At 73.7% G+C, this 111,688-nt stretch carries 105 protein-coding genes and 1 tRNA gene (2 of these 106 running past the window's edge); 50 read left to right on the forward strand and 56 right to left on the reverse strand.

The annotated features are described in order from the left end of the window. The 3 genes in view from DEJ51_RS33230 to rpmG are tightly spaced (at most 45 nt apart) and all read right to left on the reverse strand, a layout consistent with a single transcriptional unit that may run on beyond the window. Nucleotides 1-110, reverse strand: partial view of a CobW family GTP-binding protein gene (locus DEJ51_RS33230; protein ID WP_150261320.1) — the beginning only. Its footprint begins 1,033 nt before the window's first position; 110 of the gene's 1,143 nt are visible here — the first part of the coding sequence; its start codon is at nt 108-110; its stop codon lies off the left edge, out of view. Next, a complete protein-coding gene (locus DEJ51_RS33235) occupies nt 107-355 on the reverse strand; it encodes a type B 50S ribosomal protein L31 (protein ID WP_150261321.1) in 249 nt (82 codons plus the stop codon). The genes DEJ51_RS33230 and DEJ51_RS33235 overlap by 4 nt, the downstream gene beginning before the upstream one ends. A gap of 45 nt (nt 356-400) precedes the next feature. Next, nucleotides 401-565 carry a 50S ribosomal protein L33 gene (gene rpmG / locus DEJ51_RS33240; RefSeq protein ID WP_150261322.1) on the reverse strand — a complete coding sequence of 55 codons (165 nt, stop codon included), beginning with the start codon at nt 563-565 and terminating at the stop codon, nt 401-403. Between the two features lie 109 nt (nt 566-674). Between rpmG and DEJ51_RS33245 the strand changes: the two genes are divergently transcribed. Both DEJ51_RS33245 and DEJ51_RS33250 read left to right on the forward strand, forming a co-directional pair. After that, nucleotides 675-1,256, forward strand: a complete 582-nt coding sequence (locus tag DEJ51_RS33245) for a TetR/AcrR family transcriptional regulator (RefSeq protein ID WP_150261323.1) — start codon at nt 675-677, stop codon at nt 1,254-1,256. A gap of 23 nt (nt 1,257-1,279) precedes the next feature. After that, nucleotides 1,280-2,827 (forward strand): MFS transporter, encoded by a 1,548-nt coding sequence (locus DEJ51_RS33250; protein ID WP_223836089.1) that lies wholly within the window; start codon nt 1,280-1,282, stop codon nt 2,825-2,827. Here the strand turns inward: DEJ51_RS33250 and DEJ51_RS33255 are convergent. After that, nucleotides 2,790-4,169, reverse strand: a complete 1,380-nt coding sequence (locus DEJ51_RS33255) for a helix-turn-helix domain-containing protein (RefSeq protein ID WP_150261324.1) — start codon at nt 4,167-4,169, stop codon at nt 2,790-2,792. The genes DEJ51_RS33250 and DEJ51_RS33255 overlap by 38 nt on opposite strands. Before the next feature lie 138 nt (nt 4,170-4,307). Between DEJ51_RS33255 and DEJ51_RS33260 the strand changes: the two genes are divergently transcribed. Together DEJ51_RS33260 and DEJ51_RS33265 are read left to right on the forward strand one after the other, a co-directional pair. After that, nucleotides 4,308-5,678 (forward strand): M64 family metallopeptidase, encoded by a 1,371-nt coding sequence (locus DEJ51_RS33260; protein ID WP_150261325.1) that lies wholly within the window; start codon nt 4,308-4,310, stop codon nt 5,676-5,678. 130 nt (nt 5,679-5,808) lie between these two features. After that, the gene (locus DEJ51_RS33265; RefSeq protein ID WP_150261326.1) at nt 5,809-6,867 is read left to right on the forward strand and encodes a vWA domain-containing protein; all 1,059 of its coding nucleotides are present in this window, start codon (nt 5,809-5,811) and stop codon (nt 6,865-6,867) included. A gap of 118 nt (nt 6,868-6,985) precedes the next feature. Here DEJ51_RS33265 and DEJ51_RS33270 read toward each other — a convergent pair whose 3' ends face one another. Next, a complete protein-coding gene (locus DEJ51_RS33270) occupies nt 6,986-7,174 on the reverse strand; it encodes a DUF6381 family protein (RefSeq protein ID WP_150261327.1) in 189 nt (62 codons plus the stop codon). 138 nt (nt 7,175-7,312) lie between these two features. Continuing rightward, on the reverse strand, nt 7,313-8,059 hold the full coding sequence (locus DEJ51_RS33275) for a VOC family protein (RefSeq protein WP_150261328.1): 747 nt from the start codon (nt 8,057-8,059) through the stop codon (nt 7,313-7,315). A 244-nt stretch (nt 8,060-8,303) separates the two neighbouring features. Here DEJ51_RS33275 and DEJ51_RS33280 point away from each other — a divergent pair, with 244 nt between their 5' ends. The 4 genes from DEJ51_RS33280 to DEJ51_RS33295 all read left to right on the forward strand — a co-directional run bounded on the left by DEJ51_RS33280 (nt 8,304) and on the right by DEJ51_RS33295 (nt 12,115). Beyond that, nucleotides 8,304-9,281, forward strand: coding sequence for an isopenicillin N synthase family dioxygenase (locus DEJ51_RS33280; RefSeq protein ID WP_150261329.1), 978 nt, complete (start codon nt 8,304-8,306; stop codon nt 9,279-9,281). 90 nt (nt 9,282-9,371) lie between these two features. Continuing rightward, complete coding sequence (locus DEJ51_RS33285; protein WP_223836090.1) at nt 9,372-10,550, forward strand: alpha/beta hydrolase family protein; 1,179 nt, start codon at nt 9,372-9,374, stop codon at nt 10,548-10,550. Nucleotides 10,551-10,661: 111 nt separating this feature from the next. Further along, a complete protein-coding gene (locus tag DEJ51_RS33290) occupies nt 10,662-11,195 on the forward strand; it encodes a GNAT family N-acetyltransferase (RefSeq protein WP_150261330.1) in 534 nt (177 codons plus the stop codon). Between the two features lie 194 nt (nt 11,196-11,389). Next, complete coding sequence (locus tag DEJ51_RS33295) at nt 11,390-12,115, forward strand: hypothetical protein (RefSeq protein ID WP_150261331.1); 726 nt, start codon at nt 11,390-11,392, stop codon at nt 12,113-12,115. Nucleotides 12,116-12,167: 52 nt separating this feature from the next. On the opposite strand, the gene DEJ51_RS33300 is transcribed toward DEJ51_RS33295, so the two are convergent. After that, nucleotides 12,168-12,803 carry an SRPBCC family protein gene (locus DEJ51_RS33300; RefSeq protein ID WP_150261332.1) on the reverse strand — a complete coding sequence of 212 codons (636 nt, stop codon included), beginning with the start codon at nt 12,801-12,803 and terminating at the stop codon, nt 12,168-12,170. Between the two features lie 307 nt (nt 12,804-13,110). On the opposite strand from DEJ51_RS33300, the gene DEJ51_RS33305 reads away from it, so the two are divergent. Together DEJ51_RS33305 and DEJ51_RS33310 are read left to right on the forward strand one after the other, a co-directional pair. After that, nucleotides 13,111-13,734: an ankyrin repeat domain-containing protein gene (locus DEJ51_RS33305; protein ID WP_150261333.1), complete on the forward strand. Its 624-nt coding sequence runs from the start codon at nt 13,111-13,113 to the stop codon at nt 13,732-13,734. Beyond that, nucleotides 13,731-14,891, forward strand: coding sequence for a YncE family protein (locus tag DEJ51_RS33310; RefSeq protein ID WP_150261334.1), 1,161 nt, complete (start codon nt 13,731-13,733; stop codon nt 14,889-14,891). Before DEJ51_RS33305 ends, DEJ51_RS33310 begins: the two co-directional genes overlap by 4 nt. A 9-nt stretch (nt 14,892-14,900) precedes the next feature. Here DEJ51_RS33310 and DEJ51_RS33315 read toward each other — a convergent pair whose 3' ends face one another. Then, entirely contained in the window at nt 14,901-15,182 is a 282-nt protein-coding gene (locus DEJ51_RS33315) for a hypothetical protein (RefSeq protein WP_150261335.1), read from the reverse strand. Further along, complete coding sequence (locus tag DEJ51_RS33320; RefSeq protein ID WP_223836091.1) at nt 15,179-15,925, reverse strand: HNH endonuclease family protein; 747 nt, start codon at nt 15,923-15,925, stop codon at nt 15,179-15,181. The genes DEJ51_RS33315 and DEJ51_RS33320 overlap by 4 nt, the downstream gene beginning before the upstream one ends. A gap of 201 nt (nt 15,926-16,126) precedes the next feature. Here DEJ51_RS33320 and DEJ51_RS33325 point away from each other — a divergent pair, with 201 nt between their 5' ends. The 5 genes from DEJ51_RS33325 (at nt 16,127) to DEJ51_RS33345 (ending at nt 28,859) form a co-directional block, all read left to right on the forward strand. Then, the gene (locus DEJ51_RS33325) at nt 16,127-16,993 is read left to right on the forward strand and encodes a DUF4132 domain-containing protein (RefSeq protein WP_150261336.1); all 867 of its coding nucleotides are present in this window, start codon (nt 16,127-16,129) and stop codon (nt 16,991-16,993) included. After that, nucleotides 16,990-21,906 (forward strand): DNA-binding protein, encoded by a 4,917-nt coding sequence (locus tag DEJ51_RS33330; protein ID WP_150261337.1) that lies wholly within the window; start codon nt 16,990-16,992, stop codon nt 21,904-21,906. Before DEJ51_RS33325 ends, DEJ51_RS33330 begins: the two co-directional genes overlap by 4 nt. A 103-nt stretch (nt 21,907-22,009) precedes the next feature. Beyond that, the gene (locus DEJ51_RS33335; protein WP_150261338.1) at nt 22,010-23,173 is read left to right on the forward strand and encodes an ATP-binding protein; all 1,164 of its coding nucleotides are present in this window, start codon (nt 22,010-22,012) and stop codon (nt 23,171-23,173) included. Then, nucleotides 23,170-26,910 carry a vWA domain-containing protein gene (locus DEJ51_RS33340; protein WP_150261339.1) on the forward strand — a complete coding sequence of 1,247 codons (3,741 nt, stop codon included), beginning with the start codon at nt 23,170-23,172 and terminating at the stop codon, nt 26,908-26,910. Before DEJ51_RS33335 ends, DEJ51_RS33340 begins: the two co-directional genes overlap by 4 nt. Further along, nucleotides 26,907-28,859: an SWIM zinc finger family protein gene (locus DEJ51_RS33345; RefSeq protein WP_150261340.1), complete on the forward strand. Its 1,953-nt coding sequence runs from the start codon at nt 26,907-26,909 to the stop codon at nt 28,857-28,859. Before DEJ51_RS33340 ends, DEJ51_RS33345 begins: the two co-directional genes overlap by 4 nt. Here DEJ51_RS33345 and DEJ51_RS33350 read toward each other — a convergent pair. Then, a complete protein-coding gene (locus DEJ51_RS33350; RefSeq protein WP_150261341.1) occupies nt 28,846-29,301 on the reverse strand; it encodes a MarR family winged helix-turn-helix transcriptional regulator in 456 nt (151 codons plus the stop codon). The genes DEJ51_RS33345 and DEJ51_RS33350 overlap by 14 nt on opposite strands. A 115-nt stretch (nt 29,302-29,416) precedes the next feature. On the opposite strand from DEJ51_RS33350, the gene DEJ51_RS33355 reads away from it, so the two are divergent. Beyond that, nucleotides 29,417-30,277 (forward strand): alpha/beta fold hydrolase, encoded by an 861-nt coding sequence (locus tag DEJ51_RS33355; RefSeq protein ID WP_150261342.1) that lies wholly within the window; start codon nt 29,417-29,419, stop codon nt 30,275-30,277. A 33-nt stretch (nt 30,278-30,310) separates the two neighbouring features. Here DEJ51_RS33355 and DEJ51_RS33360 read toward each other — a convergent pair whose 3' ends face one another. Beyond that, a complete protein-coding gene (locus DEJ51_RS33360) occupies nt 30,311-30,793 on the reverse strand; it encodes an HAD domain-containing protein (protein WP_150261343.1) in 483 nt (160 codons plus the stop codon). An 83-nt stretch (nt 30,794-30,876) separates the two neighbouring features. On the opposite strand from DEJ51_RS33360, the gene DEJ51_RS35440 reads away from it, so the two are divergent. Both DEJ51_RS35440 and DEJ51_RS35445 read left to right on the forward strand, forming a co-directional pair. Continuing rightward, nucleotides 30,877-31,176 carry an MOSC N-terminal beta barrel domain-containing protein gene (locus tag DEJ51_RS35440; protein WP_223836253.1) on the forward strand — a complete coding sequence of 100 codons (300 nt, stop codon included), beginning with the start codon at nt 30,877-30,879 and terminating at the stop codon, nt 31,174-31,176. Next, on the forward strand, nt 31,133-31,582 hold the full coding sequence (locus DEJ51_RS35445) for an MOSC domain-containing protein (RefSeq protein WP_223836092.1): 450 nt from the start codon (nt 31,133-31,135) through the stop codon (nt 31,580-31,582). The genes DEJ51_RS35440 and DEJ51_RS35445 overlap by 44 nt, the downstream gene beginning before the upstream one ends. A gap of 84 nt (nt 31,583-31,666) precedes the next feature. Here DEJ51_RS35445 and DEJ51_RS33370 read toward each other — a convergent pair whose 3' ends face one another. Further along, the gene (locus DEJ51_RS33370) at nt 31,667-32,173 is read right to left on the reverse strand and encodes an RICIN domain-containing protein (RefSeq protein WP_190620832.1); all 507 of its coding nucleotides are present in this window, start codon (nt 32,171-32,173) and stop codon (nt 31,667-31,669) included. A gap of 223 nt (nt 32,174-32,396) precedes the next feature. On the opposite strand from DEJ51_RS33370, the gene DEJ51_RS33375 reads away from it, so the two are divergent. Beyond that, entirely contained in the window at nt 32,397-33,104 is a 708-nt protein-coding gene (locus tag DEJ51_RS33375) for a hypothetical protein (protein WP_150261345.1), read from the forward strand. On the opposite strand, the gene DEJ51_RS33380 is transcribed toward DEJ51_RS33375, so the two are convergent. Continuing rightward, the gene (locus DEJ51_RS33380; protein ID WP_223836093.1) at nt 33,088-34,719 is read right to left on the reverse strand and encodes a carboxylesterase/lipase family protein; all 1,632 of its coding nucleotides are present in this window, start codon (nt 34,717-34,719) and stop codon (nt 33,088-33,090) included. The two genes, DEJ51_RS33375 and DEJ51_RS33380, sit on opposite strands and share 17 nt — an antisense overlap. 168 nt (nt 34,720-34,887) lie before the next feature. Here DEJ51_RS33380 and DEJ51_RS33385 point away from each other — a divergent pair, with 168 nt between their 5' ends. Further along, entirely contained in the window at nt 34,888-35,901 is a 1,014-nt protein-coding gene (locus tag DEJ51_RS33385; protein ID WP_150261346.1) for a hypothetical protein, read from the forward strand. A 121-nt stretch (nt 35,902-36,022) separates the two neighbouring features. Here DEJ51_RS33385 and DEJ51_RS33390 read toward each other — a convergent pair whose 3' ends face one another. Genes DEJ51_RS33390 through DEJ51_RS33400 form a run of 3 tightly spaced genes read right to left on the reverse strand, consistent with a single transcriptional unit; the run spans nt 36,023 to nt 38,702 of the window. Then, nucleotides 36,023-37,048: an NAD(P)/FAD-dependent oxidoreductase gene (locus tag DEJ51_RS33390; protein ID WP_150261347.1), complete on the reverse strand. Its 1,026-nt coding sequence runs from the start codon at nt 37,046-37,048 to the stop codon at nt 36,023-36,025. Then, on the reverse strand, nt 37,045-37,635 hold the full coding sequence (locus tag DEJ51_RS33395) for an isoprenylcysteine carboxyl methyltransferase family protein (RefSeq protein ID WP_150261348.1): 591 nt from the start codon (nt 37,633-37,635) through the stop codon (nt 37,045-37,047). The genes DEJ51_RS33390 and DEJ51_RS33395 overlap by 4 nt, the downstream gene beginning before the upstream one ends. Nucleotides 37,636-37,640: 5 nt before the next feature. After that, nucleotides 37,641-38,702 (reverse strand): type III polyketide synthase, encoded by a 1,062-nt coding sequence (locus DEJ51_RS33400; RefSeq protein WP_150261349.1) that lies wholly within the window; start codon nt 38,700-38,702, stop codon nt 37,641-37,643. 76 nt (nt 38,703-38,778) lie between these two features. Here DEJ51_RS33400 and DEJ51_RS33405 point away from each other — a divergent pair, with 76 nt between their 5' ends. Then, nucleotides 38,779-39,669, forward strand: a complete 891-nt coding sequence (locus DEJ51_RS33405; RefSeq protein ID WP_223836094.1) for a UbiA family prenyltransferase — start codon at nt 38,779-38,781, stop codon at nt 39,667-39,669. Between the two features lie 15 nt (nt 39,670-39,684). Here DEJ51_RS33405 and DEJ51_RS33410 read toward each other — a convergent pair whose 3' ends face one another. From DEJ51_RS33410 to DEJ51_RS33430, 5 genes are all read right to left on the reverse strand, one after another. Continuing rightward, the gene (locus DEJ51_RS33410; protein WP_150261350.1) at nt 39,685-40,764 is read right to left on the reverse strand and encodes a sensor histidine kinase; all 1,080 of its coding nucleotides are present in this window, start codon (nt 40,762-40,764) and stop codon (nt 39,685-39,687) included. Further along, on the reverse strand, nt 40,757-41,500 hold the full coding sequence (locus DEJ51_RS33415) for a response regulator transcription factor (RefSeq protein WP_223836095.1): 744 nt from the start codon (nt 41,498-41,500) through the stop codon (nt 40,757-40,759). The genes DEJ51_RS33410 and DEJ51_RS33415 overlap by 8 nt, the downstream gene beginning before the upstream one ends. A gap of 59 nt (nt 41,501-41,559) precedes the next feature. Beyond that, a complete protein-coding gene (locus DEJ51_RS33420) occupies nt 41,560-42,285 on the reverse strand; it encodes a VanZ family protein (RefSeq protein WP_150261351.1) in 726 nt (241 codons plus the stop codon). A 125-nt stretch (nt 42,286-42,410) separates the two neighbouring features. Further along, the gene (locus DEJ51_RS33425) at nt 42,411-43,445 is read right to left on the reverse strand and encodes a PHP domain-containing protein (protein WP_150261352.1); all 1,035 of its coding nucleotides are present in this window, start codon (nt 43,443-43,445) and stop codon (nt 42,411-42,413) included. Nucleotides 43,446-43,521: 76 nt separating this feature from the next. Then, nucleotides 43,522-44,007, reverse strand: a complete 486-nt coding sequence (locus DEJ51_RS33430; RefSeq protein ID WP_150261353.1) for a MarR family winged helix-turn-helix transcriptional regulator — start codon at nt 44,005-44,007, stop codon at nt 43,522-43,524. Nucleotides 44,008-44,135: 128 nt separating this feature from the next. Here DEJ51_RS33430 and DEJ51_RS33435 point away from each other — a divergent pair, with 128 nt between their 5' ends. Both DEJ51_RS33435 and DEJ51_RS33440 read left to right on the forward strand, forming a co-directional pair. Then, complete coding sequence (locus DEJ51_RS33435) at nt 44,136-44,546, forward strand: organic hydroperoxide resistance protein (RefSeq protein WP_109779506.1); 411 nt, start codon at nt 44,136-44,138, stop codon at nt 44,544-44,546. A 76-nt stretch (nt 44,547-44,622) separates the two neighbouring features. Then, nucleotides 44,623-46,314 (forward strand): FAD-dependent monooxygenase, encoded by a 1,692-nt coding sequence (locus DEJ51_RS33440; protein ID WP_150261354.1) that lies wholly within the window; start codon nt 44,623-44,625, stop codon nt 46,312-46,314. An 80-nt stretch (nt 46,315-46,394) separates the two neighbouring features. Here DEJ51_RS33440 and DEJ51_RS33445 read toward each other — a convergent pair whose 3' ends face one another. Beyond that, nucleotides 46,395-46,769 (reverse strand): DUF6204 family protein, encoded by a 375-nt coding sequence (locus tag DEJ51_RS33445; RefSeq protein ID WP_150261355.1) that lies wholly within the window; start codon nt 46,767-46,769, stop codon nt 46,395-46,397. Between the two features lie 223 nt (nt 46,770-46,992). On the opposite strand from DEJ51_RS33445, the gene DEJ51_RS33450 reads away from it, so the two are divergent. Together DEJ51_RS33450 and DEJ51_RS33455 are read left to right on the forward strand one after the other, a co-directional pair. After that, entirely contained in the window at nt 46,993-48,270 is a 1,278-nt protein-coding gene (locus tag DEJ51_RS33450; protein ID WP_150261356.1) for a VWA domain-containing protein, read from the forward strand. Then, nucleotides 48,270-49,082, forward strand: coding sequence for a hypothetical protein (locus tag DEJ51_RS33455; protein ID WP_150261357.1), 813 nt, complete (start codon nt 48,270-48,272; stop codon nt 49,080-49,082). Before DEJ51_RS33450 ends, DEJ51_RS33455 begins: the two co-directional genes overlap by 1 nt. Nucleotides 49,083-49,167: 85 nt before the next feature. Here the strand turns inward: DEJ51_RS33455 and DEJ51_RS35450 are convergent, their stop codons facing one another. Next, a complete protein-coding gene (locus DEJ51_RS35450; protein WP_223836096.1) occupies nt 49,168-51,723 on the reverse strand; it encodes a serine hydrolase in 2,556 nt (851 codons plus the stop codon). Nucleotides 51,724-51,940: 217 nt separating this feature from the next. Between DEJ51_RS35450 and DEJ51_RS33465 the strand changes: the two genes are divergently transcribed. Next, complete coding sequence (locus DEJ51_RS33465) at nt 51,941-52,603, forward strand: lysophospholipid acyltransferase family protein (protein ID WP_150261358.1); 663 nt, start codon at nt 51,941-51,943, stop codon at nt 52,601-52,603. A 69-nt stretch (nt 52,604-52,672) separates the two neighbouring features. After that, complete coding sequence (locus DEJ51_RS33470) at nt 52,673-52,912, forward strand: hypothetical protein (protein ID WP_150261359.1); 240 nt, start codon at nt 52,673-52,675, stop codon at nt 52,910-52,912. A 196-nt stretch (nt 52,913-53,108) separates the two neighbouring features. Here the strand turns inward: DEJ51_RS33470 and DEJ51_RS34805 are convergent, their stop codons facing one another. The 4 genes from DEJ51_RS34805 to DEJ51_RS33495 all read right to left on the reverse strand — a co-directional run bounded on the left by DEJ51_RS34805 (nt 53,109) and on the right by DEJ51_RS33495 (nt 55,812). Continuing rightward, nucleotides 53,109-53,834, reverse strand: coding sequence for a hypothetical protein (locus DEJ51_RS34805; protein WP_190620833.1), 726 nt, complete (start codon nt 53,832-53,834; stop codon nt 53,109-53,111). Between the two features lie 117 nt (nt 53,835-53,951). After that, entirely contained in the window at nt 53,952-54,821 is an 870-nt protein-coding gene (locus DEJ51_RS33485; RefSeq protein WP_150261362.1) for a PhzF family phenazine biosynthesis protein, read from the reverse strand. A 103-nt stretch (nt 54,822-54,924) separates the two neighbouring features. Then, nucleotides 54,925-55,278, reverse strand: coding sequence for a VOC family protein (locus tag DEJ51_RS33490; protein WP_150261363.1), 354 nt, complete (start codon nt 55,276-55,278; stop codon nt 54,925-54,927). 102 nt (nt 55,279-55,380) lie between these two features. After that, a complete protein-coding gene (locus tag DEJ51_RS33495) occupies nt 55,381-55,812 on the reverse strand; it encodes a GNAT family N-acetyltransferase (RefSeq protein WP_150261364.1) in 432 nt (143 codons plus the stop codon). Nucleotides 55,813-56,033: 221 nt separating this feature from the next. On the opposite strand from DEJ51_RS33495, the gene DEJ51_RS33500 reads away from it, so the two are divergent. Both DEJ51_RS33500 and DEJ51_RS33505 read left to right on the forward strand, forming a co-directional pair. Continuing rightward, nucleotides 56,034-56,261: a hypothetical protein gene (locus DEJ51_RS33500; RefSeq protein WP_411757369.1), complete on the forward strand. Its 228-nt coding sequence runs from the start codon at nt 56,034-56,036 to the stop codon at nt 56,259-56,261. Nucleotides 56,262-56,340: 79 nt separating this feature from the next. After that, nucleotides 56,341-56,529 (forward strand): hypothetical protein, encoded by a 189-nt coding sequence (locus tag DEJ51_RS33505; protein ID WP_150261365.1) that lies wholly within the window; start codon nt 56,341-56,343, stop codon nt 56,527-56,529. Between the two features lie 68 nt (nt 56,530-56,597). Here DEJ51_RS33505 and DEJ51_RS33510 read toward each other — a convergent pair whose 3' ends face one another. Continuing rightward, nucleotides 56,598-58,061: an AMP-binding protein gene (locus tag DEJ51_RS33510; RefSeq protein ID WP_190620835.1), complete on the reverse strand. Its 1,464-nt coding sequence runs from the start codon at nt 58,059-58,061 to the stop codon at nt 56,598-56,600. 88 nt (nt 58,062-58,149) lie between these two features. On the opposite strand from DEJ51_RS33510, the gene DEJ51_RS33515 reads away from it, so the two are divergent. The 3 genes from DEJ51_RS33515 (at nt 58,150) to DEJ51_RS33525 (ending at nt 61,014) form a co-directional block, all read left to right on the forward strand. After that, on the forward strand, nt 58,150-58,896 hold the full coding sequence (locus tag DEJ51_RS33515) for a class I SAM-dependent methyltransferase (protein WP_150261367.1): 747 nt from the start codon (nt 58,150-58,152) through the stop codon (nt 58,894-58,896). A 93-nt stretch (nt 58,897-58,989) separates the two neighbouring features. Further along, on the forward strand, nt 58,990-59,403 hold the full coding sequence (locus DEJ51_RS33520; RefSeq protein WP_150261368.1) for a rodlin: 414 nt from the start codon (nt 58,990-58,992) through the stop codon (nt 59,401-59,403). Between the two features lie 321 nt (nt 59,404-59,724). Beyond that, nucleotides 59,725-61,014: a tryptophan 2,3-dioxygenase family protein gene (locus tag DEJ51_RS33525; protein WP_150261369.1), complete on the forward strand. Its 1,290-nt coding sequence runs from the start codon at nt 59,725-59,727 to the stop codon at nt 61,012-61,014. Nucleotides 61,015-61,021: 7 nt separating this feature from the next. On the opposite strand, the gene cynS is transcribed toward DEJ51_RS33525, so the two are convergent. Together cynS and DEJ51_RS33535 are read right to left on the reverse strand one after the other, a co-directional pair. Beyond that, nucleotides 61,022-61,492, reverse strand: a complete 471-nt coding sequence (gene cynS, locus DEJ51_RS33530) for a cyanase (RefSeq protein ID WP_150261370.1) — start codon at nt 61,490-61,492, stop codon at nt 61,022-61,024. A gap of 55 nt (nt 61,493-61,547) precedes the next feature. Continuing rightward, nucleotides 61,548-62,162 (reverse strand): carbonic anhydrase, encoded by a 615-nt coding sequence (locus DEJ51_RS33535; RefSeq protein WP_223836097.1) that lies wholly within the window; start codon nt 62,160-62,162, stop codon nt 61,548-61,550. A 126-nt stretch (nt 62,163-62,288) separates the two neighbouring features. Here DEJ51_RS33535 and cynR point away from each other — a divergent pair, with 126 nt between their 5' ends. Further along, nucleotides 62,289-63,185: a transcriptional regulator CynR gene (gene cynR / locus DEJ51_RS33540; protein WP_150261372.1), complete on the forward strand. Its 897-nt coding sequence runs from the start codon at nt 62,289-62,291 to the stop codon at nt 63,183-63,185. A 103-nt stretch (nt 63,186-63,288) separates the two neighbouring features. Here cynR and DEJ51_RS33545 read toward each other — a convergent pair whose 3' ends face one another. Further along, nucleotides 63,289-63,939 (reverse strand): DUF4360 domain-containing protein, encoded by a 651-nt coding sequence (locus DEJ51_RS33545; protein ID WP_150261373.1) that lies wholly within the window; start codon nt 63,937-63,939, stop codon nt 63,289-63,291. 304 nt (nt 63,940-64,243) lie between these two features. Continuing rightward, a complete protein-coding gene (locus DEJ51_RS33550) occupies nt 64,244-64,648 on the reverse strand; it encodes a PleD family two-component system response regulator (RefSeq protein WP_150261374.1) in 405 nt (134 codons plus the stop codon). 81 nt (nt 64,649-64,729) lie between these two features. Between DEJ51_RS33550 and DEJ51_RS33555 the strand changes: the two genes are divergently transcribed. Further along, complete coding sequence (locus DEJ51_RS33555; RefSeq protein ID WP_150261375.1) at nt 64,730-65,008, forward strand: hypothetical protein; 279 nt, start codon at nt 64,730-64,732, stop codon at nt 65,006-65,008. A 143-nt stretch (nt 65,009-65,151) separates the two neighbouring features. On the opposite strand, the gene DEJ51_RS33560 is transcribed toward DEJ51_RS33555, so the two are convergent. Next, complete coding sequence (locus tag DEJ51_RS33560) at nt 65,152-68,625, reverse strand: M28 family peptidase (protein ID WP_150262304.1); 3,474 nt, start codon at nt 68,623-68,625, stop codon at nt 65,152-65,154. Nucleotides 68,626-68,802: 177 nt separating this feature from the next. Here DEJ51_RS33560 and DEJ51_RS33565 point away from each other — a divergent pair, with 177 nt between their 5' ends. Further along, entirely contained in the window at nt 68,803-69,762 is a 960-nt protein-coding gene (locus DEJ51_RS33565; protein WP_150261376.1) for a LysR family transcriptional regulator, read from the forward strand. A 79-nt stretch (nt 69,763-69,841) separates the two neighbouring features. Here the strand turns inward: DEJ51_RS33565 and DEJ51_RS33570 are convergent, their stop codons facing one another. From DEJ51_RS33570 to DEJ51_RS33605, 8 genes are all read right to left on the reverse strand, one after another. Further along, on the reverse strand, nt 69,842-70,672 hold the full coding sequence (locus DEJ51_RS33570; protein ID WP_150261377.1) for a class I SAM-dependent methyltransferase: 831 nt from the start codon (nt 70,670-70,672) through the stop codon (nt 69,842-69,844). A 97-nt stretch (nt 70,673-70,769) separates the two neighbouring features. Next, on the reverse strand, nt 70,770-71,000 hold the full coding sequence (locus tag DEJ51_RS33575; protein WP_150261378.1) for an antitoxin MazE7: 231 nt from the start codon (nt 70,998-71,000) through the stop codon (nt 70,770-70,772). Between the two features lie 107 nt (nt 71,001-71,107). After that, entirely contained in the window at nt 71,108-71,563 is a 456-nt protein-coding gene (locus DEJ51_RS33580; protein ID WP_150261379.1) for a hypothetical protein, read from the reverse strand. A gap of 324 nt (nt 71,564-71,887) precedes the next feature. Beyond that, nucleotides 71,888-73,117 carry a serine hydrolase domain-containing protein gene (locus DEJ51_RS33585; protein ID WP_150261380.1) on the reverse strand — a complete coding sequence of 410 codons (1,230 nt, stop codon included), beginning with the start codon at nt 73,115-73,117 and terminating at the stop codon, nt 71,888-71,890. Nucleotides 73,118-73,236: 119 nt separating this feature from the next. Further along, nucleotides 73,237-74,487 (reverse strand): mannosyltransferase family protein, encoded by a 1,251-nt coding sequence (locus DEJ51_RS33590; protein WP_150261381.1) that lies wholly within the window; start codon nt 74,485-74,487, stop codon nt 73,237-73,239. Between the two features lie 120 nt (nt 74,488-74,607). Next, nucleotides 74,608-75,054, reverse strand: a complete 447-nt coding sequence (locus DEJ51_RS33595) for a hypothetical protein (RefSeq protein WP_150261382.1) — start codon at nt 75,052-75,054, stop codon at nt 74,608-74,610. Beyond that, a complete protein-coding gene (locus DEJ51_RS33600) occupies nt 75,047-75,544 on the reverse strand; it encodes a SigE family RNA polymerase sigma factor (protein WP_150261383.1) in 498 nt (165 codons plus the stop codon). The genes DEJ51_RS33595 and DEJ51_RS33600 overlap by 8 nt, the downstream gene beginning before the upstream one ends. A gap of 398 nt (nt 75,545-75,942) precedes the next feature. Continuing rightward, nucleotides 75,943-76,016, reverse strand: a tRNA-Met gene (locus tag DEJ51_RS33605). A 288-nt stretch (nt 76,017-76,304) separates the two neighbouring features. Between DEJ51_RS33605 and DEJ51_RS33610 the strand changes: the two genes are divergently transcribed. Further along, complete coding sequence (locus DEJ51_RS33610; RefSeq protein ID WP_030384970.1) at nt 76,305-76,508, forward strand: cold-shock protein; 204 nt, start codon at nt 76,305-76,307, stop codon at nt 76,506-76,508. 196 nt (nt 76,509-76,704) lie between these two features. Here DEJ51_RS33610 and DEJ51_RS33615 read toward each other — a convergent pair whose 3' ends face one another. Continuing rightward, nucleotides 76,705-78,063 carry an MFS transporter gene (locus tag DEJ51_RS33615; protein ID WP_150261384.1) on the reverse strand — a complete coding sequence of 453 codons (1,359 nt, stop codon included), beginning with the start codon at nt 78,061-78,063 and terminating at the stop codon, nt 76,705-76,707. Between the two features lie 50 nt (nt 78,064-78,113). Here DEJ51_RS33615 and DEJ51_RS33620 point away from each other — a divergent pair, with 50 nt between their 5' ends. After that, the gene (locus DEJ51_RS33620; protein ID WP_150261385.1) at nt 78,114-78,506 is read left to right on the forward strand and encodes a MerR family transcriptional regulator; all 393 of its coding nucleotides are present in this window, start codon (nt 78,114-78,116) and stop codon (nt 78,504-78,506) included. A 43-nt stretch (nt 78,507-78,549) separates the two neighbouring features. On the opposite strand, the gene DEJ51_RS33625 is transcribed toward DEJ51_RS33620, so the two are convergent. Beyond that, nucleotides 78,550-79,221: a response regulator gene (locus DEJ51_RS33625; RefSeq protein WP_190620837.1), complete on the reverse strand. Its 672-nt coding sequence runs from the start codon at nt 79,219-79,221 to the stop codon at nt 78,550-78,552. A 161-nt stretch (nt 79,222-79,382) separates the two neighbouring features. Here DEJ51_RS33625 and DEJ51_RS33630 point away from each other — a divergent pair, with 161 nt between their 5' ends. From DEJ51_RS33630 to DEJ51_RS33645, 4 genes are all read left to right on the forward strand, one after another. Further along, the gene (locus DEJ51_RS33630; RefSeq protein WP_150261386.1) at nt 79,383-80,324 is read left to right on the forward strand and encodes an ABC transporter ATP-binding protein; all 942 of its coding nucleotides are present in this window, start codon (nt 79,383-79,385) and stop codon (nt 80,322-80,324) included. A 5-nt stretch (nt 80,325-80,329) separates the two neighbouring features. Next, on the forward strand, nt 80,330-81,136 hold the full coding sequence (locus tag DEJ51_RS33635; protein WP_150261387.1) for an ABC transporter permease: 807 nt from the start codon (nt 80,330-80,332) through the stop codon (nt 81,134-81,136). A 99-nt stretch (nt 81,137-81,235) separates the two neighbouring features. Then, nucleotides 81,236-82,831, forward strand: coding sequence for a sensor histidine kinase (locus DEJ51_RS33640; RefSeq protein ID WP_150261389.1), 1,596 nt, complete (start codon nt 81,236-81,238; stop codon nt 82,829-82,831). 39 nt (nt 82,832-82,870) lie between these two features. Then, nucleotides 82,871-83,584, forward strand: a complete 714-nt coding sequence (locus DEJ51_RS33645) for a ribonuclease H (RefSeq protein WP_150261390.1) — start codon at nt 82,871-82,873, stop codon at nt 83,582-83,584. On the opposite strand, the gene DEJ51_RS33650 is transcribed toward DEJ51_RS33645, so the two are convergent. Continuing rightward, entirely contained in the window at nt 83,564-84,220 is a 657-nt protein-coding gene (locus tag DEJ51_RS33650; protein ID WP_223836254.1) for a family 16 glycosylhydrolase, read from the reverse strand. The genes DEJ51_RS33645 and DEJ51_RS33650 overlap by 21 nt on opposite strands. A 341-nt stretch (nt 84,221-84,561) precedes the next feature. Between DEJ51_RS33650 and DEJ51_RS33655 the strand changes: the two genes are divergently transcribed. From DEJ51_RS33655 to DEJ51_RS33665, 3 genes are read left to right on the forward strand one after another with little or no spacing between them, the layout of a single operon-like run. Further along, a complete protein-coding gene (locus tag DEJ51_RS33655; protein WP_150261392.1) occupies nt 84,562-85,437 on the forward strand; it encodes a hypothetical protein in 876 nt (291 codons plus the stop codon). Continuing rightward, nucleotides 85,437-87,599: a bifunctional serine/threonine-protein kinase/ABC transporter substrate-binding protein gene (locus tag DEJ51_RS33660; protein WP_150261393.1), complete on the forward strand. Its 2,163-nt coding sequence runs from the start codon at nt 85,437-85,439 to the stop codon at nt 87,597-87,599. Before DEJ51_RS33655 ends, DEJ51_RS33660 begins: the two co-directional genes overlap by 1 nt. Before the next feature lie 6 nt (nt 87,600-87,605). Then, the gene (locus tag DEJ51_RS33665) at nt 87,606-89,759 is read left to right on the forward strand and encodes a bifunctional serine/threonine-protein kinase/ABC transporter substrate-binding protein (protein WP_150261395.1); all 2,154 of its coding nucleotides are present in this window, start codon (nt 87,606-87,608) and stop codon (nt 89,757-89,759) included. Here DEJ51_RS33665 and DEJ51_RS33670 read toward each other — a convergent pair whose 3' ends face one another. Beyond that, entirely contained in the window at nt 89,760-90,380 is a 621-nt protein-coding gene (locus DEJ51_RS33670; protein WP_150261396.1) for an L-threonylcarbamoyladenylate synthase, read from the reverse strand. Nucleotides 90,381-90,965: 585 nt separating this feature from the next. On the opposite strand from DEJ51_RS33670, the gene DEJ51_RS33675 reads away from it, so the two are divergent. The 3 genes from DEJ51_RS33675 (at nt 90,966) to DEJ51_RS33685 (ending at nt 94,144) form a co-directional block, all read left to right on the forward strand. After that, complete coding sequence (locus DEJ51_RS33675; protein WP_150261397.1) at nt 90,966-93,059, forward strand: SpoIIE family protein phosphatase; 2,094 nt, start codon at nt 90,966-90,968, stop codon at nt 93,057-93,059. 54 nt (nt 93,060-93,113) lie between these two features. Beyond that, complete coding sequence (locus DEJ51_RS33680) at nt 93,114-93,659, forward strand: GNAT family N-acetyltransferase (protein ID WP_150261399.1); 546 nt, start codon at nt 93,114-93,116, stop codon at nt 93,657-93,659. Between the two features lie 80 nt (nt 93,660-93,739). Beyond that, on the forward strand, nt 93,740-94,144 hold the full coding sequence (locus DEJ51_RS33685; RefSeq protein WP_150261400.1) for a DUF4440 domain-containing protein: 405 nt from the start codon (nt 93,740-93,742) through the stop codon (nt 94,142-94,144). A gap of 13 nt (nt 94,145-94,157) precedes the next feature. Here DEJ51_RS33685 and DEJ51_RS33690 read toward each other — a convergent pair whose 3' ends face one another. Then, nucleotides 94,158-95,102: a nucleotidyl transferase AbiEii/AbiGii toxin family protein gene (locus tag DEJ51_RS33690; protein ID WP_150261402.1), complete on the reverse strand. Its 945-nt coding sequence runs from the start codon at nt 95,100-95,102 to the stop codon at nt 94,158-94,160. A 61-nt stretch (nt 95,103-95,163) separates the two neighbouring features. After that, entirely contained in the window at nt 95,164-98,367 is a 3,204-nt protein-coding gene (locus DEJ51_RS33695; RefSeq protein WP_411757370.1) for an amidohydrolase family protein, read from the reverse strand. A gap of 164 nt (nt 98,368-98,531) precedes the next feature. Here DEJ51_RS33695 and DEJ51_RS33700 point away from each other — a divergent pair, with 164 nt between their 5' ends. Beyond that, nucleotides 98,532-99,437, forward strand: coding sequence for an aminoglycoside phosphotransferase family protein (locus DEJ51_RS33700; protein ID WP_190620838.1), 906 nt, complete (start codon nt 98,532-98,534; stop codon nt 99,435-99,437). A gap of 286 nt (nt 99,438-99,723) precedes the next feature. Here the strand turns inward: DEJ51_RS33700 and DEJ51_RS33705 are convergent, their stop codons facing one another. The 6 genes from DEJ51_RS33705 to DEJ51_RS33730 all read right to left on the reverse strand — a co-directional run bounded on the left by DEJ51_RS33705 (nt 99,724) and on the right by DEJ51_RS33730 (nt 105,850). After that, complete coding sequence (locus DEJ51_RS33705) at nt 99,724-100,908, reverse strand: cytochrome P450 (protein WP_150261403.1); 1,185 nt, start codon at nt 100,906-100,908, stop codon at nt 99,724-99,726. Continuing rightward, nucleotides 100,898-101,605, reverse strand: a complete 708-nt coding sequence (locus tag DEJ51_RS33710) for a tRNA-dependent cyclodipeptide synthase (RefSeq protein WP_223836099.1) — start codon at nt 101,603-101,605, stop codon at nt 100,898-100,900. The genes DEJ51_RS33705 and DEJ51_RS33710 overlap by 11 nt, the downstream gene beginning before the upstream one ends. Before the next feature lie 336 nt (nt 101,606-101,941). Continuing rightward, entirely contained in the window at nt 101,942-102,904 is a 963-nt protein-coding gene (locus DEJ51_RS33715) for an endonuclease/exonuclease/phosphatase family protein (RefSeq protein WP_150262308.1), read from the reverse strand. Between the two features lie 72 nt (nt 102,905-102,976). Continuing rightward, nucleotides 102,977-104,224, reverse strand: coding sequence for a serine hydrolase domain-containing protein (locus tag DEJ51_RS33720; protein ID WP_411757371.1), 1,248 nt, complete (start codon nt 104,222-104,224; stop codon nt 102,977-102,979). Between the two features lie 97 nt (nt 104,225-104,321). Beyond that, nucleotides 104,322-105,194, reverse strand: a complete 873-nt coding sequence (locus tag DEJ51_RS33725) for a PhzF family phenazine biosynthesis protein (RefSeq protein WP_150261406.1) — start codon at nt 105,192-105,194, stop codon at nt 104,322-104,324. Nucleotides 105,195-105,526: 332 nt separating this feature from the next. Then, on the reverse strand, nt 105,527-105,850 hold the full coding sequence (locus DEJ51_RS33730; protein ID WP_150261407.1) for a hypothetical protein: 324 nt from the start codon (nt 105,848-105,850) through the stop codon (nt 105,527-105,529). Nucleotides 105,851-105,980: 130 nt separating this feature from the next. Between DEJ51_RS33730 and DEJ51_RS33735 the strand changes: the two genes are divergently transcribed. After that, entirely contained in the window at nt 105,981-107,006 is a 1,026-nt protein-coding gene (locus DEJ51_RS33735) for a TAXI family TRAP transporter solute-binding subunit (protein ID WP_223836100.1), read from the forward strand. 4 nt (nt 107,007-107,010) lie between these two features. On the opposite strand, the gene DEJ51_RS33740 is transcribed toward DEJ51_RS33735, so the two are convergent. From DEJ51_RS33740 to DEJ51_RS33750, 3 genes are all read right to left on the reverse strand, one after another. Continuing rightward, entirely contained in the window at nt 107,011-108,456 is a 1,446-nt protein-coding gene (locus tag DEJ51_RS33740) for a sensor histidine kinase (RefSeq protein ID WP_223836101.1), read from the reverse strand. Next, entirely contained in the window at nt 108,453-109,178 is a 726-nt protein-coding gene (locus DEJ51_RS33745) for a response regulator transcription factor (protein WP_150261409.1), read from the reverse strand. The genes DEJ51_RS33740 and DEJ51_RS33745 overlap by 4 nt, the downstream gene beginning before the upstream one ends. An 86-nt stretch (nt 109,179-109,264) precedes the next feature. After that, a complete protein-coding gene (locus tag DEJ51_RS33750) occupies nt 109,265-110,641 on the reverse strand; it encodes an MFS transporter (RefSeq protein ID WP_150262312.1) in 1,377 nt (458 codons plus the stop codon). Between the two features lie 326 nt (nt 110,642-110,967). Here DEJ51_RS33750 and DEJ51_RS33755 point away from each other — a divergent pair, with 326 nt between their 5' ends. Further along, a protein-coding gene (locus DEJ51_RS33755; protein WP_150261410.1) for a phytase crosses the window boundary here: on the forward strand, nt 110,968-111,688 show its 5' portion. It continues 623 nt past the right edge of the window; 721 of the gene's 1,344 nt are visible here — the first part of the coding sequence; the start codon lies at nt 110,968-110,970; its stop codon lies beyond the right edge, outside the window.

Below are 111,688 nucleotides of genomic sequence, written 5' to 3' on the forward strand. Positions count from 1 at the left end.
AGGTCGTGGTGCACGGCCACGCTGCCCGGTACGGCGGCCAGCAACTCCCGCACCGCGCTGCGGCGGGCGTCGCCGTGGAGCCCGCCGACGATGACGACGGGCAGGGTCACGGCTTGCTCCCGTAGCGGCGCTGGAAGCGCTCGACGCGGCCGGCGGTGTCCAGGACGCGGGCGGTGCCGGTGTAGAAGGGGTGGCTCCGCGAGGAGATCTCGACGTCGACGACGGGGTAGGTGCGGCCGTCCTCCCACTCGACCGAGCCGTTGCCGGTGGCGGTCGACCGGGTGAGGAAGGCGAAGCCGGCGGCCTTGTCGCGGAAGACGACGGGGCCGTAGGCGGGGTGGATTCCGGGCTTCACGGTGCGCTCCTTCGGGTGGGGTGGGAAGGCGGTGGGAGGTGCGGGTCAGCGCTCTTCGCGGTGGTCGACGTGCCGGCGGACGACCGGGTCGAACTTGCGCAGCACCATGCGGTCCGGGTCGTTGCGACGGTTCTTGCGGGTGACGTAGGTGTGGCCGGTGCCCGCGGTGGAGCGGAGCCTGACGATCGGTCGTGTTGCGTTGCGTGCCATGCGGGCAGTATACGGAAATGAATCCCATTTTCAATAGAGAATCATGCGTGAACATTCTTTGCCTCGGATGAGACAATCTTGTATCGTTCGAGGCTGAGGAGGCTCACACATGGTGCACGAACATGAACTGCTGGACGGGGCGGCCCGCGTCCTCGCCGGCGATCACAGCGCCTCGATGGTGCAGATCGCCGCCGGCATCGGCACCAGCCGCGCCACGCTGAGCCGCCGCTACGCGACCCGCGAGGCCCTGCTCAAGGCCGTCGCCGTCCGGGCGATCGAGGTCGTCGACGGGTGCCTGGCGCCGCTCGACCTGACCCCCGGCGCCGACGCGGCCGCCTTCGACGCCGCCATCGAGGACCTGGTCGTCGCCCTGATGCCCGCCGCGCACCTCTACGGCTTCACCTCGCGCGACGCCACCGTCCTCGCGGACCCGGAGTTCCGGGCCGGAGTGGACCGGCAGGACCAGCAGGCGGTGGCCTTCATCGCCCTCGGCCAGCGACTGGGCCGGCTGCGCGCGGACCTGCCGCCGTACTGGATCTGGTACTCGCTCTGGGGTCTGCTCGACGCGGCCGCCGAAGGAGTGCGCGACGGCCACTTCGCCCCCCGCCAGATCGGCCACCTGGTGCTGACCTCCTTCCTCAGCGGGACGCGGCCGCTCACGCAGCCCCCCTCCGGCGCTACCGCGCCCTGAAGCTCCCCCCTCCCGTGCGCACCGTGCGCACCTCCGAACGGAACCTCATGCACACCCCCGCGCAGGCCCCGCACAGGTGGATCGTCCTGGCGATCCTCTCCGGCAGCCTCCTGCTCATCTCCATGGACACCACGATCCTCAACGTGGCCTTCCCCTCGCTCGTCGGCGACCTCCAGCCGGGCGCCGTACAGCAGCTGTGGATCATCGACGTCTACGCGCTGGCCCTGTCCGGACTGCTGGTCACCGCGGGCGCGCTCGGTGACCGCTGGGGGCGCAAGCGGCTGCTCATGGCGGGCTTCGGCATCTTCTCGCTCGCCTCGCTCATCGCCGTGTTCTCCACGGAGGCCTGGCACGTCATAGCGGCCCGCGCCCTGCTCGGCATCGGCGGCGCGGCCATCATGCCCTCCACCGTGTCGATCCTGCGCACCGTCTTCACCGACGCCAAGGAGCGCGCCTTCGCGCTCGCCGTCTGGGCGGCCGTCTTCGGCGGTGGCATGGCCTTCGGGCCGGTCGTCGGCGGACTCCTGGTCCAGGACTACGGCTGGCACTCCGCCTTCCTCCTCAACCTGCCCGTCGCCGCCGTCATCGTCGCGGCCGGCCTGCGCTACCTGCCCGAATCGCGCTCCCCGCGCAGCAGCGGCACATGGGACTGGTGGGGCGTCGGCCAGTCCGTCGTCGGCATGCTCGCCCTCGCGGGCGGAATCAAGCAGCTCGGCAAGAGCGGCGTCGGCGACCCCCTGCCCTGGACCCTGCTCCTGATCGCCGCCGCCCTGCTGACCGTCTTCGTCCGCCGCCAGCTGCGCCTGGACAACCCGCTGCTGCAGGTACGGCTGTTCGCCAAGCCCGCCTTCAGCGTCGCCGCCACCGCGATCTTCCTGCCCATGGTGGGCATGGGCGCGATCCTGTTCCTCGTCACCCAGTGGTTCCAGTACGGCGAGGGCTACACCCCGCTGGAGGCCGGAGTGCGCCTGCTGCCGGCCCCGCTCGCCCTGATCGCCGCATCGATGGTGGCCCCGTCCCTCATGCACCTGTTCGCCATCCGCCACGTGCTCGGCGCCGGACTGGTGGTCCTGGCCGTCGGAATGGCCCTGCCCTGGACCTTCCAGCAGTTCACCGAACTCGGCTACCCGGCCTTCGCCGCCGCCCTGACGGTGATGGGCCTGGGGGCCGGCCTCGCCACCACCGTGGCTTCGGTGACCCTGGTCTCCGCCGCGCCCGCCGCCGAGGTGTCCAGCGCCGCCGCCATCGAGGAGACCTGCTACGAACTCGGCTCGGCCATGGGTGTCGCCGTCCTCGGCTCCACCGCGGCCGCGCTCTACCGGGGCAACCTGCCCGCCCTCGACCTGGACGGCCCGAGCGCCGCCGCCGTGCGGGGCTCCGTCGGCGAGGCCGCGCACACCGCCGAACGCCTCGGCGGCGCCCTCGGGCAGGCCCTGCTCGACACCGCCTCGCACGCCTACACCCTGGCGATCACCCCGGCGTTCCTGCTGGCCGCCGTCCTCGCGGTCACCGCGGCGGCCACGACCTGGACGCTCATTCCGCGGGACCTGCAGCCCACCGAGAACCACTGACCGGGGCGGGCCGCGGCCCGGGTGCGGCGGGCGCCGGGCCGAGCGTGGTGGTGCCGGGCGCCGCCCGGTGCCCCAGGCCCGTGCGGTACGCGTCCATGGCCGCCTCGACCCGGCCCGTGCGCCGCAGCAGATCGCCCAGCAGCCGGCACAGGTCCGCGAGATCACCGGTCGCCCCGCTGCGCTCCAGCAGCGCCAGCGCCTGGACGTAGTGCTCCTCGGCGGTCTCCCACTCACCGCGCTCCTCGGCCATCAGGCCGAGGAGCCGGTGCGCGCCGCCCGCGTGGACCGCGCCGTGGCTGTCCCCGAGCTCCAGCAGGGCCGAGAGGAGCCCGGCGGCCTCCTCGTACCGGCCGAGCTGGCGCAGTACGTCCGCCAGCTCCACCTCCACCTGTGCCGTGTAGAGCCCGGCGCGGCGAGCCGACAGCATGTCCCGCGCGATGCGCAACTCGCGTTCTGCCGAGGCGAGTTCGCCGTTCTGTGCCTGTACGTAGCCGCGCATCCAGTGGCAGTGCGCCAGATCGGTCCGCAGCCGCAGCTGCCCGTAGATCTCCTGGGCCTTCGCCAGTGAGGCGTCGGCGTCCGCCACCCGCCCCCCGGCCAGGAAGGTCCGGGCCACCTGCCGGTGCATGCCCGCCACCAGCGCCGGATCGCCGACCTGCGGAGCCAGCGAGAGCGCGAGCTCGGCGGCGCGGGCGGCGCGGGCATGGGCCCCCATGTCCAGGTACGGCCCGATGATCGCGGCGTTGAGCAGCACCAGTGCCTCGGGATCCGCCAGCCCGCTCGCGCCCAGCTCGTCGATGGCGGACTCGAGCAGGTAGCACGCGTAGCGGAGCTCACCCGCGAGGAGGTGCGCGACGGCCCGGCCGCGGATCGGCCGGGCCCGGCGGGGGAGGGGCTCGTCCGCGAGCAGGCGTTCGGCCGCTTCGAAGTGGGCGATCGCGGCCGGCAGCTCACCGGACTCCAGCGCACACTCCCCGAGCCCGAGCCGGGCTTCCGCCTGCTCGGGGACCAGCCCGAGCTCCTCGGCCTCGGCGAACAGCCGCCGGTAGCGCCCGGCGGCCTCGTCGGCCGCGCCCGTGGCGAGCGTCTGCTGGGCGTCGGTGAGGGCGAGGCGCAGCTCGGTGGCCAGGTGCGCCGGGCGCCCGGTGGCGAGCTCCTCGTACGAGGTGCCCAGGCGGGCGGCCAGGAAGCGCAGCGCCGTCTCGGAGGGCCGGACCTTGCCCGACTCCAGCGTGGAGATATAGGCCGAGGTGTACGAGGGCTCCGCCAACTGCCGCTGCGTCAGGCCGCGTTCCCCGCGCAGGCGCTGAACCCTGCGGCCGATCCGGGCCGGTTCGTCCATGAAGTCCCCCTGGTCGCTCGAACTCCCCAGTATTCAGGGGGAGCAGGCATTGCGCACCACCCGTACGCCACCTAGTTTAAGCAACCGATTCAACGCGCTTAACACACCACTTAACTTCCGTTCCCGGGGGAGTACTTCATGGATCCAGTCAGAGGTTCGGGCCGGCGTCCCGGCGGGCGCTCGGCGTGGCGCGCGGCCGTCGCGACGATCTGTGCGACCGCCGCGCTGGTGGCCGCCGGACCTGCCGGCGCGGTCGGCGCCGCGGCGGCCGGGCCGCGCGTCGAGGTCGAGATACCCGGGCCGGAGCACGGCGGTGACGCCGGATCGGGCCACGCCCGCGTACCGGCCGCGGGCAGCCCAGCCAAGGCCTCGGGCCGGCTGTCCCCGGCCGAGCGGTCGGCCGACGGCCAGGTCACCAAGATGATCGACAACGGCTCCACCGCCGACCGCCTCGACGTCGTCGTCATCGGTGACGGGTACACCGCCTCCGAACTGGCCCGGTTCCACACCGACGCCGAGCAGAAATGGGCCGAGGTGGCCGCCGTCGAGCCCTACACGACGTACCGGAACCTCTTCAACGTATGGACGGTCGACGCCGTCTCGCACGACTCCGGCGTCTCCGGCGACCCCGACCCGGCCACCGTCCGCGACACCGCCCTCGGCTCGTACTTCTGGTGCGAGGGCATCGAGCGGCTGCTCTGCGTCGACCAGCCCAAGGTGGACGCGTACGTCGCGAAGGCCCCGGCCGCCGACCTCGTCATCGTCCTGGCCAACAGCGCCAAGTACGGCGGAGCGGGCTACAACGAGCCCAGCGCCACGCTGGGGTACGAGGGGATATCCACGGCCTCGGCCGGCCATCCGAAGTCCGGTCAGGTCGCCATCCACGAGACCGGTCACTCCCTCGGCAAGCTCGCCGACGAGTACTTCTACCCGGGTGTCCCGGAGTACGAGAAGTACACCGGCCCCGAGCCGGGCGAGTCCAACAGCTCGGCCCTGCCGGCCGACCGGATGGCCGCGCAGCGGGCCAAGTGGTACCGCTGGCTCGGCGAGGAGTCACCCGACGGCGGCACGGTCGGCGCGTACGAGGGCGGCAACTACTTCGTGACCGGGCTGTACCGGCCCACCGACAACTCCCTCATGCGGGTCCTGGGCAAGCCCTTCAACTTGCCCGGCGTCGAGTCGATGATCGCCGGGTTCTACCAGCACGCGCGGATCGCCACCCCGCTCACCCCGACCGACCGCACCCTGCGGCTGCGCCACACGGCGAAGGTGTCCGTACCGAAGCTGGGCGGCACGGACGGCCGCCAGCCCGTGGTCCGCTGGTACCTCGACGGCCGGGAACTGAGGCGCTTCGAGGGCCGCACCGAGGTGTCCGTGGCGGAACTGTGGCTCTTCGACTTCCGCACGCACCGCCTGACGGTCACCGCCGAGGACCGCACCCCGTCGGTGCGCGACCCGAAGGTGAAGCGCACCCTGCGCTCCTCGGTCGACTGGAACGTCCGGCTCTGATCCGTCTCCCGCGAGCGCGACCGCGACCACGACCGCGACTGAGGCCGCGTCAGCGGGCACGGCCGCGTTGTCAGTGGCTCCTCCTAGGGTGGACACATCACTCGGGGAGCCGCTGAGAAGGAGCACAAGCATGTCCGCCAACAGGATCCAGCACAAGGTGAACCACGTCGCGCTGGTAGTGGACTGTTCGGGTTCCATGCGTCAGCACCAGGGGCAACTGGTGCGTGTCGTGGACGAGTTCGTGGCGGGTCTCAAGGCCGAGTCGGACAGCCTCGGTCATGAGACCCGGATAAGCCTCTACTCCTTCGACCACAAGGTGGAGAACCTCGTCTGGGACATGGACGTGAAGCATCTGCCGTCCATGCGGGGGCTGTACAAGGTGAACAACGGCGCGACCGCCCTCATCGAGGCATCGCTCAAGTCACTGGACGACCTGGGCCACATCTGGGAGGAGTACGGCGAGCACAGCTTCCTCCAGATCGTCGTGACGGACGGCGAGGAGAACGCCTCCGGCGGCGACCGGCGGCACGACGGCGACATGACCATCCTGGGCCCCTGGCTCGACAGGATCGCGGCGAAGATGGGTGCGCTTGCGGGGCACTGGACGTCCGCGATCCTCGTTCCGAACTCGCTGGCGAAGCGGACCGCCCAGAACTACGGTTTCCCGGCCGGGAACATCGCCATATGGGACGCCGATTCCCAGGAGGGCGTCGAGGAGGCGATCGGCACCGTCCGTGCCGCCGCCACCAGCTTCCTCCGAGGCCGGGAGAAGGGCGTGCGGGGCACGAAGAACCTGTTCGCGGTCGGCCAGGACATCTCGGTCGACGAGGTGCGGGCGGCCCTCGAACCGGTCCCGGCGGACAAGTACCGGCTCCTGAAGGTCGACGAGGAGATGGACATCCGGTCCTTCGTCGACTCGCATCCGGGCGTGACCTACGAGCGCGGTTCCTGCTACTACCAGCTGGGCGCCCGTGTCCAGGTGCAGCCCGACAAGGAGGTCATCGTGGTCGAGAAGGACACGGACCGCGCCTACACGGGCGACGCGGCACGCAGTCTCCTGTTCGGCACGGGAATCCAGGGGACCGTCTCCGTGAAGGCGGGGCGCAACCCGGAGCTGGAGGTGTACGTGCAGAGCCGTTCGGTGAACCGGAAGCTCAAGCCCAGGACCCGTCTGCTGATCATGCTCTGAACCGGGCCGCGGCCCCGGCGGCGGACACGACCGGTACCGGTGCACGCGCACCGGCCGGTGGCCGCGGCGACGGGATCGCGGCGGACACCGGCCGGCGAAGCGTGGGGGGACGTCTGCGCTACATGGGGTCCATGCCCCGGTCGTCCATACGGCTCTCTTGCTCGCTCTGCTCCTGGAGGCGGCGGGCCTTCTCCTTCAGCCGGCGGCGCTCCTCCGGGTCGGTGGACCGCTCGGCCGCGTCGTTCAGCTCCTTGGCCTTCGTGCGCATCTGCTGGGACCGGCCGCGGGACTCACCTGAAACGCTCATGATCGCTCCTTGGATCTGTGGGGGAGAGCGGGCGGATTCAGCGAACCAGCACTGCCGTGCGCGCGCATCTCGAAGCGTCACCGAGTGTGAGTCGCCGAGTCGCCGAGTCGCCCCCGGGCCCACGGCGGACGGGGGTGGTCAGTCCGTGTCCGACCCGAGGGCGGTGGTGAGGGTGAACAGCGCCCCGTCCGGGTCGCGGAGCGCCACCCACCGCTCCGTGGCGTTCGAGGTGACGTCCGAGACGGGCCGCCCGCCCAGCGATACGGCGGCCTCCACCGCCGGCCGGAGCTTCGGTACCCGGAAGTGGACGTGCCAGCGCGGCCGGGTGTGCGGGGAGTAGGAGGCGATCTCCACCGGGCCGCTGTTCAGCCGGGCCACGGGTTCGCCGTCCTGCCGCAGCACGACCTGGTCCTCCTCGTACGAGACCTCGCAGCAGCCGGCCCGGCCGGTGGCCCACTCCAGCACCGCACCGTAGAACATCGCCGCGTCCAGCGCGTTCCTCGTGCGCAGTTCCAGCCAGGCGGGTGACGGTCCCCGGCCCACGCGCCAGTCCGCCTCCACGTTGCCCTCCCAGATGCCGAAGACGGCGCCGTCCGGGTCGGCGACGAGCGCGGCGCGGCCACCGGACTCGAAGGAGACCGGGCCGACCGCGATCGTGCCCGTCCGCTCCCGGATCCGGTCCACGGCCACATCGGCGTCGTCGACGGCGAAGTACGGGGTCCAGGCCGCCGCGACTCCCAGGTCCGCGGCCAGGGCGCCGACGCCCGCCACCGGGACCCGGCCCTGGAAGGCCACCGAGAACGCCTCGCCGAGGCGGGTCGGCCGGAACCGCCAGCCCACCACCGCGCCGTAGAAGTGCTGGGCCGTGCCGAGGTCGCGCGTCATCAGGCTCACCCAGCACGGTGCCCCGAAGACTTCCCTCGTCGAAATCTCCACCACTCGCTCCGTCCCTGACGAGCCGCTCGCCCTCCGTCCCATTCTGGTCCTTCCACGGACGATCCTCGCGAACGACGAGAGTGAATGCACACAGAAGGTGGCCGATAGTCACACTCCGTGGCGATCGTCTCCGGCGGCGCGCGGCGATAGCCTCGGTCCCGGACGCCCCAGCTCTCCGGAAGGCAGGTCTCCCATGGCCGGATCCCAGATTCCCGTGATCGATCTCGAGCCGTGGCGGTCCGGCCGGCCCGGGGCGCGCGACCGTACGGCCGCCCGCGTCGACCAGGCCCTGTGTGCGGCCGGCTTCCTGCTGGTGACCGGGCACGGCGTGGACCCCGCGCTGCCCGCGCGGATCCGGGAGGCGGCGGGGGAGTTCTTCCGGCTGCCCGCGAGCGCGAAGGCGCCGTACGCCGTCACGGTCGGCGGCCGGGGCTGGCTCGGCCCCGGGGCGGAGGCCAACAGCTACGCCGAGGGCGCGGCCTCGCCGCCCGACCTCAAGGAATCGTGGTCCTTCGCGGCCGAGGACCCCACCGGCGTACCGTCGGTGGACGCCGAATGGTTCACGCCCAACGCCTGGCCGGCCGAAGTGCCGCAGCTGCGGCCGCTGGTGACGGAGTACCTGCGCCTGATGCGGGCGCTCTCCGACGAGCTGCTGGAACTCCTGGCCGTGGCGCTGGGCCTGGGCGAGGACCACTTCACCCGCCACACCTCACATCCCACCTGGGGGTTCAACCTCAACTGGTACCCGGGCACGGAGGTCGTGGGGCCGCCGCTGCCGGGCCAGTTCCGCATCGGTGCGCACACCGACTTCGGTACGGTCACGATCCTCGACCGGCAGCTGGGAGCGGGCGGGCTCCAGATCCACACCGACGCCGACGGCTGGCAGGACGCGCCCTTCGACCCCGCGGCGCTCACCGTCAACATCGGGGACCTGATGGCCCGCTGGACGGGCGACCGCTGGCGGGCGGGCCGCCACCGCGTCCTGCCACCGCCCGCCGACGCCCCCGCCGAGGAGCTGATCTCCCTCGTCTACTTCTACGAATGCGATGCGCACACCAGGGTGGAGTCCCTGCCCGCCCCCGTCGGCCGGGTGGTGCACGACCCCGTCGACTCCCACACGTACCTGCGGAGCAAGCTCGACGCCATCGGCATGGCTACGACTCAGGAGTGACCCCGGACCACCGCCTCCCACCAGGGACCGAGGACTGATCCACCGCGCAGGCTGATGATCCGCCAGAGTCCCTCACCTAGCGTGCAGTTCATGAAGAACCGCAGAACCGCCGCCGCCCTGGCCATGACCGCGATCCTCCTGCCCCTCCCGCTCGCCACCGCCGCGACGTCGGTCGCCGCGGACACCTCCGTCACCTCCGGGCCGGTGGGGACCGACAGCCGCCGGTCCACGGTGGAACTCCCGCGCCCCACCGGCCGTTTCGCGGTCGGCCGCGAGGACCTGCACCTGGTGGACCGCAGCCGCACCGACCCCTGGTCCGGATCCGGGCCGCGCGAACTGATGGTCACCATGCGCTACCCGGCGCGGCACGACACCGGCCGGACCGACCGCTACCTCACCTCCGAGGAGGCCCGCCTGCTGCTGGCCGACCGCGGGCTCGACCAGGTGATCCCGGTCGAGACCCTGACCGGCACCCGGACCCACGGCCGGACGGGCGCCCGCCCGGCCGCCGGACGGTACCCGCTGATCGTCCTCTCCCCGGGCTTCACCGTCCACCGGTCCACCCTCACCGCGCTCGCCGAGGACCTGGTCTCCCGCGGCTACGTCGTCGCCTCCGTGGACCACGCGTACGAGAGCGCGGGGACCGCGTTCCCCGGCGGCCGCGTCCTCACGTGCCTGGCCTGCGACAAGGTCCAGGACGAGGCGGGCTACCGGACCGTCGGCGAGACCCGGGCCCGTGACGTCTCCTTCCTCCTGGACCGCCTCACCGGACGCAACCCCGTGTGGCGCCACGCCGGACTCGTCGACACGGACCGCATCGCGATGGCCGGCCACTCCATCGGCGGCTCCTCGACCGCGGCCGCCATGGCCGGCGACCGCAGGATCCGTGCCGGAGTCAACATGGACGGCGGATTCTCCACCCCGGTCCCCGCGGCCGGACTCGACGGGCGCCCCTTCATGCTGCTCGGCGCACAGCAGCAGCGCCCCGGGGGCAACGCGAGCTGGGGCCGCGACTGGCCGCTGCTCGACGGATGGAAGCGCTGGATCACCTTCACCGACTCCGGACACTTCACCTTCACCGACTTCCCGGCGATCGCCCAGCAGCTGGGTCTGCCCGACGAGGAGGCTCCACTGCCCGGCACCCGTTCCGTCGAACTGACCCGGCGCTACGTCGCCGCGTTCTTCGACCTGCACCTGAAGGGCCGTCCCCAGCCCGGGCTCGACGGCCCGTCCTCCGACGCGCCGGAGGTCCGCTTCCACACACCCTGACCCGCCCGGCGCGGGGCCCGGCGGGCGGTCCGCCACCCGGCGGCGGACCGCCCGAACACCGCCGCGACGGCCGATTACCGCTGGTCGGCGGAGATTCGGCAGGATGAGGGCATGACCGAGATCCTGACCCCCCGACTCCTCCTCCGCCGCTGGACCGACGACGACCTCGTCCCCCTGTCGGAGATCAACGCCGACCCGGAGGTGATGCGCTGGATCGGCGAGGGCGAGACGCTCGACCTGGACGAGACGGCCGGGGAGATCGAGCGCTGGGAGGAGGAGTGGGACGAGGAGGGCTTCGGGCTCTTCGCCGTCGAGCTCCTCGGCTCCGGCGAGCTCATCGGTGCCGTCGGGCTCTCGGTCCTGGAGAACCTGCCGGACGCCCGGGCGGACGTACAGATCAGCTGGCGGCTCGGCCGTCAGTACTGGGGTCAGGGCTACGCCTCCGAGGCCGCCCACGCCACCCTGGAGTTCGCGCTCCAGGACCGCGGCCTGGACCGGGTCGTCGCGGTCAACCGGCTGGGCAACGGCGATTCCGAGAACGTGATCCGCAAACTGGGCATGGTGCAGGAGCGCGACACCACCGACCCCCGGTACGGGACGGCCGTGCGGGTCCACGGCATCGACCTCACCGAGTACGAGGCCTGAGCCGACCGGTTCCGTCCCACCACCGCGCCGCGACGGACGGGTCGGCGAGGTGGTTCCACACCGGTGGGGTGACACCACGGCGGTGGGCTCAGGAGCCGACGGTTTCGGAATCTGCAATTCCGGGGACGGTGTCCCAGCATCGCCGTGATCGTTCCGCGCCCCGACGGCGCCCGACGCGACATCCGAGGGAGACCATGGGTTGGAAAGGTGCACGTCGGAAGGCCGAATCGGCCGCCCTGGCCACGGTGGTGGCCCTCGTCCTGGCGGCCGGGACCCCGGTCGGCGCCCAGCCTCGGACCGGGACCGTGCCGCCGTTCGGGGTCGTGACCGCAGCGCAGGAAGCCTCGCCGACCCCGGCCCCCCTTCCGCCCCGCCTCCCCCGCGACTTCCGCGGGAAGGGCAAGTGGATCGTCCGGGACCTGGACATCACCGTTCCGTTCACCTGGGAGGGGCGGGGCGGTGACAGCCAGATGACCGCGGGGGGTCCGCAGTACCCGATCTGGTTCACCAACCTGATCTACCACGACACCCTCTACACGCTGACGTACAAGTGGCCCGGTCTGGACGAGCACCCCTGTTCGCGCATCCCCGGCTTCAACCTGGAGGCGCTGAACAAGGGGTTCGAGGACGCCCGGTTCGTCGGCCGGGAGACCCTGCGGCGCACCCCGGATCGGCATGTGAACCACTGGAGGGTGGGCGTGGTCTTCCCGGATCTGCCTCCCGGGAACCATCCGCGCCTGCCGCTCGCGCTGGGTGACATCTACGTCGACGAGAACAACCGGGGCACCTTCTGGCAGGTGCTGCAGTTCGGGGTGCAGAACCTCTACGACCCCGAGCTGGACGAGTGGCTGGTCATGGACACCTTCGAGCACCGGCCCGGAACCGTGACGCTTCCCCGGCGGTGTGAGCCGCCCCGGTGACCCGTTCCTCCTGGAGCGCACGGGCGACGGCGCCGGATCCGGCGCCCGCTGATCAGTGCGGCCGGTCGTGGGTGCGGGCCTCGGCGGTGGCCTTCAGGTCGCTCAGCCATCCTTCGAGTCCCTGGCGGAGGATGGCGGTGGCGGTGGGCACGTCGGCGTCGACCTGAGGGCCGGTGTGGGTCTCCTCGGTGCTCACGCGGACGCCGCCGCCGGGGGTCCTGGTGAAGTTCCACACGTGGATGCCGTCGATGTGCAGGCCCTCGCCCGTTGCGGGACCCGTCCAGCGCACACACGTGTGGTGCCCGAGCTGTTCGACGGTCGAGGTGATCTCCAGGCTGGTGGCCGGAGTCGGGTTCGGGGGTACGGGGGTGGTCCACCGGAAGGCCGAACCCCGGCGGAGCGGGCCGTGGTCGAGGCGTTGCGCCGCCGTCACGGGGGTTTGCCACGACGGCCAGCTCTCGACGTCCGTCTGCAGGTTCCAGACCGTCCGCAGCGGTGCGTCGATGACGGTCTCGGCCCGGTGCCGGACGCGGGCGTCCGGGTCGACGCCGGCCCCGCGGCAGGTGAGGGAGGTGCGGGGGTGCGGGACGCCCGCCCCGGCGGGGGTGGCGGTGGCGGCCAGGAGGCCGACGACGAGCGGCAGGGTGGCCAGGGTGGTGCGGATGCCGGTGCGGTGGAGGCCGGACATGGAGTTCCCCTTTGGCGTTCCGTGGGCGGACATGGCCGAGCAGCAGAGGTTCAATCGATGGTGAGAGGCTATAACCGTATGGAGTGAGGGGCAATAGTGTGCGTGACACCCTCTCACTGCGGATGGTGGCGGCCCTCGCCGAACCGGGCGCGGCCGCATCGGCCGATCGGACGACCCACGGGTCGGCCGGACCGCTCTCGGGCTCCGTCCACCGGTCGGACGGCGGGCGCGCGCGGCGCGGCGAGCATGGACCGGGGGAGCGGGAGGCCGTGCCCGGCCCTCCCCGCCCGGAGCCGAGAGGGACACCATGAACGCGCACGACCGACTCCTCCTCGACGGGGCCCGCCACGGCGACGCGGCCGCGGTGGGCGCGGCGCTCACCGCGGGCGCCGCCGTGGAGGCCCGCGACGGGGAACTGCGCACGCCGCTCCTGCTCGCCGCGCTCGGCGACCACGTGGCCGTGGCCGGACTGCTGGTCGCCGCGGGAGCCGACCCGAACGCCCCGGACTCCCGGGAGGACAGCCCCTGGCTGGTCGCCGGCGTCACCGGCAGCGTGCGGATGATGCGCCTGCTGCTGCCGGCCGCACCCGACCTGAAGCAGCGCAACCGCTTCGGGGGGACCTCCCTCATCCCGGCCGCCGAGCGCGGGCACACCGCGTACGTGCGCGCCGTGGTCGAGGAGACGGACATCGACGTCGACCACGTCAACCGGCTCGGCTGGACCGCCCTGCTGGAGGCGGTGATCCTCGGCGACGGCGGCCCGCGCCACGAGGAGGTCGTCGCGATCCTGCTCGCGGCGGGGGCCGATCCGCTGCTGGCCGACCACGAGGGGGTGACCCCGTACGAGCACGCCGTCCGCCGGGGCTTCGACGGCATGGCGCGGACACTGGAGGCGGCGGCCGCTGCGGCGGAAGCCGGGCCCCGCCGATGAACCGCGGTACGCGGGGCGCCCGTGCCCGTGCACGTGCCCGTGCCCGTGCCCGTGCCCGTACCCGCCGGGCCCTCGGGGCGGCGGCCGTGGCACTGCTGCTCGGCGCGTGCGCCGGGAACGCGCCGCCCGCCCCGCCCACCCCGGCGCCCTCCGCCGCCTCCCCGCTCCCCACCACCGCCCCCACCCCGCAGGGGCTGCTGCTGACCGCCGACTTCGGGGCCGACACCGTGACCTTCGTGGATCCGGCGCGTGGCGCGGTCGCCTCCGTCACCGTGGGCAGGGCCCCCTACGGTCTGGCCGTGGGAGCGGACGGCCGGGCGTGGGTCGCCACCGCCGACGGCGTGGCCGTCGTCGACACGCGAACCCGCGTCCGTGCGGCCCTGATCCCGTACCGCACCGGGACCGGCCCGGTCACCGGCGGCGAGTACCGGGGCGGCGGGATGGGCATCGCGCTGTCGCCCGACGGCGCGCACGCCTACGTCGGGGTCAACGTGCCCGGGACCACCGGGGTCCTCGAAGTCATCGACACGGCCCGGCGCGAGGTCACCGCCGTGGTGCCGGTGGGCCGCCGCCCCTTCGACGTGGACGTGTCGAAGGACGGCGCCGAGGTCTACGTCACCGGCCACGACTCCTTCGACGTCACCGTCGTGGCGGCCGGCTCCCTGAAGCCCCGCCGGATCGAGGTCGCCCCCTACGGCACCGAGGGCGGGCTCGCCTCCTGGCTGAAGCCGCACCACACCGTCGTACGGCCCTCTGACGGTCACCTGCTGCTCCCCTTCGAGGGCGAGCGGCTCGCCGTGGTCGACCCGCGGACCGGCCGGACCCGGATCGAACCGATGACCGCCGACACCCACCAGCACGGAGCCACCCTCACCGCCGACGGCCGGCTCCTGGTGGTCGGCACGGGCGCGGTGCGGCCGGGGCACGGCAGGGGTCCCTCGCTGACGGTCCGTTCCCCGCAGGGCGCCGAGCGCGTGTACCCGCTCCAGGGCCCGCACGAGGAGGTGGCCGTCTCCCGCGACGGCCGGACCGCCTACGTCACGGGCGGCTACACCCGGGACGGCTACTGGAACGGCATCACCGTCGTCGACCTCGGCGGCGGAACCACCCGCCGACTCGCGGCGGGCGCCCGGCCCCTGGGCATCGCCGTGCTCTGAGCCCGCGCCTCAGCCGGGTGCGCCGTCCGGCGCCTCGGCCCCGCCGCCCTCCCGGATCGCCGCGAGGGCGGCGGCGTGCAGGGCGGCCGGTGCGCCGTGATGGGCCCGGGGACTGCCGGTGAGCACGTACCACTCGTCGGCGTCCTCGTACTGGACGTCGAACCGGACCAGGCCCCCGGCCACCTCCGTGGTGCGCAGCGTCAGCGGGCCGGTGATCACGCCGACCTCGTCGGTCATCGCACCGCCCGGCCCGGCGAGCACCCCGTCCTGCCACCTCCGCGGCGGCGTCATGAGGCGCAGGTGTCCAGCATCGTGGTGAGCATCTTCTTCTCCGGTTCGGTGACGGTCAGTCCGTACGCGGACTTCACGGTGGTCCAGGCCCGCCCGTACTGGCACCAGCTCGCCCGGTCCGGCGGCTGCCACAGGTCGGGGCTCTGGTCACCCTTGGAACGGTTCGAGGCCGCGGTCACGGCCAGCAGCTGGGGATGCGTCAGATCGTTGGCGAAGGCCTTGCGCCGCGCGGAGTCCCAGCCGGCCGCGCCCGAGCGCCAGCCCTCGGCGAGCGGCACCATGTGGTCGATGTCCATCTTCCCCGCCTCGGTGACGGCCACCCCGTCGTACAGGCTCTTCCAGTTGCCCGAGACGGCCTTGCACTCGGCGTCCTGGGTGACGTCGGTGCCGTCGCGCTTGAGGACCACCTCACGGGTGTCGCACTTGTTCCCCTGCTGCGCCCAGTGCGTGAACTTGTCCCGGCTGTAACCCGACATCGTTCCGGCCGGCGCCACCTTGAGCGCGGCCAACTGGGTGCGTGCCACGGCGGCGCTGACCATACCGGGCAGTACGTCCCCACCGGCCGGTCGGGCGTCGTCGCCCGGTGAGTTCGGGGCCTTCGGCGCAGCGGTGGACGACGGGCCCGCGGACGCGGACGCCTTCCGGTCCCCGCCGCCCGGCGAGCCCGGACCGGAGCACCCGGTGGCGGCGGCCAGCAGCAGCCCCGCCAGCACCGCGCCCGACACACGTATATGACGTCCCATAACCCCACCCCGAGCCGCTACCGCTCCGCACGCTGTCCCGCAGACACTACCCAGAACCGGACAATCAACCTACCGAGGCCCCTCCGGCGGGCGTTGTCAGTGGCTCTCGCTAGTCTCCCCGCATACCGCAGCTCAGGGGGGTCGGCTCCCCCCTGTCCAGGCTGCGCGGAACCGGACAGGACAGGCGGAGGGGCACGGCTGATGGCATGGCTGGCGGCGGGCGAGGGGTACGAGATCGCCCTGGTGGAGGGAAGGGTGGCGGCGAGGTCCGTCACCGGGCGGACGGCGGGACGGCAGTTGAAGACACTGCCCAAGGCCCTGAAGGACCATCCCGAGGTGGACCGGCTGCGCAGGCTGGCCGAATGGCTCGACCGGCACGAGGCGGCCTGCGCCGCACAGGTCGACGGCTGGATGGTCTCCTCCCTGCCCGTGCCGACCGAACTGCTCGCCCGGGTCTGGCCGGACGAGGCCTGGCAGAGCGCCCTGCGCGACGTGGCCGTCGTCGGCGACGACCCGGACGAGGTGGGCTTCCTGCGGGACGCCACCGCCTCCGGTGAGCTGAAGGTGGTCAACCTCGACGGCGAGACCGTCCGGCTCTCCCCCCGCACGGTGACCCTGCCGCACCCGGTCCTGCTGCCCGACCTGGACGACGTACGGGAGTTCGCGGCCGAGCTCGGCATCGTGCAGCGGATCGAGCAGATCCACCGCGCCACCTGGACCAAGCCCGACGAGGTCTCCGCCACCGCCACCGAGGTCCGCGACTACGCGGGCGGGGTCTTCCCCACCCGCTTCAGCCTCGCCGCCCGCGCGACCGCCCTCGGCTACCGGGTCTCCGGCGGCTACGCCACCTGCAAGGTCCGGGACTCCGGAGCCGCGACCGAGGCCGTGGTGTGGATCGGCGAACCCTATTACGACGACGAGACCACCACGGGCGCACTGAGCTGGCACGACGATGACGGCCGGGCGGTACCCCTGACGAAGGTCGGACCGGTGGCCTGGTCCGAAGGAATGCGAATGGCCGCGGCACTGTACGCCGGGCGCAAGATCGAGGAGGGCGGGGACGCATGAGCAAGAACCTGAGAGACGCCGCGGCGACCGAGACCGAACTGCTGCTGCAGGCCGGCGCCGTCCTCCCGAACGGCACCACCGGCGCCGGAGCCGACGCCGTCGACCTGACCGCCCGCACCTACCGCCACCCGGGCCTCGACGAGGACCGCGTCGTCGTCCGGCTCGCCGCCGCCGAACTCGGCGCGGCCGAGGACCTCGCCGCAGGCTTCCTCGGACTGCTGCGCGACGAGGGCGAGCCGCCCGTCGTCGGCCTGAGGCGCCGCCAGGCGCTCGGCTTCCCCGAATGGGTCCTCGTCCACCACCCCGAGGACGGCCACCACGCCCTCGCCGTCGTCCCCGAACTCGACCGGATCGCCCGCCAGGCCAAGACCAAGCCCAAGGCCGCGCTCGACGCGTGCACCGAGCTGGCCGACCGCCTCGCCGCCTCCGTGCCGCACTTCCTGCCCCTCTTCCACGAGCAGGCCGCGCGCATCTTCCTCGCCGTCGAGAACACCACCTACGCCGCACAGCTGTTCGGCCGCGCCCGCACCGCCGAGGCCCAGCACGGCCTGGCCGTCGACGAGGACCGCCTCGACTCCGTCTTCCTCGAATTCGCGCTGGCCGGCGCCCTGCCGGTGAAGGTGCTCTCCGGCTACGGCAAGGCCCTCGCCGTCCGCGTCAGCCCCGCCGAGGCCTACGAGCGCTTCCGCCGCCTGTGCGTACGGCGCACCGCGGGCGGACTGCCGCCCTCCGCGCAGGCCGCCGCCGAACTGCGCCGCCTCGCCCGCAGCGCGGGCCTGACCGGCACCGAACCCGAGCAGGACTACCTCGCCGAACTGCTGCCCCTGCCCGCCACCCTGCGCGCCGCGCTCGGCTGGTGGAAGGCCCACCGGGGCGCCCTCGTCGCGCTCGCCCGCCGCGTCCCCGCCGTACGGGGCACGCTCCTCGGACTGACCCCGCCCGGCGGCGACGTCGACCTGGTCGACCTGTGGCTGGATGTCCTGGAGGAGTCCGGTGCCACCGCCGGACTCGCCGACGGCACCCTGCCCGACGGAGAACGCTGCGCCGACGGCACCGCCGGCTGGCTGGAGCGCTACACCACCGCCCGCCGCTCCGGCTGGGGACGACGCCCCAGCAACCCGCTCCTCCTCGACGTCGTCGAGCGCTGCGCCCCGCAGCTGCGCGCCGAACTCGACCGTCCCGGACGGGAGGCCGGCCTGCAGATCGGCGTCCAGGACGCCGACCTCCTCGACCTGCTGCTCACCCTCGACGTCCCGGTCGTCACACCCGAGGAACACGAGACGCGGCACCGCCACGACACGCTGAACCTGTCGGACTGGGCCGACCGCGAGGAGCGCCGCGACCTGTCCGCGGTCGCCGCCGACGCACGCTTCCGGCCCGCCTTCCGCCGGGCGCTGAACAGCCTGGGCAGCGGCGGCGCCGACATCGTCCGCCACGTCGCCGCCTCGCCCGGCGCGCGCCCGCTGCTGACCGACTGGATGGTCGAGGTCGCCCGCGCCTCCGTCGCCGCCGGCCTGCCCGGCGTCCCCGACGCCATCGAGCGGCTCACCTGGCTGCCCGCCGAGGCCCTGGTGCTCGCCCCCGAGGAGGTCGCCGCCGCGGCCGCCACCGACCTCGGCGAAACCCTCGCCCGCACCCTGCGCGGCGGCCTCTTCGAGGAACTGGCCTGGCCCGCCTGGGAGAGCGCCGTCGCCGAACTGTCCCCCGGAAAGGACCGCAACGGACTCACTGTCGTCGAGGCCTGGCCCTACCTGATCGTCGCCAACGCCACCCAGGTCCGCGTCATCGACGCCGACTCCACCGTCCTGACGCACGATCTGCGCGTGCCCGCGGGCACCCACCACCGCATCGCCTTCCACTACGTCGACGGCGAACTGCTCGTCTTCTGGTCCGACTGGAGCGCCCACCGCGTCGACGCCTACTGGCACTCCTCGCCCGGCACCGTCTTCACCCTCGACACCAAGCGCAGCTACTGGTCCCTGCGCAGCGACCACCTCTCCGTGCAGCTGCCCGGCGGCGGGCGCACCACCGGCGGCGGAGTCGTGCACCGCGGCGACACCCGGCTCCCCGACGAGCGGCCGGTCCTCTCCGACGGCACCTCGTACTGGGTGTGGCAGCGGGGCGACGACGAGCAGAACAGCGGCTGGCTCGAATACGACCCGGTCGGCGCCGCCCACGGACGCTTCTCCGTGCCCGCGTTCTTCGCCGACGCCCTGAAGGAGTACGGCGGCAAGAGCGCGCGCGGACACTCCGACTGGCTGCTGCCCACGCCCACGGTGGAAGGCTCCGTGCTCGGCGCGCCCGTCGACGGCCTCCTCGGCTGGCGCACCGCACGCCTCCCCGGCAACGGCTGGGTCGGCACCGACACCGGCGGACGCACCGTCACCGTCCCCGAAGGCGCGGAGATGCCGGTCGCGGCCCTCACCTTCCCCGGCGACGACCGCCCGCGCGCCCTCTCGCACCGCTGGCGCGAGCTGTCCCTCAGCGACGCCGAAGGCGTCGTCACCGCCCAGACCCGCAACGACCGCCACGACACCCCCTTCAGCACGGGCAGCGTCGACCTCCCGCCGCTCACCCACTGGTACGCCCTGCGCCCGCGCGACCCGCAGGGGTCGGCCGCGCTGCGCACGGCCGACCGTGAGACCGTCGGCGCCCTGCTGAAGGCCGCCGCGGCCGCCGCGAAGGTCACCGACCTGCCGGACCTGGTGAGCGCGGCCCTGCCGCAGGTCACCGACCCGAAGCTGATCGGCGGCATCGTCGAGGTCCTGCGGTTCGCCCTCACCCAGCAGAAGGCCCTGGACGGGATCTCGGCCCGGCTCGACGCCGACGCCGCCGCCGAGGAGGACCGCGAACGCGGCCCCGCCGACGAGCTGCTCGGCGCCGCACTCAACGGCCTGCTCGACCACGCCCATTACCGCTACAACGGCGACACCGACGGCACGCACCGCACCCTGGACCTCCTCGACGCGGCCCGCACCGAGACCGGCGCGGCCGGGGTACCCGGGCTGCTCCATTTCGACACGCCCGCCCTGCCGTACTACACCCTGACCTGGACACCGCTGTTCGACCAGCCCGCGGCCGCCGCCTACCGGGCCGTCACCGCGACGACCACCGACGAACAACGACAGGCCCTCCTCACCCTGCTCGGCCAGGTGGACACCCTCGGCATGGCCTCCGCCCAGGGGTCGGCCGGCAGCTGGCGCCAGGTCGAGGTCCACCTCGACCGGGCCCACCTCGCCGGACCCGACGGCGTCGACCGCAACCTCTACCACCGCAGCCTGCTCCCGCTCGGCGGCGGAGCCGTCCTCGCCGTCACCGAGTACGGCACCTCCGTGCCCGACGGCCACGAGTTCGTCGCCCTCCTGCACGACCCCACCGGGAGCTTCACCGTCCCCGGCCCGTACACCGTGCGCCGCGCGGCGCCCCTCGGCGACCCCGACCGGGACGCCGGCTGGCTCACCGCCTTCCTCGGCGCCGCCGCCGAGCACGGACCGGTGCCCTTCCGCCCGGAGGCCGCCGAGGAGTTCTCCCGGCTCACCGGGGTCTCCGGCGCCCTCGCCCGCCTGGTCGTCGCCGGGCTCCCGCACATCGACAGCTACGACCGCAATTTCCTGCCCGCGGAGGTGCGCACCGCCCTCGGCGTCAAGGCCACCGACGCCGCCTACGCCCGCGACGAACTCAAGGCCCTCGGCGCGGAACTGCGCCGCGCCCTGGTCGCCGCCCTGCTGCCCGCCGATCCGGCGGACCTGTGGAGCGAAGGCCCCGACGTGGCGGCCGCCGCCGAGCTGTGGAACCGGCGCGTGGGCCGGCGCACCCCCGTACCCGACTGGCTGGCCACCGAGGCGGCGCGCGCCGTCCGCGGCGGATGGCCCGCACACCGCGTCCTGGCCGCGCTCCTCGACCCGGCCGCCTCGCGCGAGCTCTCCGTCGACGTGCCGTGGACCGTCAAGGGCGACCACGTGGAGCCCGCCGTGGCCGTCACCGACCCCTTCACGGCGCAGGTCCTCACCGGAACCCTGGCCATGAGCGCATGGCTGGCCCACCGGCTGCCCGCCGGGGACCCGGTGCGGGCGGTCCTGCCGCCCGCGCTGAGCGCCGTACGGCAGCGGCTCGCCTCGCCCGAACTGCTCCTGGAGATCGCCCACTACACCAGCCTGCCGAACTTCCGGAAGGTCGCCGGCACCCCCACCGAGACCGGCGAGGGCTACGAGCGCTACGGCGCGGTCGTCATGGCCACCCACGACGACCAGCCCAAGCCCGCGGTGCGCACGGCGCTGCTGGACTCCACCGGATCCGACCCGTACCTGCCCGCGCTGCGCGGCGACGACCAGCAGCCCTCCGTGGCCGAGACCGCCCTGCGGACCGCCCACGACCCGCGCTTCGCCGCACTCCTCGCCGACCCGGGCGCGCCCGCGGCCGGCGAGAGGGACGCGGCCGGCACGTGGTGGCCGCAGGACCCGAGCCGTTCCGTTCCCGGCCTGGTGGAGGAGGTCGGCACCGAGCACGGACTGGGAGCCGACGCGGCCACCCTCTACCTGGCACTGCTCGCCATGCCCGACCCCACCGACCGCAACACCGCCCGGTGGACCGGCTGGAAGCCGGCCCGGCTCAAGGCCGCCCGCGCCGAACTGGCCGCCACCGACCTGGTGGTGTCGGCCGAGCGCAGCCGCGCCGGGCGCTCGCTGTTCCTGCCCGGCGGGTGGGCCGACATGGCCGCCCCGGCCCTGCCGGTGGAGCAGTGGAAGCTGCCGATGTACGGCCTCACCCCCGGCGGCCGCCCCTTCCTGGGCGTACTGGCACCGTCCGAACCGGCCGCCGAGCTCTACCGCCGGGCCTGGCAGCGGGTCCGCGAGGGCGACGTCCCGCGTTTCGAGGAGCTCAAGGTGAAGCGCACCCGCGCCCGCCGCCGCTGACCGGCCGTCCCGGGCCGCCCGGGACACCCCTACGGCGCGGCGTACCTGCCCGCAGGTGCGCCGCGCCCCGCACCGACTCCCACCACACACGCCAGAGGACCCGATGACCGTCACCGTCACCGAAGAATCCGCCCCCGCCGCCCGGCAGGTGCTGCCCGCCGAGGAGCGGTACGCCGCCGAGCTCTCCTTCCTCGCCGCGCAGGACCCCGGCCCCCGCCCGCCCGGCTGGTCTCTGACCCCGCGCGCCGTCGTCACCTTCGTCTGCGGCAGCGACGGAACCGAACTGGCCCTGCCGAAGCGCCGCGCCGGCCTCCCGGCCAAGCTCGCCATCGCCCCCAAGTTCGTCGGCGAACGCGCCCTGGTGGAGCGCTGCGTCGTCACCCTCGCCGGGGAGCGCGGCCTCCTCCTCACGGGCGAGCCCGGTACCGCCAAGTCGATGCTGTCCGAGCTGCTGGCCGCCGCCGTCAGCGGCACCAGCGCACTCACCGTCCAGGGCACCGCGGGCACGACCGAGGACGCCTTCCGCTACGGCTGGAACTACGCGCTCCTGCTCGCGCAGGGCCCCACCCCCGACGCACTGGTCGACTCCCCGGTGCTCTCGGCCATGCGCACCGGGCGCGTGGTCCGGGTGGAGGAGATCACCCGCTGCCTGCCCGAGGTCCAGGACGCGCTCGTGTCGATCCTGTCGGACCGGCGGGTCAGCGTGCCCGAACTGACCGCCACCGAGGACGCGGTGGTCTCCGCGGCCCCCGGCTTCACCGTCATCGCCACCGCCAACCTGCGCGACCGCGGTGTCTCCGAGATGTCCGCCGCCCTCAAGCGGCGCTTCAACTTCGAGACCGTCGGCCCGATCGCCGACGCCGATGCCGAGGCCACCCTGATCCGCCGCCAGGCGGTGGCCGCGGTCCAGCGGGCGGGCGCCGCCTTCGGGGTCGACGACGCCGTGCTCGACGCGCTCGTCACCGTCTTCCGTGACCTGCGCTCCGGCCGCTCCGCCGAGGGCTGGGACGTGGAGCGCCCCGGCACGGTCATGTCCACCGCCGAAGCCGTCCAGGTGGCGGCCTCGCTGGGGGTGGCCGCCGCCTACCTGCCGGGCGGGGACGTGCTGGACCTGCTGCCCGGGCACCTGCTGGGCGTCGTGCGCAAGGACGACCCCGCCGACCACGGCCGGCTCCTCGGCTACTGGGACGGGCCGGTCCGGCGCCGCGCCGAGGACGGTTCGCCCATGTGGCGCCGCCTCTGGGACCTGCGCGGGAGCCTGCGTTGACGCACACCGACCCGCGCGCCGCGGTCGACGCCCTCGCCGCGGCCCGTGAGCCGTACCTCATCGGGGTGCGCCACCACAGCCCCGCGCTGGCCGCGGTGGTTCCGGCCCTGCTGGACGCCTCGGGCGCCGATGTGGTCTGCGTCGAGCTCCCGGCGGAGTTCCAGCCCTGGCTGGACCACCTCGCCGACCCGGAGACCGTCGCCCCGGTCGCCCTCGCGGGCACGGGGGAGGACGGCCGCCTGGCGTTCTACCCGTTCGCGGACTTCTCCCCGGAACTGGCCGCGATCCGCTGGGCCCGGGCGGCCGGCGCGGCCGTCGTCTGCTGCGACCTCCCGCTGTCGGACCGCGGCTGGACCGCCCGCAACGATCTGCCGCCGCCCCGGGAGGCCGCCCCGGACCGGGGCACGGACCCGGCCGGTGAACCGGCCGCCGGGCCGACGTCCGGCGGAACCGGGTCGTTCGCGGACGCCCTCACCGCCGCCGGTACGGGCCGCAAGGGCGACGACCTGTGGGACCGTGCCGTCGAGGTCCTCGCACCGGGTTGCTCCCCGGAAGCCGTACGGCGTGCGGCGCTCGGCGTCGGCTGGGCGCTGCGCGCGGACACGGATGCCGTTGCGGCGTCGGACCTGGCCCGCGAGGCGCACATGCGGAGCGTGATCGCGGGTGCGGCTGCCGGAGGCCATCGCGTGGCCGCGGTGATCGGGGCGTTCCACGCCCCGGTCCTCCCGGCCCGGCCCGCCCACGCCGCGGGCGACACGACCGGCTCCGACCTCGGCTCCGAGCACACTTCCGGCGTCGACGCCGCACCCGGGCCCGGCTTCGCCCGGGGTTCGGGCAGAGCCGGCGGCGCCCACGTCGAGGCAGTCCCGGTCCGCGGGCCGGAGCCGGTCGTTCCGCCGGTCGTTCCCGGCCCCCGGTCCGGCGGAGCGGCTGGTTCCGGGGCGGCCTCCGCGGACGCGGCTCCGGCTCCGGCCGTCACGTCCTTCGTGCCGTACTCCTTCGACCTGCTCGACTCCCGCTCCGGGTATCCCGCCGGGATCCGGGACCCCCGCTGGCAGCAGGCCGTCCTCGAAGCCGGCGGTGACCCCGACCGGGTCCGCGAGGCCGCCTCCGTCGCCGTCACCGGGCTCTGCCGCGAGCTGCGCCGCGCCGGGCACACCGCCGGCACCGGCGAGGCCGCCGAGACCCTGCGGCTCGCCTGCGACCTCGCCACCCTGCGCGCGCTGCCCGCGCCCGGCCGCGGCGAGCTACTCGAAGCCGTCACCACCGTCCTCGGCCAGGGCGAACCGCTCGGCCGCGGCCGGGCGCTGGCCCGTGCCCTCGAAGCCGTGCTCGTCGGCACCGCGCGCGGCCGGATCACCCCGCACGCCCCGCGCTCCGGCCTCGGCCCCTCGGTCGAGGCCGAACTCGCCGCGCTGCGGCTGCCGTCCCCGCAGGACCCGGCGCCCCGCGAGATCCGCCTCGATCCGCTCCGCTCCGCCCTCGACGGCCGCCGCGAGGTCCTGCTGCAGCGGCTCCTGGTGTGCGGCGCCTCCTACGGGGAGCCCCTCACCGTCGCCGCCACCGGCGACGGCACCGCCCTCGGCACCAAGTGGCGGCTGTCCTGGACACCTTCCGTCCCGGCCCGGCTGGATCTCGCCGGGGTGCGCGGAGTCACCGCCGCCCAGGCGGCCGCGGGCACGCTGCGGGACACCGCCCGCCGCGCCGCCGCCGACGGCGGGCCGACCCCGGCGCAGATCCTCGCCGGGCTGGCCGCGGCCGCCCGGTGCGATCTGCCCGAGCTGGTCGACGTACGCCTCCACGAGGCGGCCACCGCCCTGCCGCAGACCGCCACCCTGCCCGAACTCCTCGACGCCCTCGACCTCCTGGAGGCCCTGCACCGCGGTCACCTGCCCGGTACCTCCGACGCGTCCCGGGCCGCCTCAGCCGACCTCGCCGGGGACCTCCTCGAAGCGGCCGTGCGCTGCCTGCCCGGCCTCGCCGGGAGCGAGGACCCCGCCGACGCGGCTGCCCTGGTGGCCCTCGCCGACCGGGCCGCCGCCCATCACCTGGGCCTGCGCACGGACGACGCCCTCGCCGGCCTGGCCGCCACCGCGTCGCCGATGATGCAGGGTGCGGCCCTGGCCGTACGGGTCCTGCTCGACCTCGACGCGGCCGCCGAGCTCGGCGACCGCGCCGCCGGATGGATCGACAGCGCGGGCACCGCGGACAGCCGGCGTGCCCTGACCCGGCGACTCGGCGGCCTCCTCACGGCCGCCGGGCCCCTGCTGCAGTCCTCCCCGGCCGCCCTCACTCCGCTCCTCGACCGTGTCGAGCACCTCGCCGACCAGGACTTCCTCGACCGGCTCCCGGCTCTGCGCGGCGGCTTCGACGCCCTGTCGCCCGCCGCCCGGGACCGGCTGCTCGACACCGTCGCCGAGCGGCTCGGCGACCGGATCGACCTCGCGCTCGACGCGTCACCCGCCCTGCTCGCCCTCTGGGCGGCGGCCGACGCGGCCGGACTCGCCGCCCTCAAGGCCCTCCCGCTGCCCGGGACCCAGGAGCCGGCACCGGTTGCGGCCACCGGGGCGGCGGAGTCCCCGCGCGCACAGGCCCCCCGGGCCGACGGCCAGAGGCTCGCCCCCGCCGACCGCTGGCGGCTGCTGCTCGGCCGCGAGCGGGACCGGCTTCCCGCCGGCGCCCGGCGCTACGCCCACGCGCTCGACGAGCTGTACGGAGCGGGGCGCGGCGAGGGCGCCTCCGGCCTCGGCCCCGGCCAGGGCCCCGGCCAGAGCGGTGGCCAGGAGGCCTCCTTCCCCACCGCCCGGGAGTGGTCGCAGGAGCTGGAGGCGCTGTTCGGCGCCGACGTACGGGAGGAGGTGCTGGCGGGAGCGGCCGAAGCGGGCCGCACCGACGTCCTCACCCAGCTCGATCCCGCGGCCGTGCGGCCCTCGGTGGAACTGCTGAGCTCCGTACTGTCCCTCGCGGGCGGTATGCCGGAGGCCCAGCTCGCCCGGCTCCGGCCCCTGGTGCGCCGGCTCGTCGACGAACTCGCCAAGGAGCTCGCCACCCGGCTGCGCCCGGCCCTCTCCGGGCTGGCCACGCCGCGCCCCACCCGTCGGCCCGGCGGCAAGCTCGACCTGGCCCGCACCCTGCGCGCCAACCTCGCGCACACCCGGCGCCGGGCGGACGGCACCGTGGTCGTGGTCCCGGAGCGGCCCGTCTTCAGTACCCGGGCGAGCCGCGAGGCCGACTGGCGGCTGATCCTGGTCGTCGACGTCTCCGGCTCCATGGAGGCCTCGGTCATCTGGTCGGCGCTGACCGCGGCCGTGCTCGGAGGCGTACCGACCCTGTCCACGCACTTCCTCGCCTTCTCCACCCAGGTCGTTGACCTCACCGACCGCGTCGAGGATCCGCTCTCCCTGCTGCTGGAGGTCCGGGTCGGCGGCGGCACGCACATCGCCGCCGGTCTCGCGCACGCCCGGTCCCTGATCACCGTCCCGAGCCGCACCCTCGTCGTCGTGGTCAGCGACTTCGAGGAGGGCGCGCCCATCGGCGGGCTCCTCGGCGAGGTGCGCGCGCTGGCCGCCTCGGGCGCCCACCTGCTGGGCTGCGCCGCGCTCGACGACGGGGGGACGCCCCGGTACTCGGTCCCGGTCGCGCGGCAGCTCGTGGCGGCCGGCATGCCCGTGGCCGCCCTCAGTCCCCTCGCCCTCGCCCGCTGGGTGGGCGACCGCCTCCGAGGAGAGTCCCGTTGAGCACCGAACTGCCGCCCGTCGCACCCGAGGTGCTCGCCGAAGCCGTCGAGCACCTCACCGCCCGCCTGCGCAAGAAACTGGACGCCGCCATCGAGGACTGCGCGGCGGGCGCCGTCCTGGAAGCCGACGGGACGGTCACCCTCCGCTTCGGCGAGGACGCCCTCGTCACCTTGCGCCCCGGTCCGGCGGGCACGGTCACCGCGGCGGAACAGGCCACGTGCAGCTGCCTGCTGGCACCCCGGTGCCTGCACCGGGCCGCCGCCCTGGGCGCTGCCCCCCTCGCGGACACCCCGCCGGAGCCGACCGCGACGGCCGAGTCCACCGACCCTGCCGAGGCCACCACACTCCCTGACCCGGCCGCGCCCACCGGGCCGGCCGAGCCCACCGAGCCCGGCGGGCCTGCCGGGTCCTCGGAAGCCGCCGAACGCCGCGCACCCCTCAAGCCCGAGTCCACCGAGCCCGGCGTGCCGGCACCGGCCCTCACCGACGCCCAGCTGCGCGCCGCCGGAGCCCTCTGGCACGTGGCGGCCGAAGCCCTCGCCGCCGGGGTCACCGCCGGAGGAGCGGTGGTCCAGGCCGAGCTGCTGCGCGCCGCCCACACCGCCCGTCTCGCCGGGCTGCCGCGCGCCGAAGCGGCCGCCCTACGGGTCGTACGCGGCCTGCGGGCCGCCCGCGAACGCCGGGCCGGCCAGCGCCTCGGCGACCTCACCGGGGCCTTCCGCGAACTCCTCCACACCGCCGGGACGCTGGCCGGGGGCTCGGCCGACCCCGCGCTGACCGGCACCGCCCGCCGTGCCTACGCGCCCGGCGGCAGCCTCCAGGTGCACGGCCTGTGCCGGGAACCCGTGCTCTCCGCCACCGGATACGGCGGAGTGGTCACCCACCTGCTGGCTCCGGACGGCACCGCCTACTCGGTCTCCGACGTCCGACCCGGCGGCCTGGCCCGCGCCCGCGGAGCCGGTTCGGCCTCCGTGGCCCTCGGCGGCGCCACCCTCGACCATGCCGGGCTCGCCCGGGGTGGTCTGCGCATCGTCGGCGCGACCGTCTCGCCGGACGGCAGGCTCGGCGCCGGACGCGGGGTCAGGGCGACCCCGCTGCCCGGGATCGCCTGGACCGAACGGCCCGCCGCGCCGCTCTTCGCCCGGCCGGCCGCCGAGGCCGTCGCCGAGCTGCTCGCCGATCCGGACACGGCCGAGTCGGCGCTGCTCGGCTGCGACGTCACCGTGGTCGGCGCGGCCGGCGAGCACCTCCTCGTGCGCGAGACCCGCCCCGACGCACCCCTGCTCCGGCTGCTGCCCGCGCATCCGCACCCGGAGCTGGCGCATACGGAGAACCTGCGCCGCATCGCCTCGTACCCCGGGCTCGTGCTGCGCGTCCTGGGCCGTCCCGACCTGGACCGCACGGCGACGCTGCGGCCTCTGGCCGTGGGCCCGGTGCCGGGCGCGGAGCACACGCTGCGGCTGCCCGGGGAGTGGCTGGGCCGGGCGGACCTCGGCTACGACCGGCTCCAGGGCGGGCACTTCCCGCAGGGCGGCGCCGCGCCCGTAGCGCTCCCGGCGGCCGAGGAACCGGACCCGCTGGCCGACTCCCCGCTGTGGCGGGTGCGCCGTCTCCTGGAGACCGGGGTCGCCGGCGGCCGCCGCGCCGTCGCCGAGGCGGCCCGCGGCACGACGTCCCTGGTGGCCGCCTCGTACGGGCCGCTGCGCCGGGCCGGGCTCACCGGCGCGGCGGACCTGGCCGCCGCGCTCGCCGCCGAGGCCGACCGCCGTCCCCGCGACGTCTTCGGCCGGCTGGCCGACCCCTCGCCCGACGGCTACGCCTGGGCCTGGCTGGCCGCGGCCACCCACCTGGCGGCCGCGGAACGCTGCTTGATCGCCGCGTCCTGGGCTGCGGTCCCGGGCTCCGCCCCGAGCCCCGTCGCGAGTCCCGTCCCGGTCAGCGGGCGGTGACCGCCGGGGTCAGCGTGCGGGCCAGGAGGTCCAGGGCCGCCGTGACCGCGCGGACGGTGTCCGGGTCCGGGGCCGTTCCGTCGGGACCGGTCAGCGCCGCGACGAGTGCGTCGTCGATGGTGGTGGCCCGGACCTCGGCGACCCGGGCCGAGGGTTCGGCGGCGGGCCGGATCAGCCGACGGCGCCGGTCGGCGGGATCGGGCTCCGTCCCGACCGAGCCGGCCTGCTCCAACCGCGCGACGGCCGTGGAGACCTGACTCTGCGGCAGGCCCGTCCGCGCCGCGATCTCGCCGACCGTCGTTCCGGGGTGGGAGACGACGTCGCCGAGGACGACGACCACCGAGCGGACCGGTCCCGGCGGTCCCGACTTCGGCTGGGGCATCGCCTGCTCACCGATCTTCATGAGGGTGCGTCCCAGGAGGAACGCTTCGACTCCGTTCATGGACAGCAGAGTACATCTCAATAGATGTATCCATCTTGATGCATCTATTGAGATGGATTACTGTCGTGTCGTCAGCCGGAGATGCCGATGACACACCGCCAAGGGGGACCCCGCCATGTCCGAGACCGCCGCTTCCGCCACCGCCGTCACCCGCACCCTCGCCGTCCCGGGAGCCACCTTGTACTTCCGGGTGGAGGGCCGCGGCCCCGTCCTCCTCCTCGCCCAGAGCGGCGAGGGCGACGCGGACCGCACGGTCGACCTCGTCCCGCACCTGACCGACACCTTCACCGTCGTCACCTACGACCGCCGCGGCCTGTCGCGCAGCACCCTCCACGACCCCGCCGGGCCCGTCACCATGGCCCAGCACGCGGACGACGTCGCCCGGCTGCTCGCCGAGGTCACCGACGGGCCGGCGCTGATGGCCGGATTCAGCATGGGCGCCGCGATCGGACTCCAGGCCGTGGCCCGCCACCCCGGCCTGCTGGACACCCTGATCGCGCACGAGCCCGTGATGCCGAACCTGCTGCCCGAGGCCGACCGCGCCGAGCACCTCGCGGAGCTGAAGGCCATCCAGGACGTCCACGCGGCCGATGGCCTGGCGGCGGCCTTCCCGGCGATCGCCCGGCACCTCGGCATCGACCCGTCGCACGACGAGACGGAGGACGGCCTCACCCCGCAGCCGCTGACCCCGCGCCGGCGGGCCAACTTCGGGCACTTCATCGCGACGGAGTTCACGGCCGTCACCACGGACGCCCTGGACCCGGCGGCGCCGGTACGGGCCGCGGCGCGAGCCGGCACCAGGATCGTCGCGGCGACCGGGCGGACGACCCGCCCGACGGTCCACACCTACCGCTGCGCGCTGGCGCTGGCGGCGCGACTGGGCGCGGAGCCGGTCGCGTTCCCCGGCGGCCACAACGGGAACACCGCGTTCCCCCGGGCGACGGCGCAGACGCTGAAGACCCTCCTCGCCCGGTGACCGTCCGTCCCGGCACCAGCGGAGCCCGGCCGCCTACCCGATGCGCAACCAGGTCCGCAGCACCCCCAGATCGACCCCGGTCAGCCCCCGTCCCGCATCGACCCGGTGCAGGAGCGCCCGGCCGGGGTGGTGCGCGGCCACATGGGCCCGGTCGGCCTCGGTGATCTCGTCGTCGACCCAGATGAAGGGCCGGCCGGCGGCGTGCTCCACGAGCGCGGGGGTCTTCCAGTGGATCCCGCCCCGACCGTCCTCCTCGGAGGGTTCCGGCCAGACCACCACGGGCAGCTCCGGCAGGCCGAGCCGGGGCGCGACGCACTCGTTGGCCTCCGCCATCCAGGTCGTGGCCCACACCAGCTCGCACGGCAGCGCCGCCAGCAGGGGACCGAGCGTCGGATCGATCCGGGCGAGCAAGGGATGGGGCGAGCCGTCGCCGGGCGGGTACGGGCCCGCCCCGAAGGGGATGAGCGGCCCGTCGACGTCCAGGTAGAGCAGCACGGGAGTGGTGGAACCGGTCATGCGGCCACCGTAGTCCTCCCGGGCACAAGTGATGATCTTGGAGTGCGGGTGGCGGTACGGCTGCCAGGACGGTGGGGGAGTACGTGGGCGTCATCGAGCGGTTGTGGCGGTATCCGGTCAAGTCGACCGGCGGTGAACGGCTGCAACGTGTGGAAGTCGACGAGCGGGGCCTGGCGGGCGACCGGCTGTTCGCGGTGCGCGACGCGGACGGCAGGTTCGGCTCGGGCAAGAACACCCGGCGCTTCCGGCGGATGGACGGCCTGCTCCACCTGAGCTCCCGCTACCCGCAGTGCCCCGGAGCCGGGTCCGCCGGAACTGCTCGACCCGCACGGGAAGGTGGTGGCGGACCCCACGGACTACCTGCGCGGCTACCTCGGACGTGACGACGTGGAGCTCGCCCGCGAGGGGGAGGTCTCGCACTTCGACCAGCTGCCGCTCAGCGTCCTCACGACGGCCACCCTCGACTGGATCCGTGGCGAGGTGCCCGGTGTACCAGTGGACGAGCGCCGGTTCCGCCCGAACATCCTCGTGCGGACCCCGCCCGGTACCCCACCCTTCGTCGAGGACGAATGGATCGGGCGCGAGGCCGTCGTGGGCGACACCCTCCGCATCGCGTTCCTGCGCTCCAGCGAGCGGTGCGTGACGACCAACCAGGCCCAGCAGGACCTGCCGCACTCCCCGCTGATCCTGCGGACGATCGCCAGGGCGCACGCCAACCGGCTCGACGCGCTCGCGAGGATCGTCACCCCGGGCACGGCCCGGATCGGAGACCGCGTCGTGCTCGCCTGAGCGAGCCGCCGCGCGCGCCCCCACGCCCCGGCCGGAGGGCCGTACGATCCTCCGGCCGGGGGCGCGCCGGGCACGGCCCGGTCGTTACCGGGCGGGGAACAGGCGGAAGCGCGAGTTGGAGCCGTTGTCGGAGCACGGCGCGAGACGCATGACGTCGCCCACGTTCTGGCCGGTCATGGTCGAGCAGTTCTTCGACGCCGCCTTCGGCTGGAACTGGTAGTAGTTGCCGAAGTCGACACCGACGATGTTGAAGGCGCTGTCGTTGCTGTCGCACTTGTAGAGCTTGATCTCGGCACCGGCCGCACCGCCGCTGGTCCAGTTGTTCAGACAGAACTGCGGCCACGCGGCGCTCTGGATCTTGAAGTAGTGGGCGCCGGCGTCGACCCGGTTCCACTTCTGGGCGTTGGTGCCGTTGCACCACCACTGCTGCACGACCTGCCCGTTGTAAGGGTTGCTCTGCGGGATGTCGAGGCAGAGACCGTCCGAGATGTTGATCGTGATGTCGTTCTGGGTGACGGCCTGGGCCGGGGCGGCGACCAGGACCGTACCGAGGGCGGCGGCGGCCAGCGTGGCCATGGCGGCAGTGCGCATGCGCATGAGGATTCCCGAGGATGTGTCGATGGCGGAGGACGAGCCCGACCGGGCCGGACGGCGTCAGGAGTGAACGTAGCCAGCGCATGGGCCACTTTCCCGTCCCAGAGCCTCGTGGGACGTCCCGAGACGGCGTGTGCCGGGCCGATGTGGGACGGCTCGCGACCCCGGGGTGGAACCCGGGCCGCCACGATCGCCTCTTGCTGGCCAAAGGGGGATGGCCATGACGAAGACAGCGGTGTCCGTGACCGGGCGACTGGTGGTGGCGGGGCTCCTGTGCGCCGCCCTGGCGGCGTGCGGGACCGCACGGCCGGGACAGGCGGCACCGCCCGCGGGCGTGCCCACGCTCGCCCCGGCGGAATGCGACCTCGACGTGCCGACGGACCAGGAGACGGGCGGGTATGCGGGTCCGCCGACGGATCAGGAGACGGGCGGGTACGCGGGTCCGCCCACGGATCAGGAGACGGGCGGGTACGCGGGTCCGCCCACGGATCAGGAGACGGGCGGGTACGCGGGTCCGCCCACGGATCAGGAGACGGGCGGGTACGCGGGTCCGCCCACGGATCAGGAGACGGGCGGGTACGCGGGTCCGCCCACCGACGGCGCGATGACCGACGGCGGCGGCCCCTGCGGCCCGGCGGACTGGTTCGACATGACCCGCGACTTCACCGCCTACTACGAGAAGCACGCGGCCGACGACGGGTACGAGGGCTCCGAGGTGCTCCAGGAGGTCCGCGTACGCAAGGTCCGCACGGTCGGCGAGGCGAGGATCACCTTCACCACCAGGGAGGTGGGCAAGGGCCGCGGCGACGACGCCCGCGCGATCGCGAAGGTGTTCGCCGCCTGGCGGCACGAGGTCTACGGGGACACGGGCACCGTCACGCTCCAGACCCCCACGGGCCCGCGGCTGTACGTCACCGAGTCCTGGTGACCCCGGGCCACCGCGCGTCCCAGAGCGCGCAGTGGTGCTCCGCCCGGGCGTCCACCGTACGGATCCCGCCCGCCCCGGGCGCCAGCGACAGCACCGAGGCCGACGTCGTCCGGTCGCTCGGCCACGGCGGCGCTCCCGGCGTCGCCGGAACGCCCGTGCGGGCGAAACCCGTCCAGTAGCCGGTCATCCGGTCCGCGAGCTCCCGCTGCGGTCCGGTCAGCGGCACGATCGTGAACAGGTACGGCAGTTCGAAGCCGTGGCTCGCCCCGTACGGCAGGTCCGGCGGCTCCGGCAGACCCGTGAAGTCGGGCGCGCCCCGGTCGTCGAACCGGTACGCGTACACCGGCACGTGCCGGGCCAGCGCCGCGCCGTCCCGCAGCGTCGGGCAGGCGAACGACGCGTCGGTCAGCACGGTGGCCCACGCCACCGCCGGGGTCGCGAAGGCGGACAGCGGATACGCGTCCTCCACCGCGCGGGCGGTCGGCGCGTCGAAGGACAGCCGCATCCTGGCCCGGTACGCCGCCTCGTCGGGGATCGGATACGCCGCCAGGGTCTGTGCGAGCAAGAGCCGTACCTCGTCCCGGGTGGTGCCCTGGACGACCGGCACCCGGTGGAACCGGCCGCTCTCCAGCGCACGCCGGGGCTCCACGGGCAGCACACCGTTGCCGTAGGAGACCAGCGAGAAGCGCTGCATCAGTTCGGCGGTCGCCAGGGCGGCGGCGTCCAGCCCGCGCAGGCAGTCCAGCGCCCCGCCGGGCCGGTCGCAGCCGAGCCGGGCCGCCGCCAGAGCGCCGTCCGCGACCGTGCGCCGCTCCGGCACGAAGGGCTCGTACGCGCCGAGGCCGGGCAGCAGGGACCGTGGCGGTGCCGTGGTCGAGCACGATCCGCTCTGCACGATCGCCCGGTGGAACAGGCCCGCCGAGGCGGGGGAGGCGAGATGCGCGCAGACGCCGAGAGCCCCCGCCGATTCGCCGAAGACGGTGACGTTGTCCGGGTCCGCGCCGAACCGCGCCGCGTTCGCACGCACCCAGCGCAGCGCCGCCCGCTGGTCCGCGAGGGCGAAACCGGGCGCCCCGCCGAGCTCCGGATGGCCGAACAGGCCGAAGACACCCAGCCGGTAGTTCACGGTCACGACCACGACGCCGCCCTGCGTCGCCATCCGGTCGGGCCGGTACGCGTCGCCCGAGCCGCTGAAGAAGCCGCCACCGTGGAACCAGACCATGACGGGCCGCCCCCGGCCCCCGGCGGCAGACCGGCCCGCCGGAGCGGTGACGTTGAGGTACAGGCAGTCCTCCGAGCCGGTCGGCCCGCCCGGCCCGGTCACCGGCAGCTGCACACAGCGCGCACCGGGCGCCCCCGCGTCCCGTACGCCCTCCCAGCGCGGCGCCGGCCCGGGCAGCCGCCAGCGCAGCGGACCGGTCGGGGGAGCGGCGAAGGGGATCCCCTCGAAGGTGGCGTACGCGCCGTGCCCGACTCCCCGTACCGGACCCCGGTCGGTGACCACGACCGGCCGGTCCGGCCCGGGCGCGGTGCCCAGCAGCAGTGACACGACGGGCAGCAGCAGAGCCCGGCGGCGACGGAAACGGTGGCGACGGAAACGGCGGAAGTCGGTCACTGCCGACGCCCTTTCCCCTCGGGCCCGGGGTGGGGACCCCCGTTTGCCCGCCCCGAATGGCGCAGTGAGCGGAAGTGGCACTCAATGTAACAAAGCGTGCGCTTCCCATGACGCACGATGACCGGCGTGCGATTGCGTAGACCCGCGCGTCGGCGAACGGAGCTTTCCATGAATGACCCCATCACCCTCGCGGCGAAACAGCACGAAGAGCGCCACGGGATCCCCGACCCCATAGCGTCGGCAGAGCCGCCGACCGGGCCGACCGGGCCGACCGCAGCGTCGGACGAGCCGGCCACGCCGACCATGCGGACCTTGCTGGAGACGGCGGCCACCTGCCGACCGGTCGAGGAGGTCACCGCACTCGTGAGCCTCCTCAAGGAGGGCGGCCCGCTCCCCGACGCCGGACACGACGCGCTGCGCACGGCCGCCGTGACCCGGCCGGTGCAGGACGTGCGACGGATGGTCGCCCTCCTGGGCGAGTCGCCGCAGGAGGTCGCCGAAGCGGACCTCACGCTGCGCGCCGCCGCCGTCGGACGTTCCATCGAGGACGTCGCCCTGCTGGTGACCATCCTCGGCAAGGAGGACGCCGCCGAGGCGGAGCGCCGCGGGCACGCGGGGCCCGCCGGCCCGGCCGGCCCGCACGCCGCCCCGACCGACCCGCCCCCGGAGCCCCAGGCGCAACCCGACGACGCGAAGTACCCGGAGCCGTACCGGCCGCGGCACCCGGAGCTGTACGACGCCCCGTACCGGGAGCCGTCCCGGCGCACGGCTCCCGTGGTCCGGCCTCCGGCGCCGCGCGACCGGGCGCTGCGGCGCGTCCTGCGCTGGCCCGTGGCGGTCGCCCTGCTGGTCAGCGGGGCCCTGCACCTGCCGAGCGACCTGACGGCCCTGCAGTTCGCGACTCCCGTCGACTGCCTGCCCCTCGTCGTCACCGTGCTCTGCCTGGTGAGCGGTGCGCTGGTGGCGCTGCGGGACACCACGGCCGTGTGGCGGGCGGGCGCGGCCACCGCTGTCGGAGTGGTCGCCCTGCACGTGCTGGGCGGGTCGCTGCGGTACGACCCGCTGGCGGGCGCGGTGGGCGGCACCCTGGCCGGAGCCGGTGTCGCCGTCGTGCTGTGCGCGGCGGTCGGCGCGGTCCTCGCCGGCCTGGCGCTGAGGAACCGCCGGGAGCCCTCGGCCTGACCGGCCGCGGACTCCACCGGAGCGGCACCCCGCGCCCGTGCGCGGGGTGCCGCTCCGTTCCCGGCCGTTCGCCGTCGGCCCACCCGGCTCGCTCGGCCTGCTCGGCTCGGACGGGGACCGGTCACGCGAGCAGGTTCACCGCCCCGCTGAACACGCGGGGGAGCCGGGCGGCCAGCGGGACGATCCGCGGTGCGAGCAGGGGCTGGTGACGGGCCCACAGCAGGGACGCCGTGAGCGCCCGGTAGCTGCGCGACAGGTCCCGCCAGGCCTGCTCGTAGGCCCCCGGACGCCCCGCCCGGACGCACCGCACCAGCTCGCCCGCCGCCGTCACGGCCAGGGTCAGTCCCTCACCGGTCAGCGCGTCCACGTACCCGGCCGCGTCCCCGACGAACAGCACGCGCCCCGCCACCCGGACCCGGGCTCCCTGGCGCAGCGGCCCGGCTCCGCGCACCGGCGTGCCCGCAGCCGAGGCCAGGCGTTCCGACAGTTCCGGGAAGCGGGCCAGCTGTACGTCGAACGGGGCCTGGTCGCAGGTCAGGACGGCCACGCCGATCCGGTCGGGCGCGATCGGGGTGACGTAGGCCTCGCACCGCGCCGACCAGTGCACCTCGACGAGATCGCTCCACGGCGGGGCGGCGTAGTGGCGGCGCAGCCCGTAGCGGGCCGGGCGGCGGGGCGTGGGCGGGGCCGACAGGCCGAGCCCGCGCCGGACGGGCGAGTGCAGGCCGTCCGCCGCGACCAGGTAGCGGGCGGTGAACCCGGCCGCCCTGACCCGGTCGACGTCCTGGCACACCTGGCCGACGCGCCCGGGGAGGACCCGTACGCCGAGCTGCGCGGCCCGTTCGGCCAGCGCGGCCTGCAGGTCCGTGCGCCGTGCGCCGAGCCCCGGGCCCGACCGGAAGAGCCCCTCGGCGCGGCGGCCGCCCACTGCGTCGACGTAGCGGATGCCGTGGAACGGCTGCCCGGCCACGGTGACGCCCAGCTCCCGGAGGCGGCGCACGCCTCCTGGCATCAGGCCCTCCCCGCAGGCCTTGTCGATGGGGGTGGGCCTCGGCTCCACGACGACGACCTCCAGGCCGGCGAGCGCGCCGTGGATGGCGGTGGCCAGTCCGGCCGGGCCGCCGCCCGCGATCAGCAGGTCGATCACGAGGCAGCTCCGGCCGAGGGGACGGAGGCGGGCGCCCGCAGCCGGCCGCCGTCGGTCAGGGCGGCGTCCTCGCAGCCGATCCGTACCCGCAGCAGCAGCAGGTTGAGCACGGTGAAGCCGAGCGCCGTCATCCACGCGGTGTGCACCAGGGGCAGTGCGACGCCTTCGGCCACCACCGCGACGTAGTTGGGGTGGCGCAGCAGCCGGTACGGCCCCGCCTCCACCAGGGGCAGTCCGGGTACGACGAGCACACGGGTGTTCCAGCGCTTCCCGAGGGTGGCGATGCACCACCAGCGAAGGCCCTGGGCGGCGACCGCGACGGCGAGGGCCGACCAGCCGAGCAGGGGGACGAACGGCCGCCCGGCCGCCCAGGGTTCCACCACGCAGCCGACGAGCAGCGCGCCGTGCAGGGCGACCATCGCCGGGTAGTGGCCGCGGCCGTATTCGCGGCCGCCGCGGGCCAGGCTCCAGGCGGTGTGGCGGCGGGCGGTGACCAGCTCGGCGAGCCGCTCGGCGGCGACCAGACCGATGAGCAACAGGTACGGGGTCAGAGAGGCGGGAGCGTTCAGGGCGGGGATCGAGATCATCGGGGTCACCAGCGCAGGAGGACGAGTTCGGACGCGAAGCCGGGACCGAAGGCGAGCATCAGCCCGACCGATCCGGGCGGGGGCGGTCCCGCGCTCTGGACACCGTCCAGGATGTGCAGGACCGAGGCGGAGGAGAGGTTGCCCACGGCCGCCAGCGAGCGCCGGCTCGCCGCGAAGGCCGACTCCGGCAGCGAGAGGGCGTCCGAGAGCGTGTCGAGGATCTTCGGTCCGCCGGGATGGCAGATCCACGCGCCGACGTCCGCGGGCTTCAGGTCGTGTGCGGCGAGGAAGGACTCGACCTCCTCGGCCACGTGCAGCCGGACCAGGTCCGGGAGTTCGCGGCCCAGGACCATGCGCATCCCCCAGTGGCCGATGTCCCAGCCGAGGAGGTGCTCGGTGCCCGGGTACAGGCGGCTGCGGGCGGCCACCACCTCGGGTCCGGCGCCGGTGGCGTGCAGGGGATGGTCGCGGCCCACCGCCACCAGGGCACCGGCGCCGTCGCCGAACAGGGCCCCGGCCACCAGGTTCGCCATCGAGGCGTCGGTGGACTGGAGGGTGAGCGAGCAGAGCTCGGTGGACAGCAGGAGCGCCGCGTGGCCGGTACGGCCCGTCAGATGGTCGTGGACATGGCCCACTCCGGCGGCCCCTGCCGCGCAGCCGAGGCCGAAGAGCGGTACCCGCCGTACGTCGGGACGCAGCCCCGCCCGGGTGGCGAGGCGGGCCTCCAGCGAGGGCGTCGCTAGCCCGGTCACCGTGGTCGACATGACCAGATCGACCTCCCGGGCCGCCAGGCCCGCGTCGGAGAGGGCCAGTTCGAGGGCCCGGCTGCCGAGCTCCAGGGCCGTCTCGATGAACAGGGCGTTCGTCGTGCCGAAGTCGTTCCCCGGCCCGTACCGCTCCAGCGGCAGCGCGAGATGTCGGCCGTCCACGCGCACCGAGCCGTGTACGCGGCGCAGCAGGGCGGTGTCGGAGCCCGGCGGCAGGAAGCGGGCGAGCGCCTCCGTGATCTCGGACTGGGGGTGGCGATGGGGCGGGAACACGCTGCGCACTGCCAGGACACGTGTCATTCGTTCACCATAGAAAACAACTGACACATCGTAATGAATGAGGCGAACCGGGCGCGGCGCCGCGTAGCGTGTCGCCGTGCCCGCGCGAACCACGCAGACCCGCGAGAACACCGGAGCCGCCGGGAACACGGCGCCCGGTCCGGCCGCCGTGCGCGGTCCGGCCGCCGTGCGCGGTCTGGCCGCCGCGTGCCATCCGCTGCCCGCGGCCGCAGTGACCCTCTTCGCCGCCGCCCTGACCGCCGCCGCGGGACAGGGCCCGGCGCGGGCCGCCGTCACCGTGGGCGCGGTGGCCGCCGGACAGCTCTCGGTGGGCTGGTGCAACGACCGCGCCGACCTGCGGCGCGACCTGGCCACCGGCCGACAGGACAAACCGCTCGTCGCCGGTACGGTCACGGCCGCGGCCGTGACCCGGGCCGCCGCCGTGTCGCTGCTGCTCTGCGTCCCGCTGTCCCTGGCCTGCGGGCTGCTCGCCGGCGCCGTGCACCTCGTCGGCGTGGCGGCCGCCTGGGCCTACAACCTCGGGCTGAAGGGTACGGCCGTCTCCTGGGCCCCGTACGCCCTGGCCTTCGGCCTGCTGCCCGCCTTCGTCACCCTCGGCCTGCCCGGCACCCCTTGGCCACCCCTCTGGCTCACGGCCGCCGCAGCCCTCCTCGGCGCGGGCGCGCACTTCGCCAACGTACTGCCCGACATCGAGGACGACCTGGCCACCGGAGTGACCGGCCTGCCGCAGCGGCTCGGCCGGCGGGTCTCGGCCGCGGTGGCCGGACTGCTCGTCCTCGGCTCGACCGCCGCCCTGGTCGGCGGGCCGCCGGGGCGGGTGACCGCGTACGGCTGGACGCTGCTCGCCGCGACGACGACCGCGCTGTTCCTCGCGGCCCGCCGGCCCGGCGGCACGCTCCCGTTCCGGGCCACGATGGCGGTGGCCGCAGCCGACGTGATCCTGCTGGTCGTCGAACTCCGCCCGTGAGCCGCGGTGCCCGGCCTACGGCGTACCGGGAAGCCGGACCGTGACGAGGAGACCACCGTCAGGGCGGGGGACCAGGTCCAGGGTTCCGCCGTGGGCGCGGACGATGCTGTGCACGATGGCCAGGCCGAGGCCGACGCCGGCGTGCTCGTCGGTGCGTACGCGGTCCGTCCCCCGCCGGAAGGGCTCCGTGAGGGTCGGTACCAGATCCGGTGGGAGACGGGGGCCCGTGTTCTCGATCCGCAGCACACTCGTGCCGCCCCGCGTCTCGGTGTGGACGGTCACGGTCCCGTCGGCGGGCAGGTTGTGCACGACGGCGTTCTGGACGAGGTTCGTCACCATCCGCAGCAGCAGCTCCTCGCAGCCGTCGGTCCGGGCCGCCCCGCCGGTGACTCCGAGCGTGATCCGGCGCCGCTCGGCGAGGGGAAGCAGCGTCTCGGCGGCCTCTTCGGCGAGGAGGGAGAGGTCGACGCCCTCGCGGGTGAAGTCCTCCCGGTCGCCGCGGCTGAGCAGCAGGAGTGCCTCGGTGAGGCCGATCGCCCGCGTGTTGACGGTGTACAGACGCTCGATGAGTTCGTCCCGGTCCCGCGCGGGGTCCTTGCGGGCCACGTCGAGGAGCGTCCGCGAGATCGCCAGCGGGGTGCGCAGTTCGTGGGAGGCGTTCGCGGCGAACCGCTGCTGCTCGGCGACGTGGGACTCCAGCTGTTCGAGCATCGAGTCGAACGCGTCGGAGAGTTCACGGAACTCGTCCTGACGGTCCGTCATGCGGATCCGGTGGGAGAGCGATCCGCTCCCGGCCAGCCGGGCCGCGGCCGTGATCCGGGTGAGTGGCGCGAGCATCCGGCCGGCGAGGATCCAGCCGCCCAGCAGCCCGAACACGAGCAGGAAGGCCAGGCTGGCGGCCGCTGCGGGGGCGAAGGTGCGCACCAGGAGGTAGCGGTTGGGCGCGATCCCGAGCAGACCCCGGGAGTTGTCGGGTACGTAGCGCAGCAGGAACACCCACACCACGGTCAGCAGGAGCGCGCCGGCGACGGCGAGGAACCCGGCATAGCTGAGGGTGAGTTTCAGCCGGGCGCTGAGCCCTGAACGTCTACGCATGCCCGCGGCCGGGCTCGGCGGTGGGCAGGGGGGCGCCGTCACGGGCGCCCGTCCGGGCGTCGGTCCGGGCGTCCGCACGGGCGTCGATCCGGTAGCCGACGCCGGGCACCGTGGCGATGACCCACGGTTCGCCGAGCCGCTTGCGCAGAGCGGAGACGGTGATGCGCACGGCGTTGGTGAGGGGGTCGGCGTTCTCGTCCCAGGCCCGTTCCAGCAGCTCCTCGGCGCTGACCACCCCGCCCTCGGCGGTGACGAGGACCTCCAGTACGGCGAACTGCTTGCGGGTGAGCGCCACGTAGCGCCCGTCGCGGAAGACCTCCCGGCGGAACGGATCGAGCCGCAGCCCCGCGATCTCGCGGACCGGGGGCCGGGCGTGCCCGCGTCTGCGGTCGAGCGCCCTCAGCCGCAGGACGAGCTCCCGCAGCTCGAACGGTTTGGTGAGGTAGTCGTCGGCACCGAGCCCGAACCCGGAGGCCTTGTCGTCCAGCCGGTCGGCCGCGGTGAGCATGAGGATCGGGATGCCGCTGCCGGAGGCGACGATGTGCCGGGCGACCTCGTCCCCGGACGGGCCGGGGATGTCCCGGTCGAGGACGGCGAGGTCGTAGGAGTGGACGGCGAGCAGTTCCAGGGCGATGGCGCCGTCGCCGGCCACGTCGGCGGAGATCGCCTCCAGCCGGAGGCCGTCACGCACGGCCTCGGCCAGGTAGGGCTCGTCCTCGACGATCAGTACACGCATGCCCGAAGCCTAGGCAGCGCACCGTATCGCCGGCGTATGCGGCGACGTGTACCCGCCGCTCAGGCGCCCCGGCCCGCCGCCGCGGCCGCCGGGGCGGGCCGGGGCGGGCCGGACGGTGTTCCCGTCGCGGTGCGCCACCAGCGGCGCGACGCGAGCCCGGCCAGCACGGCGCCGGCGGCGTTGACCAGGACGTCGTCCACGGAGGGCACCCGGTCCAGCCGCAGGACGTACTGTGCGGTCTCGATCAGGACCGAGCAGCCCGCCCCGAGCGCCAGGATCCGCGACGGGGAGGCCAGCGCCGCGAACCGCATCGGCGCGAAGAAGCCCAGCGCCGCCAGGACCAGCAGGTTGCCGGCGATACCGAGCGGCCCCATCGTGACCAGGTCCCGCAGCGGTACCAGGCTCACCCGGGCGGGGACGGTGCCCGCCCCGCCGCCCGGCATCATCGTCATCCACACGAACGGCACCGTCCCGTGGACCATGCCCACCTCGGCGAGCGACAGCCGCCACGCCGACGGGAGCCCGGCGGCGCGCCGACGGCGTGCCAGGACCCACGCCACCAGCAGGGCCAACGGCAGCGAGGCGACGGTCATGAGCACCACACCGTTGAACGTGTCGAGGCAGCCGTGCCACCGGCCGGCCGCGCACGCCGGAGCGGACATCAGGAGCGGCCGCCGCACGACGTAGGCGGCGCCCGCCAGGCCGAGGACCGCCAGCAGCAGGAAGACGCTCGCGCGCGTGCGGCGGGGGGACGCGGGTGCCGGCCGGGGGGTGTCACGGTTCATGCCGGCATTCCATACGGAGGGCCGTTGCGGTGGCGTATCCGCTTCTCGATACGCCCGCGATACACGCGATACCCGCGATACCCGCGATACCCGCGCGATACGCGAGGTCCGTGGCGGCGCGCCCGTCAGGGCGCCTCCCGGGTGCGGGTCCACGTCAGGAGGTCGTCCGCCGACCAGGTGTTGATGACGCGCCCGGCCGGGACCTCGCATTCCACGGCCCTTTCGCAGCCGACGATCTGCCAGTCCAGCTGGCCCGGGGCGTGCGAGTCCGTGTCGATCGCGAAGAAGGTGCCGGCCGCCACGGCGAGGCGCAGCAGCCGCCGGGGCGGGTCCAGCCGCTCGGGCCGGCTGTTGATCTCCACGGCGGTACCGCTCTCCGTGCAGGCCGCGAAGACCGCCTCGGCGTCGAACTGTGACTCCGGCCGCGTCCGGCCGGTGACCAGCCGGCCCGTGCAGTGGCCGAGGACGTCCGTCAGGGGGTTGCGTACGGCCGCCAGCAGGCGCCGGGTCATGGCCGGCGCGTCCATCCGCAGCTTCGAGTGCACGGAGGCGACCACCAGGTCGAGCTGCTCCAGCAGCTCCGGCTCCTGGTCCAGGGACCCGTCGTCGAGGATGTCGCACTCGATCCCGGTGAGCAGCCGGAAGGGCGCCCAGGCGTCGTTGAGCTCGGCCACCACCCCCAGCTGCTCGCGCAGCCGCTCCGGGGGAAGCCCCCGGGCGACGGTCAGCCGGGGCGAGTGGTCGGTCAGTACGGCCCATTCGTGGCCCAGCGAGGCCGCGGCCCGGCCCATCGCCTCGATCGTGCTGCCGCCGTCGGACCAGTCGGAGTGCACGTGGCAGTCCCCGCGCAGGGCCGCCCGCAGCGCGATGGCGGCGGGCGTGGCCGCAGGGCCGTCGGGGAGCGCGGCGATCTCGTCCTCCAGGGCCTGCAGATAGGCCGGCACCGCCCCGCCGAGCGCCTCCCGCACGACCTGGGCCGTTTTGGGGCCGATTCCCTTCACGGCCTCCAGGGATCCGGCGGCGACCCGCTCGGACACCTCGTGCTCGCCCATCCGCGTGACGGCGGCCGCCGCCGACCGGAAGGCGCGTACCCGGTAGGTGGGAGCCTGTGCGCGCTCCAACAGGAAGGCGATCCGGTCCAGCGCCGCAACCGGGTCCATCGCGCACCTCCTGCCCGCCGCCGCCCCGCCGCCCCGCCGTCCGCCTCCCGGACCCAGTGTCCGGTGCGGGACGCTGCTACGCCTGTTCGGCCTCCCGGGGCACTGCGGCGTCGAGCGCGGCCGTGAGGCGGTTCAGCCGGGCCTGGAGGTCGAGGACCTCGGTGAGCTCGAAGCCGGTGGCGGCCGCGATCCGCCGGGGCACCTCCACCGCGCGCACGCGCAGCGCGGCCCCCTCCTCGGTGAGGTGGGCGTGTACGGAGCGCTCGTCCTCGGTGCTGCGCTCACGGCGGACCAGTCCGGCCGCCTCCAGGCGCTTGAGCAGCGGTGACAGCGTGCCGGAGTCCAGCCGCAGGTGCTGCCCGATCTCCTTGACCGGCATCTCGCCGTGCTCCCAGAGCACCAGCATCACCAGGTACTGGGGGTAGGTGAGCCCCAGGTCCTTGAGGACGACGCGGTAGAGGCCGCCGAAAGCACGGCTCGCCGCGTTCAGCGCGAAGCAGATCTGCCCGTCGAGGCGCAGGAAGTCCTGATCGGGGTGGGTCGCGGTGGGCTGCTCGGTCATGACGCCCAGTGTACCCGGGGTGAACTTGCGAGGCATTGAATTGTGCACAACTGAATTGTGTGCTCTAGTAGTGGAGCGCGGCCGACCACCGGCCGCCACCACGGTTCATTTCTGCGAGAGGACCTCTCATGGACGCGCTCTACACCGCTGTCGCCACCGCCAACGGCCGCGAGGGCCGTACCGTCAGCTCCGACGGTCAGCTCGATCTCGCCCTCGCGATGCCCCCGGCGCTCGGCGGCAACGGGCAGGGCACCAACCCCGAGCAGCTCTTCGCGGCCGGCTACGCGGCCTGCTTCGCCAGCGCGCTCGGTCTGGTCGGCCGCCAGGCCAAGGCCGACACCAGCGAGGTCTCGGTCACCGCGGAGGTCTCCATCGGCAAGGACGGCGCCGGCTTCGGCCTCGCCGTCACCCTGCGCGTCGAGCTCCCGGAGTCCCTGGCCGGCGAGACCGGCGCCCTGCTGGTCAAGCAGGCGCACGAGGTCTGCCCGTACTCCCGCGCCACCCGCGGCAACATCGACGTGGACCTCGTGATCGAGTAAAGATGCCGGACACCTGGCGGGCGGCCACCATGGAAGGACATCTGCTTCCACGGGGGCCGCACGCCAGGAGGCGCCAGTGACGCACGCCTACGCAACGGACGTACTGGTCGCCGGCGCGGGCCCGGTGGGCCTGACCGCCGCCGCGGAGCTCCGCAGACGGGGTGTCACGTGCCGGATCGTCGACCGGCTGCCGGCCCGGCTGCCGTTCGCGAAGGCCGTGGGCATCCAGCCGCGTACGTTCGAGGTGTGGGACCGCATGGGGCTGGCCCGCACTGCCCTGGAGGCGGCCGTTCCGCTGCGGGGCCAGTTTCTCTACGTCGACGGGGTCGAGCAGCCCCGTATCGACCTCTCCGTGCCGCCCGAAGTCCCGTACGAGTTCGCGGCCCTGCCCCAGTACGAGACCGAGCGCATCCTGGACGAGTTCCTGGGCCGCTTCGGAACGGCCGTCGAACGGGGCACCGAACTCGTGTCGTTCACCCAGGACGACGACGGGGTGACCTGCCGGCTGCGGGCCGCCTCCGGGCCGGAGGAAGAGGTACGGACCCGCTTCCTCGTGGGCTGCGACGGCGCCCACAGCATCGTCCGCAAGGGACTCGGCCTCGGCTTCGAGGGCGGCGCCTTCGCCGAGGAGTACATGCTCGCCGACGTACGCGTCGACTGGGACCTGCCGCCCGGCTACACCCTGCGCTCCATGCACCTGGGCGATGACGGGGCGGTCGACGACGTGCTGGTCTGCATCCCCCTGCCCGGCCGTGGCCGGTACCGCATGTCGATGAGGGTGCCGCCCGAACTCTCCACCGCAGGACGGGACGGGGCCGCCGCCGACGGCATCACCCACGGCCTGCAGAGCGGCCGCGGCCCCGTGCTGGCCGACATCCAGACCGTTCTCGACCGGCTCTCGCCGAAGCCCACCACCGCCTTCGACATGCGCTGGACCTCGGTGTTCCGGATCAGCCACCGCATCGTGGACCGCTACGGCGACGGCCGGGTCTTCGTCGCCGGGGACGCGGCCCACATCCACCCGCCGACCGGCGCCCAGGGCATGAACACCGGGATCCAGGACGCCTGGAACCTGGCCTGGAAACTCGCCCTGGCCTGCGCGGGCGCGGCCCACCCCGGCCTGCTCGCCGGCTACGACGCCGAGCGCCGGCCCGTCGGCGAGGAAGTCGTCGGCCGCACCGTCCGGCACGCCGTCGAAGGCATGGAGAACGACCCCGACGACCCGCAGACGCTGATGATGCGCGAGGCCCAGCTCCTCGTCGGCTACCGGGGAAGCCCGTCCGTGGACCCGGCCGGCGAAGGCCCCGGTCCCCGGCCCGGCGACCGGGCTCCCGACTGCGCGGGCCTCACCGGGCCCATCGCCGGCTACCCGCTGCGCCTGTACGACGTCCTGCGCGAGCGGGACCACGTACTGCTGCTCCACGGGGCCGCGTTCGGGCCCGGGTCCGACATCGGAACGGGCCTCGACGAACTCGTCCGGACGGCCCGGGAGTCCTCGGGCGGCCGCATGGAGGTCTGCCTGGTCCTCGCGGCGGCAGCGGAAGCGGACGCCGACGCGAAGGCCGTCATCGAAGCCGACGGGACGACACTGCCGGTCTACGCCGACACCCGGGGCGAGTTCGCCCGCCTCTACGCGGCCGCGGAACCCACGGCCTTCGTGATCCGCCCGGACGGATACCTCGGCGCCCGGATCCCGCTCTCCCCGACCGCCCCGCGGCAGCTCGCCGCCCACCTCGACAAGGTCTTCGCCGCGAGCGCGCCGAACTGACCCGTCGGGGCCGCACCGGTCGGTCAGGGCCGCACCGGTCGGTCATGGCCCCATTGATCCGTCAGGGCCGCACCCGTCCGTCAGGCCTGGGCACCGGCGCCGGACCGGGCGGCCTCCCGGCGCTGCCGCTTGCCCAGCGGGGCCAGCGACATGTCCTGGGCCTGCGACCTCAGCTGCTTGAAGCCGTACCCGCGCTCGCCCAGCCAGCTCTCCGCCGCCAGCTCCGCCCTGGCCGTGGCGTCGAGGATGTCCTCCTCCGCCTCACCCGTGTCCACGAAACGGAACGTGAAGAAGGGCCGGGCCGCGAGGTCGTACGACAGATGCCCCTCGGCGGTGAACTCCGCGCGCAGCATGTCGTGCTCGGGAGCCGCGGCCAGCAGCTCGGCCCTCTGGGCGTCGGTCAGACCGTCGAACGAGCCGCGGACGGTGATACGGAAGGTACGGGTAGCGCTCATCCCAGCAGCCTAGGTCGGATGCTCCGTCCCATGCACCCGGATATCCGCCGGTCCGCCCGGCTCGGCCACCTCACGGACCGCCGCGGACCGCCACGGACCGCCACGGACCGCCGCGGACCGCCGCGGAGCGCCGCGGAGCGCCGCGTACACCGCCCGGACACCCCGAAAGCCCCGGCCGGAAGCCCGTTTTGGATTGCCGGACGATCCTCAATACGATCCGGCGATGATCACAAGAAAACGGCTTGCGGTCGGGGCGTGCGGCCTGCTCGCCGCCCTGGCCGTCGGGCTCTTCCCGGCGAGCGCCACCGCCGCCGACGAACCGACGGCGAAGGAACCCCCCAAGGTCGACCTCGTGCTCGACGTGAGCGGCTCCATGCGGGCCGCCGACATCGACGGACAGACCCGCATGGCAGCGGCCAAGCAGGCCTTCAACGAGGTCATCGACGCGGTCCCGGCCGAGGTGCGCCTCGGCATACGCACCCTCGGGGCCAACTACCCCGGGGACGACCGGGCCCTCGGCTGCAAGGACACCAAGCAGCTCTACGCGGTCGGCCCCCTCGACCGGACCGAGGCGAAGACCGCCGTGGCGACCCTGGCCCCCACCGGCTGGACGCCGATCGGACCGGCCCTGCTCGGCGCGGCCCAGGACCTGGAGGGCGGCAACGGCTCCAAGCGGATCGTGCTCATCACGGACGGCGAGGACACCTGCGCCCCGCTGGACCCGTGCGAGGTGGCGCGCGACATCGCCGCCAAGGGCATCCACCTCGTCATCGACACCCTCGGCCTCGTCCCGGACGCCAAGACCCGGGCCCAGCTGACCTGCATCGCCGAGGCCACCGGCGGTACCTACACCTCGGTGCAGCACAAGGCGGACCTCTCCAACAGGGTGAAACAACTCGTCGACCGGGCCGCGGACCCGGTCGTCAACCCGGTGGCGACCGAGGGCACCAAGCAGTGCGAGGGCGCCCCGCAGCTGAAGGCCGGCCTCTACAGCGACCGCGAGAGCTTCGGGGAACACCGCTGGTACCGGGTCGACGTCCTCCCGGGACAGGAACTGCGCGCCTCCGTCAGCATCGGCGCCGACCGCGCGGTCAACAACGACTACGGTGTCCTGCTGCGCGCCACCACCGTCCACGGGCGCGAGATCGTGCGCGGCTCGGAGGCGGGCGACGGACGCACCGACGTCCTCTCCACCGGCCTGCGCTATCCGAAGGCAGAGATCGACGGCCTGGACTCGGACGCCAAGCCCGTGCCGGAGACCGTCTGCCTCCAGGTCAGCAACTCCTTCTCCGCTCCCGCCTCCGTCAAGACGACCCCCGGCATGCCCGTCGAGCTGACCATCGACGTGGTGGACGGACCCGACGAGGCCTCCGACGTCGCCGCGTTCGGCCTCGGGCGCGGCTGGTGGCTGCTGGCCGTGCTGGCGCTCGCCGGGCTGCTCGCCGGTCTGGTGTGGGGATGGATCTCCCGCTGGCGCATCTCCGTCTGGAGGACCAACTGATGCGTAGAGTAGGCACACTGACCGCGTCCCTGCTGGCCACGGTCGCCGCCCTCACCGTGGCGGGTACGGCCGTGGGCACGGCCGCCGCGGACACGCCCTCACCGAGCGCCAGCGCCAGCGCGAGTCCGGGCGGGGCCAAGGCCGAATCTGCTCCGACCGAGGCCGGCACCAGTTTCCGTACCGCGGCGGCGTTCCGCCCGGGCCAGAAGGCCACGGCCGGCGCCTCCAGCGGCGACTACCTCTACTGGGTGGTGCCGATCGACGCGCAGCAGCGCGCCACGGTGAAGGCCGCCGTCACCCTGCCCGAGCCGGCGGCCCGGCACGGCGCCTCGACCTGGCGGCTCGACGTGTACGACGGACTGCGCCGCCGGCAGGCCTGCACCTACGGCACGCAGACCGCGTCCGCGGCGAAGGAAGCCGCGGCGGTCGAACTGTCCTGCACCCTGCGCACCGTACGCGCGGGCGCCGAGCCGTGGGCCAACGATCCGCTGCCGGGCAGCTACTACATCCGTCTGACGGTCGTGGACCTGCCGGACGAGGACAAGGGCCTTCCGGTGCGCGCGGCCGTCGAGGCCGAGGTGAAGGAGACGGGCGGCGTCAGCGCGGTGGACGGCGCGCTCTCCACCCCGCTGGTCGCCGGCACCGTGACCGCGACCCTGCGCGAGCCGGAGGACGGCTGGGCCGGGGGCTGGTGGTCGGACCGCTGGATCTGGACCGCGGCGGGCGGCGTGCTCGCCGCCCTCGCGGGCGTCTTCGGGTACAGCCTCACCCGGGGCTCCGGGCGCCCGTCCAGGGTCCCGCCCACCGCCTGAGGAACGGGGAGGCCGCGGCCCCGGGCCACGGCCTCCCCACCTCGTCCCGGCCGGCCCGACGGGTCGCGCCGCTCTCCTCGTCCGGTCAGCGGCCGCGGGTGAGCCGCGTGCCGAAGTCGGGCTCGGCCAAAGCCCCCTTGACCGCGACGGGCACGTTCTTCGCACTCTCCCCACTGCCGACCGTGAGGACGGCCACTTCCGTACCGGCCTTCGCGGTGTGCGGCAGCGGTCCGGCGCCGGCCGGTACGGTGAGGGACAGTTTCAGCTGCTGGCCCGGCACGCCGATCACGTTCAGGTCCTTGGTGGCCACCAGCGGGGTACGCCCGCCGAGCCCGTCGTCCAGATGGCCGACGACATCGCCCTTGCGGACGACCGGGGCCGAGGCGAGAGCGTTCCGTACGGCCTCGATGATCTTCTTGCTGTTCGCCAGCACCAGCTTCAGGCTGTCGGCGCCGTCCTCGTCCGGCCCGTCCGCATGCTGATCCATCAGCGTGCCGAGGATCAGCGGCGTCTCGTCACCGATCGTCCTGTACGCCGCCCACATCAGGGTTCCGCCGGCGGGGGTGCTCGAACCGGTCTTGATACCCCGGATGCTGAGGCCCTGGCTGTTGAGCAGGATGTTGTTGTTCTCGAGCCGCTCGGGCAGCCCCTTGATGGTGGCGTTCGGCAGCGCGACGATCGTGCGGAACACCTCGTCCTTCATGACGGCTTCGGCGAGCTTGAGCTGATCGGCGGCGGTGCTGACGGTGGCCGAGTCCAGACCGCTGGGGTCCGTGTACGTGGTGCTGTCCATGCCGAGTTCCTTGGCGGCGGCGTTCATCTTCGCCACGAACGCGGCCTCGGAGTCGGTGCCGGAGTCCCAACGGGCCAGCAGACGGCCGATGTTGTTCCCCGACGGGATCATGAGCATCTTGAGCATGTCCTGCTGGCTGAACTTCTGCCCGACGGTCAGGCTCCGGATACGGGACTCGTGTTCCGAGCCGCCGTCCGCCACGGCCTTCGCGTCGACCGTGATGTCCGGACCCGGGTCGCTCTTGCGCAGCGGGTGGCTCTTGAGGATCACGTAGGCCGTCATCACCTTGGCGACACTGGCCGTCGGGACGGGCTTCTGCTCGCCGAAGGTGCCGAGGTCACCGGAGCCGGAGACGCGGACGGCGCCCTGGCCCTTGGCAGGCCAGGGGATGGAGAACTGCCCGTCGATGGCGCGGTCGGTGTCGGCCGCGACCAGCTGCGGGGTGGGGAGCGGGCGCAGCAGCTGGGCGCCGACGCCCGCGCCCACGAGGAGGAGCAGGATCGGCGTCCATATCTTGACGCGGCGCACCGCGGTCCGGCGCGGGGTCTCCGGCGGGGCAGGGGTGTTGGTGAGCTCGGCCAGCAGATCGAGCGGAGGCAGCGGCGCGGCGGGGGCCGGCCCGGCGAGCCTGTCTTCGGTGGGCTGCGGCTGGGCCCGCGGGGCGACGGGCGCGGGCAGGTCGACGTCCTTGAGCGCGACGAACTGGCTCGTCCGCTCGGGGTCCGGCTCGGCCTTCCGGGCCCAGGAGGGTGCCGTCCGCGGGGCGTCCGGCTCGGCGGGCTCCGCCTTGGGCACGGCGATGAGCATCGTCTGGTCGGACGGGTCTTCGACCGCGGTCCCGGCCCGATCCTTCGGCCCGGATCCACCGCCGGGACGGTCGCCGTCGCCGTCGTCGATGTCCGCGTCGGCTGCCACCGCCGCCGCGCCGGGGCGATCCGTGACCCCGCGCCCGGCCTCCCCTTCCGGCTCGGAGCCGGCCTCTCCCTCGGACCCGGCGTGGGCCTTGGGCGCGGCTTCGCCGTCGGTTCCGGCCTCGGGCCCGGTTTCCCCGTCGGTTCCGGCCTCGGGCTCGGCTGCGCCCGGGTGCTCGGCGTCGGGCTCGGCTTCGCTGTCGGGTGCGGTGTCCGTCGTGGACCGGGTGCCGCCCGGCTGCTCGGTGTGGGCCTTGTCCTCGGGGTCCGGCTGGCGGGGGAGTTCGGCGTCGGCCTCGGGCCCGGTTTCCCCGTCGGTTCCGGCCTCGGCCTCGGGCTCGGCTTCGCTGTCGGGTGCGGTGTCCGTCGTGGACCGGGTGCCGCCCGGCTGCTTGGTGTTGGCCTTGTCCTCGGGGTCCGGCTGGCGGGGGAGTTCGACGTCGTCCTCGGGCCCGGTTTCCTTGTCGGTTCCGGCCTCGGCCTCGGCTGCGCCGGGGTGCTCGGCCTTGGGCTCGGCTTCGCTGTCGGGTGCGGTGTCCGTCGTGGACCGGGTGTCGCCCGGCTGCTTGGTGTGGGCCTTGTCCTCGGGGTCCGGCCGGTGGGGGAGTTCGGCGTCGTCCTCGGGCCCGGTTTCCTTGTCGGTTCCGGCCTCGGGCCTGGCCTCGGGCTCGGCTGCGCCGGGCAGCCCGCCGTCGGGCTCGGCTTCGCCGTCGGGGGTGGCTTCCGTCGCGGAGCGGCCTTCGCCGGGGAGTTCGGAGTCGGCCTCGGGCGCGGCCTCGCCCGGGAGTTCGGGCCCCGCCTCGGCGGCAGCCTCCGGCTCGCCCCCACCGTCGGCACCGTCCTCGGCCGTCGTCTTGGGCTCGCCCTCCAGGACCGTGGTTTCCGCCTCCGTCTCCGGGTCGTCCGAGGAACCGCCCGCCACCGTTACCGCCTTCATCCCAGCCCCGCCTTGCTGCTCACATCATGCCGATACGACCGGCGAGGCCCCGCGGGGCCTCGCCGCACTGCCAGATGTCCCCGGTACCCCGCTCGTTCCCTCCGCTGGATCTTGTGACCGTTCGGTCATATTCGCTGAGTACGCCTACTCATGCCCCGCCCGCCCCGCCGCCCGACCATGGGTCACATCGCACCGCACCATCCGAACGGGGTCGTCCATGCTCAGCCGAATCGCCGCCGCCCTCGTGCCCGCTTTCGGGCGGCTGACCGTCACCGCCGACCCCGGGCACCGCCCCGCCTCCGGCGCCATCCTCGTCGCCAACCACACCTCCCTCGCCGACCCTGCCGTCGTGGTCGCCGCGCTGCGCCGGTACGGGATCGAGCCGGTCATCCTGGCCACCAGTGGCCTCTGGCGGGTCCCCCTGCTCGGCTCCGTGCTCCGCCGGGAAGGCCATATCGCCGTCCACCGCGGCACGGCCCGCGCGGCCGATTCCCTCGACGCCGCGGCCGTCGCCCTGGCCTCGGGCCGCAGCGTGCTGCTCTACGGCGAAGGCAGGCTGCCCGTGCGCCGCGACGCGGGCGAGACGCCGCCCGGCCCCTTCCGCAGCGGCCTGGCCCGGCTGGCCGCCGCGACGGGCGCACCGGTCGTGCCCGTCGGCCAGGCAGGCGCCCGCCGCCTCTGCTCCGGGAGCGGCGCCAAGCAGCTCGCCGGCGTGTTCACCGCCCCGCTGCGCAGGCCCTGCTTCCACGTCCACATCGGCTCGCCGCTGCACCTGCCCGACGGGGTGCCCGAGGCCACGGACCGGGCCCGGCAAGCGGTCACGGCCGCCTGGCAGACCGCGGCGTCCGCCCTCGGGGAGACGGGCCGGGACGCGGCCTGAGGAAGCCGATCGGCCGCTCGGACCGTGTCGCCGAGCCCGTCACCGGCCACGGCATGCGACCGTCTCCGCATGACCGAAGGCTCGACACCACACATCTCCTCGGCGCGGATCACCGTACGAGGCGTGCAACCCGGAAACCCGCCCTTCCGCATCGTGGAAGTCGACGGCGAGTTCGTCGGCAGGGCGACGTCGATGACGGACGTGCTCCTGATCGCCGCGGAGGCGGGCATCACGATCCACGACCTCGACGACCTGGAGGTGGTCCACTGGGTCAACGGCGGCAAGTTCGCCTGGACGATCCCCAATTAGGCCATCTCTTTCGGATCCTGTCGGCCGAGCGCGCGGCGCCCGGTGCCGTGCCCGGCGTCGAAGGCCCGGCAGGATCCGGAAGAGACGGCCTGGTGCAGTGACCGGCGAACCCGCCCCGGCCGGGCCTGCGGAGCCCGGCCGGGGCGCTCCGCGCCTCGCAGGACCGGTCACCGTGCCCCGGCATCGGGTACGGCACTCAGCGGGTGCTGTGTCCGAGGACCACATGGGCCGCTACCTCGCCGTCGGCGTCCGTGTCGATGAAGGACACCACCACCGGGCTGCTGCCAGTGGGACCGCCCGCCGTGGCGCGCAGCCGGTAGCGCTCGGTGCGGACGGCCTCGCGGGCGAGCGGGCTGCCACCCGAGAACAGGGCCGGCGGCTTGGCGTCGTTGGCGATGCGGAAGTCGGCCGGGCGCCAGCCGCCCGAGGCCCCGTCGAAACGCTCCAGGAGGAATCCCGGCCCGCTGCCCGCCCCGGCGCCGCCTTCGCCGACCAGCATCTCCATCTGGAAGGCGACCAGCACGTGCCGGTACTCGGCGGAGTTGCCGTTGCGCAGGGTGACGGTGAACTCCTGCGGGGCGCCGCCCCGGACGAGGGCGAGCCGACCGTCCCGGGTGTCGACCGTCGCCGTGAGCCGGGTCTGGGCCGGGGGAGGAGGCACGGGCCGGCTCACGGCCGGGGGCGGGGTCGGGGATGCCGAGGACGCCGGCGGCGTGGCGGCGGCGGTCGACGGCGAGGCGGAAGCGGACACCGCGGCGGCCGCCGAAACCGATGCCGACGCGGACGCCTCGGCGGACGCGGAAACCGATGCAGCCGCCGGGGCCGTGCCGTGCTTCTCCCCGCACCCGGTGGCACCCGTCAGCAGGACGGCGGCCACGGCCGCCGCACCCAGTGCGTTGCGGGGGCCTCGGGAAACTGGCATGGGATCGGTCCTCCAGGGGTCGGCTTCGGCAGGAAGCTAGCAAGGCGGCGCCCTTGCCGACGAGGTCGATCACGCTTCGAGGCGGCGACGGTTCGGTCACGGTCGCCCCGGGCCGGCTCAGACGAGGAGCGTGGCCTCCAGGACGGTGACCGCTCGGCCGGTGAGGTGCACCCGGTCCCCGTGGAGAGCGACCTTGACCTGACCGGGGCGTCCGGAGACCTGGAGGCCGGTGAGGGAACCGGCGCGCCCCAGCCGCGCCGCCCAGTAAGGGGCCAGCGCGGTGTGGGCGCTGCCGGTGACCGGGTCCTCGGGGATGCCCCGCGCGGGTGCGAAGAACCGGGAGACGAAGTCGTACCCGGACGCCGCCGGGTCGGCTGCCGCGGTGACGATGACCCCGCGCGCCTCCTCGCGCACGGACAGGGCCGCGATCGCCGCGAGGTCGGGCCGCAGGGACCGTACGGCGGCCTCGTCGGCCAGTACGGCGAGCAGATCGCCCAGGGCACCCGTACGGAAGGTGGCCTCGGGCCGGACGCCCAGGGCGTCCGCGAGACCCGCGGGTACCGGAACCTCCGTTCCGGGGGCGGCCGGGAAGTCCAGGGTGATCTCGCCGTCATCCCCCGCCGAACCGTCCTCCCCGGCGCCCTCGGCCGCCTCAGCCCACGCGGTGAGCGGACCGCTGAACCGGCTGAGGAACCGTACGGGCCCGCCGGTCAGCAGCCCCTCCCGGCGCAGGGTGTGCACCGTGGCCAATGTGGCATGGCCGCACAGGTTGGCTTCGACGCGCGGGGTGAACCAGCGGATCTCCCAGTCGGCCCCGGCCCCGGCCGGGAGCGGCAGGGCGAAAGCGGTCTCGGGATGGTTCAGTTCGGCGGCGAGGTGCCCCAGCCACGCGTCGTCCGGCCAGGGGCCGGCCGGGAGCAGGCACACACCGGCGGGGTTTCCGGTGAAGGGGCGGCTGGTGAAGGCGTCTACGACATGGATGCGCATCCGGCGAACGTAGCGAGGCCAATCGGCTTCCGGACAAGTCCAATTCCGGGAGAGTGGCCTGGAACCCCGGTCGAATGGGGTGTCCGTCGGCGTGACGGCGGGATCAGGCGGGCTGCCACAACTCGACCCGGTTGCCCGCAGGATCGGTTACCCAGCCGAAGCGGCCGACACCTTCCATGTCCTGCGTCTCCTCGTCGACGTCCGCGCCCTTGGCGCGCAGTTGCGCGAGCATCGCGTCCAGGTCGCGGACCCGGAAGTTGAGCATGGTCTGCTGGGCCCGGGAGCCGAAGTAGTCGGTACCGGACTCGAACGCCGCGAACACCGTCGGGCCTGCGCCCTGCTGCCACAGGCCGTGCTCGTCGGCGTCCAGGCCCAGGCAGTCGCGGTACCACGCGCCCAGGGCCGCCGGGTCGGCTGCCCGGATGAAGTACCCGCCGATGCCAAGCACACGTTCCATGCCGTCATGTTGCCAGGGCGGCGACCGGAGCGGGAGGCACCACACCCACACCGGGCACCACACCCGCGTGCGGCGTCCACGCCTGGCTCGCGGGTGAACGCGTCAGCCGATCGGCTTCGCGAAACCGAAGGTGGTCACGGCCATCCGCTCGCGGAAGTAGAAGCGGTGCGCGTCGGTCCGCTGGGTGCCGGATTCCAGCGTGAGCGCGGTACAGCCGGCGGCCCGCGCATGCTGCTCCAGGTGGGCGAGCAGCTCGCGGCCCACGCCGCTGGAACGGCTGGCGGCGGCGGTGACCAGGTCGTCGACGTAGAGCGAGCGGACCGCCGCGGTGTTGACGACGATCCGCCAGCCGGCCGCTCCCACGCACCGGCCGTCCGCGTCGTAGGCGGCGGTGAAGCGGAGCCCCTGCCCGTGGGCCTCCGCGACGATGGCGAGGAACAGCTCCTCGGTCAGGTGGGGACGCAGTTCGAGCAGCACGGGGAGCAGGTCGGCGGTGAGCCGGGGATCGCCGGGCTCAAGATCGATGATCATCATGCGACGAGCCTACTGGGCCGTACGGGGCAACCCCTGGCCGAAGGGGAGGGACGGCTCCGACGTCCCCTGTGAAAGGCTCCCGATCCGGTTCCGGAGCTGCCGCACAGCACAGAAGGAGTGGCACCCCATGAAGTACATGCTGATGGTGCTCGGGAAGCAGTCCGACTACGACGCCATGGGCGGCGCCGCGAACAGCGACGGCCCTGGGCCATGCGGTCGCCGTGGCCATGGTGCACGGGCCGCGACGGGCGCTGGCCCTGCTCGCCGAACTGGACGGGGACGAGCGCCTGGCCGGCCACCACCGTCTCGAAGCCGTACGGGCCCACCTGCTGGAGAGGGCGGGCGAGCGGGCGGCGGCGCGGGCCGCCTACGCGAAGGCGGCCGGCCTCACACTGAGCGTTCCGGAGCGCCGGTACCTCAGCTTCCGGGCCGCCCGGCTCGCGGAGTGAGGGGGGTGGAGCCCGCTCCGGGCGTCCGCATGACGGACACCGTCCACCGTTGTCAGAGGCGACGCCTATTCTTGATCACGTGAGCCCGACCTCCGACGACCACGCCGTCCCCGAACGCGAACGTTCCCTCGCCGAGATCAACGCCGACATCCGCTGCCTCTTCGCACGCGCCGAAGGCCGGCTCTCCGACGCGGAGCGGATCCGCCACGCCGTGCTGCTCGGTGAATGGGCCTCGGCGATACGCGCGTCGGTGGTCCCGGCCGCGTAGCGGTCCCGGCCGCCCCGCCCCGCCCGGCACGCTTCTGACGCCGCCGCCCGCCCCCCCCGCCCGGCGCACTATTGCGGCCGGGCCGCGGCCCGCGCCGCCCGTTCCCGCAGCCGGCGCTTGTCCGGCTTGCCCCGCGCCGTCAGCGGGACCGCCCGTTCCCAGAACACCGCTGTGGGCCGGTGCGCCGGGGCCAGCTCCTTCTCCACCAGGTCGCAGGCCTCGGTGGCGAGCCCGGGCGCGGGACCGTACCCCGCCGCCGGTACCAGGAAGGCGCACACCTCCTCGCCCGTGAGGTCGCTGTGCCGCCCCACCACCACGGCCTGGGCGACCGCGGGATGCCGGGTCAGCGCGGCCTCGACGGGCAGGCAGTACACGTTGTCCCCGTGGACCATCACCACGTCGTCGATCCGGTCGTCCAGGTACAAGTAGCCGTCCGCCCCGAAGTGCCCGAGGTCCCCCGTCCGCAGCCATCCGTCCCGCAGCACCCCGGCCGTGAGTTCCGGCCGGCCCCAGTACCCGGTCATCATCGCCCCCGACCGCACCCACACCTCGCCGGTGCGGCCGGCCGCCACCGCCGTGCCCCGCCCGTCGCGCACCTCCACCGCCACCCCCGCGACGGGCCGCCCCACCGACGCCAGCAGCTCCGGCCGCCCGCCCACCGCCGCCTCGTGATCGGCGGGGGAGAGCCGGCAGATCACCGCCGCCTCGTTGGTGCCGTAACCCTGCCGCCACCGGCCGCCCCAGCGGGTCACCGCCTCGCGCAGCCGCTCGGGGTGGACGGGCGAGTCGCCGTAGGAGACCGCCTCCAGCCCCGGTACACCGCGGGCGGTCGCCGGGTCGTCCAGCAGCCGGTACACCATCGAGGTCGTCAGGTACGTGGCCACCGGTCCGAGGCGCCGGCACGCCGCCGCGAACTCCGCGGGCGTGAACGGTTCGAGGATCTCCACCCGGCCTCCGGCCCGCCACTGCTCCAGGCACCGTCCGCCCGACCGCTGCGCCAGCGAGGTCACCGACAGGTACACCGACTCCGCCCAGCCCGCCGGCCGTACGGTGTTCCGCGCCGCCATCGCGCCGAAGGTGCAGGCCACCCCCTTCGGCCGCCCCGTGGTCCCGCCCGTGTACGTCACCCGGGCCACGTCGTCCTCCCGAGCCCGCACCGGCACCTCGCCCGGCCCGCGCGCGGCGGCCCGGCGGAGCAGCTCGGCCAGGCCGAGCCGGGGCGCCCCGGTCTCGGGTACCGGGAGATCGTGCACGACCAGGTCCGGCCTGCAGTCCCGCAGGACGAATTCGAGCGCGTACAGGGCGGGTCCGGCGAGCACCTGGGTCAGCCGGGCACCCAGCAGGTGCGCGGCGATCCGTACCAGCAGCACCTCCGGCCGGTTCGCACCCGTGACGCAGGCCAGTCCCGAGCCGCGCCCGATCCCCGCCCCGGCGAGCACACCGGCCAGCCGGCAGGCCCCTTCGAGCACCTCCTCGAACCCGAGGACGGCCGGGCCGGCGCCGAGCGCGGGTTGCCCGGCACATCGCTCCAACGCCCCTACCAGCGACGTGACATACCGTGCGGCCACCATGGGGGACTGCCTCTCCGCGCCGCTCCGGGACACCGGCATCATGGACGCCATGACGAACGAATCCCGTGCTCGTTCCTTCAGCTCCGCGGCCGCACGCTACGCCGCCCATCGCCCCGCGTACCCGCCCGAGCTCTTCGACACGCTGGCCGAGATGGCCGGTTTTCCACTGGCCGGAGCACGGGTCGCCGACGTCGGAGCGGGAACGGGGATCGCCACCGCCCTGCTGGAGGCCCGCGGGGCCCTGGTGGTCGGTGTGGAACCGGGCGAGGGCATGGCGCAGGAGTTCCGGCGCCGCAACCCCGGCACCCCGCTGGTCCGCGCGGACGGCAACCGGCTGCCGCTGGCCTCGGGCTGCCTGGACCTGCTGACGTACGCGCAGTCCTGGCACTGGACGGACCCGGCGCACGCCGTCCCCGAAGCCCTGCGCGTGCTGCGGCCCGGCGGGGCCCTGGCGGTGTGGCAGAACGACCCGGACACCGGCGTCGACTGGATCGCCGATCAGCAGAACCGGATCGAGGAGCGGTTCGGCCCGGGCTGGTACATCAACGAGCGCGCCCTCTCCGAGGAGGGGCTGCGCTTCACCGACCGCCGGATGACATGGTCGCGCCGCGTCCCGGTCGACACGCATCTGGCCAAGCTGTCCACCCACTCCCTGTTCCTCATCGGCGAGCCCGGCACGGAAGCCTTCCTGGAGGACGAACGCGCCCTCCTGATGGACCGGTTCCCGGACGGATGGGTGGAGGAACGCTACGTCGCCGAGCTGAGCGTGGCCGTCCGGGGGGACGAGGCGAGGTAGGGGCCGTTCGGGTGAAGCGCCGCAACCTGTCCCGTCCCCGGCCGTTGATCAAGGTGCTTATCACCGTGCACTCGTGCGACAGAAGGACCACTGATGATCAAGAAGTTCATGGCCACCGCCGCCGCCACCGCGTCGATCGTCGGCGTGGGTGCGGCCATGGCCGCCCCGGCCATGGCCATCGGCAACGACAACGGGGTCAACACCGTCCAGGGCAACGGCGCCGCGCAGATCTACGGCAACCAGGAGACCCGTGGTGACATGAGCCCGCAGCTCGGCGCCATCCAGGGCACCCTGAACAAGCCCTGCATCGGCCTGCCCGTCAAGGTCAACGCGCAGTCCCTGCTCGCGGTCCTCGCCAACGTCGGTGTCCAGGACGTCAACGTCCTGTCCAACCCGCAGAACCAGCAGTGCACCGAGAACTCCACCCAGGCCAAGGGCGACGAGCCGCTCTCGCACATCCTGGACAACATCCCGGTCCTGTCGGGCAACGTCTCGGCCGGCAGCTGACGCACTCCCCTTGTGCGAGCCGGGGCCTCCGACGCCTGCGCGAGTGCCCACGGGGCCCCGGCTTGTTCCACCCGGATCCACGCTTCCCCGGATCCGTCTCCTCCACCGGCGCGCGGTGGCCGACAGGCCGCCAGGGTGGGCACCGAACGTACTCCGCAGAGCCTCCTGCCCGACCGGGCCGGAGGCTCTGTGCGTGTCGCTGTGCCCTTGTCAAGCCACGAACGTTCGAGACATGACGGGCGGTGTCCCGTTCATGCCCACTTGAATCTCCTGCCTCACCCGGACGGCGTGAGGCCCACGAGGTCCAGGAGGCGAGTGGCGATGAATCCGGAACGTGCAGGGGCGGACCGCTGGGCGGCCATCGGGCCCACGCCCGCAGACGACGGGGAATGGGACGGAATCCACCTGGCCCGTGCCGTCACCCAGGAGGTCCGGCGGACCGGGAAGCACTTCCTGCCGCAGCCCCTCCTGCACCGGCTCAGCGAGATCCACGACGACCACGCCGCGCACGGTCGGCGGCCCCATCTCCAGGCGTTCCTGGACTGCATGCTCGACAAGCACGAAGGGCGCCACCGCAACCGGACCTACCTGTCCCTGCCGCTGCTGGAGCTCCTTCTGGACGCGACGGACGACGCGCCCGACCCGGACGGCATGGCCACGCTCCTCATAGCCGACGTCATACGCTTCGAGATCCGGTCCGGGACCCCGGCAGGGGAGGCAGGGGAGGCGGGGGAGACACGGCAAGCACGGGAGACCGTGGACCGGGATCCGCCGGACCCGGTGACCCTGCGCAAGCGCCTCCGCCACGCGCTGAGGTTCGTGGCGCACGACCTGGCGGTCCCGGACGCCGAGGAGCTGATCTCGCGGGCCGCCCCCATGCCGTGGTCCACCTGGGAAGACATCGCCTCGCTCCTTCCCCGGCCCACTTCCGCCGAGGCCGCCCACTGGTTCGACGTGACGGTTCAGCCGGTGTACGTGCTGCACGACGAGTACTTCTTCATCCGGACCCTCCAGGCCCACGAGATGATCTTCACGGCGATCGCGGCGGACGTGCGGGAGGCGGTCGGGGCGCTGCGCGCCGGCCGGCTCGACGCGGCGGCCGGCCATGTCGACCGGGCGGCCGGTCTCTTCGACCGGGCTTCGGCGTTGTTCCGGATGGTGGCCACGATGCGCCCCGGGCACTTCTCCGCGTTCCGGCAGTTCACCCAGGGCGCCAGCGCCATCCAGTCCGAACAGTACAAGCGCTTCGAGATCCTGTGCGGCCTCCCGACCGCCCCGCGACTGGGGTCGGACGCCTTCACCCAGGTCCCCGCCGTACGGGCCGAGGCGGAGGCCGACGCCCATGACACGGTGGTCCGGGCCTACCTCGACCTGCGCCGCTCGGCGCGCCTAGACGAGGCCGGGTGGAACCGCTTGCGCACCGCGCTCGGCGGGCTGGAGGCGCGGCACCAGCGCTGGAAGTCCACCCACCACGGCCTTGCCGCGCGCATGCTCGGCGGTGCGCGCGGATCGGGCTACACCGCGGGCGTGCCCTACCTGGCGGAATGCCTGGACAACCGGCTCTTCTGGCAGCTCGGCGGGCGGCACGGCGCTTGCGGTGAAGGCGTCTGAAGACCTCTCAGAAGGGGCGTGTCGGAAGGTACTTGCCGTCGAGCGTGATGACGGCGCGCTCACCGCCCTCGGGATCGGCGACCTTCCGGACGTCCAGCCGGAAGTTGATCGCGCTGATGATGCCGTCCCCGAACTGCTCGTGGACCAGCGCCTTGAGCGTCGTCCCGTAGACCTGCAGCATCTCGTAGAAGCGGTAGATCGTCGGATCGGTCGGGATGCCGCCGGGGATCGAACCGCGGGTCGGGATCGTCTGGAGGAGCCGCACCGCGTCCTCGTCCAGGTCCAGCAGACCGGCGACCGCCTTCGCGGCGGACTCGGGCAGGGCGTGCTGGCCCAGCAGGGCGGCGGTGACGAAGGCGACCGACAGGCCGGCCGCGTCGGCGAGCTGCTGCCAGGAGAGGTCCTTGCGGGTCTTGGCGTCGACGGCGGTGACGGCCAGGGTCTGGCGGGCGGTGGGGTCGAACTGGGCGTGAGGCATCGGGAACTCCTTCGGGAAGGGGGACGAGGGGAAGGCGGCAGTGGGGTGGGACGGGTCAGCCGGCCGCGGCGGGGCCGACGTCCGTGACACCGCCGGAGCGGATGTCGTAGACCCAGCCGTGCAGCGTGAGGGTGCCCGCGGTCAGGGCGCGGGCGACCGAGGGGTGGGTGGCCAGGTTGGCGAGTTGCGCGCGTACGTTCTCGCGGACCAGGGCGGACAGCCGGCCGGGACCGGCCACCTCCGCCGTGCGGGCCACCGAGGCGTCCGCGTGCCGCAGCCACCCCGCGACGGAGGCGGCAGCACTCAGGTCGGTGCCCTCGGCCAGGGCGGTCATCGCCCCGCAGGCGGAGTGCCCGCAGACGACGATGCCGGTGACACGGAGGACGGCGACGGCGTACTCGATGCTGGCCGCCACCCCGTCCGCACCCGGTGCGTGGGCGGGGACGAGGTTCCCGGCGGTGCGGACGACGAACAGCTCGCCCGGCTCGCTCTGGGTGATCAGTTCCGGCACCACGCGGGCGTCGGAACACCCGATGAACAGGGTCGTCGGCCGGTGCACCTCGGCCAGCCGGGCGAAAAGGTCCGCCTTGGCCGGAAACACCTCGTGCTGGAAGCGGGCGACGCCGTCCGCGAGACCGCTCGGGGCGGGCGAAGGATGCGCGGTGGGCATGGTCACTCCCTCTCGTGGGATGCGCCCCGTGCGGGGCTTGACGAGTTCCACCATGCATGAGCTGCATCTATTGTGTCCAAGACGCAATATCCATCACTGTCATTGCTGTCATCTATAGTCGGTTCCATGGCTCTGGAACTGCGTCACCTGCGCTACTTGATCGCCGTCGCCGAACACGGCAGCTTCACCCGGGCCGCCGAAGAGCTGCGGATCTCCCAGCCCACCCTGTCGCAGCAGGTGAAGCAGCTCGAACGGACCGTCGGCGTGCAGCTGCTCGACCGGACCGGGCGCACCGTGCGGCTCACCGACGCCGGCGCGACCTACGTCCACCACGCCCGCGGCGCCCTGCGGGAGCTGGCCGCGGCCGAGCGCGCCGTCCTGGACCTGGCCGACCTCTCGCGCGGCCACCTGCGCCTCGCGCTGACCCCCACCTTCACCGCGTACCTCGTGGGCCCGCTCGTCGCCGGGCTCCACACGGCGCACCCCGGCATCACCCTGGAGGTCCGGGAAATGCCCCAGGACCGGATCGAAGCCGGGCTGCTGGCCGACGAGTACGACCTCGGTCTCGCCTTCGAAGGGCCGTACCCGCCCGGGATCGCGGCGACCCCGCTGTTCACGGAAACCCTGGGCCTGGTCGCCGCCGCCGGCGCGGATCCGGGGCCGCTGCCCGTGGGAGACCTGGCGACGCGCCGACTGGCGCTGCTCAGCGGGGACTTCGCGACCCGCGTGCACGTCGACGCCTACCTCGCCGCCCACGGCGTACGGCCGGACATCGCGGTCGAGGCCAACTCCGTGCAGGCCCTCACCGAAATCGTCCGGCGCACCACGCTGGCCACCGTCCTGCCCGACGCCGTCACCCACGACCACCCGTACCTGCGCCCCGTACCGCTCGACCCCGCCCTGCCGTCCCGGACGGTCACCCTGCTGCGCCGGGAGAACGCGTACGAGAGCGCGGCGGCCCGCGCTTTCACGGAGCTCACCGCCCGCCTGGTCCGGGAACGCGGTTACCCCACCTGTCCGTGACGGATTCGGGGGAGTAGGGGCCAGGGACCCGTCACGAACGCCCCCGTCACGAACGCCCCCGCCGCGCGCGCACGCGCAGCGGGGACGGCCGAAAGCGGGCCGGTCACTTACCGGGGCACTCCTTCCAGGCCAGGTGGTAGATGGTGTTGATGCTGCCGTCGGTGGAGTCCATCGTCATGTAGCTGGTCGACGAGGGGGACGAGGTGCCTCTGGTCACCCGCAGTTCGGTGTTGATGTTGAAGTTGCGCTGCACCCCGCACGGCGCCCAGACCAGTTGGGCCCAGTCGGTCACGTCGGTGGCCTGCCAGTTGTCCTCCTGCGGACCGCTGAAGTTGTGGGTGCGCGCGGCGGTGTCCGGTGATCCCTGGAAGTAGTACGAGGCCTTCTCGGTGGCCTTGGCGCCCGGCGCGAGCGAGGCGTAGCCGCGGTAGTCGGCGCTGGCGATCGCGTAGGTGAAGCCGTGGGGCACGTGCACGATCAGGCTGAGCTGGCAGTTCTTGCGTGCCGCGGTGGGCGGGGCGCCGCCGCCGACCTGGGCGAGGTACTGGCTGTAGGTCACGGTGAAGGCGGTGTTGTCCTGGGACACCGCGACCTCCGCGGTGTCCTTGGGGCACCCGGATCCGTTGACCGTGGCGACCTCGATCACGATGCGGTCGGGCGGCGGGTTCACGATCGTGGAGGGGGTGGCCTGCGTGGGCAGGGTGGCGGTGAGCAGGGCGCCGATCGCGCCGCTCACGAGGAATCCACCGGACATGTTTCTCCGATCCACTGCTTCGGTACCGGGCGGCGCGCAGGCGGGGGTGCCTGTCGGCCGGTGGGTGGGGGGTGCGGCCGGCCAGAGCGGGGCCGGGTCGTCACAGACCGGTGTGCAGGGTGGGACGGGGCAGGCCCAGGAAGGGGAATCCGGGCATGTCCCTGACAACTCCCGGCCGGGGAAGACCGGGTGCCCGAATCGTAGGAACCCCGGGCGGCCCGGACCAGGGCGATGTCCGGCCAATCGCGCCGCCCGGCCGGGACCGGCCGGATCCGGACGACCGGCCGGAGGCCGAAGAGCGGAATCAGGCCGCGGCCGGCCGGGCCAGCCGCTCGACGCGGGCCACGAACTCCGCGGGATGGAACGGCTTCGCGAGACAGTCGCTCACACCCGCCTCCAGCGCCCGCACCGTGCACTCCGGCTCCGCGGGCGGCAGCGCGAGGATCGGCACCCGCCCGTGCTCGGGGTGCCGGCGGATCTCCTCGAAGAGCGCCACCTCGTCCAGACCCGGCCCGGTCCGCTCGCAGATCACCAGGTCGACCGGCCCGGCGCTGCCCAGCAGCGAGACGGTGTCCACCCCGGTGCCCCCGTCCACCACGGTGAACCCCCGCGCCACCAGGAGGCGCTCCAGCAGGCCCTTGAGGGTGGTCTCCCTCGCCACGAGGAGGATCCTGCTCGGGGTGGCGCCGTTCATGTCGTTCCTCTTCATCCGCGTGTGGGTCCCGCAGAGCCTACGAGGCGGGGCGTGTGCACACCCGGTCCGGGGCGCCCCATCCGGTAGTTTCGGTCCATGAGCACAGAGCCGCAGAGCTTTGACATCCTCCTGGTGCCCGAGCACATCGAGAACCTGCGGGGCGAGTCCGCCGCGGACAGGGCCCTGCGGGTGGCCACGGTGGAGGCGACCGGAGAGACGGGCGCCTCGGGCTATCCCCACTACCGGGGGGAGGGCGTGGAGGCCGACATCGACCCCGGCACGCGCACGGTCGAAGCCCTGCTGGTCGACGGCGCCGAGCTGGACTACGGGCTGGTCGCCATGATCGCCCCAGAGCGGGGCCGCGACAAGCGCTGACGGAGCGTCCGGGGCGGGCGCGGGATCCGGCCCGGCCGCGAGCCCCCGACCCGCCGCTCGTCCACGAACGGGACGGCTCCGGCCCGGCCCCCGTGGTGCGGGGGCCGGGCCGGGCTTGTCGCGGTCGGTCGCTCAGGCGGGCGTCAGCTCACCTGGAGGGTGACGTCGTCCACGACGAAGGAGGTCTGCAGGGACTGGTCCTCCGTGCCGTTGAACTTCAGGGTGACGGTCTGGCCGGCGAACGGCGAGAGGTCGTAGGACTTCTCCACGTAACCGGAGTTCGCGTCCAGGTTGGAGAGGGTCTCCAGGGTCTGGCCGGCCACCGAGACGGTGAACCGGTCGTAGACGACGTTCTCGTCCTCGTCCGTGTCGATGTGGAGGAAGAAGCCGAGCCGGTACGTGGAGCAGCCCGACGGGATGGTCAGCGTCTGCGCGGCGCTGTCCGTGTGGGTGGACCCGTACCCGGCCAGCCATGCCTTGTAGCTGCCGCTGTGCGGGGTCTGGCCGGACTGGTTGGTGATGACGCCGGCGGTCGCGCTCCACGGGCTGGAGCCGTTCTCGAAGCCGCCGTTGGTGACGAGCTGGCGCGGTGTGCAGGTGCCGCCACCGGTGACCGTGAGGGTGTAGGTGGTGGTGTGGCTGACGGTGCCGGATCCGGTGATGGTCAGGGTGTAGGAACCGGGCGCCGTGCTCGCGCCGACCTGGACGGACAGCGCCGAGGAGCTGCCGGACTGGACGGACGCCGGGCTGAGCGTCGCGGTGACACCGGCGGGCGCGCCGGAGACGGACAGTGCGACGGTCTGGGCGGCGCCGCTCACCGTGGCGGTGTTGACCGTGGCGGACACGGAACCGCCGGGAGCCGTGCTGCCCGCGGACGGGCTGACGGAGACGGAGAAGTCCTGCGCGGGGGTCTCACCGCCGACCGCTTGCTTCCAGACGGCGTAGGCGACCCCGTCGGCGCTGCGGTTCAGCACCGTGGCGTTGATGTTGTTCGTGGTGTCGCAGGAGCTGTGGTAGCACGAGTCGTAGGCGGCGTTGGCCGTGCCGCCCCACTTCGTGGCCTGCGCCGAGGTCTTGCGGGCGCTGGCGCCGGCCGCGTAGCCGGAGGTGGGGATGCCGGCCTGCTGGAAGGAGTAGTCGTCGCTGCGGCCCTGGCCCTCGGTGTTCTCCTCGGGTGCCAGGTTCAGCGAGGTCCAGTACGCCTTCAGCGGAGCGGCGGTGGTGGAGTTGACGTTGTTGATGAAGTAGCCGCCGTTGGTGGAGCCGACCATGTCGAAGTTGTAGTAGCCCTTGATGGCGCTGCGCTGGGCGCTGCTCAGCTGGTTGACGTAGTACTCGGAGCCGTTGAGGCCCTGCTCCTCGTCGGTCCACCAGGCGAAGCGGACGTGCTTGGTCATCGTCGGGTTCTTCTGGGCGAGGACCAGGGCGTTCTCCAGCAGGGTCGCGGAGCCCGAGCCGTTGTCGTTGATGCCGGGGCCTGCCGAGACGCCGTCGAGGTGCGCGCCGAACATGACGGTCTGGTCGGCGGGGCCGCCGGGCCAGTCGGCGATCAGGTTGTTCGACGGGTAGGTGCAGGAGGTGCAGTTCTGCTCGGTGACGGTGTAACCGGCCGCCTGCAGCTTGCCCTTCACGTACGCCAGCGACTGGGTGTAGCCGGCGCTGCCCGCCCGGCGGTGGCCGCCGTTCTGGCTCGCGATGGTGTTGAACTGGGTCAGGTGCGCCTGCACGTTGGCGACGTTGATGTCCGGCGGGTCGTTGCCGGGCTGGGTGCCGCCCACGTTGAGCGCGTAGTCGACGGTGTGGGAGAGGCTCGCGCCCTGGCCCTTGACGACGACCGTGGACGCACCGGGAGCCGTGTTGGCGGTGGCGGTCAGGGTGAGCACCGAGGACTGGCCGGACTGCACGGTGGCCGGGTTGAAGGAGGCGCTCACGCCGGCCGGCAGGCCGGAGGCGGTCAGGGTCACCGACTGGGCGTTGCCCGTGGTGACCGTGGTGCCGACCGTCGTGGTGACGGAGGCGCCCTGCTGGACGGTCCCCGACGACGGGTTCAGCGACATCGAGAAGTCGTTGTTCTGACCGCTCGGGGTGCAGGTCGGATCGGCGGTCTGGGCGGGCACGCTGATGCCGTCCCAGGCGGCCTTGGTCTTGTTGAAGAGGTCACACGTGGCGTCCAGCGACTTGGCCGAACTCAGCGTCGCCGTCCGGTACTTCTTGTAGGACATGCTGCTGGTCTTGAGCAGCATGCCGCCGTAGAAGATCTTGCCGGCGTTCTGCACGCCCACACCGGTGAGCGAGGTGCCGTTGCAGGTGCTGCTGTTCGGCTTGCCGCCGCCCGGGCTGGTGCCCTCGGCCAGCAGGTAGAACCAGTGGTTCAGGGGGCCGGCCGCCGCGTGCACCTCGGTGCCGGGTATCGACGAGCTGTAGCAGGCCGGGTCGTTGTTGACCGCCGGCGGGTTGTACATGTTCCGGATCGGGCCCCGGCCCTGGAGGTTGATGACCTCGCCGACCGTGTAGTCCGGAGTGTCGTACGGCGCCGGCTCGCCCGCGAAGGCCTCGGTCAGCGCGCCGAAGATGTCGCCGGTGGCCTCGCCGAGCCCGGACTCCTGGCCGCTGGTGCCGCCCGGGGTGTTGGAGTCGATGGCGTGCCCGTACTCGTGGGCCACCACGTCGATCCCGGCGATCCACTCGTTGGCACTGTTGCGCCCGATGGTGACCGAGCTGCCGTCCCAGTAGGCGTTCAGGTCGCTCAGGCCCACCTTGGCGGGGAAGCTGCGGCCGTTGCCGCTGACGCCGTTGCGGCCCAGCCACTGGGAGAGCATGTCCCACTGCTTCTGCGCCGCGAACATCAGGTCGACGCAGCCGGTCTCCTTGCTCGTGGGGTTGCCGGTGCCCCAGGAGTCGGAGGATTTCGAGAAGACCGTGCCGGTGCTGTAGTCCGCGCAGCTCAGGCCGGTCCGGACCGGGTCGCGCAGCGTGTACGTGGATCCGGAGGCGGTGGTGTCGATGGTGACCGGGCCCGGCCCGTTCCACTTGCTGTTGCCGGTACCCGCGACGACCTCGTCGTAGCTGTCGACGAAGGCGCCCGTCCGCGCGTCCACGAAGACGTGCAGCTTGCTGGGCGCGGTCCTGGTCCGGCCGCTCAGTACGGTCTCCCACGCCAGCACCGGCTTGTCGTCCTTGAGGCGGACCACGAGCCGGCTGCTCTCGACCTTGTCGACCGAGACCAGCTTCGCCCGTGAGGTCGCCTCGGCGTCCTTCGCGGAGACCGACGCCCGGGTGGAGACGTCGATGCGCACGGAGGAGGCGGACTGGAGGGCGCGCACCTTGCCGGTGCCGTCCGCGAGCACGACCGCGTCGCCGCCGACGACCGGCAGGCCACGGTAACTGCGCTCGTACGACACCGAGTAGAGGTCCTTCACCCAGGGGGTGACGAGACGACGTTCGTACTGTTCCTGGGAGGAGTTGACCAGGGAGTCCAGACCGCTGTCGACGGCCTGGTCGGCGGCCGCGACCGCACGTGCGGCCGGTGTGTCCTTCGGGGACGGGGAGGGCTGCGCCTGCTGCGCCGCCGATGCCGTCCCGGCCAGAGCGCCGGCGAGGCTCGCGGTCAGCGCCATCGCTGCCACGGCCGCCGTCCATCTGCTGGGATGCAACGTCCACTCCGATCGTGGGGGGTCGGGGATGAGTGTCGTTCGCGGCCGAGTATGAGCGTGAACATGACGAGATTGGGACATCTCGGGGGGCATAAGGTCCGCGTTATGGTGCGGTGGCGGCCCGGCTCGTACGCTGCCCGGATGCAGCTGGAGTTGAGGCATCTGCAAGCCGTCTGCCGGATAGCGGAGGCGGGCAGCCTGGGGGGCGCGGCGCGGCGGCTGGGGGTGTCCCAGCCTGCGCTTTCCGCACAGTTGCGGCGCATCGAACGGGTCACCGGAGGCGAGCTCTTCGTAAGGGGCCGCAGCGGGGTGGAACCCACGGCACTGGGTCAGTTCGTGCTGGCCAAGGCCCGCCGCGTCCTCAGCGAGATGGACGCCCTCGGAGCGCAGGCACGCGCCATCTCGACCGGTGGCCCGCTGCGGTTGGGCTGCATCATGCTCGTGCTGCTCGACGGCCTCCTCGCCCAGACCGACCTGTCCATGTCAGGCCGGGAGATAGCCGTGGACCTGGAGGATTCCGTCACCGTACTGGCGCGGATGCTCGGTGCCGGACGCTACGACGCCATCGTGTACGGGGAGGTCAACGGCCACGAGGTACCCCTGCCCGAGGGCACCCTGGCCAGGACGCTGATCCCGAAGGAGCCGTTCTGCATCCGGCTGTCCGCCGCGCACCCCCTCGCGGGACTGGACCGCATCGAACTGGCCGACCTGGCCGGGGAGTCGTGGATGACCCTGGTGGAGGACGACGACGGCGGCCCGGAGGCGCTCGTCACCGCCTGCGCGAAGGCCGGATTCAGCCCCTCGCTGCGCTACCGGATCACCGACCGCAAGATGCAGCACGACCTGATCGCCGCGGGGCGCGCGGTCGCGCTGAGCCAGCCGACGGCCCCGTCGGGGGAGGGCACCGTGATGCGTCCGCTCGTCGGAACCCCCATCATCGGCCGCATCCGCCTCGCATGGAGCCGCGCCGCGCTCTCGGCCGGGCAGGCGGAACTGCTCTACCGGGCCGCGGCCCGTGCCTACCTGGCCAACGTGGACAACAACCCCTTCCACAAGCAGTGGTGGGACGCCCACCCGGAGGTGCACCCGGTCCTCGACTGATGGGCGGGCCCCCGACTGACGGGCAGGCCCCCGACGGACGGGCGGGCCCCCGACGGACGGGCGGGCGCGGCCCCGCGGATCAGCCCCGGCGGTGGGCCGTCAGCAGCAGGTACTCCCACTCCATGACGCCGTCCACCGTGTGCTCGGCGGCGAGCGCGTCGAGCGCCGCGTCCAGCCCGGCGACCCGCTCCGGATCGCCGGCGACGGCACGGTAGACGGCGACGGTGGGCCCGTAGCAGGCCTTGAAGAACTCCCGGAAGTCCGTGGGCCCCGTGAAGCGGTCCACGCGAACCGTCCTGCGGCGGGAGTCCACGTCGGTGACCGCGTCCCCGAGCAGCTCGTGCACGTGTTCCTCGTCGCCCCACAGCGGAGGCGGCTGGGCCCCGGGCGGCGGCGGGGGAGCGTACGGCTTCATCGCCGCGAACATCCGGCCCACGAAGCCCTGCGGGGTCCAGCTGATCAGCCCGACCGTGCCGCCGGCGCGGCAGACGCGCAGCATCTCCTCGGCGGCGGGCCGGTGGTGCGGGGCGAACATGATCCCGACGCAGGACATCACCACGTCGAACTCGCCGTCGGCGAAGGGCAGGTGCTCGGCGTCGGCCTCCCGCCATTCGAGCGTGGCACCGCGTACGGCGGCCAGATGCCGGCCGATCTCCAGCAGTTCGGGGGTGAGGTCGGACGCCACCACGTCGGCACCGGCCAGGGCGGCCGGAATCGCGGCGTTGCCCGAGCCCGCGGCGATGTCGAGCACCCGGTCACCCCGCTGGACGCCGCACTCCTTCACGAGCACGGCCCCCAACTCCGGGATGACGTGGGAGGCCACCGACTGGTAGTCGCCCAGCGCCCACATCGCGCGGTGCCTGGCCTTCAGAGTGCGGTCCGCCTGGGCCGCGTCGCTCGCCTCGGTCATGACAGCCGTCCTCCAGGGCTCGGGGCAGCCCCTTCTCCGAGCATAGGTACGTTTCCCCGCCCCGGCCCGTCGGCGGGTCGCACGGGCACCCGCCGGATCAGTCGCGCGACGCCGGCCGGCCGAAGTCGCGGGCGAAGCCCTCGCGGAAGCCGGGCCGCTCCAGCGCCCGCTCGAAGGCACGCGCGGCCCGGGCGAGCGCGGCCTCGTTCTCCTGGGCGGTGGCGAGTTCGGCGAGGTACGCGCGCAGGCTCAGTCCGCGGTCCGCGGCGAGCACGGCGAGACGGTCGTGCACATCGGTGTCGACCTCGACGGTGGTGGTGTCGGCCATGCTCCGAGTATGCGCGCCCGGTGACCGGCCGGGGGCCGGTTCGGCGCAGGCGTGCCGCCCGCGGACCCGCGGCCCCGGCACGGCCGCCGCGGTCCGCGGGCGGCGCCTCAGGCGCGGACGCGGCCGGAGAGCCAGGGCGTGAGCGAGGGGCCCCCGACGCTCTCGCGGTACGTCTCGTCGCCGGGCAGGGGGACGGAGAGCCAGTAGCCCGGCGGGAAGAACCGTCCCTTCACGAAGGCCAGCCCGCTGTAGACCGACCTCAGGAACGCGGGGACGCAGTCGCGGGGCACGTCGTCGAACTCCACCCCGTCGACAGTGATCTTCGCGTCGTCCTCGGGAAAGATCCGCACACTGACGGCCGGGCTGCCACCCAGCTCGACGAACGCCTCGTGCGGCAGCGATCCGTCGGGGTCGAGGACGCCGAACGGGGCGGCCGAGCTCCGGTGTGACGTCTGGTCGGCGCCTATGTCGTCGGTGACGGACATCGACAGCCGGTACTCGGCCGCGACGGCCCGGATCGCGGCGACGGCCGACTCGGTGGTCGGCAGGGAGGGATGCGTCATGATCCAGATGATGCCGCACGGCGCCCCGGCCCGCTGCGTGGTGCGGGTACGGTCGCAAGGGTGAAGGGGGAGGTGACGAGGTGCACGGTGTGCCCTGGGCGCACGTCGTTCCGGAGCAGGGCGCCCTGCCCGTGGACGTACTGGTCCGGCGCACGGCGGTCCGACGGGCGCGGCCCCAGCAGCTTCGTGCTCGTCATGTCCTGCGCGCCGGCATCCGTTCCCGACCTGCGGGAACGGATGCGACTGTGCTGGGAGGAGACCGTCCTGCCGTAGGGAGGAATGCCTTCCGCGCCCGTCGGCCGTCGGTCCGTTCGCCGGATCCGGTCATCCGGCCAGGGAGTTGTCCGGGGCCAGGACCGCGGCGATCCGGGCGGCGATCGTCTGCGCCGTGTTGTTCCCGGGGGCCTTGGGACCCACCGTGGTGGACACCGCGATGGCCAGGTGCTCGCTCGGGAGGTACGCCTGGATCGCCGCGTACCCCGCGAACGACGGGTTCGACTGGATCCAGCCGTTCTGGACGATCACGCCGTAGCCGAAGTGCCGGTCCGGAAGCTGGCGGAAGCAGTCCCTGGGCGCGCAGCCGGGGGTGTTGCCGCCGAGGCCGACCGTGCCCGGGTCGAGCTGGACCTTGAAGCTCTGCGGCGAGAGGAGCTCACCCGTGCCCACGGCCTCGGCCGAGCGGGCCAGGTCGCAGATGTGGGTGTTCAGGACCGCGCCGGGAGCGGTGGTCCAGGAGGGGTTCCAGTAGGTGGACTCCTCGTACGTGCCGCGCTCCGCGTCGAAGGAGTGCAGGACGGGCTCCTGGATCTGGGGCGTGAAGCTGTTGCGGGTGTTGTCCAGCCCGGTGGGCCCCGTGATCTGCTGTTCCAGCAACGTGGCCAGTGGCATGCCGGAGATCTTCTCCAGGGCCTGCCCGAGGAGGACGAAGTTCGCGTGGGAGTAGCTCCAGCTGGTCCCCGGCTCGTACAGCAGGGGGTGGGCGGCGGAGATGCCCACGAGCTCGGCGGGGGTCCACTGGCGGAACGGGTCGGCGTACAGGGCCGCGACGAACTTCGGGTCCGGTACGTAGTCGCGCAGGCCCGAGGTGGAGGCGCCGAGCATGCGCAGGGTGATCTCGTCGGCGTGCGGGGCGTCGGGGAGCCAGCGCGAGATCGGGTCGTCCAGGGCGGCCTTCCCGTCCTCGACGAGTTGCAGCATGGCGATGCCCATGTAGACGATCGCCACCGAACCGGCCCGGAAGTGCATGTCCGCCGTGGCCGGGACACCCGTCATCGACTCGCCGAGCGCGACGGTGACGACCTCCCGCCCGTCACGCGTGACCCGCAGCACGACGGAGTTCAGGTCCAGCTCCTTCTGCGCGGCCTTGGCGATGTCCAGGATCCGCTTCGCCTCGCCGCCCTTGGGCTCCGGGGACGCCGCACACGGGGCGGGAGCGGATCCCGCCCCGGTCGCCGCCCACGCGCCACCGGCCGGCAGCACCGTGGCGAGCAACGCGGTCGCGCACAGCAGCGCGGTCCGGGCGCGGCCCGGGTGCGTGGTCCTCACTCCGCTCATGGTGAACTCCTGCCGCGAAGAGCCCCTCCGGACAAGGCCCACCCTTCGATGGAACGCCCGCCGTGCGGGATGGGCCAGTCGGCGCGGCGCCGGCGGCGGCAGGATCCGAAAGAGACGTCCTAGCCGGCCCAGCGGCCCGAGAGGAAGGTGATGGCGATCGCGGTGGACAGCGGCGCCACGACGTAGAGGTAGGCGCTCCGGATCCGAGGGCGCTTCATGCTCCAGGAGGCCAGGCCGATCCACAGCGGCCACCACAGGAGGGTGGAGCGGGGCACGGACGTGTACCAGTAGGAGGTGCCCAGGGCCCACAGGGTCAGGCCGGTGTAGAGGGCCTCCGGCCAGCGGCGGCCCCGTACCAGCACGACCAGGAGGACGACGCCGACCACCATGGCGAGCAGCTCCGCCTGCCACATGAACGCGTACCCGGTGGGTTGGGTGTGGTGGAAGGCGGCGTTCCAGGTGTTCGCCCAGGCCTCCCAGGGCGCGTGGAAGTCCCGGTACCAGCCGCGTTCCTGGGAGTGCTTCCACGCCATCCAGTCTCCGGTCCGGGTCTGCAGGTACCAGCTGTAGAGGACCGGGGCGAGGGCGGGCAGGAAGAGCCACGGGGCCGAGCGCCAGGCGGCGCGGCCGCGGGCGGTGAGGACGAAGTGGAGGGCGAGGGCGGCCGCGAGGAACAGCCCCGTGACGCGGACCGAGCAGGCGAGGCAGGCCAGTACCGCGGCCACCGGCCAGTTCTGCCGCTGTGCCGCCAGCCACGCGGGCAGGGCCAGGGCCAGGAAGAGCGCCTCGGTGTAGCCGGCCGCGAGGAACACGGCGCACGGCGAGAGCAGCAGGAACGCCACCGCACGGCGGCCCGTTTCGAGGTCGGCCAGGTGATGGCGGGCGATCCGGGCGAGAGCCAGGACGGCGACGCCTCCCGAGACGAACGAGACCAGGGCTCCGGCCGCGGCCCAGTCGGGCACCACGGTGTGGACGGCGCGCAGGACGAGGGGGAGGCCGGGGAGGAAGGCCTCGCGGTTGTCCCAGCCGGCCGTCCAGGGACCGGCCTGGCCGGGGAAGTATCCGTCCTGGGCTATGCGGAGGTAGAACCACCAGTCCCACTGCTGCCAGGGCGCGAGCAGCGAGGCCGGCCTGCGGGCGTCGCCGTCGGCCGGGAACAGCCAGCTGACGGCGCCCGCGGTGGCCCAGATGCCGACTCGGGTCAGCAGGTACAGCCACACCACCTCGCGCTCGCCCGGGCCGAGCCGCAGGAACGCCGGACGCGCGAGGCGGGGGCGGCGCGGGCGGCGGGGCGCGGTCTCTCGTACGGGCGGCCAGCCGGCCGGCGAGCCGGGCAACTCGACCGGCCGACGGGAGGTTGAAACGGGCATATCGGGATCTCCTGACCGTCTGAAGGCGTGCGGAGTCACCGGCCCTGGTTCAGGCCGGTGTCCGCGGGCGGTGTGCTGTGGGGAGGGGGGAGGGAAGGCGGGGAGGCGGGAAGGGCGGTGCTACCCGAGAGACCGGGGCGGTGTCGGCGACATGCTCGTGGTGGCGGTCCCGGTGGGGTCGGCCGGCGGCACCGTCGTGCTCCCCGGCGGCATCATGCTGCGCAGCGGTGGCGGCGCCGTGGTGTTGCGCGGCGGGGTCATGGAGTTGGGCGTCGGCGCCGTGGAACCGGACGGCGGGGGCGGAGCGGAGGTCGGGGACGGCGCCACGGGCACGGGAGTGGTCGCGGGGAGGGTCGGGCCCGAGTCCCCCGGGAGGAGCGCGGACAGGGCCGCACCGGATCCGGCGAGGACCAGGAAGCAGGCGGCGGCGACACCGGCGATCCGGCGCCGGCGGTGCCGTTCGCCGCGCCGCTCGATGACGGCGACGGGAGGGGCCGTGCTCGCGGACTGTCCGGCGGAGGCCGCTTCCCGGAAAAGGGACCGCAGCGGGTCGTGGGAGTCAGGCATCGGGAGCCTCCTCAATGCGGGGGTCCTGCAGATGGCGGGAGAGCGCGGCCCTGCCCCGGGACAGGTGGGTCTTGACCGTGCTCGCGGACAGGGAGGTCTCGTCGGCGATCTGCTCGACGCTCAGATCGCACACGTAGTGCAGCGCCAGAGTCCGGCGCTGCTTCAGCGGCAGCAGCCGCAGCGCCTCGACCAGCGCCACCGCCTCCGGCCCGGGCCCCTCCACATGGCCGGCGGGGGCGGTGCGCTGCCAGGCGTCGGCGGTGCGCCGCCGCCCGCGCCAGCGGCTGACGGCGAGCCGCCACGCGACGGTACGAATCCACGCCTCGGGCCGGCCGTCGCGGTCGAGCTGCCGCCGGCGGCTCCAGCCCCTGACGAAGGCCTCCTGCACCACGTCCTGTGCCTCGTGGTGGTCGCCGAGCATCACGTAGAGCTGTCCTGTGAGCCGTCCTGCCGCTTGCGCGTAGAACTCCTCGAACTCCTCGATGGTCAAAAAATCGCTCCCGAATCCATGTGTCCCTCTCACCGGGCATACGCACGCCACCCCCCGTCCGGTCGACACCGGACGACAGATCGTCATGTGAGTGCCGTCACATGACGGGTGGGGTACTCATCGTCGTGGCGGACACGGCGAGGCGGAGCGGCGGCGCCACGGGCCACCGGGTGACGTGGAGCCGCACCCCGGCGGCCCGGCCCGTGGCGCACGCGACGGAACGACCCGGAGCGGGACGGGGGCGGGATCAGGGCGCGGGCGGGATCAGGACAGGGGCACGGGGCGGGGGCCCAGGGCAGGGGGCCGGAGCCGGAAGAGAGCCGGGCCCGTGCCGCGCGGAGGGGTCCGGAGACAGCGGAAGGGCCCGGATCCATGGGGATCCGGGCCCTTCCGAGCAGTAGCGGGGACAGGATTTGAACCTGCGACCTCTGGGTTATGAGCCCAGCGAGCTACCGAGCTGCTCCACCCCGCGTCGGTGGACCTCACAGTACGGCATCCCGGGGCCGCCACTCGACGCATTTACGGACGGCCGCGCCCGGAGTGTGGGCGAAAGGGCTGAATCTCGCCCCGAAGGCGAGATCATTCCCCCTGGTGACAGTGCGTGCAGGCGTGTACCTTCACGGGTAGCTGTCGTGGTTCCAAGTGCCTTGCCCGTGCCATTCGGCGTGGGCAGTTTTGCTGTGTTGTGCCGTAGGACCAGGGCGATCACCTCCGTCTTCCACGCCGTGTGGAAGACGTACGTCAACGGGAAGGCATGAACATGGCTACGGGAACCGTGAAGTGGTTCAACTCGGAAAAGGGCTTCGGCTTCATCGCCCAGGACGGCGGCGGCCCGGACGTCTTCGCCCACTACTCGGCGATCAACGCGTCTGGCTACCGTGAGCTCCAGGAGGGTCAGGCCGTGACCTTCGACATCACGCAGGGCCAGAAGGGCCCGCAGGCGGAGAACATCACCCCCGCCTGATTCCGGACGACGGCCCGGTCGGGCGACCGGGCTCCGGAGAACCGTTTCCCCGTCCCGCCCCTTCGTTGAACAGGCCACGGGGAAAGATCAGGGCCGTGCGGCCACGCCGCACGGCCCTGATCCGTGTCGGCGCGTCTGCACGGCGACCCCGGTGCGCCGGCCGGCCGAGCACGGACGATCGACGACGGCACGCCCGTCACAGCGGTACGGGGGTCCTGACGCGACGCCGCCCCCGAGCCCGGGCCCCTACCCGGACCGCGGCCCCGACCACGGCGAGCGCCACGGTCGCGATCCCCGAAGCGGCCAGTACCTGACGGGGCCCCAGGAGCGCGATCAGCGGACCACCGAGCGCGGTGCCCACCGGCCCGGCGGTCAGGAGGGCGGCGCTGCGCGCGGCGAGGACCGAGGTCAGCGCGGCGGCCGGGGTGCGTTCCTGGAAGAGGGTGTAGGACAGGGCGGTGAACGGTCCGTAGATCAGGCCGCCGAGGGTGAAACAGGCCAGCGTGACGGCCGCGGGCGCACCGAGACCGAAGGGTACGAGCGCCAGCCCCCAGCCCGCGACGATCCCCAGGGTGACCGGCCAGAGCGGGAACCGCCCCAGTGCGCCCGCGGCCAGGCCACCCAGCACGGCGCCCGCCCCGAACAGCGTCCAGTACAGGCCGAGCAGCCCCGCCCCAGCCTTCAGGTCCTCGGTGACGTGCAGCGGGAGGGCGACCTCCGCCGGTCCGTAGAGGAAGTTGAAGAACCAGGTCAGGGCCAGGACACCGAGGAGCTCGGGCTGCTTGCGCAGCAGGCGCAGGCCGGCCGCCGACCGGTCGGCGTCGACCGGCGCGGCCGTCGCCCCCGCTCCGTCCCTTCCGTCCTCCCTGTCGTCCCGGCCCTTCGCATCCTCCGCGCCCTCCGTGCCCGCCCCGTCCTTCCCGTCCGCCCCGGCCGCCGCGCCCCGCAGCCGCCCGACCTGGACGGCGAGCACGGCGAAGGACAGCGCGTCGAGCCCGATGAGCCAGGCGGGAGCGATCACCGCCGCCAGGAACCCCGCGAGCGCCGGGCCCACGACGATGGAGGCCGAGACACTGGAACTGACCAGTGCGTTGGCCGCCAGCCGCCGGTCGGGCGGAAGTATCTGCGCGAGCAGCGAGTACCTGCCCGCGTTCCCCCAGGCATGCAGCACGGACGAGCCCGCGAGCAGGGCCACGTACAGCACCGGGTGCAGCACCCCCGCGGCCCAGGCCAACGGAACACAGCCGAGGAGCACCGCGCGGATCCGGCTGTCGGCCGCCAGCAGCCGCCCGGGGTGAAGCCGGCGCAGCCACCGCCCGAAGAGCAGTGCCCCGGCCGCCCCCGGAAGCGCGTACGCGGCGAGCGCGGCACCCAGGAGCATCCCGGACTGCCCCGGGGGAGCGATCTCGATGGCCAGCCACGCCACGGCGACCACGCTCATCCCGTCACCGAGATCGGAGGCCGCCAGGGCGGGCAGCAGCCGCCGGAAGTCGGCGTGGGCGAACAACGGCCGGTAGGTGCGGGGGAGGAGACGAGTTGTCTGTACGGGAGTCACCAGGTCAGACTCGTGGTTCAAGCGCGCTTGAGGTCAAGGGGGAGTGACGGGTGCGACAGCTCGGGATCGGTGAGCTCGCTCGGCAGGTGGGGATGCAGCCCTCGGCGCTGCGCTACTACGAGAGCGTGGGCCTGCTGCCGCCCGCCGAACGGGCCTCGGGCCGGCGCGTCTACCCGGCCGGCACCGTGCGACGGCTCGCGCTGATCAGGATGGCCCAGCGGGCCGGGTTCACCCTCGCCGAGATCCGCGGCCTGCTCGACGGCGATGCCGAGCGCGGCGCCACCCGGCAGTGGCGCGCCCTCGCCGAGCGCAAGCTCCCCGAACTGGATGTGGTCATCGAGCAGACGCGGATCCTGCGGGCCGCCGTCGCCGACTGCCTGGCCTGCGGATGCATGAACTTCGAGAAGTGCGCACTGCTCTCCGCCGAAGGCCCCGGCTCCTGACCGGTGCGGCCGGTCCCGCTCGAGGACCCCTTCGGAGGCGAGCTCAGGGCCCCGTCCGGCGGCTGCGTCCGGCCGACCCGGCCTCGTACGCGGCGATCGCCGCCTCCACCCGGTTGCGTACCCCGAGCTTGCCCAGGATCGCGCTGACGTGGGCCTTCACCGTGCCCTCGACGAGCAGGAGGCGAGCGGCGATCTCGGCGTTGGACAGACCGGCGCCCAGCAGGGCCAGGACGTCGTTCTCGCGCTCCGTCAGCCCCTCCACGGCGCTGCGCGCGGGCACGCCGCCCGCCGTCCGCCCGCCGCGCAGTCCGGCGACGACCCGGGCGGCGACCTTCGGCGAGAGGTACGCGCCGCCCGCGGCCACCGCGTGCACACCCGCCAGCAGTTCTCGCGGATCGTCCGCCTTGAGCAGGAACCCGTCGGCACCCTCGCGCAGGGCGCGGCCGATGAAATCGTCCTCCCCGAAGGTGGTCAACATGATCACCGCAGTGCCGGGCAGTTCCCGGTGGATCCGTGCGGCCGCCGTGATCCCGTCGAGCCGGGGCATCTGGATGTCGAGCAGGGCGACGGCGGGCCGGAGCGCGCGTACGGCGTCCAGGGCCTCGTACCCGTCGGCCGCCTCGGCGACGACCTCGATCCCCGGATCCCGCGCCAGGATGGCGCGCACGCCCGCCCGGACCATCGCCTCGTCGTCCGCCAGCAGCACCTCGACCACCGGCGCAGTCTAACGGCGGTCCGGGGCCGGGCCGTTCGTCGGGGACCCCCGACGAAAGTAGGGGATCCGATCGCCGACCTGCGGGCGATGCCCGCCGGCCCCGCCGGTTTCTACGGTCGTCACAGCACCGACGACACCGGGACGACACCGGAAGGACACCCGTGATCACCTTGAGAGGCCTGACCAAACGCCACGGCGACACCGTCGCCGTGGACGGACTGACCCTGGACATCGAGGAGGGACGGGTGACCGGCTTCCTCGGCCCCAACGGCGCCGGGAAGACGAGCACGATGCGGATGATCCTCGGCCTGGACCGGCCCACCGCCGGCCGGGCGCTCATCGACGGGAAGCCCTATGCGTCGCTGCGCCACCCGGTCCGCGAGGTCGGATCCCTCCTCGACGCGAAGGCCCTGCACCCGGGCCGCCCGGCACGCAGCCACCTGATCGCACAGGCCCGCAGCAACGGCATCCCCGTGCGCCGCGTCGACGAGGTCCTGGAGGCGGTGGGCCTGGCCGCGGTGGCGCGCCGACGGGCCGGGGCGTTCTCCCTGGGCATGTACCAGCGGCTCGGCATCGCGGGCGCCCTCCTCGGGGATCCGAAGGTGCTCATCCTCGACGAGCCGGTCAACGGCCTCGACCCGGACGGCGTGCGATGGGTGCGCGAACTCGTCCGCGCCCAGGCCGCGCAGGGCCGTACGGTCTTCCTCTCCAGCCACCTGATGAGCGAGATGCAGCTGACGGCCGACCGGCTCGTCGTCATCGGCCGGGGCCGGCTGCTGGCCGACACCCCCATGGCCGAACTGCTCGCCGCGAGTGCCTCGGCCTCGGTACGGGTGCGCACCGCCGGCCCCGACGACCTGCGCGCCCTGACCGACCGCCTGCTCGCCCACGACGGGGTGACCGCCGAGCTCGCTCCCTCGCCCGGCGGCGAGCGGAACGAGATCGTGGTCAGGGGCAGGACCGCCGGAGAGATCGGCGACCTCGCCCACCGCCTCGGCATCCGCCTCCACCAACTGCACAGCGTCTGCGCCTCGTTGGAACAGGTCTACATGGAACTGACCGAACACAGCGTCGAGTACGCGACCCGAACGGCGAAGGCGTGACCCCGATGACCGACACGATGACCGGCACCATGACGGACCCGGCGCGCAGCGCCGTCCAGGCTCCCGCCGGCGGCGGCTTCGCCGGTGCGGTCGGCGCCGAATGGGCCAAACTGTGGTCGATCCGCACCCCGTACGCCTGCCTGCTCGTCGGCATCCTGCTGACGGCGGTCTTCACCTTCTACTACGGCTCCATCGCCCGGATCAACGACAAGCCAGTCCAGCCGCTCGGCAACGCCCCGGTCTCCTCCGTCATCCTCGGTCAGTTCGTCGTCGTCGTGCTCGCGATGACCGTGGTCACCAGTGAGTACGCGACGGGCAGTGTCCGCACCTCGCTCCAGTGGGTGCCGGTCAGACACCGCCTGCAACTGGCCAAGGCGGTCGTCGCCGCGGTGGTGTCGTTCACCGCCGGATGCCTGTTCGCCGTCCTCGGCATGGCCGTGGCCCGGGTGCCCTTCCGCGGCCACGCGTCCTTCGATCCGGGCAAGGCGCTCGCCCAGACCCTGGCGATGGGCCTGTACTGCGCCCTGGTCGCCGTGCTCACGGTCGGGGTGGCCTTCGCCCTGCGGACCGCGGTCGGCACGCTGGCGGCGGTCTTCGGCCTCGTCTCCGCCCTCCCCACCATCTGTACCGGACTGGGGGGCTCCGTCCTCCTGGCGGTGAACGACGTCCTCCCGCAGACCGCGGGCGGCCACTTCATGCTCGCGGACGGCGACGCCCCCTACCCGCCCGCGGCCGCGATCCTGATCGTGCTGGCCTGGACGGCCGCCGCCCACATGACCGGCCGGCTCGTCCTGCGGCGGCGCGACGGGTGACAGGGTTGGCCCCGGCCGGAGGTCCGGCCGGTGACCCGGGCGGACAGGAGCAGCGGGACGGATGAGAGGGGAGCGGCGCGAGTGGGCGTGGGAGTGAGGATGCGGGGGCCGGCCGTGCGGGACGCGGCGCTGTGGGCGGTGATGGCGGGCGCCGCGGTCCTCGCCCACCGGGAAGCGGCCCGTCCCGCGTCGGCCTTCGGCCTGGTCCTGCCGCTGCTCATTCTCGCGGTGGCGCTGCCCGCCGGCCGGACCCGGCCCGGGGCGGCCGTGTTCCTCGCCCACGCGGTGGTCGCCGCCGGCCTGGCCGATCCGACCACGACGGCCAGTCCGTACCTGACGGCGCTGGCCGTACTGGCGTACCTCCTCGGCCTGCGGGCGGACCGTACGGGGCCCGCGCTGGTGCTGTTCGGAGCCTGCACGGCCATCGACCTCGCACTGTGCGCCGTCCTCGGCGTCGGCGCCGTGCACTGGTTCTACGCGATGTCGTTCATCCCCGCGGCCCTCCTGCTGCCCTGGCTGGCCGGTCGCTACCGGCAGGCCAGGCTGGCCCTGGTGCACGAGGGCTGGCAGCGGGCGCGCAGCCTCGAACAGCGGCAGCGGTCCGTGGCCGAGCAGGCCCGGCTGCGCGAACGCACCCGGATCGCCTCGGACATGCACGACTCGCTGGGCCACGAACTGAGCCTCATCGCCCTGCGCGCCGGGGCCCTGGAACTCTCGCCCACGCTGACCGGACAGGACCGGGCGGACCTGGCCGTGCTGCGCGCCGCCGTCTCCGACGCAGTGGGTCACCTCAGGGACACCGTCGGAGTGCTGCGGCACGGCTCCGACGGTACGGAGCCGACGGCCTCGTCCGTGGAACCGGTGGAGGAACTCGTCGCCCGGACGAAGGAGTCCGGGGTCACCGTGCACCTGCGGCGGGAAGGGCCGGCCCGGGCCCTGCCGCCGCTGGTCGACCGCAGTGCCTACCGCGTGGTCCAGGAGTCGCTGACCAACGCGATCAAGCACGCACCCGGCAGCACGGTCCGGGTCAGCATCGCCCGGCAGGCGGACCGGACCGAGGTACGGGTGACCAACTCCGCGCCGCGGGCCGGCTCGCCGCCCGCCGGCCCGATAGCCGCCACGAGCCAGTCGGACCCGGGACGGCGCGGTCTGACCGGCCTGCGCGAACGGGTCCTGCTCATCGGCGGAACGCTGCACGCCGCACCCCGTGAAGGCGGCTTCGAGGTCCTCGCCACCCTGCCGGACCAGGTGAACCCGGAGCACGCGCGAGGTGCCGGGGAGCCCGGGCAGGCCGAGGAGCCCGGGGAGCACGCCGGCTCCGCATCGGCGCGGCGGCTCGCCGTCGCCCGGCGCGGGGCCCGGTACCGGTTCGTCGCCGCGTTCGCAGCTCCCATCGGGTTCGGCCTGGTGACACTCGCCTCCTGTGCCTACCTGGCCCACCAGCTGACCACCTGTGTCCTGCGCCCCGCGGACTTCGCCGCGGTCCGGGTCGGCCAGGACGTAGCGGAAGTGACCCCGTTCCTTCCGGAGCAGCAGTTCCGGTACGTCCCGGACGCCCTACGGGCGCTGCCCGCACCCCCCGGCACCGTGTGCGCGTACTACCGCTCGAACGGCAACCTCCTCGATCAGGTCGACGTCTACCGGCTCTGTTACGAGGGCTCCCGCCTCGCGGCCAAGGACGTGCTGCCGGGCTGACCGGCCGGGAAGCCCCGCGGGATGAGGCATGATCGGGGGATGTCCGAACGCATCATCGCCGCCTGTGACGGAGCGGCCAAAGGTAATCCCGGCCCGGCCGGCTGGGGCTGGGTCATCGCCGATGCGCAGGGGCGCCCCGAGCGATGGGAGGCCGGTCCGCTGGGGCGGGCCACCAACAACATCGGGGAGCTGACCGCCCTCCGGCAGTTGCTGGAGGCGGTGGACCCGGGGACGCCCGTGGAGGTGCGCATGGACTCCCAGTACGCGATGAAGGCCGTGACCCAGTGGCTTCCCGGCTGGAAGCGCAACGGGTGGAAGACCGCCTCCGGGCAGCCGGTCGCCAACCGTGAACTGGTCGAGGCGATCGACGGGCTGCTGGCCGGCCGGGACGTGATCTTCCAGTACGTCCCGGCGCACCGCGAGGACGGCGACCACCTGAACGCGATCGCCGACCAGGCAGCCAGTGACGCGGCGGTCCGGCAGGAGGCCGCCGGTACGGCCCTCGGCAGCCCCGAGATGCCGGTACCGGCACCGGCCGCGGCTTCCCCCGCGCGCCGCAAGGCGGCCGCACCGGGGAGGCGCGCGTCCGCGGGCACCGCGGCCGGCGGCGGATCCCGGGCCATCAAGGCGAAGTTCCCCGGCAGTTGCGCCTGCGGAAAGCCGTACGCGGCCGGTGACATGATCACCAAGAACGGCAGCCGGTGGGGTCACCAGGCCTGCGGGTCCGCATCCCTAGGGTCGGTGGACGCGTAGGTACTCCACCTCGTAGGACATCTGCGAGACGCCGGGCTCGGGCGCCGGGTGGTAGCGGCCGGCGCACACGGACAGGTTGACGATGAGGTAGGCCCGCCAGCTGCGCCCGACGCCCCGGCGGTCGGCGAAGACCCGGGTGCCGTTGACCCACCACACGACCGAGCGTGACCCGAACTCGACCTTGAGGTCCACCCAGCCGCCGGGGGTGATGGCGGAGTCCCGGTGGTAACGCGAGCCGCCCTTCACGTGGTTGGAGAGTTCGAGCAGGTCGGGGTTGTCGGGGTGGTACTCGAAGACGTCGATCTCGTTGCCGCCGTCCCGCCAGGTCCAGATCGCGGGCCAGGCCCCGATCTCGGAGGGCAGCCGCACCCGGGACTCCAGCACGTCGCCGGTCCGGACCATGAACCCCTCGCTGCTGCCCTCCGTGGTCAGCAGGCCCGCGTTCCACTTGCCGTCCGGGCGGCGGGTGGCCCGGAACGTGCCGGTGCGGCTGTAGGAGGGATCGGCCACCAGGTAGTCGAGTTTGTTGTCACCGGTGTTGGTGGGGCCGCCGTTCGGATAGGCCCAGGACCGCCCGGCGACCCACTGGGAGGCCGACTGGAAGTTGGCGGTGAAGACCGGTGCCCGGGCGCTCAGCGGCGCGGCCTCGTCGTCGGGGGTGCCGGTGGAGCGTCCTGTGAGTCGTCGCAGCCAGTTGAGAACCTGAGTGAGCACGAGCGGCTCCTTCCCGTGTGTGGACGCCTCCTTGAGCATGCCCGGCTCCGGTGTGTTACATACCGGTGGACCGGTTTGTCTTTGACGGGCGCGGCTGGACCGGCTCGCCGCCCCGGCCGCCGTCGGCCACCACCCGCACGCCGGTCCCACCCACCGCCAATCCGCCGGGACCCCGGACCGCCTGCGGCAACAGGACGCAGAGGCTCAACATCCTTTTCATGTAAGCCAGTTGCGCACGCCCCCGGCGGGGTACCATCCGTGCCGTGGGGGGACTGGTGGGACAGAGCAGAGGAAAGGCCGTGCTGCGCGCCTGCGGCTGCGCGGTGGCGGGTCTGGTCCTGGTCGCCGGGTGCACGGCGGACGGCACGCCGAAGGGCGGAGCCGCGAGCGGCACCCCGGGTGCGTCGGCCGCGTCGGGCACGGGCAGCCCGGGCACGGGCGGCACCGGCGCGAGCACCCCGGCCGCCCCGCCCGGCAGCGCCGTCCCGATCCCGATGCCTCCGGTCGACGAGTCCAAGCAGCCGAAGACGGCCGCAGAGGCCCGCGACCTGCTCGCCCGGATCATCGTCGCCGAGCAGGACCTCGGACCCGAGGTCGTGCGCAGCACCCCGTTCGAGAGCCGTCCCGGCCGCTGGCCCGTGCTCGACGCGGGCTGCGTCTGGCAGACCGAGGGCCTGCCGGCCGACGTGCTCGCCACGAGCACCCGGTACTTCCACATCCCGGCCAAGGACGGCCGGGGCCGGGTGCGGATCAACGCCACGGTCACCGTCCATCACAGCCGCGAGGAATCCGGCTGGGAGACCGCCCGCGCCATGGAAGAGGTCCTGCGGTGCCCGGACCAGAAGCTGCGTGAGGGCGAGGAACTCAAGACCCTGTGGGGCGGCGTCTTCTACCTCGGCGAGCAGTTGAACGCCTGGACCGAGGACGCCTTCACCGAGACCGGCAAGTACGTCAGTGCGCAGGACGGCGGGCCCTACGACTACACCTGGTCGCAGGCCCAGTACGGACCCGTCACCGTGGCCATCGCCGCCAAGGGCGCGCAGGGCGTCGCCAACGAGGATCTCAGCTCCTTCGTGGCCATGGGCACCAGCATGATGATGATCCAGGCCAAGCAGGAGCTCGGAAAGGCGGCGGGCTGATGGAGCCGCTCCATCCCTCGGACCCCTCCCGGATCGGCGGCCACCGGCTCCTCGGACGCCTCGGCGCCGGCGGCATGGGCGTCGTCTACCTCGGCCGGACCGACGACGGCGCGCTCGCCGCGGTCAAGGTGATCCGCGCGGAATACGCCGAAGAGACCGACTTCCGGGCCCGCTTCCGGCGCGAGGCCGAGATCGCCGCCGAGGTGGACAGCCCCTGGGCGGTCCGCGTCACCGGCGCCGACCCGGACGCCGCCGAACCGTGGCTCGCCACCTCCTTCGTCGCCGGCCCCTCCCTCGCCGAGGCCGTCGCGGCCCACGGCCCGCTCCCGCTGCGCGCCGTACGCATCCTCGGCAAGGCCCTGGCCCGGGCACTCGCGGTGATGCACGAGCAGGGCCTCGTACACCGTGACGTGAAACCCGGGAACGTCCTCCTCGGCATGGACCGGCCCCGCCTGATCGACTTCGGGATCGCCCGTGGCGGCGAGCACACCGCCCTGACCTCCGACGGAGCCGTGCTCGGCACCCCCGGCTTCCTTCCGCCCGAGCAGGCCGAGGGCCGCCCCGCCGAACCGGCCGGCGACGTCTTCTCGCTCGGCTGCCTCCTCGCGTACGCCGCCACCGGACGGCTGCCCTTCGGCACGGGCACCGTGGACGCGGTGCTCTACCGCACGGTCCACGACGAGCCCGACTTCGGCCCCGAGGTCCTCGCCGACCCCGAACTCACCGCGCTGCTGCGCACCTGCGTCGCCAAGCACCCCGACATCCGCCCCGGCGCGCGCGAGCTGGACGCCGCACTGACCGAGGACACCCCGGGGGAGGGCACCGACTGGCTGCCCGACCCGGTCGTCGCCACCATCGCCGCGCGCGCCGCGACGCTGCTCGCGCTGCCCGGCATCGACGAGACGGTCGCCGACCCGCAAGCCGCCCCCGCACCCGGCACGGCCGCCCCGGCGCCCTCCCGCAGGCGGTTCCTCGCCCTCGCCTCCGGCGCCGCCGTCCTCGCGGCCGGCGGCGGGCTGGCCGCCTGGCTGGCGCTGCGTGACGAGGACAAGGCCCGGACCCCGGCCGCGGACGCAACGCGGCGGTGGGTGATCGGTGTGCACGCCGACCTCTCCGGCCCGCAGAAGGCCGCCGGACAGGCCCAGGAGCGCGGGGTGCGGCTCGCCGTCGACGCCTTCAACTCCCGCAAGGACAAGCCCTTCACGCTCACGGTGGCCACCGCCGACGACGGCGGGAAGGCGGACCGCTCGGCGGCCGTCGCCACCGGACTCATCGCCGACCGCGACCTGTTCGCCGTCGTCGGCCCCACCGGCAACGACTCCGTGATCCCGTGCCTGGAGCTCTACGGCGAGGCCTCCGTCCCCCTGATGACCGTGTCCGCCCTGGCGAGCACCTTCAGCATCACCGACCGGCGCAGCTTCTTCCAGAGCTGCCCGATCTCCTCGGCTCAGTCCAGCGCGGTCAACCTGCAACTCGCCGCGAAGCAGGGCGTCCGCCGGATGGGCATCCTCAGCGACCGCGGCGGGGACACGGACACCTGGCAGGCGGCCCAGCTCCTGAGCCGCACCATCGCCTATTTCGCACCCGAGGCCACCTACTACGGGCGGGTCGTCCCGCGCGGAGCCGCCGACCTCGCCCCGGTGATCACGGACATGCTGGCCCACGGCATCGACGGCTTCTTCTACACCGGCACCCCGGCCGGCGGGGCCAAGACCGCCGGGCTGCTGGCCGCCGCCGGCTTCGCGGGCCCCCGGGCGGCCGACTACACCATCGCCGGCCCCGAGTTCCTCGCCGCGGCCGGCCAGGCCGCCGAAGGCTGGCAGTTCTGCACGCCGTACACGGGCCCCGAGGCCCCCGAGGTCGCGGAGATGGCCGGCGCGCACCGGGCGGCCTACGGAACCGCCCCCGACATCTGGACCGCGGAAGCCTTCGACGCCACCCGCCTGATCATCGACCGGCTGGTCGCCGCCGCGGCAGGCGGCGCGCGCCCGACCCGGGCCGCGCTGCTGAACGTACTGGCCCAGGGCACCTTCCGCGGCCTGACCAAGGAGTACACCTTCGACGAGCGGCGGCAGGTCAAGGGCAACTTCTACTTCCTGCACCAGGTGGAGGGAGGCCGGATGCGCTACGTCGGTCCGGCCGTCCAGCCCGCGGCGGGATAGCCCCGGATGCGCCCCCTCACCCCCGCCGATCCGGCCGTGATCGGAGGCAACCGGCTGCTGGGACGCCTCGGTTCGGGCGGCATGGGCACCGTGTACCTCGCCCGGTCGGCCGCCGGGACCCTGGTCGCCGTCAAGGTCATCCGCGCCGACCACGCCGCGAACCCGGACTTCCGCGCCCGGTTCCGGCGCGAGGTGGAGGCGGCCGGGCAGCTGACCGGGCGCTGGGTGGTCCCGGTCGTCGCCGCCGACCCGCAGGCGCGTGAGCCTTGGCTTGCCACCCCGTACGTCCCCGGGCCCTCCCTCGCCGAGGCCGTGGGAGGGTACGGTCCGCTGCCCGTCCGGGCCGTACGGATCCTGGGCGCGCGGCTCACCGAGGCCCTGGCACAGGTGCACGCCGCCGGGCTGGTCCACCGCGACGTCAAACCGGGCAACATCCTGCTCGCCCCCGACGGGCCCCGGCTGATCGACTTCGGGATCGCACGGGCCGAGGGCGCGCTCACGCTCACCGCCGCGGACGCCGTACTCGGCACCCCGGGATACCTGGCACCGGAGCAGGCCCGCACGGACGGCGCCGTGGCAGGCGCCCCGAGCGACGTGTTCTCCCTCGGCTGCGTCCTGGCGTACGCGGCGACCGGGCACGGCCCCTTCGGCGGCGGGCACGCTGCCGCGGTGGTCTACCGTACGGTGCACGACGAGCCCGAACTGTCGTCACTGCCGCCGGAGTTGCTCGGTGTGGTGCTGGCCTGCCTGGCGAAGGACCCGGCGGCCCGGCCGACCCCGGGCGAGCTGGGCGGCCTCCTGGGGGCGGACCTGCCCGCCCCGGACGCCGAGGACTGGCTGCCGCCCCCGCTGCCCCGCCTCATCGCCGAGCGCTCCACCCGGGCCCTGGACCTGCCGGTCCCCGAGCCGACCCGCATCGACGCGCCGCAGGCGGCCGTCCCGGGCCTCACGCGCAGACGGCTGCTGGGGGCCGGCGCGGGCCTGGCCGTCATCGGCGGCCCGGTCGCCTGGTTCACCACCCGCGACCGGGGCCGCGGCGCGGCGCCGCCGCCCGCACGCGCACTCGCCACCCACACCCTGGCCCTCCAGGCCGACCTGACCGGACCCGGCAAGGAGGTGGGCCAGGCCCACGAGCGAGGCATGAAGCTGGCCGTGGAGCGGCACAACAGCCGGCCGGACGCCGCGTTCCGGCTGGCCCTGCGCGTCGCCGACGACGGCGGGGACGCCGCGCGCGCCGCACAGGTGGTCGGGGAGCTGGCCGCCGACCCCGCGGTGCTCGCCCTCGTCGGCCCCACCTGGGACGCGGCCGTGCCCGCGCTGGCCGTCGCCTGCGGCCCGGCCGACCTCGCCCTGCTGCTGGTGTCCACCGACAGTCCCGAGAACGCCACCACCAGGGAAGAATGGCGCACGCTGGTCGCCACCCGCCCGGCCGGCGACCAACTCGCCCTCCCGGTGATCGACTACTTCCACCGGATCCACCCCGTCCAGCACACGGCCCTGGTGGAGGACGTCGACGGCGGTGAGCCCGCCTACCCGGTCGTCCGGGCCCTGCAACAGAACCCGCCGTCGGCGGGCAGGTTCGGCGTCCACCGGATCCCGGCGGGCGGCTCCGACTTCGCCGGAGTCGTACGCGCACTGACCGGGGCCGGAGCCGAGGGGGTCGTCTACGCCGGCACCTCACCGGAGCGCGCGGCCCGGATGGCCCGCGCCCTGACCGAGGGAGGATTCCAGGGCCGGCGGATGGGCATTCAGCTCGCCATGGAACCGGCCTTCCTCGCGGCCGCCGGCCCCGCCGCCGAGGGCTGGCTGTTCAGCTCCCTCTTCACCGACCCGCTGGCCGTCCCCGCCGCCGCCGACTTCGTCGCCGCCCACCGCACCGCGTACGGGGCCCCGCCCGCCCGCTGGGCCACGGAGGCCTACGACGCCGTGGGACTGCTCGCCGCCACCCTGACCGGCCTGGAGGAGGAGAGGCGGGACCGGGCGGGCGTGACCCGGCGGATCTTCCGGACGGCCCACGAGGGCCTGGCCAAGCCGCTGTCCTTCGACGCCAACACACACGTGCTGACCAGGGTCGGCACGGCCCACCTCTACGAGGTCGCAACCGGCGCGTTCCACTACCTGGGCCGCTACACGGAAGTGAAACCGGCGTCGGGGCGGTGACTACTCGAACCGGGAGGTGTCGCCCGCTCCCCGGCGCACGATCTCGGCCTCACCACCGGAGAAGTCGATGACCGTGGTCGGCTCGGTGCCGCAGTCACCGGAGTCCAGCACGGCGTCCACCTCGTGGTCGAGCCGCTCCTTGATCTCCCAGCCCTGGGTCATCGGCTCGGGCTCGTCGGGCAGCAGCAGGGTGCTGGAGAGCAGCGGCTCACCGAGCTCGGCGAGCAGGGCCTGCGTGACGACGTGGTCGGGAATCCGGACACCGACCGTCTTCTTCTTCGGGTGCAGCAGCTGGCGCGGCACCTCCGAGGTCGCGGGGAGGATGAAGGTGTAACTGCCGGGAGTCGCCGCCTTGATGGCGCGGAACACGTCGTTGTCGATCTGTACGAACCGGCCCAGCTGCGCGAAGTTCTGGCACACGAGGGTGAAGTGGTGGCGGTCGTCCAGGCGCCGGATCGACTTGATCCGGCTGATTCCGTCACGGTTGCCCAACTGGCAGCCCAGTGCGAAGCAGGAGTCGGTCGGGTATGCGACGAGCTTCCCGCCGCGGATCATGTCGACCACGCTGTCGATGGTGCGCCGCTGCGGGTTCTCGGGGTGTACGTCGAAGTATTTCGCCATCCGCCGAGCGTACGCGCTCACCACCCCCGCCCCGGACCGGCCGGGCCCCCCTGCCGGGCTGCCCGCGGTCACGGTGCCGCACACGGGCCGGGAGCCGTACGAGGAGCACTGACGCGGCGCGTGCGGCGACGGGCAGCAGGACGATCCGCAGGGTCACCACGGCCCACGCTCCGAGCGCCGACCCGTCGCCCGGTGCGGGACACGGCGACCGCCAGGGCCCCCGCCACGGCCCGGCACGGCCGCTCCTCGTCGACCGGGAGCTTCAGTGCCTCGCCGAGCACGTACGCGACCACGGTCCCGGCGGGCCCGTCCGTATCGGGTGTTCGATTCCATGGGGCCCGACCGCAGGAACGCGGAAGCCCTTCCACCCCGGCCTGACGGCCGTCCCGGACCCCGGCGCAGGCCGGGGTTGCGCCGCCCGCCGTTCCGTGCCTGGCGAGCCGGCGGCCGCCCGGGCCGGGCCGCTCCGGACGCTGCCGGACGGGTTCGGGGGCACGATGAGAGGAAGCCGTGTGCCACGGACCGCCCCGGGGCGGGTGGCGGCGGGCGGCGCCGGGCCGACGATGCCGGAAGGGAGCGTCGCCGATGGGTGTGATCGACGGGTCGGGGACCGGTGGGATCAGTCCCGGCATGGCCGGGGTCTCCCCGCCGAGCGGACTGCTCGACGTCCTGAACGTCGCGGCCGTCGTCCTCGACTCCGAAGGCCGGGTCGCGCTGTGGAGCCCCCAGGCCGAGCAGCTGTTCGGCTGGACGGCGGAGGAGGCGCTCGGCCGTCCCGCCGCCCGGCTGCTGGCCGCCCAGGAGCACGTGGGCCTGGTCACGGAGCTGTTCGCGCGCGTCATGGGCGGCGCCGGCGACTGGGCGGGGGCCTTCCCGGTGCGGCGCCGGGACGGCACCACGCGCCTGGTGGAGTTCCGCAACATGCGGCTGCTCGACGAACACGGCGACCTGTACGCCCTCGGCATCGCCACCGACCGCACCCGGCTGCGCCAGCTGGAGCGGGACCTCGCCCTGTCCGCGCGCCTCGTGGCCCAGTCCCCGATCGGCCTCGCGGTCCTGGACACCGAGCTGCGGTACGTGCTCGTCAACCCCACGCTGGAGCGGATCAACGGGCTGCCCGCCGAGGACCACATCGGCCGGGGCGTCCGCGAGGCCCTGTCCTTCCTCGACGACGCCGAGGCCGCCGAGTCGGCGATGCGCCAGGTCCTGGCCACCGGGACACCGCTGCTCGAACAGTTCACGGCCGGCCGCACCCACGGCGGAGACCGCACCGAACACGCCTGGTCGGTGTCGTACTACCGGCTGGAGGACGCCACCGGCCGGGTACTCGGCCTCGCCACCTCCGTGGTGGACGTCACCCAGAGTCACCGGGCGGCCATCGAGATCGCCCGCAGCCGCCGCCGCCTCGCCCTCATCGCGGACGCCACCGTCCGCATCGGCACCACCCTCGACCTCGACCAGACCGCACGGGAGCTCGCCGACGTCGTCGTGCCCGAGCTCGCGGACATCGCCGCCGTCGACATCCTCGACTCCGTCCTCGAAGGCCGGCCGACCCTGCGCTCATCCGCCCACGAGCCCGCGGTGTTCCGCGCCCTGGCCCTCGCGGCCGCCTACCCCAGCGACGCCGTCCGCGCCGCCGACCCGCCCGGGGACATCGCCCGCTACGCCGCGGACCGGCTGGTCACCCAGTCCGTGACGACCGGCCACCCGGTCCTCGTCGCCCACGTACAGGCCCAGGACATCTCCCGCATCGCCCGCGACAGCACCGCCGCCAACCTCCTGAGCCGCGCCGGGCTGCGCTCCTACCTGGCCGTGCCGCTCATCGCCCGCGGCGAGGTCCTCGGCGCCCTCGACCTCAAACGCACCCGCAACCCGCTGCCGTTCAACGACGACGACATCGTGCTGGCCGGCGAACTCGCCGCCCGCGCCGCCGTGTGCATCGACAACGCCCGCTGGTACCGCAACGCGCACCACACCGCCCTCGCCCTCCAGCACCACCTCCTGCCGCACCACCCGCCGCCCACACCCGGCCTGGAAGTCGCCTACCGCTACCGGCCCGCCGCGGCCAGCAGCGAGATCGGGGGCGACTGGTTCGACGCCATCGCCGGACCGGACGACACCACCGTCCTCGTGGTCGGAGACGTCATGGGCAGCGGCATCAACGCCGCCGCGAGCATGGGACAGCTGCGTACGGCGACCCGCACCCTCGCCGAACTCGCCCTCGACCCGCCCCAGGTGCTCCACCAGCTCGACCACACCACCGCCGCACTGGAGGAGACCATCGCCACGTGCGTGTACGCCGTCTACGACCCGCACGCCGCCCAGTGCCGGGTCGCCCTCGCCGGACACCTGCCCCCCGTACTCATCCGCTCCGGCCGCCGGCCCCGGCTGCTCGACCTGCCCACCGGGGCACCGCTCGGCGTGGGCGGCATCCCCTTCGAGTCCACCGCCATCGCCATGGACCCCGGCGACCAACTCGTCCTCTACACCGACGGCCTGGTCGAAACCCGCGACGAGCCCATCGACGAACGCCTCGACCTCCTGCTGACCCTGCTCGCCGACACCGGACGCCCGCTGGAGGAGACCTGCGACCGCCTCCTGGACTCCCTGCGCCGCACGGACGACCACGACGACGTCGCCCTGGTCATCGCCCGCGCACGCCCCCTGCCGGCGACATAGGCCGGCGGGCCGCGCACCGGCTGCCCGGTCGGGCCGGCTGTTATGGTCCGAGGTATGCCTGAGCTCATCACACCCACCCCCCACCTGCACGCTTCCTGGCTCGACGCGCAGCGTGAGTGGGGAGCGGAGGCCCACCTGGACGGCGGCGGGCTCGGCTCCGACGACGAGGTGGACACCCCGGAGGGCTTCGCCGCCTGGGTGGAGCGGCTGCGCCGCTACTCGGACCGCACCCTGCCGGTCGACCACGGACGGGTCCACGCGACGTACTGGTGGATCACCGAGGGTGACACCTACCTGGGCGCGATAGACCTGCGGCACTACCTGAACGGCTTCCTGCTCGACGCGGGCGGCCACATCGGCTACAGCGTCAGGCCGTCGGCACGTCGCCGGGGCCTGGCCACCTGGGCCCTGGCGGCCGTCCTGCACGAGGCGCGCCTCCTGGGACTGGACCGGGTCCTTCTGACCTGCGACCCGGACAACGAGGCGTCCGTCCGCACGATCGAGGGCAACGGCGGGGTACTGGAGGACGTCCGCGACACCCTGATCGGCCCCAAGCGGCGCTACTGGATCGAGCTCCAGGACGTCCGGCACCGCCGATGAGGCCACGCCACTGGTGATCACGACAGCCCTCGCCGCCTGAACGGGCGGACCGGAGGAACCGCCGGTGTTAGGGTCGCGCCATGTCGTCCAAGGCCGAAATAGACGTGGTGACCGCCGAGTTCTTCGGCGCCTTCGACAACAGGGGTGGCGGGCCCGCCGATCTGGACCGGATCAGGCGGCTGGTGCTGCCGCGCGCAGTGATCACCGTGACCGGCCCGCAGTTCACGGTCTGGACCGTGGACGAGTTCATCGAGCCGCGCCGCCTGCTGCTGGCCCCCGGCGGGCGCCTGGCCGAGTTCTCCGAGTGGGAGACCTCCGAACGGACCGAGATCGCGGGCGGCATCGCGTCGCGGTTCGGCGAGTACCGCAAGTCCGGACTGCTGGACGGCAAGCCGTTCGAGGGAGCCGGCACCAAGACCATCCAGTTCGTCCGGACCCCCGAAGGCTGGCGGATAGCGGCCTTCGCCTGGCACGACCAGCCCTGACCACGGCCCGCCGCTATCGGGCCGCCGGAGCCAGCGCCGTCCGGAGGCGGGTGAGCCAGGCGGCGGCTGGGCCACGCACACCGGGGTGGGCCTCGCGGAAGAGCTGCCACGCCCCTTCGTCCACCCGCACACCCGCCAGGCGCGGCGGCTCCGGCAGCGGCAGCTCCCGGCAGGCCTCCGCCAGCAGCACGGCGTCGTACAGGTCCTTGCAGCGCGGGCCCTCCTCGGTCGCGGCGTCCGCCACCAGCCACCGCAGCTTCCAGGCCAGGGAGAGCCGCCGGCTCGCCGTGCGGACCACCGTGACCCCGCCGTCGCCGCGCGGCACGGCCGTCCAGACGGGTGCCTCGGGCAGCCGCTCGTCCCGGGAGAAGTCCAGCTGAGCCACCCCCGCCTGGCCATGGTCCGCCCGCCACGGGATCAGGATCCTGATCCCCGGGGGTCCGAACTCGCCGTCCGTGTACGTGTAGGCCCACGTACCGTCCCGGCGTGCCCCGTCCGCGTCCAGCAGCACGCCCGCGGCAGCCCGCGGGCTGGCGCGGATCCGCTCCAGCAGGTCCTCGTACGGAGGGAAGTCCTCCGGCTCCGGCTCCGGCTGCCAGACCAGGCCCTCCGGCGGGACGTGCGCGCGCAGCCCACACGTCTCGAACTCCTCCTCCCCGTCCGCCCAGATCTCGTACCCGGCCGCACCGTCCGCGGCTTCCGGCCACTGCTGCACGGTGTCGTACGCCGGGACGTACGGATGGGGGTACCGCGGGTCGACGGGGACCGGTGACGGCGGCGGCACGACGAAGTCGAGGTCACCCGGCGGCCGGGCCCGGCCGCCGACCCACGCGGGCATGACCATGCTGCCGCGCAGGACCAGTTCGTCGCCCCACGCGGATCGCGCGATCAGCCGCAGGAGATGGTCGAGGGCGGCGCGGCCCGGCCTTGCCGCCGCCGTCCGGTCGTTCGCCGTCATACGGCGACTGTAGGCGCCGCCACTGACAGCGCACTGGCGCACCCGGGCCGCAAGAGACCGCCTAGTCGTGCGGGGTGCAGCAGCCGTCCCGCAGCATCTGGTCCAGGACGGCCGGCCAGTCGGCCGGGGCCGGGCCGTCCGGGCCGTCCGGGTCGGGCGGCTCGGGGGTCCGGGTGAAGGCGCGTTCCAGGACGGGGCGTTCGTGGAGCATTCCGCCACGCACGGTCGCCCGGACCCGGACCAGGTCGTCGAAGTCCGTGAACGGATCGCCGTCGACCAGGGTCAGGTCGGCGATCCGGCCGGGCTCGACCGTGCCCAGCCGGTCCGCGACGCCGAACATCCGCGCCGGGCTCACGGTCACCGTCGTCAGGGCTTCCGCGGGCGTCAGGCCGTACCGGTGCAGTGCCCGCAGGGCCAGGTGGAGATGGAGGCCCACCGGGGTGAGCGGCGCGTCGGTGCCCAGCGCGAGCCGCCCGCCGCCTTCGACGACGCGGCGGTAGACGCCCACCTCCCGCTCCAGTGCCGCGCTCTGCTCCGCGCTCGGCGGTCCCGCTGCCAGGGCCCGGACGGCCGCCACGTCCCACGGCGGCATCAGGGACGTCACCCGCGGATCGTCGGCGAGCGCCGGATCGGCGCCGATCAGCGGGAGGGCCGTGAAGGGGGTGGCGATCAGAGCGAACCCGCCGTGCGTGTAGACCTCCAGGGTGTCCTGGTACGTGTGCCCCCGCGGGGTCGCGCCGTACCCGTACTCGGCACGCTCGGTCGCCACCAGGTGCGTGGTCAGGTCCTGACCGGACCTGATGCCCGGGGCGCACAGATGGGATCCGGCCGGCACCCCGAGCCGCTCGTGCGCGAACCGGGCCGCCTCGGCCATCTGCTCGTAGGGCGACCGCACATACGTCTTGACGAAGTCCCAGTCCAGCGCCGCGGCCCGGGCCAGCGAGCGGGCGAACCCGGCTCTCGTGCGATGGGCGCGCCCCATGCTGTAGGCCACCCGCGACCCGTCGAGGAGCTCCCCGCCCGCCAGCAGGCGGGGTGCGGCGAGCAGCCCGGCCCGGATGTCCTCGCGCAGCCGGGCCTGTTCGTAGGCGGAGCCACCGAGCGAGACCGCGGTCGTGACCCCGTACGCGAGGTGCAGGGCACCCTGGCGCGCCCCGTACGTGTAGGGGTACGGATGGACGTGCGCGTCCCACAGGCCGGGCAGGACCGTGCCGCGCGAGCAGTCCACGGTACGGGTGGCGCGGCGGCCGGGCCGGTGCGGCTCGACCGCGGTGATCCGGCCGCCGGAGATCAGGACGTCGACGTCGGCGCGGGGCGCGGAGCCGGTGGCGTCCCACAGCAGTCCCGCGTGCACGACGGTGTCCACGGGTGCGGGGCGCCGGTAGTCCAGGGAGACGGGAACGGTCCGGGGCGGCCCGGCGGGTGCGCCGGTGGCGTCGAGCGTGAGCAGCCGCAGCCGGGCACAGGACTGGTAGAGCAGCGTACGGGAATCGGCGGACCACGAGGGGTGGTCGGCGGGCTCGTCGGACAGGCGGCGGGCGGGGCCGGCCGGGGCGCCGTCGGGGCCGACGGGAAGCAGCCAGAGGGCCGATTCGCCGACGCAGGCCAGGAAGCGGCCGTCGGGCGACCAGACCGGGCCGGAGGCGTAGCGGTCCGCGAGTGAGGTGTGCGGGGCGAGCGCGTGCAGGCGGGCGGCACCGGTGGCGGTGTCGACGATCCGGATGAGGTTGTAGCCCTCGCGGAAGCGCCGGCTGAGCCGGTTGCGGTCGCAGAGGGCGAGATGGCGGCCGTCGGGCGACCAGCTGGGCGGGCCGGGCAGGCCGCCGCCGCCGAGGGCCGCGACCAGGGGCGTCTCGGTGCCGGTCGAGAGGTCGCGGACCAGGAGCCGCCCGGCGAGGTCGAGGGCGGCGAGCCTGCCGCCGTCCGGCGACAGCACCCCGTAGACGCGGCCGCCCGGGGCGAGGACGCGCTCACGGCCGCTGTCGAGGTCCCGCAGGCGCACGGTGTTCAGGCCGTCGCGGTCGTCCGTGTAGACCAGCGCGCGGCCGTCCGGGCTCCACACCGGGCCCTGGACGTACGCCGTGACCGGAGCCTGCACGATCCTGCGGGGCGGGCCGCCGGTCACGGGTGCGACCCACAGCGCGTTCAGTGCGGCGAAGGCGATCCTGCGGCCGTCGGGGGAGAGGGCCGGCAGGTGGATGCCCCGGACCGGAAGCTTCTGTTCGGCCTCCAGGACGTACTTCTTGATCCGGTAGCGGGGCCGGGGCACTTCGAGGGTGGCGTCGAGGAGGATCTCGCGGCCGTCGCCGTCGCCGTCCCGGTGCGGGCGGATCACCCGGAACCGGCCGTCGAGGGTGATCAGCAGCCGGTCGTCGCCGATCCAGCGCGGAGGAGCGGGCGCGAGGTCGCCGTCGAGGGGGACCGGACGGCCGTCGGCGAAGAGGGAGAGGTGCTCGGCCTTGCGGGGGCCGGGAGCCGCGGACAGCCAGGCGGTCCGTCCCGACGGGGAGAGAGCGGGCGCCAGCAGCCTGCCGTCGGTGACGGTGTGCTCGACCCGGACCGGGCTCCCGGCGCCTGGCACCGCGGCCACGGAGGCGAGGGTCCGGGCGGTCAGCGTCTCCCCGGCGGACGTGCCGCGTACGAACAGGACGCGCGAGCCGTCCGGCGACCACACCGGGTCGAAGTCCTCCCATTCCCCGTCCTGGCCGGGGCCGTCCTGCCCGGGCAGGCCCGTCAGCCGGCGCGGACGGCCGCCGGTCACGTCGACGGTCCAGATCCGGTACGGGCTCCCGGCCACCGGATCACCGTCGCGTTCGGAACAGAAGGCGAGGGCGCGCCCGTCGGGCGACCAGGCGGGCGCGCGGTGGTCGAACGGGCCGTCGGTGAGCGGGCGCAGGCCGGAGCCGTCCGCGTTCATCACCCAGATGTGGAAGGCGCCGCCGCGGTAGGCGCTCATCGCCACCTGGCGGCCGTCGGGGGAGAACACCGGGCGGCCGGGTTCGAGGTCGGGCGGGGTCAGCGGCGTCGCGGGCGAACCGTCCGGGGGCAGCGACCAGAGCATGCCCTGGACCTCGGCGACGACCCGGTCCCCGGAGGCGGTGGCCGCTCCGTTGGTCGCCCGGGTGAAACGCAGCCTGACCAGGTCCCCGGCTGCGCCGCCGCCCGGAGCGGCCGCCGCCGCGGACACGTGGCCGAGCAGTGCCGTCAGGGCACCCGCCGAAGCCGCCTGCAGTACGGTCCTTCGCGCAACTCGCAACCCGACCACTCGCCCCGTCCGTCGATGACCGCCCCGGATGCCTGCCCCGGATGCCTGTCCGGATGTCCCGTCAGCGACACGAACGATCACGACCCCGGTCGGGCAACGGTGGAGCGCCAGCGCGGTGGAAAAGGGTTTGACTCCGTCGGCGGCCGGCGATCGGATGGTGTTCCATGGCCACCGCACAGATGCATCCCGGCGCGCACCCCGTCGACGAGGACCTCGTACGCCGGCTGATCGCCGATCAGTTCCCCCGGTGGGCCGGGCTGAGCGTGGAGCGGCTGCCGTCGGGCGGAACGGTCAACGTGCTGTACCGGCTGGGCGACGGCATGGTGGTGCGGCTGCCGATGCTGGCGGGCGGAGCCGAGGACGTGGCGACGGAACGGGAGTGGCTGCCCCGCCTCGCGCGCCGGCTGCCCACGCCCGTCCCCGAACTCCTCGGGGCCGGGGTGCCCGCGCAGGGCTATCCGTGGTCGTGGTCGGTGTACCGGTGGCTGGACGGGGAGGACCCCGAGGCCGGGGCGCTGGAGGAGCCCGTGGCGCTGGCCCGTGACCTGGCCGGGTTCGTGGCGGCGATGCGGAGCGTCACCCTGACGGGTGCGCCGAAGGCCTACCGCGGGGGGCCGCTCGCCGCGCTCGACGCGCCGACCCGGGCGGCGATCGGGCAGCTGCGGGAGATTCCCGAGGAGGGCGTGGACTGCGATGCCGTGGCCGCCGTATGGGAGGACGCCCTGCGGGCCCCGGTCGGGGACGGGCCGCCGGTGTGGCTGCACGCCGACCTGATGCCGGGCAACCTGCTGGTGGACGGGGGCAGGCTGAGCGCGGTCATCGACTTCGGGTGCATGGGCGTGGGGGATCCCTCCTGCGACCTGTTCCCGGCGTGGAACCTGCTGACGCCCGCTGCCCGGACGGTCTTCCGCGAAGAGCTCGGCGTGGACGACGCGGCCTGGCGCCGCGGCCGGGGACGGACGCTTTCGCAGGCGCTGATCGCGCTGCCCTACTACCGCATGACGAACCGGGCGATGGCCGCCAACGCCCGGCACGTGATCCGGGAGGTGCTGGCAGAGCACCGGGGTTGAGTTCCGTCCGGGCCGTCCGTGCCGGGCGGGCCGTCCGTGCCGTCCGGGTGTCGCGGGGGGAGCGATCAGTACGCGCCCACGCGACGTTCTCCCGGAGCCGGTCGTGCTGCAACTGGCTGCTGCTTGCGGGGGAGCGCGACCTGAAAGGCCCCTTCGGCCGGTGGCCGGGTGCGCCGGGCTAGCGGACCCTACGGCGCCCACGCCCGGGCAGGGCGATGCCCCCGGCCGGATTCCCCCCGGCCGGAGGCGTCGTCGGGCGGGCGCGTCGTCCCGCGCGCCCACGCGATCACCAGAGCACGGGCAGGCGCTCCGGGATGCGCTTCATGAAGCGGGTACGCCACACGAGCTGGTCGACCGGCACGGCGAGAGCGAGGTCGGGCATCTTCTCCAGGAGCACCTCGATCGCGATCTCGGTGTGCCGCTTGCCGAGCGCGGTGGCCGGGCAGTAGTGCTGTCCGCCGCCGAAGGAGAGGTGCGTGCCGGCGTTCTCCCGGTCGATGTCCGCGACGTGCGGGTCGGGGTACACGGCCGGGTCGGTGTTGGCCGCCTCGACGAGGACGAGCATCAGCTCGCCCTTCTTCACCTCGACGTCGCCGAGGGTGACGTCCTCCAGCGCGAGCCGGGGCAGGCCGTCGGCGATCGACAGGTTGATGCGCAGGAGTTCGTCCACCGCGGCCGGGATCTTCTCCGGCTCCTTGCGCAGCTGGTCCCACATCCCGGGGTTCTGGAGCAGGGAGAAGATCGCCATGGTCAGGAAGCCCATGGTGGAGATGACCCCCGCGCCGAACAGCGTGACGCCCACGGTGGCGAGCATCTCGTCCGTCAGGTGGTCGTAGTCGGGGTCGTCGCGCAGGGCGGCGAGCTCGGCGATCAGACCCGTGGTGGTGGGGTCGTCGAGGCGCTCCACCATGTAGGCGATGTCGCGGTCCCAGTTGAGCTTGGCACCGGTGACCGGGCAGGCCGAGTTCATGAACGCGATGTCGAGGCTGGCCGCCAGTCGCGGCGCGTCGGACTCGGGGATGCCGAGGATGCGGCAGTGCAGGTTCTCTGCGTACGGATTGGTGAACTGGCCGCGCAGGTCGACCGGCGCCCCGTGGCCCAGGAGGCCGTCGACCAGGCTGGTGGCCTGGGCGCGCATCCAGTCGGTGAGGCCGTCGGTCTTGGGGTTGATGGCCTTGAGGACGGCCTTGCGCAGTCCCGCGCCGGTGATGTTGCCCATGTTGTTGACGACCTCGGGCGGGATCGTCAGCGCGTACTGGCGGGGCACACCGGGAGCCGAGGTGTCCTTCAGGCTGAACCGGGGATCCTCAAGGACCTGCTTGGCCAGTGGATAGGAGGAGACGAGCCAGGCCTCGTCCCCGGCTATCGTGCGGACCCGCTTCACGGGTTCGGCGCGCAGCTCCTCGATCTCGGGCGGGAGCTGGTCGCCGCGTGCGGAGAAGGGGAAGTCGAGCAGGGTGTCAGTGGACATCGGGAGCTCCTTCGGCGGGGGTGATGATGGCGTGGCCCTGGTTGCGCGAGGCGCGCAGACCCGAGCCGCGTGAGTAGAGCAGTTCCGCCATGGGCAGGAGCTGGTGGTAGCAGTTGAGGGAGGACGGCACGCCGAGGATGGCGGGCGTGTCGAGGAAGAGCGGCATTTCCGCGCACACGTACTCCAGGCACACGTCGCGCTGCCGCGTGGTGGCGGCCTTCCCGTTCAGGACCTTCGACGAGAGGAACGCGTCGACCAGCTTGTTGCTGGTCCTGCGGAACTCCGGGTCGGTGTCCAGCAGGGTGGTCAGGTGGCTGTGGAGCGCCCGGTAGGCGGGGATGTCGGTGAGGGACGACATCGGGCGGGCGCGGAGGCGTTCGCCGGTGGGGTCGGCCTCCGCGGCGGCGTTGTTCACCTTGGCGCGGACGCCGCGCAGGTTCTTCACCGCCTTGCGGCGCGCCTCGTCCTCGCCGTAGCCGAGTGCCTCGTACATCTCGGCCACGTGCATGTCGGTGTAGATGAGGTCGACCTGCTCGAAGTTGCGCAGGCCCCAGTGGGCGAGATCGTTGACACGTTGGGCCGAGAAGTAACTGTTCCCCGGGGAAATGCCGATGACGGCGTGATCACCTTCGGTGCTGATCACCTGGCAATGCGGGGTGTACGGCCGGACTGTGAAGACTTCGGTCGCTGTCGTCAACAGGGGTCGGTTCCTTTGCGCCGCTAGTCCCGTGGGGCCCTGTGCCCCGGGTGTGGCGGCGACGTGAAGGAAAGCTACCCGAACTGTGAGCGACGTTCCATGTCTTCTGGGTAGTAACTCATCTGGCGGACAACACCGTTGACCCGGGCATCCTTTCGGGGACGGCCGATCCGTCTCCGGCGGCAGCCTGTTGACCATGTTTCACCCCCCGTTCCCGGAACGGCCACCGGCGTGAAATCGGTCGGCCGACCGGAATTCCCCCGGCTGATTCCGGCCGGGAAACGACGCTGATGGCCCGTCAATAGCCTTTCGGCCCGTGAGGAAAGGGCCGCGCGGTCAGAAGTCGAGTACGGCGAGCACGGGAGCGTGGTCGGAGGGGCTGTCGTGCGGTGCGGCCGGGTGCGCGCCGTCCACCGTCGGCAGCTGCTCCGGGCCGGTGAAGACCCGCTCCAGACGGGGCAGCAGGGCCTGGCTGACCAGGATGTGGTCGATGAGCTCCGGCTGGCCCTCGAAGACGCGGGAGAAGCCGCCCTGTTCCAGGATGCGCGGGGCGAGGTTCCAGAGCCGCCGCGGGTCTGCGAGGTCGGGGTCCTGGAAGCCGCCGGTACCGATCTGCGAGCCCGGTGGACCGTACAGGATCTGCGTGGTGGCCGCCTTGAACTCGTCGTTGAGGTCACCCATCACGATCACCGGGTGCGAGCGGCCGTCGCCCTGCAGGAGCTGGTCGGCGACGAAGCGCATGGTGACGGCTTCGGCCGCGCGGCGGTACAGGGCGTACGCGGCGTAGCGCGCACGCAGGTGCTCGTCGTCCGTGCTGTGACGGTTGCCGGGGAAGGTCAGGAGCTTCGACTTGAGGTGGCAGACGGCCACACCGACGGTGTGGCCGGGCGCGGGACTCCAGCGTACGGCCAGGCCGCCGCGGCCCATCCTCTTGATCATGGTCCCGTCGTCCTCGACCCGGACGGGCGGGAGATGGTCCGGGAAGGCCGTGCGGTCCTCGACGACGACGAGCGGCCGACGGCTGAGGAAGCCCGTCCGGATGCCGCGGCGGTCCGGGTGCGTCGACAGGGCGATGTGCCACGCGCCGTCGAGCCGGTCGGCCAGATCGGTCAGCGCCTCGTGGCTGCCCACTTCCTGGACGCCGAGGAGATCGGGCGAGAGGCGGTCGATGGTGGCCGCGAGACCCGCCAGTTTCGCCTGGTAGGCGGCGTCGTCACGGGCGGCGCAGCGGTTCGAGGGCGGGGCGCCCGGCGGCAGGGGGCGGCAGAGGTTCTCCAGGTTCCACGTACCGATGACCACGCTCACGGCTGCTCCTGTTCACAGGCCCTCGCCGGGTCCCCAGTCCCCCCGTCAGCCCTCGGCCGCCCGCCGTCAGCCGGGCTTGGGCACCACCGGCTTGTGGCCGGGATACACGTGATCAGGGGTGACGATGCTGGTGACCGCCTGACCGAAGAGCGTGCTGGGTTCCTGGCCCTCGTACTGGCTGTCGGTGTTGAGGAGGATGACCATCGTCGCCTGCGCCGACGGCAGGTACACGGGCAGGACCTCGTATCCGGGGATCGAGCCGTTGTGGCCGATCCAGCCCTGGACGTCGAAGATGCCCAGCCCGTAGCCGGCACCCGGTATGTCCATCGGGGTGGTCTTCAGCCGTTCGGCCTGGGTCGCGGGCTTCAGCAGCGTGCCGGTGGCCAGGGTACGGGCCCAGCTGCGCAGGTCCTGGAGGTCGGAGGCCATCTCTCCCGCGGCCCAGGCCCAGGAGGGGTTCCAGCGGGTCGCGTCCTCGGTCCGGCCCGAGGCGGTCTGGTCGGTGTAGCCGTGCGCGTAGGGCACCGGCAGGGCCGGGCTCGTGGGGAAGACCGTGCTGCGCAGTCCGGCCGGTCCCAGGACGTCCTGGGTGATGACCTCGTGGAGCGGCCGGCCGGTGACCTTCTCCACCACCAGGCCGAGCAGGATCAGATTGGTGTTGCTGTAGTCGAACTCCGCGCCCGGCTCGAACTGCACGGGGTGCTTGAAGGAGTAGTCGAGCAACTGCCGTGGTGCGACGTACCGTTCCGGATCGGCTTCGAGGTTCTTGATGAAGTCCGCGTCCAGGCTGTAGTTGAAGAGCCCGCTGCGCATGCCCGCCAGTTGCCGCAGGGTGATCCGGTCACCGTTCGGAACTCCGGTGACGTAGGCGCCGATGTGGTCGTCCAGGCCCACCTTGCCCTGGTCGACGAGCTGGAGGAGCGCGGTGACGGTGAACGTCTTGGTCTCGCTGCCGATGCGTACGTGCAGGTCGGGGGTCATGGGCGCGCCGCTCGCCTTGTCCGCCACACCGAAGGACCGTACGTAGCTCCCCTTGCCGGGGGCCCACAGCCCGACCGTCACGCCCGGTACCCGCGCCTCGCGCATGACCTGGCGCACGGCCGCGTCCAGTTGCGCGGCGACGGCCGGTGTGAGCGGCGTGAATCCGGTATCGGTTTCCGGCGAAGGCGTCGAGGAGGGGGAGGGGGTGGCGGTGGCGGTGGCCGCGGGGGCGGAGAACGCGGACGCGGAGCCCACGGCGGCCGGGGCCATGAGCACTCCTGTCGCGGCGGCGGCCGCACAGGCCCGGCGTAGCCGGAGGTGGGCTGGCTTCACGGCATGGTCTCCTGCCGTCCGAGGACCCGGGCAACACCATCAGCCTAGGTCCGCCCGCCTCCGGTCGCGAGGTGAGCCGTCAGCGGGACGAGGTGCCTCAGGACGGCGGGAGCTCGCGCAGGCGGCCCTCCCCGACGAGGGCGACACCACCGCCGACACACACCGAGCGGATGGCGTGGCCGTGCCCGTCGGCGCTCACCGTCATCGTGCTGGGGCGCCCGGTGAAGCGGCCCTGGCGCAGCAGGGTCCGCTCTCCGGCGCCGATCCGGCCGTGGCTGCGCAGGCATGCGGCGGCGCACCCCGCACCGCTCCCGGTGGCGACGTCCTCCAGCAAACCGTCGTTGGTCCAGTGCCTGCCCTCCATGGCCGTCGCGTCCAGCAGGTAGGCGAACTCGGCGCCCAGCCGGGCCAGGGGCGCGTCGAGCGGTTCCGTGACGCGGGCGCGGGCGAGCGCGCCGCCGCGTACGGGCAGGACCAGGTAGCGCAGGCCCGTGGAGATCACCTCCGGGGGCAGGCCGGGGTCCAGGTCAGCGGGGCCGAGGCCGAACAGGGCGGCCAGGCCGCCGGGGTCGGGGCGGCCGAGGAAGGCGGCGGGGCCCTGGTCGAGGAGGCTCGTGTACCGGCCGGGACCGCGGCGTTCGGTGGCGACCTCCACCGGGCGGCCGGGCAGGCGCAGGGTCCAGAGCTCGCGGTCCGCCGTGCCGTGGAGGGCGTGCAGCACCGCGGCCGCGCCGATCAGGGGGTGCCCGGCGAAGTCCAGCTCGCCGTCGAGGTCGAAGACGCGCGCCCGCCAGGTGCGCGGCTGCCCGGATGAGCCGTCGCGCAGGAGGAAGACGGACTCGAAGTGCCGCAGTTCCCGGGTGATCGACCGCATCTGGGCGCCGGTCAGCGGATCGGCGTCGGGGAAGACCGCGAGGCTGTTGCCGCTGTAGGGGCGGTCGGTGAAGACGTCGACGTGGTGGTAGCGCATGGCGGCGACGCTACCGGGACGGATGCCGCATGCGGCGGGAACGAAAGCCCGCCGTGACGCTGGGGGAGGGCCGGTTCACCGAGCCGCCGTACCCGGGCGCGTGCGGTCCGCCCTACGGACCCCGTTCGCGATGGTTTCAGGCGGCGGGCCGCCGCCGCGCAGGGCTCGTACGCGCATTCCACCGTCCAGGAACGGGAGAACGCCTTCACCACGGCGCCGGACTCCGTCCGGTTCCCGAATACGGGCCTCGTCCCGCTCACTTGTCGTCACTCCCCGATAACGCGGCTGCTCCGTAAGCTCCGCTGCGCGGGGCGGCTCCCGGCCGGGCGGCCTCATGGGACACGGGAACCGCCGGCCCGGGCGGGGGCCCTTTCCACGCGGCGGTTGTGGCGGCGGCGGATCACTTCCCAAGGAGGTGCCACCACCGCGTAGAAGAGGGCGATGCACGCCCACATCGGCAGCATGTGCAGGAGTACCACCACGCTCGCGCCCCAAATCGACCAGCAGAGCAGGTCCATCCACACGGGAACACGCGGGATGGTGTGGAATATCGGAGGAATGGGCCGGTCCCGATTCGCTTTCGACGCGTAGGTGATATAGGCAATTCCGGTGACCGCCGGAATGATGACGGCGGCGATGAAGGTCACGACGCGCATCGGAGTCTCCTGCCTCTACGGTCCCGCGCGGTCCGAGGGAATTCCTTTCCAGGGAAACCGGTCGGCAGGAAGCGCGTCACGACCCGAAATTCCGGGGCTTGACATCGGGGCGATCCCTTAGGATTCCGCCGTGACCAGCGCAGAAACGACCAGGCGGCGGGTGCTGGGCGCCGGCCTCGGTGCCCTGGCGGCGGTGTCGGCCGGCTGCTCGGGGAACTCCGGACCGGTACGGCGGCTGCGCCTCGCCACGGGACCCGAGGGCGGCCCGTACAACGCCTTCGGGCAGGCCCTCGCACAGGCCGTCGCCGCGAGCGGCCACCGGATCGAGATCGTCCCGGTGAGCACCGCGGCCAGCGTGGACAACCTGCGCCGACTGGCCGACGGCTCCGTCGAGCTCGCCCTGGCCATGGGGGACGTGGCCGGGGACGCGGTGCTGGGGCGGGAGCCGTTCCCCCGGCCGACGGCCGCGACGGCCCTGGCCAGGGTCTACGTGAACTACACGCATCTGCTCGTCCCGGCGGACGGGCCGGTGCGCTCGGTGGGCGATCTCGCTGGGCGCCCCGTCGCCGTGGGTGCGCCGGGCTCCGGGGTACAGGTGGTTGCGGAACGGCTCCTGCGGGCGGCAGGCCTGAGCGGCGCCCCCGTATCCGCCTCCGCACCCACGCCCGCCCCCGCCCCCGCGCCCACGCCCGTACCCGTCCCGACGGCGGACGAGCGGCAGTTGGGCCTCGCCGCTTCCGTGGACGCCCTGCGTGAGGGCTCGGTCGCCGCGCTGTTCTGGTCCGGCGGGGTGCCCACCCCGGCCCTGGCCGACCTGGCGCGCGAGCTGCCGCTGCGCTTCCTGCCGCTCGACGCCCAGGCCGGCGTGCTGCGCGAGCGCTACGGCCCCGTCTACTCGCCGGTCACGCTCCCGGCCGGGGTGTACGGGCTGACGGAGCCGGTGGGAACCATCGGAGTCGGCAACTATCTCCTGGCGCGGGCCGACGTACCGCAGGGCGTGGTACGTGACCTGCTGCAGGTGGTGTTCGACCGCTGGCGGGACCTGCTGCGGGAGGTGACGGCCGGGGCCCGGCTGGAGCCCCGCTTCGCCATCTCGACCGGCGAGGTGCCGCTCCACCCGGGAGCGGTGACTTATTACCGGTCGGTGTACGGCTGAGACCTCACCCGGTAGACGGGGACGGCAGCCGGAGCTCCACCACGAGCCCGTGCGGATCGTTGCCCCGGACGTCGAGCCGGCCGCCGCTGAGCCGGGCGATCTCGTCCGCGATGGCCAGCCCCAGCCCGCTGCCCGGCACGTTCTGGTGTTCCGGGGAGCGTGCGAACCGGCGCAGCAGCAGCGGGAGTTGCTCGTCCGGCACACCCGGGCCGTCGTCCTCGACCCGTACGACGACGGCAGCGCTCCCGTCGGCCGCGTGCGTGGCGCGCACCTCGACGCGGCCGCCGCGCGGGACGAACTTCACCGCGTTGTCGAGGAGCGCGTCGAGGACCCGGCCCGCCGCGTCGGGCAGGGCGCGCGCCCGCAGACCCCCCGCGAGGCCGGCGGCCACGAGTTCCACCCCCGCGGCGCGGAAGACCGGCGTCCAGGCCGTCACCCGGTCCCGTACCGCGCGCGACACGTCCTCGTCGGCCGGCTCCGCCGTGCCCGACTCCACGCGGGCCAGCGCCAGGAGGCCGTCGAGCAGCTCCTCCAGACGCTCCGCCTCGTCCAGGGCGCGGCCGTGCTCGGCCAGGCCCGGCCCGGGCACGATGTGCGGTTCGACGTTCTCCAGCTGCAGCACCAGGGTGGCCAGTGGATTGCGCAGCTGGTGGGAGGCATCGGCGACGAAGTCTCGCTGGCGGCCGATGGAGTCGGCCACCGCCTCCGCCATGGTGTTGAAGTGCCGCCGCAGATGGCGCAGTTCCGGCGGGCCCGTGTCGGACACGGCCCGCGCCTGCAGGCTGCCCGCGGTCAGCCGCCCGACGGCCCGGTCCAGGTCCAGTACCGGGCGCATCAGCCAGCGCGTGATCCCGGCGGCGACCAGAGCGGCTGCCGCGAAGGCGCCGAGCGCGCCGGCGGAGATGAGCGACCAGCGGATGGTCACGTCCCGGCGGGCTGCCGCGGTGGGGACGGCCATCAGGACCGCCCCGCTCACCCGCTCGTCCCGGCCCACCGGTTCGGCCAGCACGGCGGTGCGCGGTCCCCAGGGGCGAAGCGCGGGCAGCCGGTCGGTCGAGCGGCCGGTGAGGGCCCGGCGGCGGGCGTCCGCCCCCTCGGAGGGGCCGGCCCGGCCGCGCGGGGCGGCATCGGCGCCGGTGGCCGCGTCCGCGGCGGCCTCCGCCGCCGGTCCGGTCCCGGCCCGGGCCACCGTGGTTCCCGCGGAGTCGACCACGACCACCCCGGCCCCGTACAGCTGGGCGTAGCGGCCGATCTCGGCCGAGAGCTCCGCCCGGTCGGCGGCGGTACGCATCCGGTCGGCGAGATCGGCGAACCGTACGGCCTCCGAGCGCCGCTGCAGGAGCAGGTGCTCGGTGCGCCCGCGCGCGTAGGCATCGGCCAGGGGAATGCAGAGCAGCAGCGCCGCCGCCCCCATGAGCACCATCAGCACCGCCAGCAGTCGGCGCCTCACCGCTCTCCGCCCCGCGCGTCCGGGGCGTCCGCGGCGTCCGGGGCGGGGATCCCGAGCTGGTAGCCGAAGCCCCGGACGGTGCGCACCAGGCCGGAGCGGCCCGTCTTGGCACGGATGCCCGCCACGTGGACGTCCAGGGAGCGGGAGGCCGCGAGGAAGGCGTCACCCCAGATCCGGTCCAGGATCACCTCGCGGGAGTGCACCTCGTCCGGACGGGCGGCAAGGAAGGCGAGCACGTCGAACTCGCGTCGGGTCAGGCGCACTCCGGCGCCCGCCACGGTGACGGTCCGGCCGGCGAGGTCCACCTCGACGTCGCCGGCGCGCACGGGCCGCGCCCCGGTCGCGGCGGGGTCCGGACGGCCCGGGTGCGGGTCCGTCCGGCGCCGTACGGAGTCGATCCGGGCCATCAGCTCGGCCATCCGGAACGGCTTGACCACGTAGTCGTCGGCCCCCGCCCGCAGCCCCTGCACGATGTCACGCTCCTCGCAGCGCGCCGTCACCACGATCAGCGGCGCGTCGCAGACGGTCCGCAGCCGCCGCAGCAGCTCCAGCCCGTCGAGGTCGGGAAGGCCCAGGTCGAGCAGGACGAACTCGGCTTCGCGGACGTGCCGCAGGGCGTCCAGGGCGCGCCCGACCCGCCGGACGGTGTGTCCGCGCTGGGCGAGGGCCGTGCCGAGTGCCTGGGCCATGCGATCGTCGTCCTCGACGAGCAGCGCGTGCATAGACGGTCCCTCACGACGCGTGTCCGGATCTCCGTTCCCCGGCGCAGCAGCTTACGGGAGCCGGCGCGCCGGGCCACCCGGGCGGATCAGCGGGCCGCCTCGGCGGGTGCCGCCGGCCGCTCGCGCCCGGGCTCGCCGTCGGCCTCGGCCTCCGCGCGGCTCAGCGCGGCATTGCGGGTGTCCGGCATGAGCACGTACGTCACGAGGGAGATCAGCGCGCATCCGGAGACGTACCAGAAGAACATGGTCTCGTGCCCACTGTTCTTGAACCACAGCGCCACGTACTCCGCCGTGCCGCCGAAGAGCGCGTTGGCGATCGCGTACGGCAGCGCCACGCCCAGGGCCCGCACCCGGGTCGGGAAGAGCTCGGCCTTCACCGCCGCGTTGATGGACGTGTAGCCGGTGACGATGACCAGGGCCAGCAGGGACAGTCCGAGGGCGGCCCCGTACGAGGACGCCGATCCGAGGGCGGTCATGATCGGGTACGTGCCGACGGTGCAGCCCACCGCGAAGGTGATCAGCAGCGGCCGGCGGCCGATCCGGTCGGACAGCATGCCGGCGAAGGGCTGCAGTACGGCGAAGAGGGCCAACGCCGTGAAGCTGACGAGCGTGGCGGTGGTCTTCTCCATGCCCGCGCTGCCGACCAGGTACTTGGTGAGGTAGGTGGTGTAGGTGTAGTAGGCCACGGTGCCGCCGAGGGTGAGCGCCATGACCAGCCCCGCCTGACGCCGGTACTGCCACAGGGCCTTCAGCGTGCCGCGGGTGCTGTCGTCGTGGGCGTCCTCGCCGGGCGCGGCCGCCGTCTCCTCCTTGAAGGCGTCGGTCTCCTGAAGCCGGCGCCGCAACCAGAAGACGACCACCGCGAACAACGCCCCGACGAGGAACGGGATGCGCCAACCCCAGCTCTCCAACTGGGTTGTGGTCAGGGTGTGCTGAAGGGTGATCAGGATGCCAAGGCCGAGCAGCTGGCCGCAGGTCATCGACACGTACTGGAAGGACGAGCCCAGCCCGCGCCGGTTCCGGGCGGAGGCCTCGGTCAGGTAGGTGGCGCTGGCCGCGTACTCGCCGCCGATGCTCATCCCCTGGAGCAGCCGGGCGAGCAGCAGTACCAGGGCGCCGAAGTACCCGGCCTGCCCGTAGGTCGGGGCGACGGCGATCAGCAGGGCGGCCACCGACATCATGGTGACGGTCAGGGTGAGCGCGCTCTTGCGCCCGTGCCGGTCGGCGGCGCGGCCCAGGATCCATCCGCCGACGGGACGCATCAGGAAGCCGACGGCGAAGATCCCGGCCGTGTTCATCAGCTGGGTGGTCGGGTTGTCGCCGGGGAAGAAGGAATCGGCGAAGTAGATCGCGAAGCTGGCGTAGACGAACCAGTCGTACCACTCGACGAGGTTGCCGAGGGAGCCGCCGACCAGGGCCAGACGGCGCTTCCTGCGCTCGTCCCCGGGCGGCGACGCGGGCATGACGGCAGACGAGGACATGGCGGCTCCAGAGGGAAGTCCCTGATGAGGGACGGGAGAACTGCCCCGGCGATGGGGGAGTGTCCAGAGCATGGGGCGGCCGTCGTAGCCGGACAAGGTCCGCCACGCAGATCTAACGTTCCGCTAAGAAAGCTCCATGGAGGGCCCCGGTGCCGCCGGATTTCACCACTCGGTCATGTGCACGTCACGTCTGATCCATGGGTGTCACCCGAACGTGGCCCACGGTGGGGGCGGCCCGTCGCAGGACGCCGGAGGACCCTGGCGCACCACCCGGCCGGCCGCACCCCGTACACCCCACAGGAGGCAAGATGCGCGTGATCCCGAGCAGGCGGACCCCGGTCGTGGCCGCGGCGGCCATGGTGGCCCTGGGGGCGATCGCCGGACCGGCTCACGCCCACGCGGACCACGGCGGCACGACACCGCCGCTGCCACGGGTGACAGCCTCGGTCGAGACGCCCTCCCTCTTCGACGACGAGGCCGGCGGCAACGCGAACGCCGACGACCCCGCGATCTGGCGCAACGCCAAGGATCCTGACGCCAGTCTGGTCATCGCCACCGCCAAGGAAGGCGGCCTGCGCGTCTACGACCTGGCCGGACGCCAGGTGCAGTCGCTGCCCGCGCCCCCGCCGCCGAGGGACGGCGACAAGCCCGGACGCTTCAACAACGTCGACCTGATCACCGGACTCCGCTTCCCCGACGGCCGCCACGACGTGGCCGTGGTCTCCGACCGCGGCCGCGACCAGCTGCGCGTGTACCGGATCGACCCGAAGCGGCCCACGGCCCCGCTGGTCGACGTCACCGACGAGAGCGCCGCCCCGCAGGTCTTCTCCACCGGTCAGGACGAGGTCAACGACCAGCGGACCGCCTACGGCCTGGCCGCCTACACCGACCGCCGCAGCGGACGCGCGTACGCGGTCACCAGCCGGCGCCACGCCACCGACCTCGCGCTGGCCGAACTCCTGCCGAACGCCGCCGGCAAGGTCGGCTACCGCACCGTCCGCACCACCTCGCTGCCCGCCACCTTCACCC

Source organism: Streptomyces venezuelae, assembly GCF_008642275.1.
Taxonomy (GTDB): domain Bacteria; phylum Actinomycetota; class Actinomycetes; order Streptomycetales; family Streptomycetaceae; genus Streptomyces; species Streptomyces venezuelae_E.

Bases quoted from the DNA above. Each gene is read 5' to 3' on its own strand.
- DEJ51_RS33680 (WP_150261399.1), top strand. From the start codon at position 93,114: ATGCCTGAGCTCATCACACCCACCCCCCACCTGCACGCTTCCTGGCTC.
- DEJ51_RS33285 (WP_223836090.1), top strand. From the start codon at position 9,372: ATGAAGAACCGCAGAACCGCCGCCGCCCTGGCCATGACCGCGATCCTC.
- DEJ51_RS33270 (WP_150261327.1), bottom strand. From the start codon at position 7,174: ATGAGCGTTTCAGGTGAGTCCCGCGGCCGGTCCCAGCAGATGCGCACG.
- DEJ51_RS33295 (WP_150261331.1), top strand. From the start codon at position 11,390: ATGGGTTGGAAAGGTGCACGTCGGAAGGCCGAATCGGCCGCCCTGGCC.
- cynR (WP_150261372.1), top strand. From the start codon at position 62,289: ATGGCTCTGGAACTGCGTCACCTGCGCTACTTGATCGCCGTCGCCGAA.
- DEJ51_RS33665 (WP_150261395.1), top strand. From the start codon at position 87,606: ATGCGCCCCCTCACCCCCGCCGATCCGGCCGTGATCGGAGGCAACCGG.
- DEJ51_RS33425 (WP_150261352.1), bottom strand. From the start codon at position 43,445: ATGGACCCGGTTGCGGCGCTGGACCGGATCGCCTTCCTGTTGGAGCGC.
- DEJ51_RS33245 (WP_150261323.1), top strand. From the start codon at position 675: ATGGTGCACGAACATGAACTGCTGGACGGGGCGGCCCGCGTCCTCGCC.
- DEJ51_RS33570 (WP_150261377.1), bottom strand. From the start codon at position 70,672: ATGACCGAGGCGAGCGACGCGGCCCAGGCGGACCGCACTCTGAAGGCC.
- DEJ51_RS33355 (WP_150261342.1), top strand. From the start codon at position 29,417: ATGTCCGAGACCGCCGCTTCCGCCACCGCCGTCACCCGCACCCTCGCC.
- DEJ51_RS33660 (WP_150261393.1), top strand. From the start codon at position 85,437: ATGGAGCCGCTCCATCCCTCGGACCCCTCCCGGATCGGCGGCCACCGG.
- DEJ51_RS33525 (WP_150261369.1), top strand. From the start codon at position 59,725: ATGAATCCGGAACGTGCAGGGGCGGACCGCTGGGCGGCCATCGGGCCC.
- DEJ51_RS33690 (WP_150261402.1), bottom strand. From the start codon at position 95,102: ATGACGGCGAACGACCGGACGGCGGCGGCAAGGCCGGGCCGCGCCGCC.
- DEJ51_RS33685 (WP_150261400.1), top strand. From the start codon at position 93,740: ATGTCGTCCAAGGCCGAAATAGACGTGGTGACCGCCGAGTTCTTCGGC.
- DEJ51_RS33410 (WP_150261350.1), bottom strand. From the start codon at position 40,764: ATGCGTAGACGTTCAGGGCTCAGCGCCCGGCTGAAACTCACCCTCAGC.
- DEJ51_RS33565 (WP_150261376.1), top strand. From the start codon at position 68,803: ATGCAGCTGGAGTTGAGGCATCTGCAAGCCGTCTGCCGGATAGCGGAG.
- DEJ51_RS33375 (WP_150261345.1), top strand. From the start codon at position 32,397: ATGACGAAGACAGCGGTGTCCGTGACCGGGCGACTGGTGGTGGCGGGG.
- DEJ51_RS33255 (WP_150261324.1), bottom strand. From the start codon at position 4,169: ATGGACGAACCGGCCCGGATCGGCCGCAGGGTTCAGCGCCTGCGCGGG.
- DEJ51_RS33430 (WP_150261353.1), bottom strand. From the start codon at position 44,007: ATGACCGAGCAGCCCACCGCGACCCACCCCGATCAGGACTTCCTGCGC.
- DEJ51_RS33385 (WP_150261346.1), top strand. From the start codon at position 34,888: ATGAATGACCCCATCACCCTCGCGGCGAAACAGCACGAAGAGCGCCAC.
- DEJ51_RS33400 (WP_150261349.1), bottom strand. From the start codon at position 38,702: ATGACACGTGTCCTGGCAGTGCGCAGCGTGTTCCCGCCCCATCGCCAC.
- DEJ51_RS33595 (WP_150261382.1), bottom strand. From the start codon at position 75,054: ATGCCTGACTCCCACGACCCGCTGCGGTCCCTTTTCCGGGAAGCGGCC.
- DEJ51_RS33300 (WP_150261332.1), bottom strand. From the start codon at position 12,803: ATGTCCGGCCTCCACCGCACCGGCATCCGCACCACCCTGGCCACCCTG.
- DEJ51_RS33640 (WP_150261389.1), top strand. From the start codon at position 81,236: ATGCGGGGGCCGGCCGTGCGGGACGCGGCGCTGTGGGCGGTGATGGCG.
- DEJ51_RS33520 (WP_150261368.1), top strand. From the start codon at position 58,990: ATGATCAAGAAGTTCATGGCCACCGCCGCCGCCACCGCGTCGATCGTC.
- DEJ51_RS33415 (WP_223836095.1), bottom strand. From the start codon at position 41,500: ATGCGTGTACTGATCGTCGAGGACGAGCCCTACCTGGCCGAGGCCGTG.
- DEJ51_RS33560 (WP_150262304.1), bottom strand. From the start codon at position 68,625: ATGGCGCTGACCGCGAGCCTCGCCGGCGCTCTGGCCGGGACGGCATCG.
- DEJ51_RS33275 (WP_150261328.1), bottom strand. From the start codon at position 8,059: ATGACGCGCGACCTCGGCACGGCCCAGCACTTCTACGGCGCGGTGGTG.
- DEJ51_RS34805 (WP_190620833.1), bottom strand. From the start codon at position 53,834: ATGCCAGTTTCCCGAGGCCCCCGCAACGCACTGGGTGCGGCGGCCGTG.
- DEJ51_RS33335 (WP_150261338.1), top strand. From the start codon at position 22,010: ATGACCGTCACCGTCACCGAAGAATCCGCCCCCGCCGCCCGGCAGGTG.
- DEJ51_RS33420 (WP_150261351.1), bottom strand. From the start codon at position 42,285: ATGAACCGTGACACCCCCCGGCCGGCACCCGCGTCCCCCCGCCGCACG.
- DEJ51_RS33360 (WP_150261343.1), bottom strand. From the start codon at position 30,793: ATGACCGGTTCCACCACTCCCGTGCTGCTCTACCTGGACGTCGACGGG.
- DEJ51_RS33580 (WP_150261379.1), bottom strand. From the start codon at position 71,563: ATGACGCATCCCTCCCTGCCGACCACCGAGTCGGCCGTCGCCGCGATC.
- DEJ51_RS33515 (WP_150261367.1), top strand. From the start codon at position 58,150: ATGACGAACGAATCCCGTGCTCGTTCCTTCAGCTCCGCGGCCGCACGC.
- DEJ51_RS33700 (WP_190620838.1), top strand. From the start codon at position 98,532: ATGGCCACCGCACAGATGCATCCCGGCGCGCACCCCGTCGACGAGGAC.
- DEJ51_RS33290 (WP_150261330.1), top strand. From the start codon at position 10,662: ATGACCGAGATCCTGACCCCCCGACTCCTCCTCCGCCGCTGGACCGAC.
- DEJ51_RS33750 (WP_150262312.1), bottom strand. From the start codon at position 110,641: ATGCCCGCGTCGCCGCCCGGGGACGAGCGCAGGAAGCGCCGTCTGGCC.
- DEJ51_RS33370 (WP_190620832.1), bottom strand. From the start codon at position 32,173: ATGCGCACTGCCGCCATGGCCACGCTGGCCGCCGCCGCCCTCGGTACG.
- rpmG (WP_150261322.1), bottom strand. From the start codon at position 565: ATGGCACGCAACGCAACACGACCGATCGTCAGGCTCCGCTCCACCGCG.
- DEJ51_RS33730 (WP_150261407.1), bottom strand. From the start codon at position 105,850: ATGCGCGTCGTGACCTTCATCGCCGCCGTCATCATTCCGGCGGTCACC.
- DEJ51_RS33305 (WP_150261333.1), top strand. From the start codon at position 13,111: ATGAACGCGCACGACCGACTCCTCCTCGACGGGGCCCGCCACGGCGAC.
- DEJ51_RS33635 (WP_150261387.1), top strand. From the start codon at position 80,330: ATGACCGACACGATGACCGGCACCATGACGGACCCGGCGCGCAGCGCC.
- DEJ51_RS33585 (WP_150261380.1), bottom strand. From the start codon at position 73,117: ATGAGCGGAGTGAGGACCACGCACCCGGGCCGCGCCCGGACCGCGCTG.
- DEJ51_RS33490 (WP_150261363.1), bottom strand. From the start codon at position 55,278: ATGGAACGTGTGCTTGGCATCGGCGGGTACTTCATCCGGGCAGCCGAC.
- DEJ51_RS33470 (WP_150261359.1), top strand. From the start codon at position 52,673: ATGACCGAAGGCTCGACACCACACATCTCCTCGGCGCGGATCACCGTA.
- DEJ51_RS33310 (WP_150261334.1), top strand. From the start codon at position 13,731: ATGAACCGCGGTACGCGGGGCGCCCGTGCCCGTGCACGTGCCCGTGCC.
- DEJ51_RS33705 (WP_150261403.1), bottom strand. From the start codon at position 100,908: ATGTCCACTGACACCCTGCTCGACTTCCCCTTCTCCGCACGCGGCGAC.
- DEJ51_RS33350 (WP_150261341.1), bottom strand. From the start codon at position 29,301: ATGAACGGAGTCGAAGCGTTCCTCCTGGGACGCACCCTCATGAAGATC.
- DEJ51_RS33550 (WP_150261374.1), bottom strand. From the start codon at position 64,648: ATGAAGAGGAACGACATGAACGGCGCCACCCCGAGCAGGATCCTCCTC.
- DEJ51_RS33325 (WP_150261336.1), top strand. From the start codon at position 16,127: ATGGCATGGCTGGCGGCGGGCGAGGGGTACGAGATCGCCCTGGTGGAG.
- DEJ51_RS33555 (WP_150261375.1), top strand. From the start codon at position 64,730: ATGAGCACAGAGCCGCAGAGCTTTGACATCCTCCTGGTGCCCGAGCAC.
- DEJ51_RS33590 (WP_150261381.1), bottom strand. From the start codon at position 74,487: ATGCCCGTTTCAACCTCCCGTCGGCCGGTCGAGTTGCCCGGCTCGCCG.
- DEJ51_RS33645 (WP_150261390.1), top strand. From the start codon at position 82,871: ATGTCCGAACGCATCATCGCCGCCTGTGACGGAGCGGCCAAAGGTAAT.
- DEJ51_RS33395 (WP_150261348.1), bottom strand. From the start codon at position 37,635: ATGATCTCGATCCCCGCCCTGAACGCTCCCGCCTCTCTGACCCCGTAC.
- DEJ51_RS33260 (WP_150261325.1), top strand. From the start codon at position 4,308: ATGGATCCAGTCAGAGGTTCGGGCCGGCGTCCCGGCGGGCGCTCGGCG.
- DEJ51_RS33320 (WP_223836091.1), bottom strand. From the start codon at position 15,925: ATGGGACGTCATATACGTGTGTCGGGCGCGGTGCTGGCGGGGCTGCTG.
- DEJ51_RS33450 (WP_150261356.1), top strand. From the start codon at position 46,993: ATGATCACAAGAAAACGGCTTGCGGTCGGGGCGTGCGGCCTGCTCGCC.
- DEJ51_RS33455 (WP_150261357.1), top strand. From the start codon at position 48,270: ATGCGTAGAGTAGGCACACTGACCGCGTCCCTGCTGGCCACGGTCGCC.
- DEJ51_RS33315 (WP_150261335.1), bottom strand. From the start codon at position 15,182: ATGACGCCGCCGCGGAGGTGGCAGGACGGGGTGCTCGCCGGGCCGGGC.
- DEJ51_RS35450 (WP_223836096.1), bottom strand. From the start codon at position 51,723: ATGAAGGCGGTAACGGTGGCGGGCGGTTCCTCGGACGACCCGGAGACG.
- DEJ51_RS33485 (WP_150261362.1), bottom strand. From the start codon at position 54,821: ATGCGCATCCATGTCGTAGACGCCTTCACCAGCCGCCCCTTCACCGGA.
- DEJ51_RS33575 (WP_150261378.1), bottom strand. From the start codon at position 71,000: ATGGCCGACACCACCACCGTCGAGGTCGACACCGATGTGCACGACCGT.
- DEJ51_RS33280 (WP_150261329.1), top strand. From the start codon at position 8,304: ATGGCCGGATCCCAGATTCCCGTGATCGATCTCGAGCCGTGGCGGTCC.
- DEJ51_RS33725 (WP_150261406.1), bottom strand. From the start codon at position 105,194: ATGCGCTACCACCACGTCGACGTCTTCACCGACCGCCCCTACAGCGGC.
- DEJ51_RS33535 (WP_223836097.1), bottom strand. From the start codon at position 62,162: ATGCCCACCGCGCATCCTTCGCCCGCCCCGAGCGGTCTCGCGGACGGC.
- DEJ51_RS33675 (WP_150261397.1), top strand. From the start codon at position 90,966: ATGGGTGTGATCGACGGGTCGGGGACCGGTGGGATCAGTCCCGGCATG.
- DEJ51_RS33435 (WP_109779506.1), top strand. From the start codon at position 44,136: ATGGACGCGCTCTACACCGCTGTCGCCACCGCCAACGGCCGCGAGGGC.
- cynS (WP_150261370.1), bottom strand. From the start codon at position 61,492: ATGCCTCACGCCCAGTTCGACCCCACCGCCCGCCAGACCCTGGCCGTC.
- DEJ51_RS33495 (WP_150261364.1), bottom strand. From the start codon at position 55,812: ATGATGATCATCGATCTTGAGCCCGGCGATCCCCGGCTCACCGCCGAC.
- DEJ51_RS33610 (WP_030384970.1), top strand. From the start codon at position 76,305: ATGGCTACGGGAACCGTGAAGTGGTTCAACTCGGAAAAGGGCTTCGGC.
- DEJ51_RS33265 (WP_150261326.1), top strand. From the start codon at position 5,809: ATGTCCGCCAACAGGATCCAGCACAAGGTGAACCACGTCGCGCTGGTA.
- DEJ51_RS33465 (WP_150261358.1), top strand. From the start codon at position 51,941: ATGCTCAGCCGAATCGCCGCCGCCCTCGTGCCCGCTTTCGGGCGGCTG.
- DEJ51_RS33445 (WP_150261355.1), bottom strand. From the start codon at position 46,769: ATGAGCGCTACCCGTACCTTCCGTATCACCGTCCGCGGCTCGTTCGAC.
- DEJ51_RS33745 (WP_150261409.1), bottom strand. From the start codon at position 109,178: ATGCACGCGCTGCTCGTCGAGGACGACGATCGCATGGCCCAGGCACTC.
- DEJ51_RS33670 (WP_150261396.1), bottom strand. From the start codon at position 90,380: ATGGCGAAATACTTCGACGTACACCCCGAGAACCCGCAGCGGCGCACC.
- DEJ51_RS33545 (WP_150261373.1), bottom strand. From the start codon at position 63,939: ATGTCCGGTGGATTCCTCGTGAGCGGCGCGATCGGCGCCCTGCTCACC.
- DEJ51_RS33330 (WP_150261337.1), top strand. From the start codon at position 16,990: ATGAGCAAGAACCTGAGAGACGCCGCGGCGACCGAGACCGAACTGCTG.